Below are 115,343 nucleotides of genomic sequence, written 5' to 3' on the forward strand. Positions count from 1 at the left end.
GAGGTAATTAAAATTAAGTTTGCACGAGCTGACTGCGCCAATTGCCCCAGCCTGCATCTGTGTACTCGCACCAAAGAAAAGCGACGGTTGGTTACACTTCGGAAAGAAGCACAGTACAAAGCATTGCAAGCTGCACGAAAACAAGCAATGACTGACGAGTATAAAGCAGACTATGCTCGACGGGCTGGAATTGAAGCTACTCTCTCTGAAAGCATTCGCGCTCATGGACTCCGCCATGCTCGATATATTGGATTAGCGAAAACTCATCTGCAACATTTGATGATAGCAACGGCAATTAACTTCAAGCGCATCTTTCACTGGCTGTCCGGTGTTCCACAAGCGACCACGCGAACTTCGCAATTTGCAAAGCTTATGGCTCAGTCGGTAGGTTAAGCAATATTTCGCCAGCAGTATCAAGTTTCAAGCAGAACCAAACACTGGCACAACTGGCAAGCTAGTTGATCAAGTCAGAGATTTAGGTGGTACTTATCTCACAGATGACGTAGAAGGACTGACCATTTATTACGGCAAAAATGGCAAAGGCTACTTATTAGCATCTAGCCAAGGTGACAATACCTTTGTTGCCTACACGCGTGAAGGTAACAACGAATACGTGGGTAATTTTGCTGTTGGTAACAATGGGGCGATTGACAGTGTACAAGAGTCAGATGGTGCAGATGTAATTAATGTACCACTGGGGCCTAACTTCCCATTTGGTTTATTTGTGACTCAAGATGGCTCTAATGAACCTGCCAAAATAGTTAGCGATGAAGGTGAAGAGGAAAATGTCAGTTCTAACTTTAAGCTGGTGCGTTGGGAAAATATAGCCAATGCCTTCCCCAATTCTTTAAATATCGACACCACTAGTTACGATCCCCGCAATCCTGTTGCCCAACCCAAGCTAACTATTTATGAATTTGCAAACCTACCGAAGTTAGACACGACTTCTAAAGGTCAAGATATTTTGTTAGGTGGTTTTTCTGGGCTGTATTTCCAAGGGTTTGCAGCAAATGGCAACCTAAAATTTGTCACTAACACAGATCGGGGCCCCAATGGAGAACCTGATGGTGTCAAAAGACCATTTTTATTACCCAATTTCCAGCCAGAAATAGTTAGCTTTGAACTCAACTGCACCACAGGCGAAATCACCATTACCAACAGAACAAAGCTATTTCGCCAAGACGGAACAACGCCATTAACGGGATTGCCTAACTTGCAAGCTGTAGGAAACGGTTTAGCCTATACAGATGAAATTGCTGTTGACTTAGACAATAATGTTTTAGCTAACGATCCTTTAGGTGCTGACTTAGAAGGAATTGTAATTGCAGAAAATGGAGATTACTGGATGGTAGATGAATACCGTCCGGCAATTTACCACTTTGATGTTAATGGTAAGCTGATTGACCGTTTTATCCCTCAAGGAACTGCCACTGCACCCAACCCAGATCAACCAGCTGGAACTTTTGGCACTGAGGTTTTACCAGCAGTTTATGCCCAACGCCGCAATAACCGGGGGTTTGAAGCTGTAGCACTGGAAGGTAATAAATTATATGCCTTTATCCAGAGTCCAATTGATAGTCCAGATGTCGCCAATGATGCGACTTCCAAAGCTTCTCTCAACCTGCGAATTCTGGAGTTTGATATTGTCACCAAGCAGGTAACAGGAGAGTATTTATATCGCCTAGAAGGTCTACCGGGAACTGATAAAATTGGCGATGCAGTCTCCTTGGGCAATAGCAAATTTGCAGTAGTTGAACGAGATGACAATGGTACATCTGCTGGCAATAAACTGATTTACCAAATTGATTTAGCCGGGGCGACTAACATTAACAACCCTGCTAACTTTACCTTGCCAACTGGTAAAACTATTGAACAACTTACCTCTGCGGAGTTAACTACTGCCAATATTAACCCTGTCAGCAAGAGCTTGATTGCTAATGCTGCTCAGTTGGGTTACACCGGGGTGGAAAAATTAGAAGGTCTGGCACTGGTAGCACCCAACACCCTAGCCTTGATTAACGACAACGACTTCAACATTACGGGTAATACGGCTGCTGAAAAACTCGGCATTCTCGAACTACCTAATAATCTGACAACTGCACAGCCTACTTTCCCCGATAGCTTTGGTTCTAGCAATAACGATAATGTTACAGTTCAGCCAGAAAAAACATTCTTTGCAGGTGACGGAGCAGATTTTGTAGAGGGTACTGAAGGCAACACAATCGATGCTGGGAAAGGTGATGACACTGTGCTTATAGGCAGTAGCTCTTCAGTATCCGGGGGAGACGGTGACGATCAAGTTGTAATTGGTCAAAATGGCCCGGCTGAAAATACTAATGCTGATGGTGGCAATGGTGATGATGTTATTACCGTGCTGGAAGCCAGTGGTAGTAATAATTTGTTTGGGGCGGAAGGTGATGATAGTCTCACAGTAATTGAAGGTTCTCGTCAATCATTATTTGGTGGCTCAGGTAACGACAGCCTCAAAAGTGGCGGTAGCAATAACCGTCTTTATGGTGGTTCCGGTGATGATAAACTCTTTTCTAATGTCAATGACTCCCTGTTTGGTGGCGATCGCAATGATGTACTATTTGCTGGTCAAGGTGGTGGTAATCGCCTCAGTGGTGGTACTGGTGCTGACCAATTCTGGATTGCTAACGCCAGTTTGCCAACTAGCAAGAACATTGTGACTGATTTTGCGATCGGCATTGATAAAATCGGGCTGGGTGGTATTGATGTTACTCAGTTTAATGCCCTGACACTATTACAACAGGGTAATGATACTATCGTAAAAATCGGAAATACTGAGTTAGTTTCATTGACAGGAATTACATCAAATATTCTCACAGCAAATGACTTTATTTTCTCTGTCAGTGTTGTAGGTTAATTTGTTTGCCTGTTGTAATTGTTACAGCTTCATTACACAGCAAAAGTTAATGAAGCTGTACTCAATCATTATTGCAAAAGCAATTAAAGAGAAGGGTTATAAAGCAATACAGTTCAGATAAGACCAAAACACTTGTAGAGACGGCGATTTATCGCGTCTCAAAACCCACGATTTTGTACAAGTAGAAGTAGCCCTTAACCCAAGCGTATTGGTTATAAAGAAATTATTATTTGACGAAAGTTACAAAAGATACATCATCTCAATGTATAAAAAATAATTTTTCATGCCATCAAAAATATAGACATATTTGTTAATTGCATATTAGGTACAAGATTGCAATACAAGATTTCTTAACCAGTCCACAATTTATTCACAACTTTTGCTATGTATCTTAATTAATATGCGATTGGCATTGTTAATTAAGATACTAAAAAGCTCTAGGGGAATGGCAATTGTAGTGGTGGTTGAGATTTAATAATTCAGACTCAAAAAGCTGACAAGTCAATTACATTTTTTCAGCCTAAAACTATTAGTTTTTCCTCACCATATTACTTTTTTATTTCACTAGAGCGAAGACCATCTCAACAATTAAACACAGGGAGATTCTCTTTCATGGCTAAGAATGTCATCATAATGATTGGGGATGGTATGGGCTGGGAAATGGCTCGTGCTGCGTCCATCTACAAAGAGATTCAAAATGGTAAGACAGGTGCTAACCTAAGTGATTTTTATACACAAGGTAAAGGTCAAGGACTCAACTTTCAAACACTCCAAGGCTACGGTTTAGCAACCACCTACGGGACAACGATCGCTGGTAGTAATGGAGTTTTTAGCACTGGTAATTCGGCTCTTGACGGGACTAATCCCATCACAGGAGAAAGCCCAGTTCGCTCTGGTTTCACCTTTGATCCAACTTCTAACCCAGGCAATACCCCAACAGGTGGCGCAAAAGTCAGTGATGGTGCTGTTGGGAACCTAGTAGGTTATGACCCTAGCAGAGGTGGCGTTAACCCTTGGACTCCGGGTAATGATCCTGAATATATTAAGTACAGTTATCCTGACTCTGCAAACACCGCAACAACTCTGTACACTGGCGTTAAAAGCTACAATAACGCTGTTGGCGTTGATATTTTCGAGAATCCTTTAGAAACAATTCTCAAAACTGCGAACGAAGTTGGTAAATCTACTGGTTTAGTAACTTCAGTTCCCATTGATCATGCAACACCTGCCGCTGCTGCTGCCAACGTTAATCGTCGCAGCAAGTATGATGCTGACTATCCGGCATTAGACAACATCCTGCAACAGCAACTCCGTGTCTATCAACCGACGGTATTACTTGGTGGTGGACACCCACTCTCTGCTCCTGGAGATTTACTACCAAACGGGGTTGAGCCGAATACGAGCAATGAATTCATTCGTCAATCTACTTATACAGAACTTAGCACTAAACCCACAAACAACCTCTACGATTACACCTTTTTAGAGCGGGGTGAGAACGCCGCCCAGAAACTTGCTGAAACTGCGGCGACAATCGATCCAGAAAAAGGCGATCGCCTCTTCGGTCTGTACGGTGCGCGTGGTCAAAATGGTAACTTGCCTGTCAGTTCTGCCAACGGTGACTACAGCACCACTGGTTTAGATATGTTCAGCGTTTTCGCTAACCAAGGTGATAACGCCAAAGTGGACACTACACGTCCACTGCTGCCTGGAGAGACGGATGCATCTTTCATTGCCAAAGAGGTTAACGAAAACCCAACGCTCAATGACTTGACAAATGCTGCATTAGATGTATTGGCTAAAGACCCTGATGGTTTCTGGTTAATGGTTGAAGGTGGCGATATCGATTGGTCTGCCCATGATAACAACATAGACAACTTGATCGGCACCACGTTGGACTTCGATAAGGCAGTTGGATCTACGATTGACTGGATCAATAACAATGGTGGTTGGGATGAAAACCTACTAATTGTTACAGCTGACCACGATCACTACCTGACTCTCGACGGTGATTTTCCAACTTTAGTACAAAATCAAGGTGCTGAAGCATTAACTAATTTGGATACTCCAGCAGAAGTTGGGCACTACTGGGGATCTGATCCCACTGTCAAGTATGGTTGGGGAACTCACACCAACCGTCCGGTACCTGTTTACTACCAAGGTGCTGGTTCTGAAGTGTTAAATAGCTTAGTAGGTAAAGGTTATAACGCCTACGGTTCTGATATTCCTGGAATTGCGGGTTTAAACGATCAAACCCACATCTATCAGACGATGTTTGCTTCAATAGTGCCAAAAGTTGAGTTAGTAGGTTTTGCTTCTTTACCTGCTGATACCTTTAGTGATGGCCCAGCTTCTGGTGCAGAAATTTCAGCCAATGGTAGAACCGGGCCTTTCCCCGGACAGCCAATACAAGGCTTTAGCGGTGTCCAATTTGCTAACAGTAACTCTTTGTACTTCTTGTCAGATAACGGTTACGGTAGCAAAGATAATAGCGAAGATTTTCTGCTAAGAATCAATCGTGTAGACCCGAATTTTAAGGGAACAGAGAATGGAGACGGCAGCGTTAAAGTTTTAGACTACATTCAACTGTCTGACCCTAACAACAAAGTTCCTTTCCAAATTGTGAATGAGGGAACTACTGGAAGATTACTGACTGGTGCAGACTTTGATGTAGAATCATTCGTCTTTGATAAAGACGGGACAATTTGGGTTGGAGAAGAGTTTGGCCCCTACCTGCTGCATTTTGATGCCAGTGGTAAGTTATTAGAGGCTCCGATCGCTACACCCGACCAATTCAAAACATTAGATGGAGAAGCACCTAAAGTTATTGGTCACAGAGGTGCAAGTGGCTATCGTCCAGAACATACCTTAGAGTCTTATAAGCAAGCAATTGAGCGAGGTGCTGACTTTATTGAGCCTGACTTAGTAGTTACAAAAGATGGTGTGCTAATTGCTCGTCATGAGCCAGCTTTAGCAGTTTTGAACGCTGATGGCACTGTCAATTTCAGCAACACAACCACAGATGTCTACAAACATCCAGAGTTTGCCGATCGCAAGAAAACGGTAAGTTTAGATGGCAACACAATTACAGGTTGGTTTGCTGAAGACTTCACCTTAGCTGAAATCAAAACTTTACGCGCAGAAGAACGTCTACCTTTTAGAGATCACTCCTTTGATGGTCAATTTGAAATTCCTACCCTCACAGAAATCATCAACTTGGTTAAGCAAGTAGAAGCCGACACAGGTAAAAAGATTGGCATCTATCCTGAAACTAAGCATCCAACCTATTTGGCCGATGAAGCTACTTATGTCGGCACCACGGACAAAATCAACAGAAACATCAGCCAGTTATTAATTGATACGCTCAAGGCAAATAACTTCACTGATCCAAGTCGGATCTTCATCCAGTCCTTTGAAGTGGGCAACCTCAAGGAACTACATGATACCATCATGCCTGCGGCTGGAGTGGATATTCCCCTAGTTCAATTGCTAGATGCAAGTGACATTGATATCAACGGCAAAATCATCGAAAGTCAGCCTTATGATTTGAAAGTCAGTGGTGACACTCGCACCTATGGCGACTTGCGAACTCCAGAAGGCTTGGCTGAAGTTGCCACTTATGCTGATGGCCTTGGTCCTTGGAAGCGGATGATTGTTAGCGTCAAAGGTACTGATGCTAATGGTGATGGCAAAGCTGATGATGTGAATGGGGATGGAGCAGTTAATGATGCTGATAAGACTACATTACCTCCTTCAACCTTAATTCAAGATGCTCACAACGCAGGGTTGCAGGTTCATCCTTACACCTTCCGGGCGGAAGATCAGTATTTAGCAGCAGATTACAAAGGAAAGCTAGAGCTAGAAATTCAGCAGTTCTATCAATTAGGTGTAGACGCACTATTTAGTGATTTCCCAGATATCGCGGATGAAGTACGGGATCAACTCAGAGATGATCCTCAGTATAATGTGGTGCGATCGCCACAAAATCCTGATGTGCTTTCAGGAGATGCCTTTGCTAACTTGGGTGGCTCCAAAGGTTTTGAAGGTGGAGCAATTAACGCCAGCAAAACCAAGCTCTATATGCTGCTAGAGGGTACAGTTCAAGGCGATACTCCTGGTGCTTTGCGGATTAACGAATTTGACCTTGCTAGCCACAAGTACACTGATAAAAAACTATACTATAGATTGGATAATCCGTCAAATGCGATCGGGGATTTAGCAGTCATTAACGATAATGAGTATCTAGTCATTGAGCGGGATAATGGTCAAGGAGCCTCAGCTAAATTCAAGCGGATCTACAAAATTGACTTGTCTAAAGCAGATTCTAATGGTTATGTAGCCAAAGAAGAAGTTGCAGACTTGTTAAATATCCAAGACCCCAAGGACCTGAATGGGGATGGTAAGACCACATTCGACTTCCCATTTGTCACAATTGAAAACGTTTTAGTTGTTGACAAAAACACCATTTTGGTTGCTAATGACAACAATTATCCCTTCTCTACAGGTCGTCCTGGAAATGATCCTCAAAATCCAGTCATAGATAACAATGAAATTCTACTGCTGAAGTTGGAGAAGCCCCTTAACCTTGCTCCTGGTTTAGGTCAACCTCAAACTGAAGAAATTAACTTTGGCTCTACTACCAGCGATGATATTACCGTTGAGCCAAATCAAACCCTATTCACAGGTGACGGAGCAGACTTTGTAGAAGGTACTAAAGGGAACACAATCCAGACTGGAAACGGTGAAGACACGGTACTAGCTGGCAGCGACTCTTCAGTATCCACAGGAGATGGTAACGATCAGATATTTATTGGTCAAAATGGCCCGGCTCAAAATACCAGTGCTGATGGTGGCAATGGTAATGATGTTATTACCGTAGTGGAAGCTAGTGGTAGTAATAATTTACTTGGAGCGGCAGGTGATGATAGTCTTACCGTAATTGAAGGTTCTCGTCAATCATTATTTGGTGGCTCAGGTAATGACACCCTCATTAGTGGCGGTAGCAATAACCGTCTCTACGGTGGTTCTGGCGATGACAAACTCTTCTCCAGTGTGAATGATTCCTTGTCTGGTGGCGATGGTGACGATGTGCTATTTGCTGGTCAACAGGGCGGTAATCGCTTAACTGGTGGTACTGGTGCTGACCAATTCTGGATTGCTAACGCCAGTCTGCCAACTAGCAAGAACATTGTGACTGATTTTGCGATCGCCATTGATAAAATCGGACTGGGCGGTATTGGTGTTACTCAATTCAGTGCTTTAACACTATTGCAACAGGGTAGCGATACTTTGGTGAAAGCCGGAAATACAGAGTTGGCTTCATTAGTTGGAATTACATCAACAAACCTCACAGCAAATGATTTCGTTTTTTCTGCTAGTGTCGTTTAGCTCAAGAATGATTACAGCTTAGGTTCAATGTTCAAAATGAATTAAGCTGTAGCGATTTTGCTAACTCTAAAGAGTGATATTGCAATCATATTTTGATTTGCTCTCTATCTAAAGGATTAGATCCCCGACTTCTTGAGGAGTTGGGGATTTTTTTGTCCAAAATCTTAACTTGTTTATAACTTTCCTTAAACATTGAACAACTATCTTTTGAGACAGTAACCAAAGTTAAGTTCATTTAATTGTCTGCACTATTTTGTGTGGACACTAAGCATTTTGTCGCCAAATACTATTTAGGTTTCTGTAGCCAAGAATTTTTTGCTTGGGTTGAGCGTAATTAATCGCTCATACAGATACACAATTGCTGCGATTAATCGTAGCTCACAATACTTAAGGAATAGTAAGCATGGCTGATACAAATGGCAATGGTAGAAATGTCATTATTTTTGTTGCGGATGGATTGCGTAACGGTTCTGTAAACCCTATTGATACCCCAACTTTATATAGTGTCCGTCAGCAGGGAGTTAGTTTCGCCAATAGCCATTCATTATTTCCCACATTTACCACCCCGAATGCTTCTGCGATCGCAACTGGGCATTATCTTGGCGATACAGGTGATTTTAGCAACACCATCTACACTGGTTTTCCTAGCCCTAATGCTAATGGTAGTGTCACCCCGTTCATTGAAAGCGATCCTGTTCTGGGGGATATAGATGAAAAGTTCCCCGGTAACAACTTTTTAGATGAAGAGTCACTCTTAGCTTACGCGCGATCGCAGGGTTTCAACACAGCAGCAGTTGGTAAACTAGGCCCAGTTGCCATCCAAGATGTCACACAAGTTAACCGAGAAGGTGGTACTACAGGTACTATTCCTACTCCTGATACAATTATTATTGATGACACTACAAATGGTGCAACCCCGCCGCCTACAGCCGCAGGTTCACCTTCTGCTGTTCCACTCGATCCAGATATTGTCGCTCGTTTACAAGCGGCTGGTCTAGATGTAAAACCGACAACGCGAGTCCAGCCAGCTGGTAACAATACAACTCCAGGGACTCTAAATGCCAATGTCGCTCAACAACAATATTTTGCAGATGCCACTACCAAAGTAATTTTACCCAAGTTTCAGGAAGATGGTAAACCATTTGCATTGGTTTACTGGTCAAGAGATCCCGATGGTAGTCAACATAATCAGGGTGATAGCTTAAACACCTTGACACCAGGCATTAATGGCTCTACTTCCAAAGCTGGGGTCAAAAATGCTGATAATAATTTAAAGCAGCTTCTTGACTATCTTAAAAGCACTGGCTTAGACAAGACTACTGATGTCTTTATTACTGCTGACCACGGTTTTTCTACCATCAGCAAACAAGCTATTGATAGCCAAGGCACAAAAACTACAAGTTATGCTGCCACCCAAACTTATGCGGGTGTAAATCCGGGATTTCTACCAGCAGGTTTTGTTGCAATTGATTTGGCTCACGATCTCGGTCTACCCTTATACGATCCTAACCCTACAACCCTTCCCCCAGACCTCAACCAGATCCAGTATGCAACTGTTGATGCTACAAAAGGCCAACGTCCTATTTCTGGGAATGGTGTAATTGGTGGTACAGGTGAGGTAATTAATGGCCAACTTGACCCAGGTACAAAGATAGTTGTAGCTGCCAATGGTGGATCTGACCTGATTTATCTGCCCAATGGCAATGCTGACTTAGCCAAACAGGTAGTAAATTTGCTTTCGCAAAAAGATTACATCAGTGGGATTTTTGTAGACGATGCTTATGGAGACATCCCAGGCGCTTTACCACTAAGTGCGATCGGGCTAAAAGGTGATGCTAAAACACCAGTTCCATCTATAGTTATCAACTTCAAAACCTTTAGCACCGACCCAAGCAACCCAAACAACCCTCAAGCTCAAGTAGAAATTGCTGATACAACTTTGCAGCAAGGACAGGGGATGCATGGCAGCTTTGGTCGAGGTGATACCTTCAATAACATGGAGGCTATTGGCCCCGACTTTAAACAAGGCTATGTGGACTACGCACCTGTTAGTAATGCTGATGTAACGCCTACACTTGCTCGAATTTTAGAGTTAGATATTCCCAGTAATGGCGATTTGAAAGGTCGTGCTATTACAGAAGCATTGGTGGGAAGCCTAGATGTAGTTCCCTCCACTAAAGAAGTCTTGACTTCGGAAGAAACTGCTAATGGCCAAGCAACAATTCTGGATTTTCAGAGTGTAGGCAATACCCAGTACTTTACAGCCGCAGGGTTTGATGGTCGCACTGTTGGACTAACAACACTAGACCTTCAATTTGGTTCTACCAGTAGTGATGATGTCACCCTCAAGCCGAATCAAACTTTATTTGCAGGTGACGGCGCAGACTTTGTAGAAGGTACTAAAGATAACACAATCGTGACTGGGACTGGTGAAGATACGGTACTAGTCGGCAGTGGCTCTTCAGTATCCACAGGAGATGGTAACGATCAAGTTTTTATTGGCATAAATGGCCCTGCTAGTAACACTAGTGCCGATGGTGGCAATGGTAATGACGAAGTTGCTGTAGTGGAAGCCAATGGTAGTAATAATTTGTTTGGAGGCGCAGGTGCTGATACTCTCACAGTCGTTGAAGGTTCGCGTCAACTGTCCTTCGGTGGCTCTGGTAACGATACCCTCAAGAGTAACGGTAGCAATAACCGCCTCTACGGTGGTTCTGGCGATGACAAACTCTTCTCTAGTGTGAATGATTCCCTGTTTGGTGGCGATGGTGATGATGTGCTATTTGCTGGTCAACAGGGCGGTAATCGCTTAACTGGTGGTACTGGTGCTGACCAATTTTGGATTGCTAACGCCAGTCTGCCAACTAGCAAGAACATTGTGACTGATTTTGCGATCGCCATTGATAAAATCGGACTGGGCGGTATTGGTGTTACTCAATTTAGTGCTTTAACACTATTGCAACAGGGTAGCGATACTTTGGTGAAAGCCGGAAATACAGAGTTGGCTTCATTGGTTGGAGTTACATCGACTAGCCTCACAGCAAATGACTTCGTTTTCTCAGCTAGTGTAATTTAACCTAAAGATGATTACGATTACAGCTTTAAATTCAACAATTAAGCTGTAGTAAGTTGGCTATTGCGGGGGAGTAATACTCCCTCGCCTTTGATATCCTGTTTTATCCTGTGATTCTTAAAGCTGTTCTAGTTATGCTCGCCCTAATCATCCAAGTTAAATGTAGAACAGCTTAATATTTTACAATATACATGACACGAATACTTAGAGAGGGACGTACATCTATACGCCCCTACAACCGACTAATGCCTTACAAAGATTTATGCCAATTGTATAAGTCCTAACTGTTTTGTACTATAAAATATTGAAAGTATTAAGTATTAATAAGTAGAATTAGGGCACAAAAAATTTTGATGGTCATAGCCTGGAGTTCAACCTACCTCCAAAAGGATTCCATTGCTTGCTTATCGGCTGGTAAAATCGCTGTCTTGCTTGCCCATCAAGGCATTGATTCTTCTTATCCTCTCAAATAAGCTAACGTACAGTTAATACTCTCATTGCAAATCACCTCTAAAGTTTTAATTTTCAATGAAGATGTATTGAAAATAACTCAGATTTTGAGGAAATAGGTCAAAATAAAAAAACTAAATCTAAGAGTCAGTGCCTTTCCATATAAACATTATAGGATTGCGGCATGATTTCTTGTCAAATTAGTCTTGAAATATAATTTAAAAATTAGAAATATGGCTAAAAAAGGTAATTAAAAATACTAGTGTTTAAACAAATCTTGCGTGGTGTTGGAGCTATATTTATTTTTCAGACATCATAAGTTATCGTTACTTATTTATCTCGAAACAATATCGTAGTCAACTTACATAGGTTACTGGCTTATCCAAAAATCTATATCTATATAAAAGTATCTCTCAATATGAATTTTAGAACAAACCTTAGTATTTTTTACTCAGTAATAATTCTGATTTTGTATAGTTTAGTAGTAACATTAGCTGCAACGTTAAACTTGACATTTGTTGAGTTAAAAATGCAGCACTACTTAAAAACTACAAGTTTTGCAAAAAGATTTATTTTTTGCGGAAATAAAATATGAAAGCAATAACTGATTCATTAGCTAAAAATAAAAATCAATTTTTGGTAACTGAGTGTCAAACATCATTATCATCAGATAATAACTTAGAACGATATAATTTAACATTACCTATCTTGAAAGAATCCGAAAAAGACCTACTGATCGAGTGGAATAAGACTCAAACAGATTATCCTCAGCAAGCGTGTATTCATCAGTTGTTTGAAGCACAGGTTGAGAAAACACCTGATGCTGTAGCATTAATATTTAATAATCAGCATCTCACCTATAGAGATTTAAATAGTCGTGCTAATCAACTGGCACAATATCTACAAACACTAGGTATAGGAGCAGAAACTCTTGTAGGTATCTGCATAGAGCGCTCCTTAGAAATGGTTGTAGCACTTTTAGCTATTCTCAAAGCAGGTGGAGCTTATGTACCACTAGATCCAGGGTATCCACGAGAACGTTTAGCTTTTATGCTATTAGATACCCAGGTATCTATACTATTAACTCAAAAAGAACTAGTTGCTAAATTACCTACTCATACAGCATTTGTAATTTGCCTAGATGTAGATTGGCATATAATCGCCCAAAATAAAAAAGAGAACCTAAGCACTAACGTCACTGCTGAAAATTTGGCTTATGTCATGTATACATCAGGTTCTACAGGTACACCCAAAGGGGTTAGTGTTATCCATCGTGGTGTAGTTAGATTGGTCAAAGAAACTAATTATGCTCACCTCACGGCTGAAGAAATAATTCTGCAACTTGCTCCTATTTCCTTCGATGCTTCAACTTTTGAAATTTGGGGTTGCTTACTTAACGGTGGGCAACTAATAATTTGCCCTCCTCATACACCATCATTAGAAGAATTAGGGCAGATTATTCAACAATATCAAGTCACTACTCTTTGGCTGACAGCCGGCTTATTCCATCTCATAGTGGATGAAAAAATTGATGCGTTAAAATCTTTGCGTCAACTTTTAGCGGGTGGCGATGTCTTATCTGTTCCCCATGTGCAGAAGTTTCTCCAAACAGTAGAGAACTGTCGGCTAATTAATGGTTATGGGCCAACTGAGAATACAACTTTTACCTGCTGCCATCTTATAACAGCGCCACTGCAACCAGGTGTATCTATTCCTATTGGTCGCCCAATTGCTAATACCCAAGTTTATATATTAGACAACAACTTTCAAGCAGTAGCAATTGGAGAAATTGGCGAATTGTACATTGCTGGAGATGGATTAGCTAGAGGGTATTTGAATCGCCCCGAATTGACTGCCGAAAAATTTATTTCTCACTCATTTCATAGCAATTTAGCAACCCGCCTTTACAAAACTGGAGATTTAGCTCGTTATCTTCCAGATGGCAATATCGAGTTCTTAGGTCGGATTGACAATCAAGTAAAAATTCGCGGTTTCCGAATTGAACTAGGGGAAATTGAGCGGGAGATTGCACAACATCCTGATGTTCGGGAAATTGTTGTTTTAGCTCGTCAGGATGAAACAGGTGAAAAGCAGTTGACTGCTTATATTGTTCCTCACTATAACAGTAGATATACACACAATAATTTACGTAGTTTTTTACAGCAGCAACTACCTCATTACATGGTGCCATCGGCATTTGTGATGTTAGAGTCACTGCCTTTGACTGCAAATGGCAAAGTAGATAGACATAAATTGCCAGCACCAAGTAGAGAACGTCCGCAACTGGAACAAGCTTATATTGCTCCCCAAACCGATTTAGAGCGTCTGCTTGCAGGTATTTTATCCGAACTGCTCAAAATCGATCGCGTTGGGATTGATGATAATTTCTTTGATTTAGGAGGAACTTCAATATCAATTCTGCAAGTTGCTGGGCGAGTCAAACAGGAACTTGGTATTGAACTACCTGCTGTAAAGCTATTTCAGTATTCAACGATTGGCTCTTTAGCAAAATATTTGCATTCAAACCAGAACAGCCAACCGTCTCATGACAAGCTGCAAAATCGCGCTCAACGCCAACAAGCAGCCCAAGCTCGTCGCCGTAATCAGCAACAAGGTGTTTAAGCAATGGTAAATATGCAAACCTCAGATAACCAAGATCCTATTGATGGTGTTGCCATTATCGGCATGGTAGGAAGATTTCCTGGCGCTGGCAATGTTGATGAGTTTTGGCGCAATCTGTGTGAGGGATTAGAGTCAACGACTTTTTTTCAAGATGAAGAATTAGATCTCAGCATTGACCCGAACCTTTGCAAAGATCCCAGTTATGTAAAAGCTAGAGGAATCATTCCTGGGGGAGAAACTTTTGATGCTGCCTTCTTTGGCATTAATCCAATGGAAGCTGTGGTTATGGACCCACAAGCCAGAGTTTTTCTAGAGTTGGTTTATGAAGCTCTAGAAAATGCTGGTTATGAATCAGAATCTTTCGATGGTTTGATTGGTTTATACGCTGGTTGTGGTCAAAATACTTATTTTGCCAACCATATTTCTGGACGTATGGAAATTGTCGATCGCATCGGCGAGTTCCAGACGATGTTAGCAAATGAAAAAGACTTTTTAACCACCCGTGCTGCTTACAAGCTCAACCTTAAAGGTCCGGCTGTCAGTGTTAATACAGCTTGCTCTACTTCTTTAGTAGCAATTATTCAAGCTTGTCAAGCCTTAAGCAGCTATCAGTGCGATATGGCTTTAGCTGGTGGTGTATCCATGACTACACCCCAAAATAGCGGTTATATGGCTCAAGAAGGCAGTATGCTGTCTGGAGATGGTCATTGTCGTCCCTTTGATGCCAGCGCTCAGGGCACAATGTTCAACAATGGTGCAGGAATAGTTGTCCTCAAGCGTTTAGAAGATGCACTCAATGAAGGCGATCGCATCTATGCCGTAATTCGTGGTTCAGGTATTAATAATGATGGCGCTGATAAAGTAAGCTTTACGGCTCCCAGCGTAGACGGACAAGCAGAAGCCGTTGCAATGGCGCAAGCTTATGCCAACTTCCACCCAGAAACCATCTCTTATATTGAAGCTCACGGCACAGCTACACCTTTAGGCGACCCCATTGAAATTGAAGCGCTGACGCAAGCATTTCGTGTGCATACAGATGCCAAACAATTTTGTGCGATCGGCTCTCTGAAAAGCAATGTCGGACATTTAGTTGCGGCTGCTGGGGTAGCAGGATTAATTAAAACTGTTCTTGCCCTCCATTATAAAAAGATTCCACCTAGCTTAAATTTTGAGGCTCCCAATCCCAAGATTGACTTTGCCAACAGCCCCTTCTATGTAAATACCAAACTAGCTGAATGGCCAGAAGGTGAAACTCCGCGACGAGCCGGTGTAAGTTCTTTTGGTGTCGGTGGGACTAATGCTCATATTGTGCTGGAAGAAGCGCCACAAATTCAAAATTCTGGATCTTCTCGTCCACAGCAGCTATTGTTGCTCTCGGCAAAAACTAGTACAGCCTTAGAAGCTGCAACAGCAAATTTGCAGCAACATCTCCAGTACAATGCTGAAATTAACTTAGCCGATGTAGCTTATACCCTACAGCGAGGGCGCAAAGCCTTAAATTATCGACGTAGTGTAGTTTGTCACGACATCACAGATGCGATCGCGGCCTTACAATCTTTAGATCCCAATCAAGTAAATACCCGTCATACAGAAATCCGTAATCCAGCCGTTGCCTTCATGTTCCCCGGACAAGGGTCGCAATATGTGGATATGGGACTGAATCTCTACAACCGCGAACCTGTGTTTCAGGAGGTAGTAGATGAATGTGCAGAAATCCTTAAACCATTACTGGGCGGTGATTTACGAAAAATTATATATCCCGCGCCAAGCGATCGCGAAACTGCGGCTATTGCCCTAAAGCAAACCTGCTTTACTCAACCAGCATTATTCGTCGTTGAATACGCTTTAGCGCAACTGTGGCAAAGTTGGGGAGTCAAGCCCCAAGCGATGATTGGTCACAGCATTGGCGAATTTGTCGCCGCCTGTATTGCGGGTGTATTCACCTTAGAAGATGCACTGATGTTGGTTGCAAATCGCGGTCGCTTCATGTGGGACTTACCAGAAGGGGCTATGCTCTCAGTGCGCTTACCAGCTAAAGAGGTAGAGCCGCGATTGAGTGCAGAATTAGCGATCGCCGCAATTAACGGTCCTTCCCTGTGTGTAGTTTCTGGACCAACAGAGGCGATCGCGGCTCTGCAAAAACAACTAGAAAGCGAAGAAGTTGTCTGTCGCCGTTTACACACCTCCCACGCTTTCCATTCCCCAATGATGGATGACATCATAGCCCCCTTTGCAGAGGTAGTTAGGAAAGTTAAATTATCACCTCCTCAAATTCCCTTTGTTTCCACAGTTACCGCCGACTGGATTACAGCCCAGCAAGCAACTGATCCGATGTATTGGGCTACACATCTACGTCAGACTGTGCGATTTGCACAGGGCATACAAACCTTATGGCAGCAACCAGAACGCGTATTGTTAGAAGTTGGGCCGCGAATTACAACTACGACCTTAGCCCGCCAACAAGCAAAAGATATTAAACAACAGATAGCGATCGCTTCTCTGGGCGATAACGCTGAGAACGAAGCCGAATGGACAGCGTTACTCAAGGCAGTAGGACAACTGTGGTTAGCAGGAGTATCTATTGACTGGAGCAACTTCTATCAAAGGGAAACGCGACAACGAATTCCTCTTCCTACCTATCCCTTTGAACGCCAACGCTTCTGGATTGATCCTTTACCTCATCCCAATCGCACAGCAACTCCCAAACCTTCAAATCCCCAGTTAGAAAAGACCCAAGATATGACAAAATCTCCTCAGCAAAAGCTTATTCCTCTGCTAAAAGAAATTATTGAAGAAACATCAGGATTGGAAATCGCTAGTGTTGACGATTCGACAACATTTTTAGAAATGGGATTAGATTCTTTATCACTGACTCAAGTGGGGCTAGCGTTAAAGAAAAAATTTCAAGTAAAGGTAACACTTAGGCAGTTACTAGAAATTTACCCCAATTTAGGAACACTGGCTGACTTTATCAATCCAGCTTTGTCTCCCGAAACTTTATCCGCATTACGATTAACAGAAACCGTTACAGAACCAATTCCCGAAGTACCATTACCAGCACCTGCAACCACATCACCCACTTTGGTAGTGCATGAAGTTCATACAAATGGATCTGCACCTCAGATTTCTACCCAACCTGCTGCATCCAGTTTCTTCGAAAATGTGATTAATCAGCAGCTACAAATCATGAGTCAGCAATTGGCACTATTGGGTAACAACAGTCAACCTGTAACAATCCCAGTTGTACCTGCGGCGACACCTCAAAATAATGGTGTCAAACCACAAAACGCCGTATCTATCCCAGCGACTCAAACGAGCAAAGAATCACCTGCATCGGTAGACACGGAATTAAATGGCGCTAAAAAGGCATTTGGTGCGGCTGCTCGAATTGAAAAAACCCAGACTAAAACTCTGACAACGCAACAACGCACTCATCTAGACAAAATTATTCAAAGATACACACAACGGACTAAAAAATCCAAAGAATATACTCAATCCCATCGCCCTTATTTGGCAGATCCAAGAACTGTTTCTGGCTTTAACCCGACGATGAAAGAGATGGTTTATCCCATCGTCGCGTCTCGTTCATCGGGTTCTAAACTTTGGGATCTTGATGGCAATGAATATGTCGATTTAAGCAATGGTTTTGGTTTGAATTTGTTTGGTTGGTCGCCACCTTTTATTACCGAAGCAATTGAAGCGCAACTGAAACTGGGTATGGAAATTGGGCCGCAGACTCCCTTAGTTGGAGAAGTGGCAAAGCTGATGTGTGAGTTGACCAACTTTGACCGAGCAGCCTTTTGCAATACAGGTTCGGAAGCGGTTTTGGGAGCGATGCGGATGGCACGCACCATCACAGGGCGTAACTTAATCGCCATCTTTTCTGGAGCTTATCACGGTATTTTGGATGAAGTAATTGTTCGGGGGACAAAAAAACTCCGGTCAATTCCTGCTGCTCCCGGTATCCCACCGGAAATGGTAGAGAACATTTTGGTGGTGGACTACGATTCACCTGAGTCTCTAGAAATTCTTAGAAGTCGGGCTGATGAATTAGCAGCAGTGATGGTTGAATCTGTGCAAAGCCGTCGCCCTGAATACCAGCCCAAGGAATTCCTTCAGCAATTGCGTGATTTCACGGAAGAAGCTGGTATTGCTCTAATTTTTGATGAAATCGTTACCGGATTTAGAATTCATCCAGGTGGCGCTCAGGCACATTTTGGTATCAAAGCTGATATAGCAACCTACGGCAAGATTGTGGGCGGTGGACTACCGATTGGAGTCATTGCTGGAAAATCGCAATATATGGATGCTTTAGATGGTGGATTTTGGCAGTTTGGGGATGACTCAGTTCCAGAAGTTGGCGTGACTTACTTTGCCGGCACTTTTGTCCGCCATCCTTTAGCACTAGCAGCCGCCAAAGCAGTACTTCAACATTTAAAACAGAGTGGCCCCAGCTTGCAGCAAAATCTCAATGCAAGAACCGATAAGTTTGTAGCGGAACTTATGGGCTATTTCCAGAAAGTTCAGGCTCCGTTTACAGCTTATAACTTCGGCTCCCTGTTTATGGTGAAATCTGCACCAGAGTTTCCTTATGGAGACTTACTATTTTATTTACTGCGGGATAAGGGAGTGCATACTTGGGATCACCGTCCTTGCTTTTTGACAACAGCTCATTCCGAAGCCGATCTAGCTTTTGTAATGGCAGCCTTTAAAGAAAGTATTGCCGAAATGCAGTCTGCTGGCTTTTTGTCTGCACCGCCCATAGAAGTAACAAACACTGAAGTTACCAATAACAGCCTACGTAATCGTCCTCCGCAACCTAATGCCAAATTAGGACGAGATCCCCAAGGCAACCCCGCCTGGTATATCCCCGATACCGAGCGACCTGGGAAGTATTTACAAGTTGCAAGTGTTTCCTGAGTACTTTAAAAAATTGGCGTTGCTGATTGAAAGTATGAAGCCATATCAAAAAATGTCAATTCCTACTCCAATTCAGCAACACCAAAAATTAACTGTGTTTGCAAATATTAAATACTCATCGATTAGGGATTTTTATATTAACTGATAATCTACTTAAACCTGGTTCAAGTCAGTCCTAACCAGATCATAGTAGAAATTAAAAGCTAAACTTTTGACAGATTTAATATAGCAAAATAATTATTATAAATAGCGTGGGCAATGCCTACCAAAATCATAATCTGGTGAACAATGTTTAGCATACTTGTATTTCATAAATCCCATGAAACCATCAATATTATCCTAAAAATATCTAACTGTTTATATTCTTGAGATAATTCAATGCCAAAAATATCAATGTATAACCAAATCAATTCGCTCACTGCTTTGCGCGGTATTGCAGCTTTGGTTGTTGTTGTACATCACTTCTCATATTACACTTTACCTAAAACTGGTTCAACTTTATCAGCATATAGCAATTTTTTTCGTAATGGATATTTGTGGGTTGATTTTTTCTTCATTCTGAGTGGTTTTATCATGACCCACGTTTATATTGAAGATTTTTCATTAAAAGTTAATTCATCTAAATATCGTTCATATTTATTGTCGCGTTTTGCCAGAATTTATCCTTTACATGTATTTATTTTATCTCTATTTATCGGATTAGAAACTTTAAAAATATTTTTACTAGATAATTCTGCTTTTACTGGTAAATTTAACTTAACCGCCCTTTTTGCTAATATTTTCCTTCTTCAAGCATTCGACTTAAATTGCCCACCTTTATTTTGGTGCGATACTTATTGGAATGAGCCAGCTTGGTCAATTAGTGTAGAGTTTGTTGTTTATTGCATATTTCCATTTCTCTTATTTTTATTATTACGAAATAAGCAGAAAAATGATTTAAAAATTTATGTTTTTGCTCTCTTCAGTATATTACTACTAATCGCTTTTTCCCGTGGAAATCTAGATAGTATTATTGGCATACCTTCCATAGCTAGGTGCGGGCTAGAGTGCATACTCGGCATTATAACCTATAAAATCTATCGCAGAGGTAATTATAGAAATTATTTTAATCTTAACTTACTAGCAATCATAGCTGTAATTTGGATAATTTTGATTATGAATTACTACTGGACTTATTGGCGTAGTCTTCATGATTGGCTCATTTTGCCAGCTTTTTCTCTCCTAATTTTAGCTGTATCTATAAACAATAATAGTGTAATATCAAAAATTTTAAATTCACGGTTAATGCTGTATTTCGGGACTATATCTTACTCGATTTACATGGTTCATTGGTTTGTTCAAGAATTGTTAAAAACATTATGGATTTATAAATTTCACCATGCTTTTGGTAAAGGATTCACAGAATATGAAGCCTTGACATCTCTAGGAGTATTTCTTATGATTATCATATTGGCTGCATCATTGACATATAGATTTGTAGAGGTTCCAATGCGTAATTATTTAAAGTCTACAATCTTGGCTAAACAATGAATTTAAATGCCAATATTTTGGCAAGAAAAAATTAAATTTTACTTAGAATAAACTGAGAAAATAAGAAAATTTTATGAGCTTACTACCTGTAGATTACCAATCCAGTTTAACTGCGGTTGATTTCGATCCATTTGCAGATGGAGAATTACTTCTAACCGCCCCTGCCACAGAATCACAAAAAGAAATCTGGGCTTCTGTACAAATGGGGGATGCTGCCAATTGTGCTTACAACGAGTCCCAATCTTTGCGGCTAAAAGGCGAACTTGATGTCAAAGTTTTCCAGTCTGCGGTGGAAAAGTTAGTACAACGTCATGAAGCACTCCGAACAACTTTTAGCACCGATGGCAATACACTCTGCATTGTTGCTTCTCGGCAAATTGAAATCCCTATTATTGATCTTTCCAGCTCAGAACCACGGGAAAAACAGGAAAAATTAGCTAGTATCTTGCGACAAGAGGTAGAACAACCTTTTGATTTGGAACATGGGCCGCTATTTCGGGCAAAAATTGTCAAATTGCAGCCGCAGGAGCATCTAGCTACTTTGACAGCACATCATATTATTTGTGATGGTTGGTCTTGGGCAGTGCTGATGCCAGATTTGGGTAAACTTTATTCTGGCTTGCAACAGGGTATTGTTCCTGAATTAGAAGAACCAGACAATTTAAGTGAATATGCGATTTTGCAGGAAGAAGAGGCGGATAGCCCAGAAGCGATCGCCACAGAAAAATATTGGTTGGAACAATTCGCTGACACTGTACCTGTGCTGGATTTCCCCAGCGATCGCCCCCGTCCACCACTCAGAACCTTTAATGCTGCCCGCGAAGATTGGCATTTAAGTCCCGAACTAGTTGCCAACCTCAAACAACTAGGGACAAAACTCGGTTGTAGCTTTATGACTACTATCCTAGGAGGATTTGAGGTTTGGCTGCACCGTCTGACGGGACAAAACGACTTGGTTGTAGGTATTCCAGCCGCCGGACAAGCCGCTTTGGGGCAATATAATCTCGTAGGACACTGTGTAAACTTATTACCATTGCGTAGCCAGATTGATGGCGAAAAATCTTTCAGTGACTATTTGCGATCGCGGCGATCGGCTATCTTAGATGCTTACGATCATCAACAATTTACCTTTGGTAGTCTGGTCAAAAAATTAGTTTTGGCACGAGATTCTAGCCGTATTCCCTTAGTTCCCATCACATTTAATATCGATCAGGGTTTAGACAGTGATAAACTCCCCTTCACTGGGTTAGAAGTAGAATTTTTCTCTAACCCCCGTTCCTTCGAGAATTTTGAACTTTTCATCAATGCTACGGAATTACGTGGTCAGATGACCCTGGAATGTCAGTACAACACTAATTTATTTGACGCTGACACTATTCGCCACAGGATGGCAGAGTTTGAAACTTTGTTATTGGGTATAGTTGCTAACCCCAATCAAAGTATTGCTAAATTGCCAATTTTACCAGCAGTAGAGCAACAATTATTAGCAACATGGAACCAGACACAAACAGACTATCCCCAACATAAATGCATTCATCAGTTATTTGAGGAGCAGGTAGAACGCACCCCTGATGCTGTGGCGTTGGTATTTCAAGAACAACAACTTACTTATCGAGAGTTAGATATTCGCGCCAACCAATTAGCGCAATACCTGCAAACATTAGGAGTAGGTGCAGATGTTCTTGTGGGAATCTGCGTTGATCGCTCCTTAGAAATGGTGGTAGGTCTTTTAGGGATTCTGAAAGCAGGTGGAGCTTACATCCCCCTAGATCCGGGGTATCCGCAAGAACGTTTGGCTTTTATGCTTTCAGATACCCAGATCAAATTACTGTTGACTCAAAAACAGCTAATTGACAAACTACCTGCTCACACAGCAAGTGTAATTTGTTTAGATACTGATTGGGATACTATCAACCAAGCAACACCAGAGAATTTAATTAGTAATGTCAAGGCTGACAACTTGGCTTATGTAATGTACACATCTGGTTCTACAGGTCAGCCCAAAGGTGTTAGTGTTATCCATCAAGGTGTAGTTAGATTAGTCAAAGAAACTAACTATGTAAGCCTTACTAACAAAGAAGTATTTCTGCAAATTAGCCCTATCTCTTTTGATGCTTCAACTTTTGAAATCTGGGGTTGTTTGCTTAATGGTGGAAAACTAATAATATTCCCTCCTCATACGCCATCTTTAGACGAATTAGGACAATTTATTCAGCAATATCAGGTGACAACCTTATGGCTAACGGCGGGTTTATTCCATCTAATAGTCGATGAAAAAATTGATGCTTTAAAACCCTTACGTCAATTGTTAGCAGGTGGTGATGTTTTATCTGTTACCCATGTCCAGAAATTTCTCAACACAGTAGAAAACTGTAAACTAATTAATGGTTACGGGCCGACAGAAAGTACAACTTTTACCTGCTGTTATGACATTACAGCACCACTAAAGCCAGGGGCTTCTATTCCTATTGGTCGCCCCATTGCTAATACCCAAGTTTATATATTAGACTCCCATTTACAACCCGTCCCAATTGGAATCACAGGTGAGTTGTATATTGGTGGCGATGGTTTAGCACGAGAATATTTCAATCGCCCGGATCTTACATCTGAAAGATTTATTGCCAATCCCTTTAGCTCAGATACTCAATCACACTTATATAAAAGCGGAGACTTAGCTCGCTATTTGCCAGATGGAAAGATTGAATACCTGGGTCGGATTGACAATCAGGTAAAAGTGAGCGGTTTCCGCATAGAATTGGGTGAAATTGAAATTGCACTTTTGCAATATCCGGCAATAAAAGAAGCGGTAGTAATTGTTCGAGAAGATGCTCCTGGTGAGAAAGTGCTAGTTGGTTATTTTGTAGCAGAAATTGGCCAAGATAGCCCGCAAATAATCTCCGAGTTACGTCGATTCTTAAAACAGCAGCTTCCTGAGTATATGGTGCCCAAGATTTTTATGGCACTGGAAGCCTTGCCGCTAAATGCTAACGGTAAAGTTGATCGTCGGGCACTACCAAAGCCTGATTCTTTCCGTCCAGAATTGGAAGCAAATTATGTAGCGCCTCGCACTCCCATTGAGCAGCAGATTGCAGATATCTGGACACAGGTTTTAAATGTCAGGCAGGTTGGGATTTACGACAACTTTTTTGAATTGGGTGGATATTCTCTACTAGGAATTCAAGTGGTTTCTCGACTGCGCCAAGCCTTGCAAGTAGAAATTCTTATGTCCAATTTATTTGAGTTGCCAACGGTAGCAGATTTGGCTGAACGAGTGGAAACTCTGCGTTGGGCAACCCAAGGTGTTCAGGCTGTTGATAGTGAAACCGCTGATGATTATGAGGAAGGTGAGCTATGAAAACATTAGATGAACTACTCTCTGAACTACGTCAGCGCGATGTCAAACTTTGGTTAGAGGGCGAACGCTTACGCTATCGGGCAGCAAAAGATAGTCTCACACCAGAATTGCTCACCGAGTTAAAAACTCAAAAAGCCGAAATCATCAACTTTCTCCGACAAATTACTACAGCTGCCAGTTCACAGATTCCCCCAATTGTCGCTTGTGAACGGAATGGCAACTTGCCGCTTTCCTTTGGCCAGCAACGGATATGGTTTCTGCATCAATTTGAACCTAATAGTTCCTCAAATAATATGCCCGTTGTGGTGCGTTTTACGGGGAATCTCAATGTTGCAGTCTTAGAGGAAAGTTTGAGAGAAGTCGTCCGCCGCCATGAAGTTCTGCGGACAACTTTTCCAGCCGTGAATGGAAAACCGACTCAAGTCATCGCCACTGATGTTTCTTTGACGCTGCCAATAATTGACTTGCGGCAAATACCAGATGAACAACGGGAGGCAGAAGCTCTCCTACTGGCAACTAAAGAAGCTCATCAACCTTTTGATCTAGCCAATGGGCCGATTTTGCGGTTACTGCTACTGCGGTTGAGCGATCGCGAGCATCTGCTAATTTGGAATATGCACTGCATAGTTTGTGATGGAGCTTCTTCTGATATATTTTATCAAGACTTCACTACCATCTATAAAGCATTGTCGGCAGGGAAGGCTTCTCCCTTAACTCCTTTACCAGTGCAGTATGCCGATTTTACCAATTGGCAATATCAGTGGCTCCAAGGAGAGGTTTTAGAGTCACAGGTAAACTACTGGAAGCAAAAGCTAGAAGGCAATTTACCGATCATTGAGTTACCTTACGATCATCCGCGTCCTCATGGTGTGCAGACATATCGAGGCGATCGCGCTGCCCTGCTGCTATCAAAGACGCTGAACCATGCCCTGACAGACCTGAGTCAAAAATGGGGTGTTACCCTCTTCATGACTCTACTGACAGTGTTTGAGCTATTGCTCTACCGTTATTCTGGACAAGAAGACCTACTGATTAGCTTTGCAAGTGCAAGTCGGGGACAAGTAGAAACCGAGCGGCTGATTGGATTTTTCTCTAATACTCTTGTAATGCGGGGTAACTTAGCAGGAAATCCCACTTTTCGACAATTGTTAGACCGCGTGCGTAAGGATTGCTTAGAGGCTTATACCCATCAAGACCTACCATTTGAGAGACTAATTGAAGAACTTAGACCAGAACAACAAAGTCGGAACAGTTCGCCTTTATTTCAAGTAAAGTTCTCCCTCAATCCTCCTTGGTCAAATGGCCGTGGGATGGGAGCATTGCAACTACCTGATTTGACTATTACTTCTCTATTTGGTTACATCTATCATGGTAAAACAAAATACGATCTGACATTAGTTTTGCGGGAACAGGATAATGGTCTGGGTATGGTATTTGATTACAATGCCGAGATGTTTGATGCCAGTACCATAGAGCGAATGTTGGGACACTTCAAAACTTTACTCGAAGGTATTGTTGCTAATCCCGATCAGCCGATATCTGAATTACCTCTGTTGACAGCACCTGAGCATCAATTATTGGTTGACTGGAATAGCAAACAGGCTGATTATCCACAGAATACTTGTATTCATCAGTGGTTTGAGGCTCAAGCTAAACGAACTCCAGATAATATTGCAGTAAGTTTTGAAAATCAGCAACTAACCTATCAGGAACTCAACCAGCGTGCAAATCAATTAGCCGACTATTTGCAAACTCTAGGGGTAAAATCGGGGGTACTTGTCGGTCTTTACGTAGAGTCTTCGCTAGAGATGATTGTGGGGCTGTTGGGTATTTTGAAAGCTGGGGGAACTTACGTATCCATAGCTCCGACATCTGGGCAAGATAGTCTGTCTTTCATTTTAAAAGATGCCCAAATATCCTTATTGTTAACCCAAAGCTCATTGGTTGAGAAGTTCTCTGAGCATCAGGTAAAAGTTATCTGTTTGGATAATGATTGGGAAGGTATTGCACTACACACAACAGAAAATCAAGATTACTATACCACAGATCAGACTCTGGCCTGTGTGATGTATGTGTGCGGCGGCAATGGAAAACCCAATGGTATAGCCATTACTCACCGTAATCTCGTCACCCACAGCCTAGCAATCAGTGACACTTGGGAGTTGACCCAGAGCGATCGCCTCCTACTCTTACCTAGTATCACTTGCAATTCTTTTATAGAATCATTATTCCCCACTTGGATTGCTGGTGCTACTGCAATTCTCCAGTCTCAAGAGCTACAATCGACAGCGCAGTTTTTCCCATTCATTGCTCAACAACAGATTACCGTTGTTAATCTACCTACGTATTTTTGGCATCAGTTAGTTAAAGAGCCGTTTCTATCTCCACAAACCTTGCCAGTCAGCTTGCGCTTAGTCGTGGTTGGTGGTGAAAAAGTCTCACGTAATGCTTATTTAACTTGGGTAGAAAAAGTTGGCAAGCAAGTACGTTGGCTTAATAGCTATGGATCGCTAGAAACGACTTTAACCGCCACGGTTTACGATCCGGCAACTGCCACTGAAGCCAGTAACACTCGGTCAGAAATTCCTATAGGAAAAGCGATCGCTAATACCCAAATCTACATTCTCGATCGGCGATTGCAACCCCTACCAATTGGCGTTACTGGCGAAATCTACATTAGTGGTATCGGTGTTGCACAAGACTACTTTAACCGTCCCGAATTAACATCTGAGAAATTTATCCCCAATCCCTTTAGCAGTGAATCTGGGTCATACCTTTACAGAAGTGGCGACTTTGGACGCTACTTAAGTGACGGCAATATTGAGTTTATTGGCCGCCGAGATAATCAGGCTAAAATTCGCGGTTTTCGGATTGAGTTGACAGAAATCGAGACAATTTTAGCTCAATATCCAGGCGTGCAGAATGCTGTGGTGATTGCTAGAGAAGATGTTTCTGGAGATAAACATTTAGTTGCTTATCTTGTTCCCAAACAAGACGAGACAATTGGGAGTGAGCAACTACTGAGTTTTCTCCAGCAAAAGCTACCTGAGCATTTGTTGCCTACCTTTGTCATAGTTGATTCTCTGCCGTTGAATGCTAATGGTCAAGTGGATCGTCAAGCCTTACTTGCTCTCAATCCAACTAATATTGAAAGAGAAAAAATATTTGCTACAGCAGAAAATCCATTACAACTTCAATTAACAGAAATCTGGGAAAATGTTTTAGGAATTCATCCGATTGGAATAACAGATAACTTTTTTGATTTGGGTGGACACTCACTGCTGGCAGTACGTCTATTTTCTCAGATTGAAAAGATAGTGGGTAAAAATCTAGCTCTATCTATCCTTTTGCAAGCCCCAACTATTGAGCAGTTAGCTAATATTGTTGAGCGAGAAATATGCTCAAAACCTGGGATTGCGGCGGTGCCAAGAGCTGATGTCAAATCTGAAACATCAATTCCTTGGTCATCCTTAGTAGCTATTCAGCCCAATGGTTCTAAGCCTCCTTTCTTCTGTGTACATGGTTTGGGTGGAGAAGTTCTACGTTTCCGTGAATTGGCTGTGCATTTAGGATCAGATCAACCATTTTATGGACTACAACCACAAGGGTTAGATGGAAAACAGCTTCCTTATACCCGAATTGAAGACATGGCAGCGCACTACATTAAACAAATCCAGACTATTCAGCCACATGAGCCTTATTTAATCGGTGGATACTCTTCTGGGGGTTTAATCGCTTACGAGATGGCTCGGCAATTGACCATACAAGGTAAGGAAGTAGCTTTGTTAGTTTTATTTGATACCTATGGGTCAAAAAATTCTGGATCTCTATCATTGCAAAAGCCAGCCTCTCGTGATTGGAAGAGTCTTTTAGCAATTTCATCTAACTATCTTATTGAGCAGGTAAAAGGAAATACAGAACGGTTTAAGTATCAAATCAAAGAGATACTCTGGCGGTTTGTCTTTCACTTTCACTTGATTCTTGGTCGCCCCTTACCTTACTCCAACCGGAAATACATGGTGGAAAATGCCACTATACAAGCGCTAAGAAAATATGCTTTACAAGTTTACTCAGGTAAAGCAACCGTATTCCGAACAGAAGATGGTCTTGTAGTTGAACAACGAGAAGCTGATTCCAAAATGGGTTGGGGTAAATTGGCATTAGGGGGGGTGGATATTTATGATATTTCTGGGATTCATAATTCCATTTTTAAAGAACCCCATGTACGAGCTGTGTCTGAAAAAATGAAGTCTTCCATAGATCAAATTATTGCAGAAACCACAGGAAACAAGTAACTCAGTGAGGTAAAAAACTTAAGTCTTTAAGCCAGATATAAAGCTATTTTGACCCTATCAAACTTCTTTCTGAATTGTGTAGTGATAGCTTTCCAACCTCATCTCACTTGCGGGATGGGGTTGTTTTATTTGCGGGTAATAACTTTCACTGGTGGCTTGATATATGTGTAAATACGATCGCTAATAAACTATATGAACACAACAGTTGCAATTAAAAAACTATTAACAGGTTTACTTTACATTCTTGGGCGCTAACGCCTTTTGTTTTGAGGATCTACCAAATGGTGGTGATAAATATTACAACGATATCATTGTACAGCTAAATTTGAGTGTCAGTACTGTCTAATATTAAGCACGAGTAATTACTTAGATAAATCAAATAACCTCATCCCAGTTGCGAGATGAGGTTTTTTTATGCACCGCTATTAACGAGACTCAATATGGATTAAACTAGTGAATTTACTGAAGGCAATTATTGTCTTTCCTTCATAAATTTAATAGTTGATTCCTCTAGGGTCAGTCATAATAAATCTTCACCTTTGATTTTGCAGTTAATTTTTATTAAATTAAGCTACCAAAAAAGTAAGAGATAATTCTTTCATAAATTCGGGTATGGCGCTGTTTAACAAGGAAAGTTCACTATCCTTGGCCATTAGTGATTTTGTCAATCCCTATATTTAAGAAGATGTAAAAAATAATTCAGAAATTTAAAGTTTTTTTTATTACATAATTTTTAACTAGGGTATTTACTTAGGAAGGCATCTGTGATATTTTCATGTTGATTATCATAAATTAAAATATGCGACACTAAATTTAACAACTACCTTTATGTGCTTTGGTTTGATGATAAGTAGAGTATCAATCTTACATATTTGCGATGCTTAAATCTTAAACATTGATTTTAATTTTGTATAAATTATATGTCGTTAACCAAGTGATAACTTGCCCTCGATCTATTTATATTATGCTTTGGTTTGAGAAACGCATAACAATCGTAACCGTGTGATATAAATACAGCTCTAAAATTAGACGAAACTATCCTCTGTACTATTACATATTTAGGCACCTGAATGGTACAGAAGTCTTGCCACTACTAGCATAAAACCAAACACTACCACTGTTAGTAAAAGAGATACTCCCTAATATTTTCGACTTAATTCCTCACTTGTAGTTGTTTTATATGACTTATATTAAGAACACTTTTCCCGAATTTCTTACTACCATAGAAGGGTTTGAACAGTTACCCGATGGAGCGATCGCTAATCTATCAGAACAACTGCAAGCCTGGCGCTATCGTATAGGTCAAAAAATCATTGGTAAAGAAAGTCTCCCGGAACGCATCACCATTATTTATGAGGGACAAGTGCGCCTCTTGGGATATGATCCCCAGACGCAAATGCCAATTACCCTGAAATTGCTGCAACCTGGAGAAATTATCGGCGAAATTAGTTTGTTGCGCGATGTTGCCTGCGAGACTGCGATCGCCTCTACCGAAGTAGTATGTTTAACCTTGAGTGCATCGGCATATTTTAGTTTTCTCGCTTCATACCCAGCTTTTGCCGAAGCCCGCAAGAATCGCAGTTATTTGATAGAAGTTTTTGATATTCTCGCCTCCTATTGGCAAAAGCAAGCGATCGCAACTTTAAATCTCAGAGAACTTACAGAAAAAGCTTTACCACAGGCAAAAATCCATTACTTACCACCAGGAAAAACTGCATTTAACCAACTGGATAGCGCAAGGGTCTGGTTTGTAAGTGGCGGTGGTACAGTCACGAATTTATCACCTGGCGATCGCCTAGAAGCAGACGACGACCGAGACAAGATCCAGGTTATAGGTCAAAACCCTTCAAGGTTGGTTGGTATCCATCCGTCAGATTTGATCTTAGAAGATAGTCATCAAATAGTACTGGCGGTAAATAACACCCAAGTAGATAGCCAAGATGACGATGAATTAGATATCCCTTACGCATCAGACGAAATCGTTCCCCAGACACTCCCCGATACCTCAAAGAGTTCATCAAAACAAAAATACCCGTTTTTTAGTGGTAAGGGAGAATTAAATACAGCCTTCGCCTGCTTCCAAATGATTGCGAAGCACCTAGAAATACCATTTCGTCGAGAAGTGGTTCGCCGCATCTTAACTGAGCAAGTCAAACGTCAGGGTCTTATATCGTTTCAAGTTACTGCTTACCTGGCAGAATTAATCGGACTTAAGGCGCAGTTAATAGAAATACCAGTCTCCTCAGTAACGCGTATCCCTACACCAGCATTGATTCGCTATGGTGATAATTTTGCAGTTTTATATGCGGCAGATGCAAATACCGTAGTTGTTGGTGTGCCATCCAAAGGAATTGTGCGCTGTAAACCTGCTCAATTGGTTGAACAATTAGATGTTGATCCAACCAACTTTCCGCCCCAAGCTAAAGTATTACTGCTCAGTGCTACCAACCAAACACCCCAAGAACGTTTTAGTTTACGGTGGTTTTTGCCATATTTGTCAAAGCACCGTCGAGTGTTAATCGAGGTTTTTATCGCCTCCTTTTTCGTGCAGTTGGCAGCTTTGGCAAATCCTCTGGTAGTTCAGGTAATTATCGACAAAGTTATCACTCAAAATAGTATTGGTACATTACATATTTTGGGGATTTTACTATTAGTAGTCGGATTATTTGAAGCAGTACTGACTACCTTACGAACTTACTTATTTGTCGATACCACTAACCGGATCGATATGGGTTTAGGGTCGCAAATTATCGACCACTTATTACGTTTACCACTGCGTTATTTTGAACGCCGACCGGTGGGTGAACTTTCCACTCGCATCAACGAATTAGAAAATATTCGCCAATTTTTGACTGGTACTGCCTTAACAGTGGGATTAGATGCTCTGTTCTCGGTGGTGTATATCGGTGTAATGCTGATTTACAGTTGGCAACTCACCTTGGTCGGCTTAAGCACGATTCCCGTGTTTATCGTGATCACCTTAATTGCTTCTCCCACCATTAGCAGACAGTTACGTGCCAAAGCTGAACGCAACGCCGAAACTCAATCTTATTTAGTGGAGGTGATGTCAGGAATTCAAACTGTAAAAGCGCAAAATATCGAACTGCGATCGCGCTTTTCTTGGCAAGAGCGTTATGCTCGGTTTGTCGCTGCTGGTTTTAAAACAGTTGTAACTTCTACCCTCGCTAACTCCACCAGTAACTTTCTCAACAAACTCAGCAGCTTACTGGTTTTGTGGGTAGGAGCTTATTTAGTACTGCAACAACAATTAACTTTAGGCGAACTAATTGCCTTTAGAATTATATCGGGTTACGTCACCAGCCCAATATTGCGTTTAGCTCAACTCTGGCAAAGCTTCCAAGAAACAGCCTTATCTCTAGAACGTTTAAGCGATATTGTCGATACGCCACAAGAAGGAGAAACAGACCGCTACAACATACCCTTACCGACGATTAAGGGAGCAGTAAAATATGAAAATGTTTCCTTCCGATTTGGTACGAGTGGTCCTCTGCAACTTTCCAACGTCAACCTCGAATTTCAGCCAGGGAAATTTATTGGCATCGTCGGACAAAGTGGATCGGGTAAAAGTACGATGATGAAATTGCTGCTGAGACTTTACGAAACTGAGTCCGGCAGAATTTTGATTGATGGTTATGATATTGCCAAAGTGGAGCTTTATTCACTGCGACGACAAATTGGCGTAGTTCCCCAAGAAACATTGTTATTTGACGGTAGTGTTCAAGAAAATATTGCTCTGACGAATCCCGATGCGACAACCGAAGAAATTATCGAAGCGGCTCAGGTTGCGTGCGCTCACGAGTTTATTATGAACTTGCCCAACGGTTACAACACGAGGGTGGGAGAACGGGGTTCTGCACTTTCAGGTGGACAACGACAAAGAATTGCGATCGCTCGTTCTGTTTTACAACGACCAAAATTATTAGTTTTAGATGAAGCAACTAGCGCCCTAGACTATCCCACAGAACGGCAAATATGTCTCAATTTAGCCAAAGCATTTAAGGGTGATACAGTATTTTTTATTACCCATAGATTAAACACCGTCAGTAATGCAGACATGATTGTTGTGATGGATAATAGCAGGGTTATAGAACAAGGTAGCCATCAAGAATTAATGGCTACTAAAGGTCATTATTATTATCTGTATCAGCAACAAGATGTGAACTTGTAGTTAGTTATTCTTGGCAGCATAGCATTACATAATTTGAACAGTGTCCACCCAACAACAAATCCAAAATCTAAAATCCAAAACCCAAAATCGTTATGACTCAACTTAATGGGAATCACCACAACGGCAATCAGAAAAACGATAATCAGAAAAATGGAGTCAAGCAAGATTCACCGGTACTTACAAAACAACAAAAAGCTGCTCAAGAGTCTTTAATTAACTCAAGTAGTGAGGAATTTGAGCAAGCAATTGTCTTGCGTCAATCTCCAGTTTGGTCGCGGGCAATTATGGTTACTCTCATGGGGTTAGCCTGCTTTGGAATTGCTTGGGCTTATTTTGCGAAAATTGAGCAAGTAGTACCAGCAACAGGTCAATTAAAGCCGCAAGGAACAGTCAAAGAAGTTCAGGCTCCTGTTAGTGGAGTTGTGAAAACAGTTAATGTTAAAGATGGACAAGAGGTAAAGCCAGGGGATTTGTTGCTGACGTTTGATTCCATAGCCAGTGTTGCCGAATTAAATTCTTTGAATAAAATTCGTGTTGCATTAATTAAAGAAAATCAAATTTATCGTCGATTGATGGGGGCAACTACTGCTGGGGGATCTGAACTGTTGTATTTGCGCGGTAATTTGCCGCAAGAAACTGCTTTTCTGCTGAAAAGTCGGGTAGCGTTAGTAGAAGAAAATGACTTATTACGGACTCAATTAAGAAATTCTGGTCGAGATTCTACTTTAGGAATTGATGAGCAACAACGTCTCCGAGTTGCCAAAAAAGAATTAGATTCTCGTTCTGCTGCGGCGCAGTTGGAAGTAGAGAAAATCAAAAAACAACTAGCTCAAAATAAATTTAAGCTGGAAGATAGTAAAGCGAGTTTAGCCATTCAACAGGGTATTTTAGATAAACTGAAAATATTATCAGAAGAAGGTGGCATTTCTCAACTTCAGTATCTCAACCAACAACAAGAAGTACAAAACCGCACGGCGGAAGTAGCACAACTAGGTGAGGAAGAAAAACGCCTCCAGTTTGATATAGAAAAGGGTCAACAAGAATTAAGCAATACGGTGGCTGTTTCTGATAAAAACGTTTTGGATAAGATAGCTGATAACAAACAGCGTATTGCTGCAATTGATAGCCAATTCATGAAAGTTATCTTAGATAATGAACAGCGTTTGGCAGATGTCAATAGTAAAATATCTCAAACACAGTTAAACGTTAAGTATCAAGAACTTCGTGCGCCTGTAGCTGGAACAGTTTTCGATTTACAAGCAAAAAACCCTGGATTTGTAGCGAACCCGACGACAAAAATGCTGCAAATTGTCCCAAAGGAAAACTATATAGCTGAAGTTTTCATCACTAACAAAGATATCGGTTTTGTGCGAAAAGGTATGAAGGTAGATGTTAGGATTGATTCTTTTCCTTACAGCGAATTTGGCGATATCAAAGGGGAAGTGCTGGGGATAGGATCAGACGCATTACCGCCAGACCAAACACATCAGTTTTATAGATTTCCGGCAAAAATTTCATTGGATAAACAATCTTTAGTAATTAAGGGTAAAAACGTCACATTGCAATCAGGTATGTCAATCAGTGCCAATATAAAAGTACGCGAAGAACGGACTGTACTTAGTTTATTTACTGAGTTGTTTACCAAGCAAATTGATAGTCTTAAAGAGGTACGTTGAAATAATTCGTAATTAGTAATTCGTAATTGGTAATTGGTAATTGGTAATTGGTAATTGGTAATTCGTAATGACGCTCTCTAGGCGGACATGATGTGATGGAGCGATCGCCCTCTGAAGATTATTCTAGAGATAGCGATCGCCAAATATCTAATCTAGTCGCCCCATATTTGCTCTACGCTAATGCGGCTACCTTCTCTAACAAGCCCTGAAAGAGCCTTAAGCCATCACTATTGCCCAGCATTGCGTCAGATGCCCTTTCTGGGTGCGGCATCATCCCCAACACATTGCCCTGACGATTGCAAATCCCGGCAATGTTGTTCAGTGAACCGTTGGGATTCTCGCCTTCATAACGAAACACGACTTGCCCGTTATCTTCAATTTCTGCCAGAGTCGCTTCATCCGCGTAGAATCGTCCCTCACCGTGGGCAATGGGTAAAGTGATAACTTCACTATTGGTATAGGCTTGCGTCCATAAGAGATTGGTACGCTCAACTTTCAAGGGGACGCGATCACAAATAAAATGCAAATCCCGATTTCTGGTTAACATCCCTGGCAAAAGTCCAGCTTCAGTTAATACCTGAAAACCATTGCAAATACCAATGACAAATTTACCCTTTTGAGCGTGTTCAACAACCTGTTGCATCACGGGTGAAAAACGTGCGATCGCACCGCAGCGCAGATAATCCCCGTAACTAAAGCCACCAGGGATGATGACGACATCCAAATCAGCAATGTCTGTTTCTTGATGCCAAACCATGCGAGTTGGTTGTAAGAGCAAATCTCTAGTTACATAAGCAACATCGCGATCGCAATTAGAACCTGGAAAAACAACAACACCAAATTTCATGATTAGGGAATGGGGAATTGGGAATTGGGAATTGGGAATTGGGAATGGAAAATTGGGAATTGGGAATGGGGAGGCAAGGTAGCATAAGGGAAGTTGTAGTAAGTCTTCGCTTTTACCCCAGTCCCCAGTCCCCAGTCCCCAATCCCCAGTCCTTAAAAGACTCCCGTTTGGGTTTCGACTTCAATCAACTCAAAGCGGTAATTTTCAATTACGGGATTTGCTAGCATTTGGTCACAAATGCGATCAAGGTCTTGACGAGCTTTCTTTTCCTCAGTCGAGGTGATGGTGAGTTCAATGTACTTGCCAATCCGCACCTGGTCAACGTTATCGTATCCCAGTTGCTGAAGACCGGATTGTACAGCCACACCAGCAGGGTCTAAGACTGAAGGACGAAGCGTCACAAAAATTTTGGCTAGATACTTGGTTTGCACGGCTTTTGCTGAATGCTGCGATCGCTATACTATAACTTTCTGTTCCAACTGAGTGAAAATAAGATTACGAAGCAGTTAAAGTTAATTGATCAATTAGCCCATCTAACAGCTTCAACTACAGTGGCATATTTAAATAATTGTCTATGAGAGCTATACGCACCCGCAGTCAAGAGCGTATTTTCAACCTGCTGAAAACTATCAAAAAAGGCATTTCTGCCCAGGATATTTACGTAGAACTACGTAATACAAATCAGAGTATGGGTTTAGCAACAGTTTACCGTTCTTTAGAAGCCTTAAAACTCGAAGGCATAGTACAAGTACGGAATTTGGCTAATGGTGAAGCCCTCTATAGCCTAGCCCAGCAAGACAAACATCACCTTACCTGCTTGCAATGTGGTGTCTCAATTCCGATTCATCAATGCCCCGTGCATGATTTAGAAGAGCAGTTAGAATCTAGCCATAAGTTTAAAGTTTTTTACCACACCCTAGAGTTTTTTGGATTATGCAGCCAATGCCAAGTAAATCAAGCTACTGGGACTGGTCAATAATCATACCAATTCTATGAGAGGAATAAAGCGTATTTTACTTCCATCCTCATTATTGACCTTAGTGGTGCTATTTTGAGGAACGACTTCGATAATGCCGATTTTAGCGAAGTTAACCTCTATGGGTGAATTATCAGTAAGAATAGCTGAAAAAGGTTGTCAGTAGATAATTGTGATTGTCTCGTTCCCAGTCTGAGACTGGAAACGAAGTTTGAAAAGGGTTTTAAACTGAAGTTGACACCAATGCCACTTCTCATTCTTAACCAGGACGGTTATTTTCTAATCCTGGTATTTGCTTAGAAAACAAATCGTTAGAGTCAACCTGACCATTTGAGATAACGGAACGCATACCTTCAAAAGCAGCAGGGATAGTACGCGGATCTATAAACAATACCTTGCTGCTATCGCTTTTACCAATTGTCGCACCCATATCCAGATAGCCCAAAGCAAACAGAACTTCTACTGCTTTATTAGCATTGGGATTAGTTTGGAGTTTTTGGGAAATAACTTCTGCTGATTCTGCGATCGCCTGTGCTTTCAAAACTTGCTGCTGACGTTCCGCTTGAGCCTTCAAAATGATCGCTTTTTGTTCAGCTTCCGCTTGCAGAATTGTCGATTTTTGACGAGCTTCCGCATCCAGGAGTTGCGCGTCAGCTTTACCTCTGGCGCTATTGACAGCAGCTTCGCGTTCACCCTCAGAAGTTAAAATTGCTGCCCGTTTGCGTCGTTCTGCCGACATTTGCAATTCCATCGATTCTCGCACTGCCTGAGATGGAATAATATCTCGCAGTTCTACCCGTGTAACTTTCACTCCCCAAGGATCGGTAGCAACGTCCAAATCCCGTAGCAAAAGTTCACTAATGTGAGAACGAGCAGTAAAAGTTTGATCCAACTCCAGTTGCCCCATTTCAGCGCGAATTTGAGTTAGCACCATATTTATCATTGCAGCCTGGAGATTTTCTACCTTGTACCAGGCTTTTTCCATATCCACGATGCGCCAGTAAAACACTGCATCTACCTCAATGCCAACATTGTCGCGGGTGATACACTGTTGTGGAGGAATATCTAAGACTTTTTCGCGGATAGTTTCTTTGTAAACAATTTTATCTATGAAAGGAAAGATCACGTTTAGTCCTGGTTCCAGTTTTTTGTTATAACTACCCAATCTTTCCACCAAAGCTTCATTGCCCTGATTGACGACTTTCACAGATCCCGCGACGGCAGAACCACCAAGGGCTAAAAGTACGAGCAAAAAAAACTGTTCCATTGTGAATCTCCTGATTTTTTAAGTATTAAATGTCAAAGAGAGTAGGAAATGGACGAGATGGGGAAATAAAGAAAATAACCAATGCCCTATTCCCAATTCCCCATTCCCAATAATTAAGAATTCAACAAATTTTCTGGTATCACAATCAAAGTAGTACCCTCTCTCCTAACCACATAAACTCTTTGATGGGGTGCTACAGTAAATTTGTCATCGTCACATCGTGCTTGCCAGGAATTTCCTTCATACAATACCCGCCCTGTTTTACCAGGCAGAATTTCGGTTAAAGTTTCGGCTATGACTGCATCCTGAATTTTCGATTTGCGTCGTCGTGGTTGCAAAAACCGACGAGAAAGCACGATTAGAAATGTGGAAAGTAATAGCCAAACTACAACTTGCAACCATACATTTCCCAAACCCACTCCAGACAGCAGCGCCACCACAAAAGCGCTAATTCCCATCATGAAGGCGACAAACGCCGATGGTAAGAACAGTTCCATGAGACACAAAACTGCTCCCGCCAGAAGCCAGATTAAGGTCAAACTTGGCATAGTGCCATCCTAGACTCTACATTGACGTAAATCCATTTCTACGATTAGATACAGCCAGACGTAAGTTATTTACAGAAAGCAAAACTTGGTCTTTTTACCAATAATTTTGATTACTTTCAGTAACCAGGTGTAGCTAGCGGTACACAAATCCAGTCTATTCTAGCCTTCAAGCCATTGCCAGCTAAATGTAATCGAAATTCATGAGTTGATTGGTTTTTAAATTTATACTTTTATGATTTCTACTCAACTGACAATTTATTGTATAAATCCAGGCTGTAATAGCCCCATTAATCCTATTGGAGATCGTGTTTGTGCAAGTTGCCAAACTCCCTTGGTTCACCGTTATCTTTGGGCTACTGGCTCATTGTCTGCTCAAATTACACCAGGCACAAAAGTAGCAGACAGATATGGAGTAATTACTCGCCAGATTTGGCTGGATACTCAACCAGGACTACCACCAGATGTCCCTGAAGAATTACCGAAGCAAGTAATTCCTTATCTACGGTTATATCAAGAACGGTTACATCTGCCCCAAGCTTATGGGTTTGCTAGTGATGGTGAGGAAGATACAACTGATATCTTGTTATTGGAAAATGTGCCGATAGATGACACAGGAAATATCTATCCAACTATTGTTGAGGCTTGGGAGCAAGCAACGGCGGTACGACAAGTTTATTGGCTGTGGCAAATTCTCCAACTTTGGACACCTTTATCAGAATTAGGACTTAGCCGCAGTTTACTGGTAGTAGACAACTTGAGAGTCCAAGGTTGGTGTGTGCGACTGTTAGAACTCTACCAAACACCAGAAGATGAGAAGCTGAGTTTAAAAAATCTGGGGGAGTGTTGGCAGTTTTGGGTAGCTTCTGCAAAGACATCAGTAGCTAAAGGGTTGCAGAACATAGTCCAGGATATGTGTGAAACGGAAATTGAGTTGGATGATGTTGCTACTCAACTCAATGGTTTATTACTAGCATCTGCGGCAGAATTGCCACTAGTTTTGAAGGTAGCAGGTTCTACAGATATTGGCCCGATTATGGCGCAAAATGAAGACGCTTGCTACCCGAATACTTTGAATGACTTAGATGAGCCTTTATTCTCCCACTTGTCAATTGTTTGCGATGGCATTGGTGGACACGAAGGCGGCGAGGTTGCCAGTAGATTGGCAGTGCAGTCTGTAAAGTTGCAAATTCGAGTTTTACTAGCGGAGGTTACAGAACAAGCTGTACTTGTATCACCAGAGTTATTGCAGGAACAATTAGAAGCAAGCTTACGGGTGGTAAATAATGTGATTTGTGCCCGCAATAACGAACAAAAACGTCAAGGTAAAGAACGTATGGCTACAACCATTGTCATGGCGTTGCAAGTTCCACAACGAGTACAGACAAGTACTGGGTGGCAATCAAATAATACCCATGAACTTTACTTGGCTAATGTTGGCGATAGCCGTGCCTATTGGATTACTCGCAACTATTGTCAGCTACTTACAGTAGATGATGATGTGGCGACGCGAGAAGTCCGCTTTGCCAAAAGTTTGTATCGAAAAGCATTAATAAGAACAGATGCTACTGCCTTAACTCAAGCGTTGGGGACAAGAAATGCAGAATCTTTACGTCTCAAGATTCAGCGATTTATTGTGGAAGAAGATGGCATATTACTACTGTGTTCTGATGGTTTAAGTGATAATAACAGGGTGGAACAATATTGGCAAGATTATGCAATACCCGTGTTAAAAGGCCAGATGACAGTTGAAGATGCTGTCCGCAACTGGATTAACTTGGCAAACGAAAAAAATGGGCGTGATAATACGTCGGTTGTTCTCACTTATTGCCGTGTTTCTCCCGAATACTTAGTACCTGTGACTCCGCCGTTGCCAGAAGAGATTATAGAAGCAGAGATACAAGAAGAACAACAGGAATTAGAGGAACAACAGGAATTAGAGGAATTAGAGGAACAACAGGAATTAGAGGAACAACAGGAATTAATTTCCTTCACAGAAAGTTCGCAAACGTTGCTAGATTTGGATCTAGATTTGGATCTAGATTTACATACTTCAGAGGAATCAGTCACAAGTCCAGAAATTCCACCAACCTTAATTACAAAACCTAATCGGGGTAAACGCTTGGTAATGCTGGGGGGAATGTTTGCGTTGCTTGTAGGGGGTACAAGTTTAGGATTATTTGCTTGGTGGCAAATTAATCCTCAAGGATTCCAGCAAATGTGTCGGCAACTTCCTCAAAAAGTGCAGCAATTGTGTCCACCTGGTAATTAGCTTGCTAATTTGAGAACATTGAAGAAGAATTCAGAAGTCAGGATTCATGAGTCAGAATTAAGATGCTCGTAAGCGTTGCACTATCAGCTTTTTCGGTCACAATCCATTCTGTTAGCGGTAGCGGGGCATTTAGCCCATTCTGAATCCTGACTCCTGAATTCTGTTGCGATAAATAATCGAAAACGCGAAGTATTTTTAAGACGCTTCGCGTTTATATGCTAAAAAGAGTGCCTAATTAATTGTCGTCCTAAGCTGCAACTTTTTCCTCAAATGGCTTAAAAGTTTTTTTGCTAGCGCCGCAAATTGGACATTTCCAATCATCAGGAATTTCTTCAAAAGGTGTACCAGGTGCAATCCCAGAATCGGGATCGCCAGCAACGGGATCGTAAATCATGCTGCATTGTCTACAAATCCATTTCCGAGTTTTAGGATCCTCACCTGCAACTCTGGTTGCTGTTTGTCCTCCGTTTAATACTTCTAAGGCTTCAGTGTAGCGATCGGCATGGTAATTTTCGATGAATTTTAGCAAGCCAAAACGGTGTGCAGCTTCTCGAAATGTGTTGGCATGATCGGTAGATTCTTGAACTTGTTTGAGAAATTCTTCTGCCGCAGGATTGTCGCGATCGCGTTGAGCATCGGCGGCAAACTCTGGATACATTGTAGTATATTCATAAGTCTCGCCTTCAATTGCCAAAGATAAACAGCGAGATATAATTTCCCGCTTTTGTTCATCAGTTAAAGCAGCCGCATTTTCTACCACAAGTTCTGGATGCAGCAATTTAAAATGTGCAAAAGCGTGTTCAGTTTCTTGATCTGCTGTTTCTTTAAAAAGTTTTGCCAAGTCTGGAAACCCAAGTTGACGCGCTACCTCAGCAAAAAACAAATACTTGCGATTTGCCATCGATTCACCACCGAAGGCAGCTTCTAAGTTTTGAAGTGTAGTAAAGTTGGACAAATCCATAATTTCGGGTGACAGGGAAGTGATATTTAGTACGAAAACACAGACTCTACAACCGGATAGATGAGCCGTTATTTGTATAAGCTAGAAACGGTTTATACAAAATTTTTCAGCCCTTTAGCAATCCGTTTTGTTAGCTGCACTGGGACAATTATATTCGAGTAAAAAGCTCGAATGAATCGGAGTAGCAGTCTAATTTTCACCTACCCTAACAGGACTAGCAATGCCCAGGTTACTAGCTGAGGTTTTGAAACGGAGAATATCGCGTTTAGAGGCAATACGCTTGGGTTAAGGGCTACTGGCAAAAATTTTGGGTTTTTGAGACGCGATAAATCGCCGTCTCTACAAGTGTTTTGGTCTTATCTGAACTGGATTAGTTTATGAGGAGAGCTTTAACTATATCAGGCGATTCCACCATTTACACGGATATTTTGCCCTGTGATCCATCTGGCTTCATCGCTAGCGAGAAACGCTACGACATCGGCGATTTCTTGCACATCTCCGAGTTTGCCAAAAGCAGCCATTTGAGCTAAACGATCTATCTGTTCTTGGGTTTTGCCTTCTCGGAATAGCTCTGTATCGGTAGGGCCAGGAGAAATAACATTAACTGCGATCGCTTTTGCACCCAATTCTTTAGCTAATACACGCGTAATTTGTTCAACAGCGCCCTTGGTTCCGACATAGGCGCTATAAGTTGGCAGCATCATCACTGTAGTTGATGACGAAAAGTTGATAATCCGTCCGCCTTCTGATAGGTGTTGCGCGGCTTGTTGGCAAGCAAAAAAAGTACCTTTGACGTTAATAGCAAAAATCGCATCGAAATCTTCTTCACTCACCTGAGTAATTGGTTTATAGAAGGCGATTCCGGCATTGTTGACCAAAATATCGACTTTGCCAAAACGTTCAAGTGTTTGCTCAAACAGGCGTTGGATGTCGGGTACTTTGCTAATATCGGCTTGGATAGCGATCGCTTCTACTCCCAACTTTTCAATTTCTGCAACAACTTCCTGTGCTTTGGCTTCATTACCCGCATAGTTGACGACAATAGATGCGCCGTTACCAGCTAATTTTAGTGCGTAGGCGTAGCCCGTCGAAGACATCGCTCGTCCAATTCCCCGCGATGCACCAGTGATAATTGCAACTTTCCCCGATAAAGATGACATAGATTAATCTAGTTTTATTTTGGAGCAACAAAGTGATTATCTGCTGTTAAAGTACTGTACTAAGGTTAAATTTTGTCATTTGTCATTTGTCCTCCACTTGCCCAATCCTTAGTAGAGACGAGATTAATCGCGTCTCTACCCACTCCCCTTAATTAAGATTCTGGAACGATCGCAACACCATCTCTAAGATTGAGCAACCCTGAGATAATAACTTTATCTTCTGGTCGTAATCCTTCAAGAACTTGGTAATTATTATCTTTGATTTCGCCTAGCTTCACGCGCTTTTGTCGAGCTACTTGTTGAGATACACCTTGGGGAGATGTTTCAGTTTCAACTACATAAACAAAAGTGTCGCCACCTACACGAGTCATTGCTGTTGTGGGGATTAAAATTCCGGGGCGCTGATTCCAAAACACTCTAGCCCTTACCAATTGATCTGCACGTAGCTGACCGTTAGGATTGTCAAAAAGTGCTTTGATTAGTATCCCTTGTGTTTCATTACTAGCAGTAGGTGCAATGAAAAATACCCTACTTCTACCCAGCTTTTGACCTTGTGTATTCATAACTTCCACTGGCATTCCCTTACGCAATTGCGGCCCTTGCTGTAGTGGCACAGAGATGTTGACTTCTAAAGGCCGATTTTGCGTGAGATTAACTAATTGTGTGGAAGTATTAACTAAATCACCTACTTTCACAGCAATGTTGCCAACTGTGCCACTAAAGGGAGCGGTAATTTTGTCAGACTGGATTTGTTGTGTTTGAGTATTTACATTAGCTTGCTGCAACGTTTTTTCAGCCTGCAATATATTGGATCTTTGGGCTTGAATCCTGGAATCAATTGCATCAAGACTGGTTTTAGCATTGGCAAGTCGATCAGCAAACTGATTGCGAGTCTGTCGAGACACGGCTCCTTGTTCAGCTAAAATGGAATACTTTTCGTAGGTTTGCTGATACAGTTGCACATTCGCAACGTAGGATGCTCGTTGGGCTTCTAGAGATTTCAGTACAGTGCGGGCAGTTTCCAGTTGCAATAAAAATGCTTGAGGCGCAGCATTGTTAGGAGCGATCGCTGCTTGTGGTGTACGATCTACTTGGATAATTGCCGCTCCCTCGGCTACTGGATCTCCCGATTTCACAAATATTTGGCTAACTTGGCCCTGAATCCTTGGCTGAAGGATGACTGATCGCTGGGATTTTAGGCTAGCAATAAAATCTGAACTTTCCTCAATTATGCCGCTTTGTACTGTGGATACTTTGACTCTTACCCCTTGAGGTTGAGCGTTAGTAGTTGAAGGCGCTGAATTTTGCGGAGTGAGCAAACGCCAAACAAGGGCTGTTCCGCCCCCTAACAATAGTAGTGCTACTAAAAATAACCAAAGCCACCGCCGTTTTCCAGAAGGTGGCTCAAATGAGGTTTGTGGAGCTTTTTCTCCAAAATCAGTTTGAGGCTCAGGGGATGTCATGGCTTAATGAGGATAAGGAACAAATTAACTAGAATTCAATCAAAATTTCATCTGTTTATCTTGAAATTACTGATTTAGCATGAGGTTTTGTGGCAAATTATGTGTTACCCCATCCAAATATACAGTTTTGATGATTCTGTCTTAATCTACCGAAAGGTTAATCCGTTCCTTATGGATTTAGATCCCCGACTTCTTGAAGAAGTCGGGGATCTGAGCAGGATCTTTGTTCAACTCACTGTAATCACTGTTCCTGCACTCTCATTGGCCAATCTATCCACCGCACATACGGCATAAGTTCCCGCTTGTTGAACGGTAGCGAAGGTTGTGCCAGCAGACAAAATTCGCTGAATTGTCCAAGTATCCCCAGTTTGCCGATAAAGTGTCCAAGAACGAACTGGTTGATTATCTCCAGGCTGCCAACTCAGTTTGCGGTTATTGACTTGTAATCCAATGGGTGGAGGGGGTGGAGTTGTATCTTGCCAAGGCAAAGTTGGCGGTAGCGCAGGTTTGTTATAAAGCAGACTTTGGAATTTATCAGCAATGCCCTGACTATTTTCTGTCAAAACACCGAGATTAAAGAAGATATTGCCCAGTGATAACCGTCCTGCTTGGCTACGACTAATTTTCACCTGCTTTTCAATCTCATCACTCTCTCGACTCTTGTTGCTTGGTTCTGTCAAATTGTTACCAGCATAAACGTGTCTTTGCTTTGTGTTTACCTGTGTCCACCACTGTAGCAATGCTGAATAACTTTGTTGTGTTTGATCTGTGCGCCAGTAAAGTTGAGGTGCAATATAATCAATCCACCCTTCTTCTAACCATTTTTTCGAGTCGGCATACAACACATTGTAAGCATCTAACCCAGTAATGCCAGCAGGTTGTCCGGGGCGATAAATCCCAAAGGGGCTGATACCAAATTTCACATCGGGTTTGGCTGCTTTAATTCCCTGCCAGAGACGCTGTACCATTTTGTTAACATTGTCCCGTCGCCAGTCGCCAAGGTTGAGTGAACCACCAGCTGCTTGATATGCAGCATAAGTTTTGTTATCGGGGAAAGGTTGTCCCTCAATGGGATATGGATAAAAATAATCATCTAAGTGAATGCCATCCACATCGTAGCGCTTCACTACATCGAGAATGACGTTGTAAGCTCTATCTTGAACTATTTTCAGTCCTGGGTCCATCCAGCGTTGAGTTTTCCACAAATAAACGCTTTCTGGATTAGTAGCTGCTATGTGAGGACGGACTGTTTTAGCTGGGTCGGTGGAAGTGCTGGCACGGTAAGGGTTGAACCAAGCATGGAGTTCAATATTACGCTTGTGACATTCTGCGATCGCAAACGCTAAAGGATCGTAAAATGGTTCTGGTGCTTTCCCCTGAGTTCCTGTAATCCAAGCACTCCAAGGCTCTAATTGCGATTCATATAAAGCGTCTCCCTCCGGTCGCACCTGAAAGATAAGGGCATTGAAGTTTAGCGCTTGTAATTTAGTAATAATCTCAGTGAGTTCAGCTTTCTGTTGAGCAACAGAAAGCCCCGCCTTAGAAGGCCAATCACCATTCCACACAGATACTACCCACGCCCCTCGGAATTCCCGACTATGATTTACCCTAACGCTACTGGCTGGTGCGGGTGTGGGTATAGGTGTTGGTATAGGCGTTGGTGTTGGTATAGGCGTTGGTGTTGGTATTGGTGTTGGTGTTGGTATAGGCGTTGGTGTTAGTGTTGGCGGCTGTACTAAGTAACTAGAGGCAATTTTTTCTGCTTTGCCTAAATACACCAAAGCTTGATAAATAATTACTGCTACATCTGCACGAGTAGCTGCAAGATTGGGATTGAGTAATTTGATATTTGGGAAACTAACCACTAATCCAGCACTAGTGGCAATAGCTACCTGATTTCTCCCATACGCAGGAATCTGAATAGAATCTTGATAAATTTGTGGGAGTGTTGAGAGGAGGTCTGGTTTTATCTTGGTGGCAATTTCTAAGCCCGCTACCAAGGAAATTAAAACTTCCGCCCTAGTAATTCGCTCGGCGGGGCGGAAACTTTTATCAGGAAACCCGCTAATAAATGCTTTTTCGTAAGCTGTTTGAATGGCAGCTGCTGCCCAATAATTTATGGGTACATCCACAAAAGGTACATATTGCCGCTTCTTGGTAACTGTGCCAAATGCGTTGGCGATGATGGCGGCAAATTCAGCGCGAGTAAGTGAGTTATCGGGGCGATATGTGCCATTCGGCGACCCACTGACAATACCACGTTGGGCTAAGGCTGTAATAAATAAGCGTGCCCAATGGTTTTGAATATCCGAGAAGGGAGTAGCAATAGATACCATCGTAGATTGCAGCTAGCTGGCCTTGATTTTGATTTCCTTAGTTAATTTAGCAATTTTCTTGGCTTAGGCGTAGCCCAACCTAGGCATCGCTGCTGCAATCTCTTAGTAAACTTTGACTATTCAAATTTGGAAATGGGGCATTGCTTTTTCCTATTTCCTATTTCCCATTCCCCATTCCCCATACTCTATCTACTAAGTAGGATTTGCAGCTTGGTCAGGAGGATTTGAGGTAGAACGCGCATTCAATGACAGCATTACGCGTGAAATGCCAGTGAAAATAATGCTGATACCAACTAGTGTGCCAAGAAGCCAGGGCGCATTGAAGGGCCACTGGAACCAAATCATTGCACCTAAGACCAGTGTAATAATGCCATCACCTAGTATCCATGTCCAGTTCTCTTGCGGACGTAACTTGAATGCCAGAATTAACTCGAATGTACCTTCAGCCAGTAAAAAGCTGCCAAGCAACAGAGTCAGTGTGAGAATACCTGTAAAAGGATAAACAAACAGCATTATACCCGTTGCAATATAGAGTCCGCTCAATAGAAGTTTCCAAATAAAACCTCCTTGGTGGCGGGTTTGAGTGGCATAAACTAGTTTTGTAAATCCGGCGAAAATCAAAATTACTGCAATCCAAGTTTCGGCGAATAAGGTCGAGAGGTTAGGTGCTGCGATCGCAATAACCCCCAAAACACTTAGGAGAACACCACTTATCAGCGCTCCATTAACATCCTTGTTAATATTTCTAGAAACGTCACTTGTCATATAAACTTTTCCCTAACTCTACAATTACGTTAGGGAATTTCTCAGTCATAGAATAGAACCCTAAGATAGACTCATGGGTATTAAATTTCAGCAGGAACTAGCTATCATAAGAGTTCTGCAAGACTGCTTAGGCGTTCATAAACAGAGATGAGGCGATCGCCTTCAAGTTCAACAGAAGTATTAGGATAATTCTGAATGGCTCCAAGGAGTGTAACTTCACCATTTTGTTGAATAGATGTACTTAAAGCACTTCGCAACGCTTGCTGATCTAGTTGTCCTGCGGGAGGATGAACTACTTCACCAATTTGGTTAACTAAAATTGGCCCTGCCCAGCTTGACAGTAAGTTATTTAAAAAGGCAGGATCGGCTTTTATTGGGGCTTTCAGTGCCTTACGAGCTACTGCGGGGTCTTGTTGAGCGGCATCCAAATAAGCTTGTAGTGTCGGAGTAGTCTTACCTGTTTCTGTAAACTGACTTAATTCTTGAACAGAAACTTGCCCCTGAAAAGTACCATACTTTAAAACAACTTGCTCGGCAGCATTAGCATTAGTAGTTGAGAGGAGAACAAAAGCACCTACACCTAAAGCTACTGTTTGACTGAGTAACTTAGTAAATTTGCTATTGTTTAATCGATTAAAAATTTGAGAAATCTGCATTTTATCGAACATCCTAATGGTGTGGAGCGTACATAGTGCTAGAGATACATAATTAGGGGTGTACATCTTCTGTACGCCCCTATAGCCAGTTTATTTGTTGCAAAAATCTTTTTTGGAAATGGCGTTATCAAGCTTGTTCATTAGAAGAAGCTAATGAGGTAATATTGACTGATCTTCGTCCAAGGTTGGTGCAGGTATACCCAAATGCTTCCTTGCTGATTCTTCAGCTAGCTTTCGGTCTTGCTCGTTCTCGAACTGACTCTCATCTAACAAATGAGGGTTTTTTGCCGCTTCATCTCGGCTTGGTTTATAGCCATTTTTCCACCTGTACTTCCAGTCCATAATTTGAAAGGCAGATATACTGCGATTTGATTACCTAGTTCTTCATCGTAGGTGCTTAATGGAAGATGACACTCCTACTATAGGTTGAAGAAGCTCATTCTGAGGGTACAAATTTTACATCATCTTAAAGTAAGAATACTCTATAACCTTAATTTTAAAGCAATCAGGAGTTGCGATCGCAAATTTAATAATCCTATTTGATTTACTCTCCACCGAGAGGCTCAGATCCGCGACTTCTTTAATAAGTCGGGGATCTGGGATGGCAAATTTAATAACTATTGTCCTCATCTGCGATCACTGCTGAGTGTTATATAAAATTTCACACTTGCAAAATTTGTTTGGTTTTATTTTTTAATTCAAAAACCGATATGATAAATATTATTTTAGATATTGCCGAAACACAAAACAAGACAATTATGCTTAAAGAACAGATTACACAAGAACTAGAAAAATTACCTGAACCTCTGTTACAGGAAATTTTAGATTTTGTTCAGTTTTTGCAAGCCAAGTACCACAAAGATAAAACTTTAGAAATTACCATTATGAGTGAATCATCACTGCAAAAAGATTGGTTAATACCAGAGGAAGATTCAGCATGGCAGGATTTGTAAAAGGTGATGTTGTTATTGTTCCATTTCCATTTTCGGACTTAACTCAAACAAAACGTAGACCTGCTTTAGTTCTTGCTACTCTTCAGGGAGATGATCTGATCCTTTGCCAAATTACTAGCCAAGCTGTTGGCGATATTTATGCTATTCAACTAGATAATAGTGATTTTAGCTACGGTCGATTAAATCAGCTAAGTAATATTAGACCAAATCGAATTTTTACTGCTGACAAACAAATTGTTTTATATAAAGCAGGTCAAATAAAGGTTGAAAAATTAACAGAGGTGATTAATAAAATTATTGAAATTCTACAGTAATCAAGACTGTAGTTATATCGAGTATTTGATTAAGTTGGACTGGTGTCATCTGATGGAGTCGCTGGCGGTTGCGTGACAGTGGGACAGGGATTTGGTACATCTGATTGTAAAACAGATACACCAAAGCTTTTTAGTTGGGATAAGTCCAGCAATACTGTTTCAGCTAAAGGTTTCAAAATGGGTGGAACTGAGGAAGTTACTGCTGGTTTATTAGTATTAGCTAGAGTTTGCGCACTTTTATTTGGACAAACTCAAATAGAGTGTAGGCGCATTATGTCTTATTTTTAGGTTTTATCCTTTACAATAATATCCTGTTGAGATACGGATGCATTTGATTCCGGTCGGAGTATGTTGAGTTGAAGGCTTTGTAGATGGGATCGGAGTAGGTTGAGGTGAAGGTTGTGTAGATTGAATCGGAGTAGGTTGAGGTGAAGGTTGTGTAGATTGGATGTATAAGTGTGCAAGAATTGGCAGTCCCACCAATACAAAAGTTGCTGTAATACCTATGAGCCACTTTTTTCTAAACTGAGTTGTTATCGCTACAGGCGTTACTGCTACAATTTCTTGCTGTTCAATAGGTTGAACTTTTTGCTTATGAACTGGCTGCTGATTTGGTTGACCGGACAAATCAGGATTAGGAGAACTGGGAGAAGACTTTGCCTTCCAGCCTTCTATTCGTCTTTCATTTAGTTGAGTATTTGACCCTTTAACTAGCTGTTGATGTGTTTGACTAGGTAAATTAAGATTAGGTTGAGGTTGATTTGTCTCTCTTTGTTTTACAACTTTTTCTTCAATTCTTCCTACTTCTTCATTCTCCAGTTCCAAAACATGCTGATATCGTCTTAACTCCTCACGAATCTCATTACCCAGTGGATACTCATGCTGAATTGCTTGAATCAGCACTTGCTCATACTGTTGTAACTTTTGTAAGTAGGCTTCAATCTCAACTGTAATTCTGGTTTCAATTGGAGCAATGTTTTCATCTTTCAGACCTAAGATTTGTTGCTCTTGCCGCAGTTGGTTACGCTGCGTTGCATTTAAGGGATACTGCTGCTGTGTTGCTCTGGTAAATGCCTGTTCATACTGCTGTAACTTTTGTCTATATACCTCTATTTCAGCAGTAACGCGGTTTTCAAGTGAAGCTGTATCTTGATCAGTAAGTTTCCATACTTGTTGCATCTTCTGCAACTTCTGGCGAGCAGCTTGACTGAGAGGATATTCGCGTTGCATTGCCTCTGCTAATGCCTGCTCATAGTATTGAAGTTTTTGCTTATATGCTTCAATTCTGGCTTTAACCTGCGCCTCAATTGGCATTGTATCCTCATTCCTCAGCCCCAAAATTTGCTGAAGATTCAGGCGTAGCATATTGATATCATCTTCAGTGAGAGCTACTTGCTGCTGGAGTGCCTCAGTGAAGTCTCTTTCATATCGCTGTAACTTTTCTCGAAATTCTTGACGAGCAACTGCTAACATTTCATCTTCAATTACAGTTGCTTCTATTTCTGATAGTCCCAAGCGATTCCTGAGTGCATCTAAAATCTTGCGACCCACAAAAGTAACATCTCCACGATTACTATATCGCGCTACTTCTTTGCGATACTTCTGTTTAGGATCGCCTTGGGGAACTTTTGTAAGTCGAATCTTAAAGCCTTCTCTACTTGTGTAGATTTCTGGCTTCATAGTCGGCTGTATTTCTCTAACTTTTCTGCTGGCATACTCATGCAACTCGTCAATTGACACAACCCCATCTTCATCTAGGTCTGCCGCCCCCGTTGTAATTCCTTCTATTAAATAACGGGTATAAATTGAGAGGTCTGACCCCTGCTGCTCAAAAGAATATTGAGTTGAACTGGATGAAGTGAGAACAGCCCGCCCCTCTCCTCCTAATTGCTCACGGATATTTATACTGCCGTCGTCTTTGGCTGATAAACCCTCAGCAAAAGCACCACTAAAGCAACTATCCAAAATGACAACTTGCCGTTTAGAACGGCTGCGGCTCATGCTTTCATGGACAACACTGGCTGAAACTGCCGATGAGCGAATTAAATCACCTCTGGGAGTTTTGCGTGTGGTGCGGGTTGCTAAAAACAGTCTGCCAGTGTCATCCTTAATGCCATGACCAGAGAAAAAGAGAACTAACAGATCATCTTTTTGACGATGGGCAAATAGATTTTCGATAGCTTCCTCCATATCTTGGCGCTGGGGATTTTTTAGCACCATAATATCTGTCTCAGTAAAGCCACCCATTTCTGGGTGTAACAGCACTTGCTGCATCGCTTCGACATCTTTTACAGCACCTGGTAGCGGGTTCAAACCAGGCTCATACTCACTCACCCCAATCAGCAACGCTACCTTAACCATCTGTGATTCTCTATCCTGCTACAAATTTCTGTGCTGCCTCAATTGCTGCTTCTAGCTCTTGCCGACTGCTGGCTTTGACTTTCAGTTTCTTGCCATTAGACTCGATTTCTAGTTCGATGGTTTTGTTGCCAAGGCGATCGCCTAAAAATCCCATCAGTGCTTTAATATTCCTAGCATTCACCTGCGTTGTTAGCCAACCCACAGCTAGCCCTGTAAGTGACTTGCTTCCTTCCGGTGCTTCTGCTTCACGGTAAAGACTAGCATCTTCCACTTCATCCATTTCCAGCATCTGTTGCAATAGTCTCTGCGTTTCGTCTTGCAGTTCATCGTCATCTAAACCAGGCTCTTGCAAGGCGATGGTAATCTGGACGTTGGATGTAGTCGCCATTTTCAACCTCTAATTGTGGTTAATGCTTAAATTATCATAAGTATCTTATACAATCCAACTAGTAATAATTCCGGTCTGGATTGTCGTAAATAGGAATTTTGACAATATATATAGGGCGCTATGAGTAGTAAGAATGCTGCAAAGTAAAAATAGATGCCATTGTTAACCACAGCAAGCTAGGCTTGATTTTGATTTATTTGGTTAATTTAGCAATACGAGAGCGTAGGCATCGCTGATGGATGCCATATAAAAAAATTTGACTTTCTCTTTTTGGTGTTTTCCACAAGCAAAATAACTTTTGACTTTCTCAAAATGCTTGAATGCTTTCTCAATACATAACTCGGCGAGATTAAAGAAGAACTCAGAAGTCAGAATGGGCTACAACTGGCATCTTGTAAAGAAAATATGCAGTTGACAAAGCCTCCCGTAGAAAAGGCTTGACGCTAAGGATAAAAATTATAAACTTTAAGTCTAAAGAAATAAGCATAAAGTTCACCTTACTATGACTAAATATGTGTACACAGAATATTAACTATCAATCAATATCTCTATAGATAGAAATAAAAGAGCTAATTTTAATAGAATTACATCTGTAGACTCACGCAATTTAAACTAAAAAAGCTAATACTAAAACATAACTTTACCATCCTACAAGCTGGTTGTAATCAAAATAGAGAAAGTAGTACAAACAATGGCAACTTCTACAGACCGCGCTCAAGAGATTCACAAGCTGCATGAACTAATCAAAAATATTGATTATGGTATGTTTACCACAGTCGATGATGATGGAAGTTTGCATAGTTACCCCATGTCAAAAAGTGGTGAAATTAACTCTGAAGCCACACTCTGGTTCTTCACTTATGCTGGTTCCCATAAGGTAACTGAAATTGAACAGCATGAGCAGGTCAATGTTAGTTTTTCGTCACCCGAACAGCAGCGATACGTTTCTATTTCAGGTAGATCAAAACTCGTGAAAGACCGCAACAAGATGCGAGAGTTATGGAAGCCGGAACTTCAAACCTGGTTTCCTAAAGGATTGGACGAACCCGATATTGCTTTGCTTGAAGTGAATATTAACCAGGTTAATTATTGGGATAGTACATCGAGTTTTAAACCACAAACAATTAGTTTTTAACACCATCACGACTTTAAATAATTTGTAGTTAATAATTACGAATTATTTAAAGTCGCGTAATTGTTGGAAGAAATTGGCAAAGAGTAAGGAAGAAGCAATTCACATTACCTACGAAGCCATTGACACATGGATAACGCTTGGGAGCATAACCAGCATCGTAGTGAAGAGTGAATGGGAGAGGCGTTGCAGGGGCGACGAGATAAGGTTTTTTTGATGACGAAGGTTTGCACCCAAGAATGCGATCGCAAAGTGGCAATGCAACAACTTGAAGAATCACTACGTCGTCCCAAAACTGACCACCTCGACTTGTGGCAAATCCACGAAGTTGTTTACGATAACGATCCAGAAAGGATTTTTCGTGCCAACGGAGCAATTGAAGCTCTGGATCAAGCGAAAAAGTAAGGAAACGAAATTTATGCCTTACCAAGAGATTGCAGACTTACCTGATTCAGTCAAAGATCACTTACCCAAGCACGCCCAAGAAATTTTTCGGGCTGCATTTAACAATGCTCAAGAAGAATATGATGAAGAGGAGCGTGCCTTTCGTGTTGCTTGGAGCGCTGTGAAACGCGATTATGAAAAAGGCAGCGATGGGCAATGGCACAAAAAGCCAGAATAGCTCGATTCGTATTCAGCAGTTTTATTAATTTTGCACAAAAAATCTTTGTTAAAAAGGAAATCCTTATGAATTACCTTGTTGCAGTTTTACCAGATCGAATACAAGTAGAAGCCGCTTACTCTGCTCTGGAAAAAGCAGGCTTGCCAACTTCACAAGTGAATATTTTGGGAGATGGTTATCTAAGTGCTGATGAATTTGGAATGATTGATCCCGACAAGCAAGCCCGTAAACAATCAAATCGGCTCTTTGGGGGGCTTGTAATCTTTGGATTTGTTGCAGGTTACGCCTTTAACTATCTCACACAAATTGAAATATTTCCCCAGTTTGCTCGATTTGGCAATGAATTTCTTGCTGGTATATTAGGAGCGATAGCCGGTGCTTTGGGGGCTGCTTTAATTGGTCGAGGAACCAGCATAACAGTTGGCAGTGGCGATGCTTTACCCTATCGTAACCGTCTGAATGCTGGTAAATACCTAATTGTAGTTACCGGAAATGAAGATTTAACACGCGAAGCTATGCGTATACTGCGTCAATTTGAACCAGAGAATATTCAAGGCTATACAGACTATTCACAAAAGAGCAAACTTGTAAGGAATTAAGTATCTACATCGGGTTCAACGCCGAGCGATCGTAGTTGTGCAATCAACCGTTCAGCCCGTTGTCTTTCTTGTTCAGCTCGTTGTCTTTCTTGTTCAGCCCGTTGGCTTTCTTGTTCTGTAGAAGTCAATACCCAGTTGAGAGTCCCATCATACCAACGTAACCAGGGCTGTTCTACATTTTGATAGTATCCCCGCCACACGCCTAAGCCTAATTCTAATTCCGGTATCCAAAAACGTGAATCCGACAATGCTATCTCAGCATAACGACCTCCATCTAATTTAAATACCCTAAACTCATATTTGTACCGATCAAATACTACATAATAAGGAACACGTAGAATCCGTTCATATACTTCCCATTTTCCTGGTGGTTGCTTGATATCCCGCAATGTCTGTCCCAAGTCTTCCTTTTCAGTACCTGGAGACAGCAATTCAACCACAATAAAAGGATGAACTCCCTCTTGCCAAACAACATAACTTAAGCGTAAATCTCGTTGTTCGTAGAGGCGGGAAACACCTAAAACAGCAAACCAATCTGGTCGCTTATGCCACAGTGGATGGCGCGGATCGTAATAAAGATTCAGATCGCTAGCAACAAATATCTCATCACTAGGATAATTCTGTGGACGAAAGGTTTCGTCTAACAGACGAGGTTGCAATAAATGAAACTGATCGGGCAAACCAGGCTCCTCTGGGTCTTCACTGGGAAGATCGTACATGGTCGGCAATACATCTTTTGGCGATCGCGGCGGGTCAGTTTGATACATCATAAAGCAGTCGTAATGATGAAACTCTCAGTTCTATTATGATTCAATTGTTTTTGAGTAACTCAACACCTTGCAGAACAAGGCAGCATAAATTTCTCACCTTCTGCTGCAAATTTACCACGAACCATCAGCACAGTTTCGTCAAACGTATGGGGGAATGATTCCACATCTTTAACATCTAAAAGTTCTGGACTAAAGTAAATCACTACTTCTTCAATGGGTTGAGATATCTTAGTAAGAATATTCTTCAAAGAGCATATCTGCGGTGTTACGAGATCAAAAAGATGAAGTCGGGTATCTTCTATCTCCATACAGGCGATTAAATCTAAATCTTCTGCATAGTATAAAGTACGACTTCCTTCATTGACGCAGAATACAGGTTTTTCCTTGACTACGCCAACTATATTAGATACAGGGGCGCGTGTTTCTAAAAGTCTATGTAGCAATGTGTAATCTTTGGTATCTGTAAAATCCAGTATTCTGAAGCTATCAATGCTACCTGTAGAGTCACATTTAATTTTGAAGATATGTTCTTCGACTACACGAAAGCCAAAAGGTAAGTAAAATTCTGGCTGTGGTGTTGTTAGTACCAAAGTTTCGTAAATGCGATCGCAATATCCTAGCACTTCCTCCATTACTTCGCGGTAATACCCTCTCCTGCGAAATTCTGCACGGGTGGCTACTCCATGAACTCCTCCGACAGTGACTCTTTCTCCCATAATTTGCATAGGAATTTCTAACACTCCCACATGGGTAATAGCTATATCATTATGAAAGCGAATAAAGGGAGTTGAAGCTGTTTCCCGGGATGCACCTAGTTTTCTTGCACATTCTGCTAAACTCGTGAGTCCAGGAAATGTGACTTCCATCAAGTCAAAAAGCTTATCGCTGATGCTGGGTTCAGCAGAGAATGACTGTTTGAAACGATACTGGCTCATATTTCAAGTATTACAATTAATTCGGTAAAGACTACAAAATCACTTCCAGCAAATCCAGAAAAAGGGAAATATAAATGGATAGCAAGAACGTAAGGTGTTATGCTTCCAAGGTTTAACCCAATATTTCTCAAGTTTGAGTCTCTTCAAATAAGACTAAGCCATACTTCTCGCCAGTAGGCAAAAAGCCAATTCCTCGATAAACTGCTTGAGCTGCTTGGTTATTATCACCTGTAAATAGGATGGCACGTTTTACTAAGAGCGATCGCGCATCTAACAACGAGCCTGCTACCACACTTTTGGCATAGCCTTTCTCCCGCAGCGCTGGCGGTGTCCACACTCCACCAATTTGAACAATATCAGGTAGACTGGCATTGAAAGCAGAGTAAGAAACTAGAGTATCTCCTGCCACTAAAACCCAATGCATACCCATCTCTTGACGTGCTTCAATTATGCGATCGCAAGCAAGTCTTAAACTTGGAGTATCGGTTTTTCCTAAAGCTTCCACGTTATAAGCAACGCACCATTCGCTAAGTAATTCCAATTCTTCTGGATGTGGCAAACGACACTGCATCTTTGCAGATGCTAAAGCTTCAGGTATTTGTAAATCTCGTAGTTCTAGAGAAAACAATATCTCATGTTCATCAAGCTGAGTTGGTGTGTTGCTAAGTCCCAAAATGCTTTTTGTCCCTTCAACTTGTGCTGCTGGGCCACTAATTCCAGAAATAGCACGTCCAGATTGTGACACAACTGCTTGCACTACCTCTGGCAAATATACAGGCACTTGGACTATTATCATCCCATTCCAAAAATGGGCTGCAACTGCCACTATACTTTCATCTAAGTAGGCTGCTACGTAAGTTCCTTGAAATCTTGCACCTTCATCAAGCAGTCCCGCAGTTCGCCAATTAGAGCGCAAAAACATAGAAGTATCAGCGTGTTGCAAGAGAAATGCTTCTAGCGATACTTCATCTCCAGGTTGCAGAGTTCTCAAAATAGCCACAAAAAACTCCTGAATATCCAATTCAGTTTACAGAATAAGCGGTTTCGGCAATAGTAGTAATGCCCTTGTGAAGTTTGTTCTAACTCTGACAATTCAGGTCATCTCTAAAAGTTTACGAAAAATCTAACCCCCTTCCCAACACAGAAAGGGGAAAATTCAAAGTCTCTCTCCTAAAAGGTTACGGTGTACACCGTAGCCTTTTAGGAGAGAGATTTAGAGAGAGGTTTTCTAGATACTGTAAAAAGCCAGGTTCTAGTTATACAGCAGATTGTAGCTTGGTGAGGCACAGATAATTCTAGGGGCAATTCATGAATTGTCCCTACCCATGTACTTCATTTACCTGAAATACGTTGTATATAGTACTCAGAAAAGATCCCCCTAAGTTCTAACCGCAGCGATATCTGATGACAAAAAGTACTATTGAGTGTACTATTTGCTGCACAATCGTATATTCCATGCTAAAAAGTGAATGATAAATACAAGTGGTTGAGTATCTTGGCAAATTTCCTCAAAGTAATTCATAGATATTCACTACTCCTATTCAACAGTTATAAACATTAGAAAATAATTGGAAATAAAATAGTGTTTAATCAAAAAACAACTGAAAACGATTGGAATTTAGATGAGAGTAGGACACTGATACAGGCACTTATAAAAGATTTTTATAAAAATAATTTAAATAATTTTGCAGATTCAACTAAACAAAAAGAATTAGTCTCAGCAGGGAAAGAAATATCCCAAATAATTATTTTGTTTAATCGGCTTCAAAAACTTATCAATAGAAACACGCCACAAAAAATTTGGTGGGACGAAATACCGAGAATATTGATACCTGATAATAGGAATACAATTCAAAGAGAACTGACTGAACTCTCTAAAGCTTTAATATTTGCCATAGAAGCTCTACGTGAATCTTCATCGAATATAAATATTGCCCAGGCAATTAGATTTGATGTTGAACAAATTGTTTGCAAATATGAACATCCTATAACAGGATTTATCATCAATCCATTTCTATCAGTTCATCGTTCACCATCAACGACTACTAAAGTAATTTTTGGACTTATAAGTGCTGTGTTTATATATGGAGGAATTACTTCTTCTTCTATCGCAGGACTTTGGATGTTCTCAGAAATGATTAATTATTATAATAACAATAATTATAATATTAACAAGAATTTTTTACAAAGCGAAATCAAAGAAATTCAAAAATATACAGATAACCGAGTAGAAGAAATTCAAAATCAAGCTGAAACGAAAAATAAATCTGACAACACAAATTCTGCATCGGTAGATGATGTTAGTAAATTAAAAACAACTAAGGAAGAAATTAAGGAGTTAAATATAATATCACAAAAAAATGCAGAGTTCAAGAGTACAGAATTGACAATTCTAAATAGTAACCTTGCCGAATTAAATGCACAATATAACAAAAGACAATCTGTAAATCAGAAGTATAATGAATTTCTTCTCCAACTCAGTTTAGCTATTTCGGCAGGAACATTAGGTAGTATTATCAGTATTTTAATTAGAATTGAAGAATTTCAAAAAAAGAAATATTCCGATCCACTAACTCCATTTCTTGTTGGTGCTTTTAAACCAATGATTGGAGGAGCTTTTGCTGTTTTATTTTTAGCCTTAATTAACTCTGGGCTAATATCAATGTTTATTAATCCCAGTATCTTCAAGCTAAATCCAACTACGAATCAAGAATCATCTCAAGACCAACAAAGGTCTTTGATTTTTGTAATAGCATTTGTTGTTGGTTTTAGTGAACGACTTGCAAAAGATTTTATCGGTAAAGCAGAAGAAATAGCAAGTGGAAACCGAGAAAATCCTGAATATAAACCAGTTACTAATGAATTATCAATTGATGTAGATAGTTTAAATATGCCAGAAAAGAAATCAGCTAACAGTGCAGTTATTTTAAATACACTGCCGCAGCAAGTAGATAGTAGTGATTCGCTAAATGGTGCAGATGATTTAGACCTTAGCAAAGGCGATCGCTAATCTCAAGAAAATCAAGCATGGAGAGGTAAAGACGGTTCGTAAGTAAGATAATCCCAAATCTAAAATTTAAAATCCAAAATTGAATGGCAAATAAACGCTTCTATCACATTGGTTTTGGACAAGACGATTTAGGTTCATCGCCTCCCAGCATTGCCCTATTATCGGGTGATCCAGAGCGATCGCATCTAATCGCCCAAACTTATTTCCAAGATGTGCGCGTGTTGTCAGAAAATCGCGGACTCAATAGCTATGTAGGATACTTACCAAATGGTTGCAGCATCTTATCAGCTACTAGTGGTATGGGTGCGCCTTCATTAAGTATTGTGGTGAATGAATTAGTACAAGTAGGAATCCAGCGAATTATTCGCATTGGAACTTGCGGAGCAATTCAACCTTATATACCAATCGGTAGTGTTGTTATTAGTAGTGCAGCATTATGTCGCCAAGGTGCAGCAAATGACATTGCACCTGTGGAGTATCCAGCCGCAGCCGATCCGTTTCTGACAGTAGCTTTGGTTAAAGCTGCGCGAGAGTTAAAGGTTGAACATTACATCGGAATCACGGCATCAGTTGATACTTTTTACGAAGGACAAGAACGCACTGATTCAGCAAATCCAAATTTAATGCGATCGCTGCATGGCATCACAGAAGAATATCGGCGCTTAAATATCTTGAATTATGAGATGGAATCCGGCACACTATTCAAAATGGCAGGTGTGTATAATTTTGCTGCTGCTGCTGTTTGCGGTGTAGTTGCTGGGCGTACTGTGAGTGAAAATATCATCTTAGAACAGAGGGATATTGCTGTGAAAAATGCGATCGCAATTGCTGTAAATGCAGCAGCAACCTTTGAGTCAGACAATTAATATTTACTTGATAAGTTAACTCTCAGTAGTTTCATCATGTCTTCACCCAATCTTTAATTTTTCACTCAGTAATTATAGCTAATATAGCTTACATAACAGTAATCTCATATTCTAAAAAAAGATAAAAATCACCATAACTATCCTAAAAATAAACACTTATTTAAACTATTAAAAGTAAATATTGTAAGTAATTTAGATTTCAATAAATATTGAAAAAATGGAGTGAAAGCTAATATGAATAATATTTTTAAGTATGGGATTAAAACCATGACTTCAACTGTGATGTCTACGACGAGCTACGCCTACGTACTAATCCCAACGCTGATATTTTTAGCATTCTCTCATCGAGCAACAGCAGACGATCCAGGAGCATGTTACATGGTAATGTCCTCTGGTAAAACAGTTGGATTAGAAAGGCTTTGTGGCAATATAGCCGCACCTTCAGACGACAAAGTTTTTCGAGTTTCAATTAAACGCCGCTTTGGTAGAACTCCTGTGATTGACGTTACCTTCAATGACAAAAAAACCTTTGAAATGATTGTAGATACTGGTGCTAGCGGGACTATTATTACTCAAAGTATGGCGAATACACTTAAACTCCAGACTACAGGTACAATGCAAGCCCAAATTGCCGATGGTAGCGAAGTAGAATTTCCAACCAGTAAGGTAAAATCTATTGCAGCAGGTGGAGTTACAGCCAATAATCTTCAGGTAGCGATCGCACCCAAAGCCAGCATCGGCTTACTGGGCCACGATTTCTTCGGCAACTATGATATTAAGATTCTGGAGAGAGAGGTCGAATTTCATCACCGCTAATGGTTGGAAGTAAAAACATAGAAACATGACTAAGCTGATTGAATACGAAGAAGCCAGCGATGAAATCCGGGCAGTATATGACGACATCCGCGTCACCCGCCAGAATGACTATATCAATAACTTTTGGAAAGCCATAGCTAATCATCCCCCTACCTTGCAACGAACTTGGCAAGCGGTGAAAGAAGTGATGACTAGCCCCGGTGAAATTGATCCACTGATGCGAGAACTAATTTATATCGCCGTGAGTGCGACAAATGGCTGTGAGTATTGTATTGCCTCGCACACAGCAGGAGCGCGGGCCAAGGGAATGAATGATACCATGTTCGGGGAACTCATGGCGATCGCAGCTACTGCCAACATGACCAATCGCCTCGCCAACGGCTATCAAATTCCGGTGGACGAGAGATTTAAGACGTAGGAATGTAGCGTTGTCGATCCCTGCTTCAGATCGGGTTTAGCAGAATTATTGACTATGCCAAAGCTTCAGGTTAACGGGATTGATTTGTTCTACGACATTAAGGGAACGGGTGAGCCTTTGCTATTAATAGCTGGCTTCCTTTGCGATCATGCCTATTGGTCGTTGATTATGCCATCGCTGATTTCGCAGTATCAAGTTATTCGCTTAGATAACCGAGGTATGGGGCGAAGTTCCGCTCCCGAAACCCCCTATAGTCTGAAGCAGATGGCTAATGATGTAGCAGCATTGCTCGATCGTCTTGCGATCGATAAGGTGCATCTAGTAGGTCATTCAATGGGTGGTCAGATAGCTCAAGAATTAGTGTTAGCACATCCTGAAAAGGTGCAAAGTCTAATGCTGCTTTCGTCACTTGCAAAGGGTGATGAATTATTCAACAGCATCATTGAGACTTGGGGCGAACTCTGCGCTAATGTAGACCTGAAACTTTATGAGAAAGTCGTATTACCCTGGATATTTACAGATACCTTCTACTCGATTCCTGGTATGATCGAAAGTCTGATCGAATTTGCAATCAGATATCCTTTCCCGCCAGCGACTCATTCACTCCATCATCACAGCCAAGCCATGCTTGACTTTGACACAACAGATCGCCTTCAAAAAATTCATTGTCCTACCCTAGTTCTAGTTGGCAAACAAGACATTCTCACTCCCCTAAAGTTTTCCCAGCAACTTGCTCAAGGCATTCTCGACGCTGAACTTGTAGTTCTCGAAGGTGGTGGTCATGGCTTCTTAATTGAGTCGCCGGATACTGTGATTTCAGCTATGCTAAACTTCCTGCGGAAATTGAAGCCAGCCTACACTATTTAACGCTCCCGAAAAATTGTCACGACAACAAAAAATTTAAGGGTAGGGAATCGCGATCGCTTTGTTAGTTAATTCCTCAACATCATCATCTTTACACTCTATTATCTTGAATCCATCTTCCATATCAGTCTCACTTCTTTAAATATTTCTACTTTACAAAGAAAAGCTGTAGATTAGTGAGTTATTTAGCACTCTCTAAGCTACAGTTATCTCAATATTTGGGATTAAAATTAAACCTCTCGTACCGCGTCTGAAACCACAAATCCATTATTAGCGAACTTATCATCAGTATCAAAATACTCACCAATTACAGGCAATAAGTGGTCATATAGTTTCATTGACTGTAAACAACTATTGATACTAGAAGCTGCTAAATTGTACGCTGCAATATTTTCTTCAGCAACACTCAATAATCGGCGATTATTAGCGATTTTCTCTTCAGCTTCTTGTTGCAGTGTTTTCTCTAAATAAGCACGCGCCTGTGGATATTTTTGCAAAATCTCATCTGCTTGCTGATCTGCCATTGGTAACAACTGAGTTTTGAGAGTTTGGTTAATAGTTTGACGGAAAGATTTACGAATAGTTTGCGAAACTTTTGGCTCAAAATCTAACTTCAACAATTGCCTAATTGCTGGTTCTGCTTCTACGATACTTTCAGCATCGTAGCTTTGAGAAGTTTGTAATAAAGTTTGGCGAAATTGATATATAGAAAAAGTGCCTTCATCATAAAATCTCGGACTTTCTCGCACGAAGCGATCGCACTCTACACTAGCTGCACTCACTAATGCTTGAGTAACTGCTTTTTCTAAATTTCTAATCTCTTGTTCAATTCCGCCATCATTATCTAATAAACGATACAACTGGCGATAATATTCTGACTTGCGAATCTTTTCAATCAATCGCTGAAAATAATTCGTAACAACTTGCTGAGATGACTCAATCAAAATATCTTCTAACTGATTTGCTAAGTAATAAAATGCCTCTACTAAAATAGCAATTAAAGGTGCGGTAGCATTGCGAGGATGGCTAATTGTTGCACGTTGATAAGCAGAAGCTACAGAAAAAGTATCTAGCAATTCATCTAAACGGCGAATCATTCGTGATTGCAATTGTCTAAAATCTGCTTCAAAAGCATCGCAAGAATTATTAATTATTTGGTTAACTTCTTTTGTGATATGCTCGCTAAATTCTCTGCCGATTTGCTGGAGTTGCTGATTTAGGCGTTGCAACTCTTGCTGCTTCATACTCTCAATTTCTTGGGGTTGACTATCTAAATTACGTTGTACACTCTGATAATGTTTTGTCAGTTTAATACAAACATCTTCCAAATCATCAGCAAGATTCTTAAATAGTTGGGGACGCTTCTCTTCTGTAAGATAGCGAGTAATAGCTGTGCGAAATTCTTCAGTACCACTATCTTGAATTAGCTTTTCTATCAGTTCATTTCCCCAATCTCCCAAAATCCGCACATAATTTTGATTTGGAGTTTCATAACCGTTAACAGAGACACGGAATTTAGTGGTAGATAACTTTCCTGAATTTACGCAGTAGTTGTTAAACGCATAGACAAATTGTGGTGTTTCTTCTTTACCATCTAAACCTTTAATGCTTTCTGCAAAAACAGAATCTAAACCAAATCTATCTAGTTGATTTGTCTGTTTAATCTGACTGCCATAAAATCCTAATAATCCACTTGTTTTATAAACCTTGTTTGAATTGGTAAATTGTCCGCTAATTAAATCATCTAATCTTTGTCGTAGTTGGGTATTGTACCAAGTTTCATCGATGCGGTTGAAGACATAAAAAACGCGATCGCGTACTCCCCAATTTTGCCGCATTAATTCCAAAAGTTCTGTTTCTTCTTTTGTCATGTCACCCGCCGAAGCAGGTTTTAGCACACACACTACCGCCGAAGTATCAGGATGTTGAATTTTGGCATAAGTTAGTTGTGCATCTTTCTCTACTGGTGCATCTATACCAGGTGTGTCAATAATTACGTTGCCGTCTTGTAGCAGAGGATGATTACAGTAATATTCTATTCGCTTCAACACGGCACTATTACTACCACGACGGGCATATCCAGCCGCTTCCTTGAGGTTGGAGAAGTTAAATTGCTCCATTGAGTATGTAGCATTCATCACCGTGTTGATGCGATCGCGGTTTGCCATATATCCCTCTAGCAACAATATTAACGCCTTCGCCTGTTTTGCACGTTCTGATTTACTCTCGCCACCCTCCTGCTGAATAATTGCTTCAGAACCTTGACGTAGCAAAGTAATTACATCAGCTTGGTTAATATTAGTTACTGTTGTAAATCCTAGCTGCTGACACAAATAAACTGCTTGTTCTCGAATTTCTACTTCACTTAAAAACGTCAAAACAACACGTTCTTTATCTAATTCTGCATACTCAATTTTGCATTCTGTACCTGTAGCATGTCCTTCTGCACTGTAAAGTAGTTCTCTCTCCAATAGTGCATTGATTAGCATTGATTTACCAGCACTAAATGCACCTGCAAATACAATCTCAAACTTGGGAGAAATCGCTTTAGTTAAGGAAGTTTGTACAGGTGTAATATCTTGAGAATGTAGCGTTGATTCTTGTTGTAAAAGTTGTAATATCGACTCAACTTGCTCTTTCAAATTTTTGCACTGAAGCGGTAAATCTGACATATTCAGCATCCTGACAATATTTATGTATATGTTAGTTACATTTGTTGTCTTGATGGTTCAGTAGTATTCCTGAGATATTTGATGCGATTTAGTTACTGGGTATCACCTAACGCACAAAGATCGTGTCTGGTTAAAAACTTATTAGGCTGACATGAGAGAAGTCTGATTACGACGTTGGCGAAGCCAACTCATCCGCCTCGCTGTAGTCAATTTTAACTAAGCTAATCGTCAAGCATTTTTCCCGAATGATTAGCTTGTAGTAAAGGCTACTTTATGGTACTGCTTCGCACCCTACTTTTATGCCAATACGGTTCATTAAGGGGCTACTGGCAAAAATTTTGGGTTTTTGAGATGCGATAAATCGCCGTCTCTACAAGTGTATTGACTTTTATGCAACTTAAATTAACCTGTTTAGCCTGAATTTCAATAAAATCAAAAAAATCTGTATATTTGAATACTTTTTAGGAATTTTTTGGCAAATGTCATGTTATTGTAACTTTAGCAAAGCCTTGCTCAGTCAATTCAGAGAGTCATGATTATCGAGTGGTTCATTCATGATCGACGGTAAAAAAGTTCGGTTTAAATTAAAAAATTATTGGTTTAAAACCTTTGGCAGATGGCGATCCTGTCCGCTAACCTGTCCAATAGACAGACCTCATCATCGGCATGTTTTTTGGAGTTGGATCGGTAGTTTTTTAGCCATAACTGCAACGTCTTACCTTGCTGCAAAAACTAATTCTCCTTTGCTGATGGCTCCTTTTGGTGCTACGAGTGTCTTGATTTTTGGTGTGCCTGACAGTCCTTTGGCTCAACCCCGCAATGTTATTGGGGGTAATCTTTTAGCTGCTATGGTGAGTCTGATAATTCTGCATTTTCTCGGTGCTTCTCCCTTGGCAATGGGAATGGCTGTTTCTAGTGCGATCGGAATCATGCAGCTTACCGGAACTCTACACCCACCTTCGGGTGCTGTTGCATTAGTCGTCATGATGACGAAACCAGACTGGCAATTTTTGCTAACACCTGCTTTTGAGGGATCGATGATTTTAGTGTTATGCGCTGTGATATTCAATAATTTAGCGGAGGAAAGGACGTATCCGAAACACTGGTTATAGCATTGTCTCGGGAGCATCTCACTTTTATTGAATATTACTCCAGTCGTTGGTTTAACAATTTCAATAAATGATGCGATCGCTCTATACTTTGAGGACGGGTTCAGGAGCTTTTTGGCGGATAGGCACTTGAATTATGAAATTACTGCCTTGCCCAAGGCTAGAAAAACATAGCAATTTCCCACCATGTTTTTCCGTAATGATTTGGTAGCTGATTGCCATACCCATGCCTGTTCCTTTACCTACAGGTTTGGTAGTAAAAAATGGATCGAAGATCCGACTTTGAACCGATTCTGGCATTCCTTGTGCGTTATCAGCGATCGCAATTTCTATTGATTGTGAATCAACTAATGAAGTGCGGATAGTAATTTGACTGGGATTTTCCTCTATCTGTTGAGAGGTACGCTTGATATCTAACTCATCAAGGGCATCCATTGCATTTACCAGAACATTCATTAATACTTGGTTGAGTTGACCAGGATAACATTCCACTTGCGGCAAGTTGCCATAATCTTTAATAACTTCAATTGCTGGACGGTCTGGTTTCTCTTTAAGGCGATGTTGCAGAATTAAGAGCGTACTTTCGATACCTTCATGAATATCAACTGCTTTAAATTCTGCTTCATCCATACGCGAAAAATTCCGCAGCGATCGCACAATATTACGAATCCTCTCAGTCCCCATTTTCATTGAAGGCAGTATCTTTTGTAAATCTTCAATGAGAAATTCTAGATCGATTTCCTCTGCTAATGCTTGAATTTCTGGGTCATGATTAGAATAGCGTTCTTGGTAGAGATAAATCATCTGTAACAAGTTTTGAGTATATTCATCCAAGTGAGTAATATTGCCGTGAATAAAGTTGACTGGGTTATTGATTTCATGGGCAATACCTGCTACTAGTTGACCCAGACTAGACATTTTTTCACTTTGAACTACTTGTGCTTGGGTACGCTGCAATTCACCCATCGCTGTTTTAAGTTCAACAGTCCGTTGTTCGACTCGCGCTTCTAGTTCGGCATTACTGTTTTCTAAAGCAATAAAGGATTCCCGCAATTGCCCTGCCATGTGATTAAAAGAGTGACCAAGAGTGTTGAGTTCATCGATATTCCCCTCTTGGAGTGTCTGTTGTAAATCACCAAATGCTATTGCCTGGGTAGTCTGATTCAAACGCAAGATAGGATGTGCAATCCAGCGCGAGGTAAATATGCCAACCGTCGTTGCTACTATCAGCGCCCCAAAACACAGCAGGATGCTAATTTGGGTGTTGGCATAGATTTGCGCCATGTAAGTTTTTTCCGGAATACCAACTACCACTAACCAGTCCAAACCATATTGGTCACGCCAAGGCACAATATGCACGTATAAATTTTCTCCTTGAACATTAACTTTCAGTTTTTGGGTATTGGTAACGGACTGAAAATCTGGAATGCGCTGCTGAAGCTGCTTGGCAATGCTTTGTAGCACCGGATTGGGGCTGTCGATCGCTTTAAGGCGTTTAATTTCGTTATTGACTACGGTAAAAGGCTTTTCTTGAGCAGAATTGGCAACCAACATACCATCACGCTCCATAATAAAAACTTGTCCGAAGCTGCTGACATTTAATTTTTGTAAAAATTCACTGAGTTTCAACAGGTGAATTTCAGCCCCCACAACACCAATCAGTTTTTTGCTGGCATCATAAATCGGACGGCCTGCCGATGCCACAATATAGGGGGGATAAGCAGGATCGTAATAAGTATAAATGCGAACCCAGATAGGTTTCCCCGCTTTGACAGGTTCAGTATAGGCAAGTTCATTGACGGTATCCCAAGTACTGGTCGTCATCACTTTGGTTGGGTTGCCATCATTATCTGTTAAGTAAGTTTTCGTATTTTTCGGCAGGCTTGGCGTTTTGATCGCATTATCATCGATTGTCACCGTTTTGCCATCGTAACGGCCGGCTCCAGTTCCTTCCCCAGTTGCTAGGTTCAAGCTGATAAAGGTTAGGTCATAGGCTTGCATTTCGTGCCAGAAGTACTTACCAACCTTGAGGCGATCGCGCACATTCAGCAATCCCATGCGAATTGCATCCGCATTTAACTGGATAACTTTATGAGGAATCGATAGGTAAGCATCTAAATGTTGATTTACCTCACCACTGGTTCGCTCCATCAACTGATCAGCTAGATCGTTCACCGCTTTCTCGCCATTTTTAAACGACAGATACCCGACCAGCCCCACGATGCCAAAAAGTTGCAATACGAAAGGAACGACCAGAACAAGCTGTAATGAAAATGCACGGACTTTGCCAGATGGATGTATCTTCATGAGTGGTAAATCTTGGTTCGCGCAGGTCTTTACTTAACCTAGATTACCCATGAGCAACTTCGGACTATCAAAATAATGTTGTGTTTAATTAAGAAGTAAATAACTAATAGGCAATATCTCTGTTTACAATTCCTCAACTTATTGCTATTGAACTTAATTGTACAAAATAGTCTTTTTGCAAAAATCAAATTACTGAAATAGTTAGAATTTAGGCTAATTTCTAGTATAAATACTAATTTCAATCAACTTAATTATTTAGTTATTTTCAGTGCCTTTACTCAAGATTTATAAAGTTACAAAAGTTATTTTGGCTATATAAAATGTCGGTTTTACGTTAATTTATAGCAAATTTTAAAGCTAGATTGGCATTCAGAAAATCTATAACAAAGGACTAAAATTTTAATGGAATTTAATCACTTAACAAAGCAGCTTAATCAACTGCTCGCTCAGGATTATGTGGCATTTAGCATTACAGAAAATCCTGTTATAAAAATACTTAGTCAGGTAAGCTTTGCTCAGATTGCTTATGTCATGCAGCAATATTCGATTTTTCCAAAGGAGTTGGTGGGTTTCACAGAGTTAGCAAGACAGAAAGCCCTGGCAGCTGGATGGAACAGTGTAGCCCAAGAACTCAAAGAAAATATAGTTGAGGAAATGGGTAGCACAACTGGAGGAATCTCTCATTACACGCTTTTAGCTGAAGGGCTAGAAGAAGGACTGGGCGTTCCTGTGAAAAACACAATGCCGTCAATAGCTACATTCAAACTGCTGAGAACTATGCAATCGGTATTTGATAAACAAATATACTATGTGCTTGGGGCAATCTATGCGATCGAGGCAACCTCAATTCCAGAATTAACTCTAATCGTGCAACTTCTAGATTGGTTGCTGGAAGGAGCAATGCCCAAAGATTTGGAATATTTCTTTAGCAAGCATTTAAACGAGTGGGAAATTGAACATGAAGCGGGCTTGAGAACATGTCTGGCAGCCTACATACAACCCGAAGAATTTGGAGAGTTTGCAGCAGGGTTCCGGGCAATGATCGATGCGATGCAGGTCTGGTGGCAGGAATTAGCGCAAGAGGCAATCTCATCTGAGGTTGTTCTGAGTACAGCGATCGCTCAACACCACTGATTAAATAGAACTTAACACTATGAATATCTTTACCCATCCATCATTTGTGGATGAAACTCCTAATACTAATAAACCAAAATTTGGACTACCTGGTGATTACTACTTTAGCGAGCAAATTTTTGCTTATGAGCAGCAAACTATCTGGCGTAACACCTGGCAGTTTGTCGGACGTGAATCCGATTTACCTAATCCTGGGGATTATTTAACTTGCCAAGTTGGCGATCAGCCCATGTTCGTGATTCGAGATAATAATGGCATATTGCGAGCGATGCACAATCTTTGTCCGCATCGCGGAGCGCAGATGTTACAAGGGCAGGGTCATTGCCAACGGGTGCGTTGTCCGTATCATGGTTGGAACTTCAATTATGAAGGCAATCTTAAAGGTTTACCTCGCGCTGAGTGTTTTCCCAATTTAGATAAGTCGGCTGTCTATTTAGCTAAGGGACGAGTAGAGACATGGGGCGGCTTTATCTTTGTTCATTCAGAAGCAGAAGGGGAATCTCTAGTAAGTTATTTGGCTGGATTTTCAGCTTACTTAGAGCAGTATCAGCACCGTTGGCAGGAACTTCAGCAGGTTGACCACTGGTTTTATGAAGAGCCAGCCAATTGGAAATTTCCCATTGAAAATTATCTAGAGTGTTATCACTTGTCAGTTGTTCATGCCCAAAGTTTAAAGTGTTTCGATCCGAAGAATATTATTTACACTCCAACTGGGCGACACTATCAGATATTTGTTCCTTTTACAGATGATGAATTCGTGAAAGATCACCCGGCTTTTTCAGGAGAACCAAGGGGACAATCTTACCAGGGCTTCATCTTTCCCAATATGATGATTAATACCGCAAGAGACAAAGTTTCAGTTTTTCGGCTGACTCCTTTATCTCCCACAAAAACTAAGTTTGAGGTTTTTATTTATCAAACAAAAGCACAGATTGAAGCATTTCCTTATAAACAAGATGAATTTCGACCTGAATTTGAGCGGGTGTTAAATGAAGACTTTGGGGTGGTGCGATCGCTACAAGCAAGTGTTCACTCCAAAGCTTATGGTGTATTTCAGCTTGCAGACATTGAATATGGAATTTCTCACTTTCATCAAGTGTTGTCGAAGTACTACCAACTCTAATACACTTTCCTTAGTATCAAGTCTAGAGGATTGATGACAACGCCCTTGCGATCGCAAGGGCACTGTCGTTATGATCGCTGGATAGATCCGGTGAGGATGTCAATCAATTTTCAAGTTGAAAGGCAAACGGGCATAAACCCCCTGTGGATCGTTCATTTTTTGCAGAATCTCTACTTCCTGTTGCAGTTTCTGAAATTCAGTAATCAAGGGATTGGATGGTTTTAGTTGCGTCGCCTCAATTCCTAAAGCAGTCCGCGCCTCTTCAGTTGCACGCCCAAAAAAGCGTTCTCCGAAACTGCTAGTGCGAGGATATTCTTGCACTTCCCAGTCTTCTCCTAGTTTCGCCTCTTTGACAGCATAAGCGATCGCACTATTCAAACCACCAATTTCATCCACTAAACCAATTTCCTTCGCCGCCACACCAGACCAAACCCTTCCTTGGGCAATTTCTGCAACTTTTTGTTCCGGGAGTTTCCGACCTTGAGAAACTTTATTCAGAAACATATTATAAATGCGGTTAACACTACGTTGATAAAGTGCCAACTCTTGAGGCGATTTTGGACGCGAAACTGTTTGACTATCAGCATAGGTTCCAGTTTTCACCGAATCCCAGGTGATGCCGTTATCATTGGCCAGCTTTTCACCATTAAATAGCAACCCAAATACACCTATGGAACCTGTAATGGTATTTGGTTCAGCAAAAATGCGATTAGAGTCGCTAGCAATCCAATAACCCCCAGAGGCGGCTACATCACCCATTGAGACTACAACCGGTTTTGCTTCACGGGTTAATTTCACTTCTCGTTGCATAACTTCGGCTGCGGTAGCGCTACCACCAGGACTATTAATCCGCAATACAACAGCCTTCACATCCTTATCTTGTCGGAGTTTGCTGAAGATTTTGGCAAAGCGATCGCCTCCTACTTGTCCACCATCACCTTTACCATCGACAATCTCACCCTCAGCATAAACAACGGCAATTTGATTTTTTGAGCTACGTTCTACACCCAAAGATTTGCCAGAAACTTCTGCGTAGCTATTCAGGTTAATTTGTCGGAATGTTTTGTCGTCTTTATCGCTATTTGTCAACTTTTTGAGGTCACTCACCACTTCATCAGGGTATGCTACTCGATCGACTAAACCGCTAGTTTTGGCTTGTGTGGCTTCCAGTACCGCCTGACTATCTGCGATCGCTTGCAACTGGTTAGGTTCAATTTTCCGACTTGCACTTACAGTAGTGCGCCACTCTCCCCAAACATCATCTAACAATTTCTGAGTTTGTTCGCGGTTTTCTGGACTCAATTTTTTGAGGATAAACGGTTCTACAGCACCTTTGAATTTACCCACCCGCACAACTTGCACACCAATGCCGTACTTCTGTAATGCACCCGCTAAAAACATCGGTTGTGAACTCAAACCGTTAACTTCCATCATTCCCAAAGGATTAAGCACAATGGAATCTGCTACTGAACTAAGGTAATATTCCTTTTCACTCCAATCACTGCCATAAGCCACAATCTTTTTCCCAGAAGCGCGAAACTCCTCCAGCGCTTTTCGAATTTCTTTAAGGGAGGCATAGCCGACGTTACCAGCTTGGCTAGCGCTAGTTGAATCGAGGTAGATCCCAACAATTCGCGGATCGCGTCGCGCTTTTTCCAAAGTTTCTACAACTTTACGGAGTGCCATTCTTTCATCATCCACACCTGATATTGTGTTTTGAAACAGTTCGTCAGAACTAGGTTCGCTATCAGTAATTTTCATTGACAAGTCAAAAACCAGCACTGACTTATCTTTTACATTTGGCCCTGTATCTTTAGACGAGCTAGCAGCGAATATTAGCAACAATAGTCCAGTGGTTCCTAAACCACCAAAAATAATTAGTCCTAATAATGTGCCAACTAAACTAGCAAAAGTTTGTTTGATAAAATTACGCATTAGTTATTAGTTATTGGGAATTGGGAATTGGGCATGGGGCATTGATAAAGGACAAATGGCTAATGAATGACCTACTTAATTTATTCTATGCGCTGTAAACTGCCAGAGTGCTTTAACTGATACAAGGTAGCGTTGCCAGTGCAGAATAAGACTGTAGTGATTTCGGCGATTAATACTTCAGCAAGTTCCGCAACTGCTGTTTCTGATATTGCAGCTGCTTGCAAAAAAGGCATTGCTAAACCAGCTATATCTGCTCCCAAGGCGATCGCGGCTGCAACATCCAGTCCATGACGCAAACCTCCCGAAGCAATTAAAGGCACATCTGGAGCGATCGCTCTAATAGTTGTAATGCACTCTGCCGTCGGTAAACCCCAATCGGCAAAAGTCTTCCCTAAACGACGTTGTAAGGGATTTTCTGCCCGTTCACTTTCGACCTTTGCCCAAGAAGTACCCCCTGCACCAGCGACATCAATTGCTGCTACCCCGGCGGCAATGAGTTTGTTGGCGATCGCTGCTGAAATGCCGTTACCAACTTCCTTTGCAATCACTGGCACTGGTAGCTTGCTGCACAAATCAGCTATCTTGTCAATTAAACCCCGAAAATTAGTATCACCTTTGGTTTGAATGCACTCTTGTAAAGGGTTAATGTGTAAAATCAGGGCATCAGCTTCTAAGATATCAACTACCCGCAGACATTCATCCAAGCCGTATTTATAGTTAAGTTGCACAGCCCCCAAATTCGCAAATAGCAGAACATCGGGCGCATACTTGCGGACAGCAAAACTATCAGCCACTTGGGGTTTTTCTACCGCTACTCGCTGGGAACCAACACCCATTGCAATTTTGTAATGCTGCGCGACTTGGGCCAAACGTTGATTAAGAATTGCGGCTTGTTCTGTTCCACCAGTCATGGAAGAAATTAACAAGGGTGCGCCAAGGTGTTTCCCCAGGAAAGCTGTACTGATATCAATATCGTCATGGTTCAGTTCGGGTAAGCAAGAATGGGTGAAACGATAACGTTCCAGTCCATTGGTGATTTGATGAGACTGAACATCTTCTTCTAAACAGATCCGAATGTGATCGGCTTTGCGATTCTGAGTTTGTGCAGAGATGTTGGTAGGGGCGTTCACTGGTGGATATGGCTAAAAGTATTTGCTTGCGATCGCTATTGTTACATTGTCTGTAACTGTATTTGTATAACAAAAATATTTATTTTCGCTATCTTTCGGGTACGTTACGCTATTGATAACAGAACCATTCCCCCATTTGGTGAGTTAATTAATATGGTTTTACAAACAGAAAAGCGCTACACCCCAGAAGAATATTTGGAATTAGAAGAAAAGGCTGAATATAAAAATGAATACAGAGACGGAGAAATTATACAGATGACAGGGGGAACAACTAACCACAACAAAATTGCACTTAATTTTTGTCGCAAGTTTCCCCTGACTGTGCAAGGACAAGATTATGAGATTTACATAGGCGATGTGAAATTATCAATACCTCGTCATCGCCTTTATACTTATCCTGATATTATAGTCATCAAAGGTAAGCCTATTTATGAGGGAACAGGTACAACAATTATTACGAATCCCTTATTAATTGTTGAAGTCTTATCAAATTCAACTAAAAATTATGACAAAACAGATAAGTTTAAATATTATCGTTCAATTCCTGGTTTTCAAGAATATATTATGATTGACCAGTATAGTTTTGCTGCGGAACAATTTGCAAAGCAAGCAGAAGGGCAATGGATTTTTAAAGAATATGAAGATGAAGATGCAGTTTTAGTCTTAGATTCTATCGAATTTAAAATTGCCCTGCATGAAATTTATGAACGGGTTGATTTTGAGTTGATCGAGGAATAAAACTCCCTCTTGCATTGGAAAGGGAGAAAATTCAAATGATTTGTTATGCCGCGTTCATTCATGCACTGAAACTACTTCGCGTGACGCTAGGAAACCAAGGACAATTGCCACCAAGATCAATGCTGGAATGTCGCCAAAGAAGTGCCCATGTTCCACAGGATCAATCGCTGCCTGTACCGCCATGATCAGTGCGTGGACAAAACTCGACCAGACGGTGAACCAGATTAAACTGAGATGCGCTTCTGGTTTTCGAGAAGCCCGTAGTAAAAATACACCGAGCGTCCCATAAATGCCGACGATCATCTGTTCGTATTCGTGTTGACCTGGTTGCCATGACCAGCCCGATGGCCAGATATTCATCAACGGATAGATCAGGAGAAAAGCAATTCCAACAACAACAAGGGCGATTGGCAAGTACCGATGCTGCTCATCCATTACTTCAACCTCACACTATTTTTCCAGGGTAGTTTCTACTAATGGAATACCTATTTTTAATAGTATTCTCACTAGTGACACTTTAACTTGGGAGTGTTAGGAATCTTGATGTTCCCTGTGGTTTAAAGCTAATTCAACACTGAATCGTCTGCAAAGCAATAGGCATCATTCACCGTGAATAATGCCTATTTGTTGCTCATTACAGTCTCAGTTCTGACAAGCTTACCGATTTAAAACGTCGTTCCGATGAGCAGTAGAGCCTACAATTTGCACTACCTCGTCAATTAAGGTTTGGGGAACTTCCATCTCAACCAGTGTCGCAACTAAATCTTCTGCGATCGCATTAAAATGGATATCGGTTAAGCCCATCTCAGCCACTAATTCTTTATGCGCTTCTCTCATAGTAGAACCATTCCAGTGCTGGGCACCACCGAAAGCATAAGTCATAAAGTCTTTTTGATGCTGCTTTTGTTGCTGCATATTTGTATGAGCAAAAAAGTGCTGAACCCGCTTATCCGCTAAAACCTTTTCATAAAACTTTTCTACAGCTATATCAACTGCTGCTGCGCCACCAAGCTTGTCATACAGTGTACTCATTGAAAATTAATTACTCCAAAATTGCATTGACTTTAAATTTGATACGAGGCAGATGGGAGAATCTGAAATTTCAAATTATTTAAAAGATTGGAGCATAAACAAATCAGCAATTTATCTGCTTTGATAACTCACTTCATTAGAACGAGGGCGATGCCTAACTATTAATTATAGGGAAAGGTTCCATATAATCTTTTTCTTAATGACAACAAATAGAGGATTACAGCCTCTTTCTGTCATATTCTGTCATATATATATATATACATAAAGTTTTAGCATAACACCTTATGCAACAGCGTCCAAAAAAGCTGCTCGAACAAGTACAAGATGTTATCCGTCTTAACCACCATTCTTAGGAAACAGAAAAAACTTATATTTACTGGATTAGACGCTATATTCTTTTTTATGATAATCACCATCTTCAAGGATGCAATGCCTGCGGCAGGCTACGCCTACGCAAAATATGGGCATCATTACAGGGTGAATGATGCCTACTTGTTGCTCATTAAGCCGTTTGTGTAGCAGCCGCTTTTGAGTCTGTGGTGGATTTTAACCGGGTGATAGTGGCTTTGCGAATGCGATCGCTTTTGCGTACTCCGCCTATCATCTCGTATTCCCGGCTGTCTTTGCCATACTTCAACACCACACCACTGACTAAGCGCTCAGAGGTTTCGCGGATAGTCTTTTCAAGGGTTTCTATTTGTTCCTTTGCTGAGTCAATGGCAGTTAGCATCATATTATACTGGTCAATCTGGTTGCGGAGTTGCCCGGTTAACTGGGTTAAATGGTTTAAGCTGATCGAATCACCAAAGTCGAGGCTGGAATTAATCGATTTAAATCCGATTACTCTCTGTTCAGTTTTTTCTAGCACGGTAGAGCTTCTTTTTTGGCGTGGCATCAATGCAGACTTTTTACTAAACTTTATCTCTCTAGAGTGTCTTAATGGGACAGTTTAGTGGTTCAGTAAAACTTGCAAAATAAGGTGTTTTTTGTAATAAGATTGGATTGCTGGTTCAGTAATTACACGACAATAGGCTTGTGTTCTGAACGAATGGGCTTGTGTTCTGAACGAATAAGCTCGTGTTCTGAACAAATAAGCTCGTGTTCTGAACGAATAAGCTTGTGTTTTGAACGAATAGGCTCGTGTTTTGAACGAATAGGCTCGTGTTCTGAACGAATAAGCTCGTGTTCTGAACGAATGGGCTTGTGTTCTGAACGAATAAGCTCGTGTTGTGGACGAACAAGAGAGACGCGATAAATCGCCGTCTCTACAAAGCGTTAATTTTGATCAAAAAACCCGATGCGAACCGAATTGCACGCAATCGAGAAACTTGTCACAAATAGACCATATTGTAGAGACGCGATTCATCGCGTCTTAAACCAAGGATGTATTGCAATCATTATTTCATGCAATTAAACCGGATTCCTGTAACAACCAATATAGCCACAGCCCCTCTTTGCAAGCAAAAAGAGGCTGATGATACTATTGATCCTCAGAACGGCGATGTTTGGGTAACAAGCTCTTCTTGGGTTTTTTATTTTGCAAACTGCTAGCTTGTTTCACAAGTGAGATCGACTCTTTAACGATCCATATTAAAACCTCGATTTGTGAGTCTCCTTGCTGAATGCGGTTCTCAGCATTTACGCCAATTAAAATTGTTTGTATTAATAACAACATCATAATGATTTGGCGATAAAGCTTTTGACGTGTGCTTTGGCTTTGCTTGCGCTGAGTTTTCATTTATTTACCTCACCTCAATTTCAAATCGAGGTTAAGGTTGGGATTAATTGACAAGTAAATTTCCCAAGCGTTGATTAAAAGGCGTTTAGAATCTACATAGGGTGCTTGGGAAAGATGTCTGGCTTGGGAAAGCACAGAAATTTTTGGAAAAATTTTTTTCTTTTCGATGACGGTACTCACATGGAGCGGAAGGGGCGGAATCTTAGCTACGATGCTGGTAGAAAACAAGCAGAAATATTGCTGCGTGCTTTACTGTCATTTGTGGAAAATTCGGAAGAATCAAAAGACTGCAAAGCCGATTGGCAAGCGGGTACTGAGTTGTGGGTAACGCATTCTACATTAGAAGGACTAGCAGAACTGACGAAGAAGTATAACGACAGCTTAGAGCCTGAAGCAATTAGGAATGCGCTCAACTGTCTGATAAGTTTGAAAATTATTGAGGATAAACGCGGACAAACCAACGCCAAAACTAGAACAAATTCAAAAGTTTGGCTTTTTACGCTCAAGTTTCCCAGCATTGATAAAGAAGAAAACCTGAATTGGTTGTTTAAGCAAAGTGGGAAATGGGATAAATGCCGAGAAGCTCAAAAAAACAAGTCTGGTAAAGTATCCAAAATTGCGGAAGAAAAATCTCAGGGTGTTGATTGGCAAGAAATCTGCGGCGCTATGCTGGAAAAGCACAAGCGTCTCACCACAAATGAATTACTGTTTGCTGATGATGAGATGAAATTTGAGCTAGAGGCAATTCATGTCCCTTTAGCATTGGTAGAACGTAACAAACCGAAGAAGTGCAGCGAGGATATTTCCGCAGAACAAGGTTCGCAACTTTACGAACCGAGTTATGAAGAGAAGCAGCGATTTGAACATCAGGCTTTTTTAGAGAAAATTATCCGTGATGGTGTTGGTAAAACTCAAGGACACCGCATCGCTTTAATTGGGGAACCGGGTGCGGGAAAAACTACTCAGTTGCAAACTATAGCTTTTTGGATATTAAAGAAGAATCTGGGTTTACCAATTTGGATTTCTTTGGCAGACTTGCAAGGAAAGAGTGTAGAAAATTATCTGTTGCAAGCTTGGCTGAAGAATGCTTTAGAAGTGGTGCGTGTAAAAGAAGAACAGGAAAACGCTTTAGCAGATTTATTCAATAATAATCATGTGTGGTTGTTGTTGGATGCAGCAGATGAAATGTCTTCACCCCAACCATTAACTGAGATTTCTCAGCAGTTGACGGGATGGGTGAAAAATGCGCGGGTTGTGCTGACTTGTCGGGTGAATGTTTGGGAAGCAAACGCCAACGCTTTAGAAAATTTTGAGACGTATCGGTTACTCAATTTTGAATATCCGAAACAAGTGCAAGAGTTTATTGGGCGTTGGTTTCACAACAAGGATGCAGACAAAGGGGAAAGATTACGGCAAGAATTAGATAAAGCTGAACGTCAGCGCATCCAAGATTTAGTTAAAAATCCTTTGCGGTTAGCGCTGTTGTGTAGCACTTGGCAAGGTTCCGATAAAGGTTTACCGGAAACTAAAGCCGGACTTTATCAGCAGTTTGTGGAAGAGTTTTACAAGTGGAAAGAAAAGCCCTCCCTTGACACCGAACAGCAGCAAGATGAATTAAACGCTGCCTTGGGACGTTTGGCAAAACGGGCAATCGACCAAGAAACGTCACGGTTTCGGCTACAACATAAGTTTGTGCGTGAGGAATTAGGTGATGCAAAACAGCAAAATTCTTTATTTTGGTTGGCGTTAAAGTTGGGATGGCTAAATGAAGTTGGACTGGCTGCGGAATCACCAAAAGAGAAAGTTTACGCTTTCTACCATCCCACATTTGAGGAATATTTTGCAGCCTTGGCGATTAAGGATTGGGACGAGTTTCTGAATCATATTCCCGACAACCCTGCGCTAGGCGTTTATCGCATTTTTGCCCCGCAGTGGAAAGAGGTTATTTTGCTGTGGTTAGGACGTGAGGATGTGAAGAGGAAGGAGAAGGAAGAGTTTATTCAGGCGTTGGTGGAATTTGATGATGGGTGCGGAGAATGCAGAGCTATTGATAGAGTCAGAAAGGGATTTTACGAGTTTCGCGCTTATTTTCTCGCTGCTGCGGGGGTTGATGAGTGGAAAAATTCTTGCTACGCAGATGCTATTGTGGCGGAAATCGTTAAATGGCGCTTTGGCGAGTTTAAGGTTGAGCAAAACGAGTGGGTATATTTTCTCTACTCAATCCTAAAGGGAGCAGAGACAGCACTGCCTCAGACAAATCGCATAAAAGCGATCGCTGCTTTGGTAGAGTTAATCGGCCAACAACAACTGGATGATCGTACCCAATGGCAAGCGGCAGAAAGCTTAGGGCAAATTGGCTCTGGCAACCAAAAAGCGATCGCTGCCTTGGTGGAGTTAATCGACAAACCACAACTAGATGATGATACCCAAAGGCAAGCGGCAGAAAACTTAGGGAAAATTGATCCTGGCAACCAAAAAGCGATTGATGCCTTGGTGAAGTTAATCGACAATCTACAACTGGATGATCATACCCGAAGGCAAGCGGCAGAAAGCTTAGGGAAAATTGACCCAGGCAACCAAAAAGCGATTAATGCTTTGGTGGAGTTAATCACCAATCCACAACTGAATGATGATACCCGATGGGAAGCAGCAGAAAGCTTAGGGCAAATTGGCTCTGGCAACCAAAAAGCGATTGATGCTTTGGTGAAGTTAATCGGCAATCCACAACTGGATGATCCTACCCAATGGCTAGCGGCAAAAAGCTTAGGGGAAATTGGTTTTGGCAACCAAAAAGCGATTGATGCTTTGGTGAAGTTAATTGCCAATCCACAACTGGATGATTCTACCCGATGGCTAGCGGCAAAAACCTTAGAGAAAATTGACCTAGGCAACCAAAAAGCGATTGATGCTTTGGTGGAGTTAATCGCCAATCCACAACTGGATGATTTTACCCGAAGGCAAGCGGCAGAAAGCTTAGGGGAAATTGGCTCTGGCAACCAAAAAGCGATTGATGCTTTGGTGGAGTTAATTGACAATCCACAACTAGATAATGATACCCGATGGCAAGCGGCATATACTTTAAGACAAATTGGTTCTGGCAAACAAAAAGCAATTGATGCCTTGGTAAAGTTAATCGGCAATCCACAATTGGATAATGAAACCCGAAGACAAGCGGCATATACCTTAAGGCAAATTGTCTCTGGCAAACAAAAAGTGATTGATGCCTTGGTGGAGTTAATCGGCAATCCACAATTAGATGATGATACCCGATGGCAAGCGGTATTTAACTTAGGAGAAATTGGCTCTGGCAACCAAAAAGCGATTGATGCTTTGGTGGAGTTAATCGCCAATCCACAACTGAATGATAATACCCTCAGGCAAGTAGCAGAAAGCTTAGGGGAAATTGGCTCTGGCAACCAAAAAGCGATTGATGCTTTGGTGGAGTTAATCGCCAATCCACAACTGAATGATGATACCCGATGGCAAGCGGCAGAAAGCTTAGGAAAAATTGATCCAGGCAACCAAAAAGCGATTGATGCTTTGGTGGAGTTAATTGGCAAACCACAACTGGATGATTTTACTCGATTGCTAGCGCCAGAAAGCTTAGAGAAAATTCTGTCAGAGGAACAGATGCCGAGTGTTGTCAGGATGTTGAAAGATTACTTATTACCTGAAACTTACGAAAATGACTTTGAGCGATTTGATAATTGCTACGAAGTTATCTGGAAGTGCGCCCAAAGTATGCCCTACCCAGCTTTTTATCAAGCTTGGCATCAACAAGAGAAACTGAAAGATGGAGAGTAGGAAAGAAAAATACTTCCTCTAGCCAAAACATAAGCGAAATGTAGAAGCAGCAATCCCTTGTAAAGACGCGATTCATCGCATCTCGTAAGCGTCTGGTAAATCTATCGCGTTTGATCTTTCCGCAATCCAGGGAATGCGTCGCCCCTAGTAAAACAGATATTGCGATCAGAATGGGAATGCGTAGGCGTAGCCCGCCGCAGGCATCGTTTTTGCGATTGCCCCTTGTAGAGACGCGATTCATCGCGTCTTCTTCCTTCCCGTCATTATACATAGCGCAAATAATTCCGAGTTTTTTGGATTGGCAATTACATCAATGCAAAGCAATAATTGCATAAATTTTTGTATCAATCAAAGATGTAATCATGAATCATTCCGATCCTCAACCAAAAAACAACAAACCTAAATACAAAGGTAAATATCGAATTGATTCAACACGTTTGCCAGCATGGAATTATGCCAGTAATGCCGGATATTTCGTTACTATTTGCACCGAAGGTAAAAAATGCTTTTTTGGTGAGGTTGTGCAAGGTGAAATGCAGCGATCGCTAATTGGAGAAATTGCTTATAAATTGTGGTACGAGATTCCTAATCATTTTTCTAATTGCCAGATGGATTCATTTTGCGTCATGCCTAATCATATTCATGGGATTTTGGTTATTAATCAAATACGAGAAGAAGACGTGATGAATCCACGAACACAGGAAGAAGACGCGATGAATCGCGTCTCTACAAGCCAACGGGGGGATGGGCAACGGGGTGGGGTTACTGGGTTATTTAATCCGATGTTGTCTAAAAATTCCCTTTCTAAAATTGTTAGGTGGTACAAAGGACGATGTTCATTTGAAATTAATCAAATATATAAAGGTTTTGGATGGCAAGAAAGGTTTCATGACAACATAATTCGTGATGAATTTGCCCTCGACCAAATTAGACAATATATTATCAATAACCCAATCAATTGGGAATGCGATGCCTACGGCGGGGCATAGCCCAACGCGAACAACCACCCCACCCCCCTTGTAGAGACGCGATTCATCGCGTTTTCTTGCTAATTCATCGCGTCTTCTTGTGTTTGATTCATCGCGCCTAATACTATTGACGTGTATAACGATGCTTCACCCCAACAGGAAAATATTCTGCATCCCCCATTGGCGCTAACGTAATCCGTGGTGTTTGATATTCTACCGGAACATAATTAGCAAACTCGCCATTTAGACGTAGCAGTTGTGAAAGAATAGAAGATGCGATCGCAAGTCTTCGCTCTTCACTACCCTCTATCCCTGGTGCTAACTCCACAACCACAGATAAAAATCGATTTTTATCTGCATCTTCCTTCACCTGCAACACAAATTTACCCGTTACCCATTCTTGAATTCCTGGTTGCTCTAATCCCACCGTCACATTTTCGGGATAGATATTTGCACCAAAGTAAGAAACTGTAAAATTAGAACGGCCGAAAACATAAACAAAAGGTAGCTGATGAATACCTCTAGGTGATTGTTGAGTGTCAGAACGCAGATTTTCGAGCGGATTAAATCCCCATTCTGCTAAAAATTGCAGCATGGCATCATAACTAATTATTCCGCCAGTATCTAAAATGTCATAACGCACTAAGGGAATACCGTTATCTCCCGAAAATAACAATCCGCCATCGTGAACTTCAAAAAAGCGAGTGAAAGGATCGTATTGTACTAGCGTGGGTAAACGCGATTCTCCAAATAAAGCTCTAGCTGCATCGGGATTCTCTGCCAAAAAACGGCGAATGCAGATACTTAACGGGGTTTCATTACCCAAAACTCCCGCATCCGCAGTGCCGTAAAGTGATGCAAAATCATAGCAAGGATTTTGTGAACCAACTCTTTCGCCAACTAAACTCCGCCATTCTTCACTAAATACTTCTCCCGCCATGACTAATTTAATCTGATATTGCTGCCACTCCACACCACGAGCAATACCAGTATCAATCACATCTTTTAAGAATGGTGGGTATCCCAACAGCACCACTTGTTCAAATTCTGAACCTAGTTCTTGGACAACTCGCAAGATTTCATCTTTGTTGTTACCAGGAGTAATTACGGTGATGAGATAACCTTTGCTAGCAAGATAACGACAGCAATTGGTAGTAAACATCCCACCTACCCAAGTGCCCAAAGTGAAACAAATCACTGCTAGGGTACGTCTAGTATCTGAATGAAAACTATCGTGAAAAATCTGTTCAAAACGTGTGGCGATTTGGAGTTCATCTGTGAAAAAACGAGGCCAAAATGTCGGTTTACCACTAGAACCTGATGAAGCTGCGATCATATCGCACGCTTCTAGTTGTCCGTTGCGGCACAAATCAGCTAAAGGATAACTCAGTATATAATTTTGTTTAGCGATCGCTGGGAGTTTTTGAAACTCCTCCAAGGTTTGAATAGTCGCGGGATTAATTTCCCTTTCTGCTAAAAAAGCTTTGTAGGCAGGTACATTAGCCGCCACATCATGAAATAAAGTTAAAGCTGTCGAAGTTTGAGTGGTGAGATGCCGTTGCAGTATCGTTTCTAGGGGAGTAGACAAAAAATCTTCAAATGCTTTAATTACTCGCTGCTGTCGTGGTTTGCAGTTCATAACGCTTGTTGTTTATCCTGAAAATAGAACCAACACTATTATTTGCTGTGAGTATTCTAGCCGTTATCTGATACCGCAAAACTCCAGTGATTCTCACCAACATAGATTTACTATAGGAACACCCATCTCCTAATGTTTGGTAGGATATCCGAAAATGAGGGTATGCCCGTTGTAGTCATCCAATAAAACATTAATTTATCCTTCAGCACCATGCAACTCTATTGCAGTAGACAACACACAAATAATGGTAGTAACCGCTTTTGTACCCATTGTGGTGAACCATTACCTCTTGCTGTGGGACAGGTTGTGGATAATCGCTATCAAATTATCCGTCATTTAGGGCAGGGCGGCTTTGGACGCACCTATTTGGCCGAGGATATAAGTCAATCCCATCGAACCTGTGTGCTGAAGGAATTTGCACCCCAAGTACAAGAACATCAAGATTTACAAAAAGCTAAAGAGTTATTTGAACGAGAAGCCAATGTTCTGAAAAAACTCCAGCATCCACAGATTCCGCGTTTTCACGCCTCGCTACAAGTGAAAATAGGCACTAAAGATTTTTTCTTTCTAGTACAAGATTATATAGATGGTGACAATTACTACCAATTATTAGAACAACGCGAGAGCCAAGGCAAGACTTTTAGTGAAGAGGAAGTAATCACCCTACTGCAACAGATTTTACCTGTATTAGCCTACATCCACTCACAAGATGTTGTTCACCGTGATATTTCTCCTGATAATTTAATTTGGCGGCGTTCTGATAATCTACCCGTGCTGATTGATTTTGGTGGTGTCAAGCAATTGCCAGCTTCTCAAGGTTTTTGGCAGACAAAGTTGGTGGGAAATAATACTTTGCTGGGTAAAAAAGGCTACGCTCCAGAAGAACAGCTACGGCAAGGGAAAGCATTTTTTAGTAGTGACTTATACTCTTTGGCGGTTACGTCACTGGTGTTGCTTACAGGGCAAGAACCGCAAAAATTATACGACAGCTACCAGGGAATTTGGGGTTGGGGAAAACAAATCCGAGTTAGTCCCAAACTGGAAGCGGTGTTAAAAAAGATGGTGGCTTATAAACCGAGCGATCGCTATCAACGAGCCGAGCAAATCCTCAAAGATTTACCATCATCAAGTGCAACGAAATCAACTGGCAATTCGATTACCACCAAGATTAAGACGATGGTAGTTGCTCCGGGAAGACAACGCGCCAGTGCGATTGTGAGTAGATTCCAGAATAGAACGCAAGCAATCGCCAAACCGATATCCTTCCCTCTTTGGATTCGTCCTTTTGTGATGAGTTTAGGGGGAACAGCTTTAGTTGTCTTAACCGGTGCAGGTGCTTGGGGAGTAGTAAATGCGGTCATTCGCAGCGTATCTTCAATTACCATCCCATCAATTTCATTACCGCAAATTCCCCAGTTCCCAAGTGGTAAACCAGGTAGTGACAAAGGAAAAAACCCTAATCTCCAAGAAATTATCAGTCGTCGCCAACAGCTAGAAATTACTGAAGGATTTTTTATTCCCTTCGTAGACGATTTATTTTATACAAAAAAACCAGAATTAAAGGGACGTAGCCTGACATCTAAACCTGAAGACGCTGGTTTACGAGATGAATGGTCTGGTATCGCTGACGATTTATTGAATAAAATAGAACAGGCGAAGCTCAGTACAGAATCTCGTCGGAAATTAGGTAAATATAGTCAAAAAGATTACGATACATGGAGACGACAAGCGCGATCCGGCCAATGGGGGAACTATACACTTGAGCAACTGAACAAAGACACAAATGAAAAATTTGATCGGTTGTTTCCTGGTCAGGAGCGTGGGAAACTGAATCAAAAGACCTTCGGTCAAATTTGGTATGCGATCGCAGCCGATCAAGTCAGTAAAGTACAATCTGGCAAGTAAGGAGACTGGCGACTAGGGAAGAATAACAAATAACAAATGACAAATGACCAATGACAAATGACCAAAATATATTGTTATAAAGGACATGAAAATTCCCCAAGTAGTCGCTTTTGTCTCCAGTGTGGTGAAAAATTGTCGGGTGTGCCCATGAGTTATAGTATCCAACCAGGACTAACTTTAGGCGATCGCTATGTAATTGTGCGTCAAATTGGCCAAGGTGGCTTTGGACGGACTTATTTAGCCGAAGATGTCAACCGTTTCCGCGAACTTTGTGTTTTAAAAGAATTTTCCCCCCAAGTTCAAACCGCTTACGTTGTTCAAAAAGCAGAAGAACTGTTTGAGAGAGAAGCGAGTGTTCTCTATAAACTGCAACATCCCCAAATTCCCCGCTTCCGAGAACTGCTGCGGCTAAACTTAGGCGGCAAAGAATATCTGTTTTTGGTGCAAGATTATGTAGAAGGGGAAACTTACAATTCTTTGTTAAATGCGCGGTTACAACAAGGTTTGCGCTTTACAGAAGCAGAAATACGCCAATTATTGCAGCAAATTTTGCCAGTGTTGGAATACATCCACTCACTGGGAGTCATTCATCGAGATATTTCTCCAGATAACTTAATGCTTCGTACTGTTGACAAACTGCCAGTTTTAATTGATTTTGGCGGTGTCAAACAAGTAGTAGCAACCGTAGCTTCCGAATATTACCAACCCGGTATGGTTGCATCTTCCCCATCACCAACCCTATTAGGTAAGGTTGGATTTGCACCCCCAGAACAGATGCAAACTGGGTTAGTATCTCCCCACAGCGACTTATATGCTTTGGCTGCAACAATGTTGGTTTTACTGACAGGGAAACAGCCACAAGAATTAATCGATACCTATAATCTTACCTGGCAGTGGCGACGGGAAGTAAACGTGAGTCCGATTTTGGCACAGGTATTAGATAAAATGCTATCTGCCAGACCAAGCGATCGCTATCAATCAGTTCGTCAAGTAATCGAAGCCCTCAACCCGCCCCCAGCAAACTATCCCCCAACTCAATATCCCACCCCACCACAACCCACATCCGCCACCGTCGCCGTCTCCCCCCCTCCCCCATCCTTCTCATCTCCCCCCTCTCCCTCTTGGTGGACACCAACAAAAACTTTCCTAGTGGCGGCGGTGGTAGGTGGTAGTGTTGGATTAATTTGGTGGGGAGTGAATAGCAGCCGCAACGATATCGGGGAAGTTCAACCTACTCCCACAGCTAGCCCGACTCCAACCAGTAACCAACCAACCGATCCTTTAGCGCAATATTCACCAGCAGAACGGGAGCGTAAAGAAAAATTAAACGATCGCCGTCAACAGTTGGGGATTAACTCTAACTTCTACGTGAACTTGGTGAATCAAGTTTTTTGGGACAGAAACCCCAGTTTACGCGGACGTACTCTCAGCGATGGGACCGAAGATGAGGGTTTGCGGGCAGAATGGGATAAAACAGCGTCAGAATTGCTGGAAAAACTAGCACCCCTGAGTTCCAACACCCGCCGACAACTGGGAACTTATACAACTGCTGAACGCGATCGCTGGAAAGTGGAAGTCAACAAAATCAACGTTGGTAGTCGTTCTTTGTATGATTTGGGAGACGCTGCATTTTTAAGCGTATTTCCTGAACAACGTGGTAAAAATTTCAAAGATCAGCCCATTGGACAAGTTTGGTACGGTTTTGTTAGCGATAAACTCAGTGCGATCCTATCCGGTAGCGCTTTCCAGAAACTTGTCTTTGATCCAGGTGCTACTGGCAAAACTGTCAGTGGTAATCTTCAATCTGGTGGTGGCAAAGTATTCATTGCTGGACTTGCTAAAAATCAATCTCTGGAATTGAAACTAGAAGCAAATTCCCAAGTTTTATTATCAGTCTATTCACCCTCTGGCAAAATCCAATTCTTAGAAGATTCTACCAAGCGTAGTTTATCAACTAAATTACCAGAAAACGGATTTTACGAGTTTGTCGTGGTTTCCACAGCATCGAAACCAGTAGACTATGAACTCACCATTACAGCAGAAAATCCCACTCCTCCCCCATCGCCAACACCTACGCCAACGTCTACACCCACGGAAACATCCACACCTGAATCTATACCTACACCTACTCCCACAGAAACCCCAACACCTGAATCTACACCTACGCCTAGTGCTGAGGTGACTCCCCAGAAGAATTAAAAATATCGGAGAAACCCAATTAGATAAGTTGATTCGCTAAAACCTTGCAATCCCACTCCCAATAGGGTTCGGTTAAGGTTTTTTGATGAAAATTTTAGATCGCAAAGACGCGATAAATCGCCGTCTCTACAAAGGACTGATTATTGTAGAGACGGCGATTCATCGCGTCTCTTGTCTTAACCGAACCGTATTGATCCCACTCTTTAAAGGGGTGGGAGTATCAAAATCCCACAGAAAACAATTTACCAACTTGCGCCAAATCGACATTTCCACCACTGATGATCACACCAATCCTCGACTCTGGTGCTGTCACCACACCTTCGAGTAAGGCTGCGGCTGCAAGTACTCCGGTGGGTTCAACGACAATTTTCAGACGTTCCCATAAGAAAAACATGGTGCGAAGAATCGCTTCTTCAGATACCGTCACCATATCATCGACGTAATGCAGTAATAAGGGGAAAGTAATTTTACCAAGGCTAGGAGTCCGCGCACCATCGGCGATGGTATCAGGATTCTTGACAGTTTGCAGGGTTTTGGTGTGAAAGGAGCGGGTAGCATCATCGGCGAGTGCTGGTTCTACTCCAATTACTTTACAATTGGGTAAAAGTGATTTAGCTGCGATCGCACATCCTGAAAGTAATCCGCCACCGCCACAACAAACTAATAGCAAATCCAATTCACCAACCTCTTGGATCAGTTCTAAAGCAGTTGTTCCTTGTCCAGCGACTACATGGAGATGATCGTAAGGGGGAATGAGTGTCAAAGAGCGCTCACCTGCTAGATTTTGGGCTAATTCTTCTCGGTTTGTTTCTTGCCGATTGTATAAAATTATCTCTGCACCATAGCCACGAGTCGCAGTGTGTTTGACAGTGGGTGCATCATCAGGCATGACAATAGTGGTAGGAATATTGAGGAGTTTACCAGCTAAAGCGATCGCTTGGGCATGGTTTCCTGATGAATAGGTGAGAACGCCTGTTTGTTTTTGTGCTACCGATAGTTGCGCTAAGGCATTGTACGCCCCTCTAAATTTAAATGCCCCGGTGCGTTGAAAGTTCTCGCATTTAAAGAATACTTGGCTATTGGTGCGATCGTTAACCATTCTAGAAGTTAGCACTGGCGTGCGATGGGCAATTCCCAAAATTCGCTCTTGTGCTGCTTGCACATCAGTTATAGTAACGGAATTAGGTTGTGACATTAATGACAGAATTAAATATTTTTGCTCTTGTTTATATAGATACAGATTTTTATATTTGCGTCTATTATGCTTGATTGAAGCATACTCGTTTCAGGTAGATAGCATCATTTATTGTCTGCATAAAAATAGCTACAGCAAACATTATATATTGCTGTAGCTAAATTTATAAAACTTAAATTAATTAACTCACATTCGCCATTTTTATAGCATGAATAAAACATCTGAAAGTCGGCAAAAAAAAACTGCTCTAATTACAGGAGCTGCTAGTGGGATAGGCTATCAATTAACCCAGATTTTTGCTCGTCATGGTTATAATCTGGTGTTAGTGGATAAGAATGAAGAAAAACTTACAGAAATCATAAATGAATTTCCGCAAAAATTTGGGATTTTTGTGAAAATTTTGGCTAAGGATTTATCTATCCCAACATCTCCAGAAGAAATTTTTAGAGAACTCCAGCAAGAATCGATCAAAATCGATGTGCTGGTTAACAATGCTGGCTTTGGTACTTATGGAGCATTTAGCGAAACAGACCTCAGTATTGAACTGCAAATGCTCCAGGTAAATATGGTGACTTTGACTCATTTAACAAAGTTATTTCTCAAGGATATGGTCGAGCAAGACTATGGAAAAATATTAAATGTCGCCTCAGCAGCAGCTTTTCAACCGGGACCTCTAATGGCAGTTTATTTTGCTACTAAAGCTTATGTCTTATCATTTTCAGAAGCGATCGCTAATGAATTAGAGGGTACTGGTGTAAGCGTGACTGTTCTTTGTCCCGGGCCAACAGCATCAGAATTTCAACAAACTGCGGCAATGGAAGATTCCAAAATTGCTAACGTTAACAGAATGATGGATACAGAAACCGTTGCTAAGATTGGTTATCGGGGTTTAATGAAAAATAAAACTGTTGTTGTTCCTGGGATGAGAAATAAAATATTGACCGAAAGCGTCAGATTTACACCCAGAAATCTAGTTACAAAGGTTGTGAGAAGTATGCACGAACTCCAAAAAAATAGGTAGCTCGATATTTTATCCTTTTTCAACTAAATTGCCAGAGTTACTTTCTTCACACAACAATTGGACAAGGGCATCTACCAAAAACCAGATGTATTAGCCATCCAACAACTAATAATTTAAGTCTAGCTATTATTTATTACTATCCTAGGGATGCTCAATTCCCTGACTCTAGTAAGATGTTTATTCATTGTCTCAACCGTTATTATATTGATGAAATATAAATAAAAGTTGATGAACTGAGGTAAGTAATGACAATTGAATTGAAAGTTCCAGATATTAAATGTGATGAGTGCGCCAAGAAAATAACTAAATCTATTTTGACGATGGAATCTGATGCCAAAGTAGATGTGAACGTTGATACTAAAACCGTAACTGTAGATGCTGCGGCTTCTGAAGAGTCTATTAAACAGATAGTTCAATCTGCTGGTTATACGATAGAAGGCTATTAATGACTTAATCTAAATCTCCTCAGAAATTTTGATGAAGTAATTTAGTCGGCACAATTGCTTTTTTATATATTCGCCCGGAAACCGGGCGGAATATTAATAAACAGTATTTTTATCTTCTGCACGCTTGAAATACTTAGTTTTTAACTTAATTGATAAGCTGCAACAGTCCAGACCAAAGGATTTTGAAAGTATTGCTGTATATTTTGTTTGTTCTGACAAAATTGTTGAAATTTCCAGTAGTTCTTTTCAAGAACGGATTAACATTGGGTCATAAATTTGACATTCATGAACTCCATAATTGCCCAAAATCAAGCTAGCCTGCTCAAGCTCTTTGTCTGTACCACTAATGATAAGTATGTAATTGCCTTGAGAAATTTGCTCGTTGTAAAAACGTGCCCATTCATCTGCTATTCCTAGCCTCATAGCGTCAAAGCGCTCACTTAAATTAATACCAGTTAAACCAATAAATTGAGAAAAGTCTTTACAAATTAAAGACATCTGGTTTGCTGAAAAACCTGCTATATACATATCGTTAATTACAGCTTTAGCATTATCTATGTTATCAAAGCAACTAACAGCATACTTACTTAAAATCCCACTTTTATTAGGAATGGTAGTAGCAGAATTTGCAGGTAATTGCTCACTACTTAGAGGCTTGTAAATACCAAACTCTTCAATACCCCAACGGTGTAGAATTGCTTCTACTTTAGCAATTTCAAAAGATGTACAATCCACGATTATGAAATAGTGCCCATGCTCTACTCGCTCGTTATATGCTTTAGCTTGTTCTTCTGATATTCCCCAACCAACTAGCGCACCAGCAAAAGTGCCAGTAGCAGCACCAATACTTGCACCAACAAGGGTTGTAACCAAAGCAGTTGCAGCTGCACCAGCCAGCATTATTGGCCCAACTCCAGGGATTGCTAAAGTCCCAAGACCTACTAATAAACCGGTCAACCCACCAACAGCGCCCCCTGAAAGCCCTCCTACTGTTGCACCTTCGTCGGCTTTATCACCAGTGCGCTCTTTAATTTGATCATCGGTAATCTGATGATTGCGGTCTGCATTCTGGACAATTACCGATACTTTTTCCATCGCCAAGCCAGAATCTCTCAACTCATGTAGTGCCTGTTCTGCATCTCGACGATGAGTAAATACGCCTACAACACGTTGATATTGACTTAAAATCATTATTACTCCTTGGTAGCAGGGGAAATTAATTTCCCATAAATTTAGTTTTTCATTACCTGTAATTTTAAATACAATTTGATTTAACTCGGAACTATCCTAAGTAATAAAAATCATTATGGTTAAGGCAAGAGACGCGATGAATCGCCGTCTCTACAATCATCAGTCTTTCGTGCTGATGAAAACCCGACCAACGGATTCTTTTGTTTAAAAAAATCTATTGATCGGGTTTAGCCATTTACAAAAAATCAGATGAAATTGCACTTTGTCTACTTTGATAGTTCTGGCATGAAGCGAATGCGTTTGTCATTAATGCTATCAAATGCAGGTGTAGACCAGCGATCGACTACTTTGCCAATAATTGACATTTCTTGAACTAAGCGGTCAAATTTATCAGGGGTGAGAGATTGCGGCCCATCAGATAAAGCTTTTGCGGGATTGGGGTGAACTTCAATCATCAAGGCATCTGTACCAGCTGCGATCGCAGCCATTGCCATCGATGGCACATATTCTGATCTACCAGTACCATGACTAGGATCAATCATAATTGGTAGATGGGTCAGCGATCGCAACACCGGAAGCACCGATAAATCTAAAGTATTGCGGGCATATTTACCATCAAAGGTTCTGATTCCCCGCTCACAAAGAATTACATTTGGGTTTCCAGATGCCAAAATATATTCTGCTGCCATTAGCCACTCGTCAATTGTGGCAGACATCCCCCGCTTCAGCAGCACAGGTTTATCTTGAGCGCCTACCTTTTTCAGCAGCGAGAAGTTGTGCATATTTCGCGCCCCGATTTGGATTATGTCAGCTGTTTTCGCCACTGCTGATAAATCCGCAGCATCCATCAATTCTGTGACGATACCCAAACCAGTAGCTTCCCGCGCTGCTGCTAATAAATCTAAAGCGCTTTCACCATAACCTTGAAAGGCATAAGGTGAAGTGCGAGGTTTGTAGGCTCCGCCACGGAGAAATTGCGCTCCTGCTGCCTTGACGCGCTTTGCGGTTTCGACAATCATCGCTTCATTTTCAACGGAACAAGGCCCAGCTACTACTACGATCGGATGATGTTCGCCAAAATAGACATCACCGTTGGGTGTAGGTACGACAACCTCGCTGGCTTCTCCATGTCGGAATTCTCGGCTTACCCGTTTGAAAGGTTGTTGCACTCGTAATACTTGTTCAATCCAAGGGCTGAATTCCTGAACCTGTAATTTATCGATGCTAGTGGTATCACCAATTAGCCCTAGTACAACTTTATGAGTTCCAACGCTTTTTTCTACGGTGACTTTCCAAGTTTCACTCAGTTCTCCACTGATGCGGGTAATTTCCTCAGCAGGTGTACCGTTTTTAAGTATGATAATCATCTGTTTTCCTTGTGTAAGTTATTGGGTGTAATATATTGACCCCTCTCCGTTTCGGCTACGGTGTACATACAAGTCTGAAATAGCTGATTAACCAGGGTTTTACCCCACCCTAACCCTCCCCTTATAAAGGGGAGGGAACTAGATTTCTTTTTTCCCCTATCTTTAAGAGGGTGAATACTCACCGTATAACTCCTTGGAAAGGGGAGGGAACTAGATTTCTTTTTTCCCCCCTTTATAAGGGGGGATTAAGGGGGGTAATTCGATTTGTGTGTATACCGGAAACAAAGAGAGGTTCGTCTAGTGTAAAAATTCAGCAAGTTGTTCTAGTTTTGTCCAAGCTGCGCCGCTTTGCAGAATTTCCTTCGCAAGGACAATACCTTTGACGCAACCAACTAAAATATCCGTTTCTCCATGAATGGCTTCACCAACTTGGAGTGCTAGGGCTGTATTTAAAGCGACAACATCTTGCTGCGCTTGCGTGCCTTTTCCTTGGAGAACTGCCTTCAAAATTTCAGCATTTTGTTGGACATCTCCACCGTGCAATGCCGCAGTGGGTGCAAAATTCAAACCAAGTTCTTGAGGGTTCAGCGTTAGAGAACGCACTTTTTTATCTTGAAGTACAGCTAAATCAGTGACATCTGCTAAACCAGCTTCATCTAAACGTTCGCGTCCATGAAGTGCGATCGCTTGTTGACATCCCAATTGCGATAAAGCTTGAACAATTTCCTCTAGTAAAAGGGGATCGTTCACACCAATAATTTGCCCTGTCGGCCGCATGGGATTTACTAGCGGGCCGAGTAAGTTAAAAACAGTCCGCACTTTCAAAGTTTTTCGCAAAGTTGCGATCGCTTTGAGTGCAGGATGCCAACCTGGAGCAAACAAAAAGGTGATTCCAACTTCACCTACTGCGGCTTGCACTTTCTCAGGAGTGGCGTTGAGATTTATCCCCAAAGCTTCCAGTACATCAGCCGAACCGGTCTTGCTAGATGCCGAACGATTTCCATGTTTAGCAACTTTTACGCCGGCGGCGGCGGCGACAAAGGCAACAGCAGTGGAAATATTAAAGGTAGAAGCGCCATCTCCACCAGTTCCGCAGGTGTCAATTAGAGGTACTGGGAACTGGGAACACTTCTCTACGAGAGGCTGCGCCAACGACAAGCTCAGTGCATCGCTGGGAATTGGGGATTGGGATTGTAAGACACTGGCCATGCCTACTAATTCTTGTGCGGATACACCTTTGGCTTGTATCGCAGTTAAAATCGCTCCTGATAAAACATGAGGGATAGAATCTGTGAGCCAACCTTGCATTAAATCTGTAGCTTGGGAAACCGTCAAGGATTGCCGATTCAGCAACTGTTGTAATAAAGCTGGCCAGTTGTAGAACTCAGAAGGGATGTAGGTGTTATCAGGTAGTGTTTGAGTTAGAGCTATCATATTTGTCGTTAGTCATTGGTCATTAGTCATTGGTCATTAGTCATTCACAAAGGACAAATGACAAATGACAAGAAAATTAAGGAATCAGGACTTTGGCGACGGTTTGCACATCTTTGTCACCTCTACCAGAACAATTGATGACGATGCGGGGATTGCCTTTTAATTGAGGACAAAGGGTTTCGAGATATGCGATCGCATGAGCAGTTTCCAAAGCTGGGATAATTCCCTCTAGTTGCGAAAGTCTTTGGAATGCATCTAACGCCTGTTTATCAGTCACACTGTAATATTCAGCACGACCAAGATCCTTTAAATAACTATGTTCTGGCCCTACACCGGGATAGTCTAACCCGGCACTTATGGAATGGGCTTCGATGACTTGACCATCATCATCTTGCAGTAAATAGCTCATTGCACCATGCAATACACCTATTCTGCCCTTTGTCAAGGTAGCAGCGTGTTTTTCTGTATCTACACCTTCACCCGCCGCTTCCACTCCAATTAGACGCACTGAAGATTCATGGACAAATTCATTGAATAAGCCAATTGCATTGGAACCTCCACCCACGCAAGCCAGTAAAATATCTGGTAATCCTCCCCATTTCTCCTGGGATTGAGCGCGAGTTTCTACACCAATCACCGCGTGGAAGTCACGGACAATCATCGGGTAAGGATGAGGCCCGGCAACGGAACCCAGGATGTAATGAGTTGTTTCCACGTTTGTCACCCAATCTCGAATTGCTTCCGAAGTTGCATCCTTGAGAGTTCCCGTACCTGCCTCTACTGGACGAACTTCTGCCCCCATTAATTTCATGCGGAAGACATTTAGCGATTGGCGCTCCATATCGTGGATGCCCATGTAAATCACGCATTTCAAACCAAACCTAGCACAGACAGTTGCAGTTGCTACGCCGTGTTGTCCTGCGCCCGTCTCGGCAATAATCCGTTGCTTACCCATGCGTTTAGCGAGCAACACCTGAGCTAAAGCATTATTAATTTTGTGAGCGCCTGTATGATTTAAATCCTCACGCTTTAAATAGATTTGCGGCCCCGTGCCGTCTGGTCTAGCGTAGTTTGCTGTCAAGCGTTCAGCAAAATATAATGGGCTGGGTCGTCCGACATAATCGCGCAGTAAGTTTTGCAGTTCTGCTTGGAAACTCGGCTCATCGCGATATTTTTGAAATGCTGCTTCTAACTCACTTAATGCAGGCATTAAGGTTTCAGGAACGTATTTACCGCCAAATCTTCCAAACCTGCCCAAAGAATCTGGTTGGACAGTTGCAGTCTTGATGTCTTGTATGCTTACCACTGGTTAAAATCCTTTTATGTTCAAGTATTTTTTACTTTCGTTCTAATGTTTTAGAACTCATCTTTGCGTTTTTCTTTCCCAAGTTTCGTAGGTATAGCCCAGTTGCCTGTGATTCAAAACGTCTATAGGGCGCACCAAATCGCTAGGGTTAAATTTTGGTAATAGGGCTAGTAAATTTCCTAACTCTGTAGCTTTCGGGGTAGATATACCGCCGTCCCAAGGCCACATTAGGTCTTTAAGATTGTGTCCATAAGGCTGACCTTCGGAAGGATAAAAATCGCTACCTTTATGACCGTTTTCTTGCCATTCAGCCCAGAGGCGGTCTGTGTTTGAATGATGCAACCAAAACACTGGATCGTAAGGGGAACTTGGTATATTGCTCATAGTCCCCAAACCCTTAAATTTTATGGGTATTGTACTTGCGTCTATCTGCACCCCACCCACTAAACCATGAATGTAGTTGTGGGTGAATCCGCCGGGGGTGACTTTACCCTGCTCATCTACAGAGATAAATCCTTCCAATGCAGGGCGAAATAGAGAATAGTTATTAAGACTCAAGGCACGCTCAACATCTTTTTTGGGCACTGGGTAATCACTGGCAGGAGGCATTCTTAGAAAGCGTACAAGTGATGTCCCTAATGATGTTCCGGTATCTGGGTCAATGTTTAATTCTGGATTCATAACCCAGCCATTTGCAGCCGCAAAAGCCCCGGTTTGTACAGCCCCACCTGTAAAATTTCCCTGATTTGGAATTTTAATGGTTACTCCTTGACCGTTAGAACCAAGAAAGTCATCGTTAAAAATAACATCAAATGCTTTGGGGTCTGTCCAATCCCAGTATGGCAGAGTCACAGTTCGGTCTACTGCTTGCAAAGCTTGTTCAAATCTGCGGATATATTCTCGATGCCAAGGGAAAAATGCAGCATTTTCATGAGCTAATTCCTGAACGGAACCATCGGAATGCCCTTTATGATTATGAATCAAGCGTGTTGCCCCTAAATGTATGGCAACGAATTGGTCGTAAATACTGACCTTGCTACCTGGGGGAATTGTAGTTTTTAAGGTTTTGATAGCTTTGACAAAGGCTGCTTTCTCTGCTGGTGTCAGGTCAGTTACGCTCTTTCTTACAGCTAATTGAGCGTATTGCCCCCGAAGATTTTCATAGCTAAAATCTTTATCTTGTCGGTAGTCAATGCGATCGTGGGCGAAAACTGCAAGGGCACAGGTGCTAACTATAAGTAAGCTATAAATGAATATTTTGACAGATTTCAGCAGAAGTTTCATAGCCAAGATTTCCTTTGTATTTCTTCCTTTGCGACCTTTGCGCTCTTTGCGGTTCGTTTTTCTTTATCGAACCACAGAGGCAAGGCAGCGCGGTCTTGGGGGTTTCCCCCATGAGCGACTGCCGCGCAGAGAACGCAGAGACAGAAAAAAGAGCTTTTTTATTTTCTGGAGCCAACTTGTTGCAGGGATACTGGGGTAATTGCTGCTTTCAGTTCCCGACAAAGCTTTTCTACTGCTTGTAGTCTTTCGGTTGGGCTACCTTCAGCTAAACGTTTGACGAAGGCACTACCAACAATCACCGCATCTGCTCCCCATTCCATTACTTGATGCGCTTGTTCTGGCCCGGAAATACCAAAACCAACGCCGATGGGTTTATCGGTGACGCTTCGCAAGTCGGTAATTAAATCTTTTACGCGGTCTTGGATTTGAGCGCGGATACCTGTAACGCCTGTGACGCTTACCAGGTAGATAAAACCTTGAGATTGACGAGCGATCGCTAAAATCCTATCTTTAGAACTGGTAGGAGCTACAAGTAAAATTACCTCAATCCCAAAAGATGCAGCAGTCTGGATTAATTCTTCTGCTTCTTCTAAGGGTAAGTCTGGCACTACTAAGCCTTGCACCCCAACAGCAGCAATTTGGGCCAAAAATGTCTTAATACCCCGGTGCAAAATGGGATTGTAATAAGTAAATAGAATTATCGGCGCTTTCAGGGTAGGAGTTACAGCTTGCAACATCTCTAATACTTGTTCTAATTTCGTGCCTTTTTGCAAAGCGCGAGTTGCGGCTGCTTGAATTACAGGCCCATCTGCGAGAGGATCGGAGTAGGGAATGCCCAACTCAATGAAGTCAGCACCATTGCGATCTAAGATACGTAAAGCTTGGGCAGTGGTTTCTAAGTTAGGATCGCCTGCTGTGATAAAGGGGATTAAAGCACACTGTTGGCGATCGCGTAAAGTTTGAAAGGAATTGGAGATAGAGGTCATTTTGAAAAATAGTTAATGATTAGTTAATAGTTTTGGAAGAATCAACTTTTAGCAATTACCGATGCCCACGCTATATTTGTTGTTGTCGAGTCTTTTATCTCCGTTAATGAGTCTTTTAGCTCCGTTAATGAGTCTTTTATCTCCATTAATGAGGCTTTTATCTCCGTTAATGAGGCTTTTATCTCCGTTAATGAGGCTTTTATCTCCGTTAACGAGGCTTTTAGCTCCGTTAACGAGTCTTTTATCTCCGTTAATGAGTCTTTTATCTCCGTTAACGAGGCTTTTATCTCCGTTAATGAGTCTTTTAGCTCCGTTAATGAGGCTTTTATCTCCGTTAATGAGTATCAGAGCTTCATTTTTTAGGTTTACCTCAGCTCTCAGCACTCAAAAGACTACGTACAGCTTGCTCTACATCGCTTTGTTTAACTAAAGACTCTCCTACTAAAACCGCACGCACACCAGCTTCAGCAACAAGAGATAAATCAGCAGGTGTATACAGTCCAGATTCACTGACGACAGTGATATCCAAACTTTGCAAATACTGCTGGCGCTGTGCTAAAAGTTGCTGTGTTATTCCTAAATCAACCGTAAAATCTTCTAGATTGCGATTGTTGATTCCTACTAAATGTAAGTCGTCAAGCTTAAGAACTCTATCCAGTTCAGCCAAAGTATGGACTTCCACCAGCGCATTCATGCCCAAATCGTGAATCACTCGCAGAAAGTTTTGCAGTTCTTGGTCTGATAAAATAGCGGCAATCAACAAAACTGCATCTGCGCCTGCTGTCCGTGCTAGATAGATTTGATAAGAGTCAATGATGAATTCTTTGCACAGTAGGGGTAATGCAACGTGCGATCGCACATTACGCAGATTGTCAAAACTGCCCTGAAAAAACTTATGATCAGTGAGGACTGATAGACAAGCTGCACCACCTCGTTCATAAGCTTGAGCGATCGCTACTGGGTCAAAATCTGCTCGAATAATCCCACGGCTGGGTGATGCCTTTTTTACCTCGGCAATTAAGCTAGGTTGGTTGGGATTTTGTTGTAAAGCAGCTAAGAAATTTCGGATAGTTGGAGCCGTAATTAACTGCTGTTGCAAAGAAGCTAAAGGAAATTCCTGCTGCATCTGTGCAACTTCTTGCCTTTTATGCAACACAATCTCTTCAAGAATATGGCGGGAAGTAGCAACTTGGTTAGTCATAAAATGCTTGAGTGAATGGGGAAATAATTAATTATTCTCGTTTCCAGATGGAATCTGGGAATGCATACAATACGGTTTAGAGAGGCAATAAATCTAGAAGACGCGATAAATCGGCGTCTCTACAAGTATTGGGAATGCATGGGAACGAGGCACTTTTGACAAATGACTAATGACCAATGACTAATGACTCTTCGATGTGTGTATATGCACGCACCACATTTTTAATGATTTCCAGACCGACTTCTCCCGCTAAAGTCATGATTGATTCTGGATGAAACTGAACGGCGGCGATGGGAAGTGTCTGATGTTCAATACCCATAATTACGTTGTCATCAGAAATCGCTGTCACCTTCAGTTCTTTCGGTAAATGCTCCGGTAGAGCAAACAATGAGTGATATCTACCCACAGTAAAGGATTCTGGTAAATTCTTAAAGGTAACGGAATCGGAATCAGTAACGAAAATCCGTGAAGATTTCCCATGTTGAGGATAGTTGAGAACTCCCAATTGTCCATCAAAAGCTTCAACGATGCCTTGCAGCCCTAGACAAACTCCAAAAATGGGAATTTTGCGATGAAGAAGCGCCCCGACAGTCTGGGGAACCCGAAAATCACTTGGTCTACCAGGGCCAGGAGATAAAACAACTAAGTCAGGGCGTTCTGTATCGAAGAGCGATTCTGAGAAACCATGACGTAATGTGGTGACGCTTGCACCAGTTTGGCGAATGTAATTAGCTAATGTATGAACAAAGGAGTCTTCATAATCTATTAGTAAGATGCGTTTGCCAGTTGCCGCACAAGGTAAGATTTTAGTTGATTTTATGGAACTGGATTCATGAATTTTGTGACTGCTTTGCTTAACACGGCGAATCGTTTCAAATAAAGCAGCAGCTTTGGTGATTGTTTCTTGTTCTTCTGCTTGGGGTATGGAGTCATAAAGCACAGTAGCCCCAACTCGCACTTCAGCGATGCAGTCTTTTAATCGAATTGTCCGCAGAATTAAGCCAGTATTTAAATTCCCATTGAAATTTAAATAACCGACTGCGCCACCATACCAACGTCGGGCGCTACGTTCATTCTGTTCAATAAAATCTATTGCGGCTTTTTTGGGTGCGCCGGTGACTGTAACCGCCCAAGTGTGGCTCAAGAAGGCATCTAAAGCATCAAATTGCGATCGCAGTGTCCCTTCAACATGATCTACTGTATGAATTAAATGGCTGTATAATTCAATTTGGCGACGACCAATCACTTGAACTGAACCAGGTTCGCAGATTCGGGATTTGTCATTGCGATCGACATCAGTACACATGGTCAACTCAGCTTCATCTTTGTGCGAGTTGAGTAAATGACGAATTTGCACCGCATCGTCAAGAGCATCTAGTCCCCGGCTAATAGTGCCACTAATAGGACAAGTTTCTACCCGCTTCCCTTCAACTCGCACAAACATTTCTGGAGATGCGCCAATCAGATATTCTCCACCTAAATTAAAAATAAACCCATAAGGACTAGGATTTATATCCTTTAAAGTTTCAAATAGTTTGCTGGGTTCATCTTCATAGCCTTCAAAAAAGTTTTGGCTAGGAACAACTTCAAATAAATCACCTCGGCGGAAATAATCGAGTGCAGACTCAACTTTTTTGGCATACTCGCCTACTTTATGGTCAGCAGTTTGATTAGGGGTAAGATGTTTTCCGCGATAATCAACAGACTCACCTGTTCGAGGAAGGTTCATCGTGTTGCCGTGCGCTGTTTCAAAATCATATTGCAGACGAAATGCGCGTTGCTGATAGTAATCAACAACTATCAAATCATCTGGTAAATAAAGCACTAAATCACGCTGATCTTTAGGACGTTCTAGACGTTGGGTAATTGGTTCAAACTGAAAAACTAAGTCATAACCAAAAGCCCCATACAATCCTAAATGCTCATCTTCTGGGCTAGAGAAAGTATGTAGAATTTCGCGGACAACTGTAAATGCTGAAGGTTGTTTACTGCGTTCTTCTTCAGTGAATAATCTCTTACTAGATTTAACAAAGCCGACAATATTGTTATTGTCTAGGGTAACTTTCTCAAGTTGGATTGAGTTGGATAAACACTCTAATAGTAATGGTAGAAGTACTTGACCGCGTTCATTCAACGCTATCAAATTGAAAGCATTTTCCTGTGTAGTTAATTCCAATGGTGGATTGACAAATCCGATCGCCCATCTTTTATATCTGCCTGGATATTCGTAGCTGCTTCTTAGCAAACCGCCACGCTGAGAATTTAAATGAAACAGAATATCTTCGAGAGCGGTGTCCATCTTAACTTCGGTGATGGAGCGAGAAACAATTACGCCGCCAAGGGTTTTGTAGGAACGGGAATTAAAAATCATCGGTAATTTCTCTGTAAGAGTGATTAGTCAAAACCTATTAATGATTATTAGTAGTTATTTATAGGCAGATAAAAAATTAGATGATTCAATATCAATCAAAATCAAGCTATTTTAATCTGCGGATTATTTGAGGAAAATGTAATTAAAAACTTTTTGCTTCTTATTTAAGAGTACTAGATATCAAGCAGATAATACATTGAACAATTTTTAGATTGGGTGTCAATTTATTCGCTTTTTATACTAATTATTTATCGTTATTTTTAATAATATTGCTTGAGTTTATCCGCCTCCCTCAAAAGTAAGATATTATCTTAAATATGAGGGTTATATCTATGCTTCTAAAATCCAATCTAGCCCTTCAATGTAAGTTGTAAAATATCTTGGTATTTCTCAGCGTTCTCTGTGCCTCTGCGGTTTAAAATTCATTTATCGAACCACAGAGGCACGGAGGACACAGAGTAAAGAGAACGATAATTTTTACCCACTTTGAAAGGGTTAGTTCTACAATCTTAAAATTCCCGCAATAATGATATTGCTTGCCTATACAACAACAAATTCACTTCATGAACTTCAATTGCTTTTCCAATCCCTTGTAACAACGTTAAAGTTAATTCTCCACCCAAGTGTTCGCGGAACTCAGTTAAACCATGAAACAAACAATCAGGATGTTCTAGTTGTGATAACTTATGAGCTAGTTCTGGCACATACAGCGTAAAACCCAACGCCGATAAAGTATTTAGTATTCGTTGCCATTCTGAACAATCAAGCAATCCTGCTAAATAAGAATAAGTGCTATCCAAAGCAATACCGATCGCAACGGCTTCGCCATGACGCAAGCGATAATTTGTCAAATGCTCCAGTTTATGAGCCGCCCAATGTCCAAAATCTAGGGGGCGAGACGAACCCATTTCAAAAGGATCGCCGCTATTGGCAATATGTTCTAGGTGCAACTGGGCGCAACGATAGATAACCTGTTGCATAGCATCCATGTCTCGCCGCGCCAGGGCTTTGCTGTGAGAGTGGATAAAATCAAAAAAGTTAGCATCCTTAATCAGCGACACTTTCACGGCTTCTGCAATCCCAGAACGCCAATCGCGATCGTCTAGGGTTGTCAAGAACGCAGAGTCATTTATAACTGCATAAGGTGGCGCAAATGTGCCGAGAAAGTTCTTTTTACCAAAGGCATTGATGCCGTTTTTTACCCCAACCCCGGAATCATTTTGCGCTAATACCGTTGTTGGAATGCGAATCAGGCGAATTCCTCGGTGAGCAGTTGCAGCAGCGTATCCTACCAAATCCAATATCGCCCCGCCCCCGATCGCTAACACATAAGAATGGCGACATAATCCGGCTGTTTCAATGAGTTGCTGGATTTGCTCTACTAGAGTGCGATCGTTCTTGGCAGCCTCTCCTCCCGAAATTATCATGGGTTCAGCTGCGATCGCTAGTACCTCTCCATAAAACTTGGTATACGCAACTAATTGCTTCACCAATTCCGGTTGATACTTTAATATTCCTGCGTCTACCACTGCAACTATTTTCTTCGGCTTTGTCTCCTCATCTGCCGTAACCACTTGCGCTAAGGTGGGGTTTTTCAGCTCAAATAAATTTTGGGTGAAGTAAACCTCATAGTTAAAAGTAACCGAAACACGTTGATGAATTAATCTACTTTTTTGCTTGATGTCAACTATCATATTTTTGCAGGTATATCTAAAAGTGCAGTACTATTCAAAGCTTCAAGGAATGCCTCTACCGAATGAGAACCATTTACCTTGACTTGATTATTCATGATGAAAAACGGCACGCTGTTAATGCCATTTAACCGAGCAAATGTAGATTCAGTAACAACTGCATCAACCACATCATGATCGTTTAATTGCAACTTTAATTCGGTAGCATTCATCTGGTATGCTGTACCGATGGCAACAATAACGTTAATATCTCCAATATTCAAACCCTCTTCAAAGTAAGCTCTATAAATAGCTTCGACAACATCATTTTTTACCTTTGCGGGTGCTAGCGCAATTAGTTTATGAGAAAGTTTAGTATTGACAGCCAAACGGATTTTTTCAAAATCTAGTTTAACTCCAGCCGCCTCACCTGCGCGTTGCGTATAATCAAACATCTGTTGCATTTCTTCCGCTTTAATGCCTTTTCTATTTTGCATAAAGCTACGAAATTCGTACCCCTCAGCAGGAACAGTATTATCCAGAAGAAAGGGATGCCATCGGATATTTACTTCTTGTTCTTGCCATTGCGCCAGTGCATCAAACAGATGCTTTTTCCCAATTCTGCACCAAGGGCAAACGGTATCATGAAAGATATCTACTAGCATATTTTTTCTTATTTATCTCATTTATTTGTGAGGATGTGCAAAATTTTATAATTTTCTTTCTTTGCGCCCTTTGCGTCCTTTGCGGTTCGTACCTCAAACAGAATTGTCACTCAAATGCTAATATTTGTGTGCATCTTTGGTTTAAAATCTCGTTGCAGAGCAGTTGTATTTAAAGGCTGTAGAAAACTATTAATTTTCCCTTCCAAAAAACTTTGAGTATTTTCAAACTCTTTAATTAATGCGTCTCTATCCTTTCTAGCCACCAGTCTAGCCAATCGGCTGTAAGTTTTAGCTAAAAAGCTAATAGCATTACACCTTTCTTCAGTAGCTAGCATAATATCAACGCATAGATTAGGATTTTGAGAAAACAAACGTTTCACAATATCAATTTCTTGACGATAGTTAGGAGTTGACATTGTTAAACTCTGCTCTATCTCTACTTTTGATTGTGCTAAGAAAACACCAAGACTAAATCTACAGAAATGCTGCGTGGCTTGAATAATCACCATCATTTGATCGTGTTCTTCAGGCGTGCAAACAATTAACTCACCACCTTTAGTTTTAAGAAAATCTAAGAACCATTGAAATGAATCATCGTTTCGACCTGGGCACACTACCACTTTTTGTCCCAAAAACGATTTTATATTTGGCCCAAACATTGGATGTAAACCCATAACGGGGCCGCAATGGTATTCGAGCATTGCTTGAGTAGGCTGTGTTTTAATACTTGTGATGTCACACAAAGCTGTAGTTGGAGCAAGATATTTTGCTGCTCGCTTGATCACATCAACCGTATATTCAATAGGAACGCTTACTAATACTAATTCTGCCTGAGTTAACAGTTTATCTGCGTATTCCCAATCATCATGTTCGAGAACGCTAACATTGTGACCTACGACTGAAAGTTGCTCTTTAAATAATCTTCCCATCCTGCCGTGTCCACCGATAATGGTAACTTGTCGGGGAATGATATGATTTGTGGCAGATTTAGGGGTAAGACTGGCATGACAACTCTTTACTACATCCGCCCAAACAGACTCAGGAATACCAGCTTGAGCGAGTAGGGGAGCGACATCAGCCAGTTGTTCATCTAAAGAAGGCTGTTCTGATGCTAATAATGATATGCGATCGCTAAGTAGGGCGATCAAGCTCTGGTCAGTTTTCTTAAGCTGATCTGAATAAGAGGATTTCAGAGGCATTTTTCGCGTCCCCAATTTTCAAATATCAACAAGTGATTCTTTAGAACTTATTTCTGGTAAGATATCCAAGTCTGTTGCTCTTTTGGCGATCGCATCAGCAAATAACTCTTCATATCGGTCTAGCGCTTGCTCAAAGGAATAGTTTTCTACCGCAAACTTTCTTCCCTTACGCCCTAATTGGGCTGCTAATTCTGGCTGATGATATAAATCTAGCACCGCCGCAGCCAAAGCATCTGCTGACTCAGGCTCAACGATAACACCACCACCACTTTGTCTGATAGCTTTGGCAGCAGTGCCAGCGGCGGAAACCGAACCCACAATTGGGCGACCACTGGCTAACAACAGTGGTATTTTAGAAGGCATATTAAAGGAAATCACATTCCGCTTTTGGACAATCAACCCCACATCGGTGGCTGCTAACATTTGTGGTAGTTTTTCTCGCACTTCCAATGGTAAAAGTAAAACGTTATCTGCACTACAAGCAAGACAATGTTTTTGCAATCTTTCGAGGGCTTGAGATTCGCCTGCTACGACAAAGATAATTTCTTTTAGATGACGTAAACGCGCTGCTGCTTCTATTACTGTTTCCAAACCTTGGGTGAGAGCAATATTACCTGAATAAAGCACTACAAATTTACCATCGAGTTGATGGGTAGCTCTCCAAGAGTTATTTTCCTTTGGTAAAGGGCGGATAAAATTTAGATTTACCCAATTGGGAATGCAGGCAATTTTATTAGCAGGTACACCTTTATTTTTTAAATTATCTACAAAGCCATCGGCTATGACGCTAATGGTATGTGCAGTTCGGTAAGCGAATTTTTCTAAAGCTTCCAGAGCTTTAATCATTAACTTATTCTTAATTAGCCCAACACGCACACCAGCTTCTGGAAGGATATCTTGCACATTTAGTACTACCGGGCAGTTGTATAGCCAACCTATCAAAGTTGCAGGTAAACAAACTAGTAGCGGTGGTACTGTTAAGAGAATTACATCAGGTCGCTCACCCTTGAGGGCTTGTGGCAAACTTGTAAAAACAAAGCTCAACTCTAGCAGTAGTCGGTCTACAAGGTTAGGTTTAGACTTAATCCGCAGGTAACTACGCTGAATTTTGACACCGTTTTTCTGTTCAGTAACATATAACTTACCTCGATACCCGTCGTAAATCTGGCGCTGAGGATAGTTAGGCATACCTGTAATTACCCGCACTTGATGCCCTCGCTTCACCAGCCCTTCTGCTAGTTCAGTCATCAAAGGTGCAATACCAATTGGTTCTGGATGATAGTTATATGAATAAATCAGAATTTGCATAAACTATTAATTTCTTGGAAGCACCTTGATAATGTTGGCTTTGTTGTGTTCGTTTTTCCCTTGTTCGTAAAGTGAGCGCTGCCCACCTAGTGCTGTCAAAGTTAGTTTGGATTAGACTGTAAATTTCTCTTCATTAACTAGTACTTTATCAAGCGATCTTTGTAGTAAGCACTTTAGTCCTTAGATAATAAAGACTAAAGTGAACTAGCTTACGTATCAATGCTATTTAAGCAAGCATTGGAACTCAGTATTGTTTTTGCAGTTCTTTATCTAAACTGAAGACTGGCTTTTGTTGTCCACGTTTTCGCAACGTGAGGGTAGCAGCCCCAAGTCCAAGCAATGCTAAACCCAATGCTGAACCAGGTTCAGGTACTTGCTTTCTGTCTTCTACGTTTATCACTTGGACGCGACCTTGGAAGAAATCGCCAACATAAAGCTTGCCATCTTTGTAGCTTGTGCCACCCGTCCAGTTAAATCTGCCGGGAGTGAGGTCAAGGGGGTTGCCAAAAGGAGGGCCAGTTAATGCTGGAGGCGGTACCGGATTACCTGATGCATCGCGGGCATTTTCACCGAAGGAAGTCAAGAAGTTACCTTTTTTATCAAACACCTGTACGCGGCTGTTGATAGAATCAGCTACATAAACATTCTCTTGGTCGTCCACTTCGATGCCAATTGGCTGAAGAAGCTGTCCAGGTCCGCTACCTGCTGAACCAAATGCCAACAGAGGATTACCGTTGGGATCAAGTACTTGAACGCGGTTGTTATACTGGTCAGCTACAAAGATATTTCCACTAACTGAGGAAATTCTTATACCTGCTACACCTTGGAATTGTCCAGGTGCAGTGCCCAGAGTGCCACCAATGACACCAATTTGCTGTCCGTCTGATGTGAATTTAAGGATTCTTTCGCCATTAAAATCACCTACGTACACGTTACCAGTTTTGTCAAATGTCACACCAGATGGCCCAAAGAAAAGCCTACCCTGTACGAGAGGGGTAAATTCTCCATTTGCAAAGGATCTAATAAAGTTACCCTGAGAATCGAATTGATTGATGCGGTTGTTGTAAACATCACCTGCATACAAATCCCCTGTTACGGGATTAAAGTCTACAGTTGTTGGCTCGTCAAACTGTCCTGGCCCTGTGCCGCCGGAGCCAATTGCTCCAATATACTGACCGCTTGGACTAAATTTTTCAATTTTGTTACCCAGGTTGTAGTTAGGAGTACCATCCGGGTTAACACCGCGTCCGTTAGCTATGAGGGTATTCCCTTCGCTATCCACCGCTATACCTTGAGGGACAAAGAGTTCTCCAGGGCCAAAGCCAGGACTACCAATACTTCTGTCGTAAGTTAATGTTACAGCCTTGGCTTGGGCTGTTGTTGCCAACACCATGAATCCAGTACCGAGAATGCCGATTGACAAATTTTTGACTAATCCCATAAGTTTTAAGCCTTGGTTCTATGAGGTATACTCGTTCCTAGACTAATTTCGTTCCCAGTCTCAGTTTGGGAAATCTAAAATTTGGGCTGCTGCCTCTTGTTTGAAATGCAACTTTCTCTGTGAGGCAGCAGCCTATTCTGTAAGCTTTACCAGGAATTAGACAGTCTCTACTTTCACTAATTCTTTGCTGCGTTTGCGCTTCAGCATTGAAGTTGCACCTAAAGCACTAGCTACTATTAGACCCATTGCAGAGGTAGGTTCGGGGACTTTGGTTACTCTAGGATCAATCTTGATAACTTGTCCTGTGCCTGCAAGTCTGGCTCGGTTTGCGATATACAAATTACCATCAGGGCCATAGGTGATGCCAGAAGCGGCTTCTAGTCCATCACCACTCCAGATTGTTTCACGAGTTCCATCGGTGGCTATTTTGATCAAAGAACCACTAATATCACCAGTGATAATACCGCCCTGTTGAATTTCTTTCCATTCGGAACTATTGATGTGTTGCAAGGCGTACAAATTGCCGTCAGGGTCATAAGCTACGCCAGTTAGCTGTGTAAAGCCATCGGCGATAACATTTGATTGCAAGGTGTTGGGGTCAACGCTAAAGATCCGTGCTTCTCCTTCTGGATAAGGAAAATAAGTGTATTCACTAACTGTTAAACTGCCATCTGGAGCGATCGCAATTCCTGTCGGTACTGATTGCTGTGTGATTGGAAGCGTAGATGGATCTACACCAGGCCCAAGATCGGGGAATTCCAGTTTATTTCGATCTATCACTTTCTCTGGAACTGCGGCTACGTTCTTAATTCCACTGCCATCGAGTCCTACAGTATATATACTGTTTCCGCCCCCATCAACTACGTAAGCAGTCTCACCTTTAATTGCAAGAGCATAAGGGTTAGAGATTATATCTGTACCATCAGGATTAAATGCAGTTTCGTATTTTCCAAAATCCGCAAGAGTTGTCAATCCACCAGTACTTAAGTCTACTTTGTATAATTTACCAAGGTCAGGCGATTTTAAAACGGTATCACGATTGGTTGGATCGCCTGCAAGACCGGTCAACAAATAAGCGTTACCGAGAGAATCAAATTTAATATCCGCAGGCCCGGCTGCTTGTTCTCCAGAAGGCGATAATGCTAAGGAAGTTAGATTTGAAATAATACTTGTTTTTGTACCGTCCTGAGCAATTTTGAGCAGGGAGCCATTTTGACCAGCACATAAAGGAATATATCCTGCGCTAGGAGATGGAATACATCTTCCATCTTTTCCATCACCACCAGAACCACTTTCTGTAACATAAAGGTTGCCAGTAGAATCAAAGCCGATTCCGCGTGGATTACTAAGACCATCGGCAACTACTGTTAGGCTTGCAGCTTCGGCTGATTTTGGTGCAGAAACGGCAGCAATGCAAACAGTCAAAAGTGTAAGAGTAAGTGATTTGAGTTTCATACCTTTAGAGATTGAGAGTTAAGTAAGTGGAAACTTTATGGGTTTAAAGACAACGAATCCCAGTCTTTGAGGAACGCGCAATTGGTTTGAAACTCTTTAGTTTTGTAGTCTGGGTAAAGGGTAAGGGGTAAAGGGGAAAGGATGTATTCAAAACCTTTTCCCTTTCCCCTTTACCCTTTAACCGAACCGTATTGGGAGGTGTGGGGATTCTCTTCTTGTGCAACCAACCAACGCCCAAGGCTGCGATCGCTAATACGCCTAAAGTAGAATCAGGTTCAGGGATAGATTTGGTATTCTCAATTTTGAGAACTTGTCCAAATCCAGGGCGATCGCCTCGGTTTGTCACGTATACAGCACCATCAGCACCAATAGTCAAGGCGCTAGGTGACTCTAATCCATTGCCACTCAGCAGAGTTGTGCGAGTGCCATCGGCAGCTATTTTGATGACAGAACCATCAAAATCACCCTTCCAAGCTGACTGATTGGCGTACTGCAAAGCATATAAATTGCCTTCAGTATCAAATTCCAAGTCGGTGAGTTGGGTAAAACCATCGGCGAAGACTGTTGGTAAACCATCAGCACCAACTCGATAGATTTTTGCCCCATCTTCAGGGAAGGGAAAACCAGTAAATTGGCTGACGTAATAAGCACCATCGGGGCCTTTTGCCACGTTTGAAGGTACTGCTTGGGTTGCAAACTGCGCTCGCACCTCTTCACCTTGAGATGGCACTTGCGACGGTTCATTAGACGGGGAACCGGAGGGTGGGAAGACGGGATTAGCTAATATGTCTTCAGGAAATGTGGTAATAGCTTGCAAATTTCTCCCGTCAGTATTAACGCTGAGTAAGTTGTTTGCACCTGCATCAACTGCAACTAACTTATTGCCATCTATTACAAAACCCAAGGGATTGCTACCGACTTCACCACCATCGGGATTGTTGGCGAGTTCATAGTTAGCTAAATCGGCAACACTCGTCCAGGAATTGGTTTTAAAATCGGGAGTGATGATTTTGCCGAGGTCAGTGTAACCTAAATTGCGATCGCGAAAAGCCGGATTAGCCGCATACCCAATCAGAACATAAGGTTTACCTGTAGCATCAAATTTAATATCACGAGGGCCTGCGCCTCCAGTGCCATCTGGTAATGCTAAGGAAGGAAGTCCTGTAAGTATGCGTTCGGTCTTACCATTCTCAATTTTGGTAACTGCTCCACTTGTGCCATAGCATAGAGAATCGCCTTGACCACTTGCTGGTGGAACGCAAGCGCCACTTCCCCCTATTCCCGCCTCTGTAACATAAAGATTACCATCAGGACTAAAGCTCAGACCGCCGGCATTATATAGACCGTCGGCGATTACTGAAAAGGATGCGGCTGACGCAGCTTTCATTCCAGAAAAAGCGGCAACACAAAAAGTGAGGATAGTAATAGTGAATGGCTTCAGTTTCATGTGTTGCAATAAGGCTTATCGTGGGGAATTGAGGAGTGAATTTTAAACGCAGAGGGAAGCGCAGAGGGTCGCTGAGGTTTTAATTAGTTAGTAGTGATTCTTGAATTTTTGGCAGATAGCTCATTCCTCGATCAAATGATTTGAGGTTGCCAGCCTTGGCTTCGAGTAAGCGTTTGATGTTCATGCTCTCAGCACCAAAGTCTTCAATTTGAAGTTTGCCGTGGCTAACAGTTCCATCTGTTTTCCAAAATGTGATTCGATGCAGGATGAAACCAGAAGCTTCGGGGTCAGCGAAAGCATAAGCGGTTGGAATAAGTAACGCTACCGAACGCTGATAATATTCGTATTCTGGATAAAAGTATTCTTGTTCAAGTAAGTAGTATTTACTCAAAGAATGAACTCGCACAGAAACTTTTACCTTTTGGTCATATTCATCTTTGAATTCACCTGATTCCGAAGTAATATCGCCATCTGGGCGTAGCAGATGCGCCCACTCATCTATGTTTTGTAAGTCTTTTAAGTATTCAATCCCGATTTCAATTGGGGCATCAACATAAATGGTATCAGTATCGATAAAGTGGCTTCCTTTGGCTGCTGAGGTCAGACCAGCTTTGCGTTCCAAATTACCTTTTAGAGAACGACATTCAGAAGTATGGACTGTGTGAATTCCCTGCATAATCATCTGAGTCTGCCGTTTGGGATCAACAAAGCTCAACCAGTGAAAGTACACGCCTTTTTCATCTGTCCCTGGCTCAATGTAGTCAGTGGGAAACAGCAAAACAGGATAAACTTGAAAATATTTTTGGTACTCTAATCCGCAGTGCCATTCAATGCCATAAAAAAGCGGATTTTGGAGTTTTTTAACGTGATAATAGAGGTTTTTGTGATAACCTGATGCAGTTCCGAGCCAGGTATCTTCATCAATTTGCTCTTTCATTCGGCTATAAAGCGTCCATTCATCCAGATTTTTTAAACTACAAAGATATTCAAAAGCACTCTCTGGTGAAGTAGCAATATAAGCTGATGTTGCAAAAGTATTTTTTTCCACTTCTCACTCCTTAAGATAATAATAATTAAGCTGCGATCGCTTTAGACTTGCTGTGCTTACTATCCTTGATGCGGTCTTCTGCTAATCGTTTAGCCGCATCGTTGGTAGTAACTCCTTGAACTTTGGCAATATCAAAAATTGCTAATAGCGTGTCATAAATGTTATGCACTTGTTTGAAAGCTTTTTCTTCGTCATAACCAATCATCTCGTTGTAAACGTTGATTAGTCCTCCAGCATTAATTACATAATCTGGACTGTAAAGAATCCCTTTTCTGGTGAGCATTTGACTATGTAATTGCTCATTCTCCAATTGATTATTAGCTGCACCAGCAATAATCTGAGCTTGGAGAAAAGGAATTGTATGACTGTTAAGAATTCCTCCCAGAGCGCAAGGGGAAAAAATATCTACATCAACAGAGTAAATTTCGGTTGGTTCTACAACAGTTGCGCCAAAAAGCCGTTGTGCTTCTTCCGTTTTGGCTGGGTCTACATCGCTAACAAAAAGCTTGACATCATGCTCATGCAAGTGGCGACAGAGATTTTTGCCGACATTACCTAAGCCTTGAACTGCAACTTTCATGCCATCAAGTCTTTCACTCTGCCAACGAAACTCTACAGCAGCTTTAATTCCTAGAAAAACTCCTAATGATGTAATAGGAGCAGGCCCACCAGATTTTTCTGAAACTCCAACAACATGGTTAGTTTCTTGGCTGATTGTTCGGACATCATCAGGGGTAATATTGACATCTTGTCCAGTAATAAAACGCCCATTAAGACTGTTAACAAAACGTCCGTAAGCTCTCAACAAATCATCTGTTTTATTTTCAGGATTAGCAATAATAACTGCTTTGCCACCACCAGCCGGAATGTTTGCACAAGCAGCTTTATAAGTCATCCCCCGACTGAGACGAAGTGCATCTTTTAAAGCAGCTTCTTCGTTGACATAAGGCATGAGTCTTGTAGCTCCCATTGCTGGGCCCAATGTCGTGTCATGGATGGCAATAATTGCCTTAATTTCGGGATTTTTACCATGACAAAAGAGAACTTGTTCGTGACCCATTTCTCTAACAGTTTCAAATAGCAGCATCTTGACCTCTCAATATTGTTTGGGATTGGTTAGAGAAAGTAATTAGCATTACAAAATGTAAAGATATAGACACAAGAGCAGGTTGGAATATTAAGATTGAGTGAAGTTAGAAAGCAAATATTTGAAGTTCCAGTTTGGTGAATATAGTTGCTGGAATAAGAGAACGAACCGCGAAGGCGCTAAGGGCGCGAAGGTAAGAGAGTTGTAAAGGGTTTTTGCATCAGTGTCGTGAATTTTTGAAAGATTGTGATGCTCTAGTGTTTTAGTCTCTTGCCGTCATAAGATTACTTATCTATTTCTTTGCGGTTCGTTAGAAAAAAAATCGAGCGTTGCCAGCAAAATCAAACCATTGGAAATGAAACTTGCTTGGCTCCATTTTTAGCTGTTGATTTAATTCCTTGTGCTGCTAAACTCTTATTGCGTCCGCCAGAAGGTGCTGGGCGATCAGCATCAATAACGACATCAATGAGAAAGGGAACAGATGATGCGATCGCTTGTTCTAATGCCGCTTCAATATCCGACTCTCTAACAACTACGATCGCTTCTGCTCCCATCCCACGAGCAATCATGGCGAAGTTTGTCGGTGGAAGTGTGGCATCTGCGCCCTTTAATCCCAAGATTTTCATCCCTTGATGGCACATGTTATAACGCGCATCGTTGAGAACAATCCAAATCGCTGGAATTTTGTATTTCACGGCTGTGCTGATTTCGTTATTCATCAGCATTGCTCCATCGCCGACAATCCCTACAGCTTTGCTATTGCTTGCTAATGCTGCACCCAATACTCCAGTAACAGCGTGACCCATTGCGCCGACTCCGGTGCTGACTCGATAACGATTGGTTTCGGTAAATTGGAGTAGATGGGTTGACCAAGTAAACGAATTACCACACTCCGCCATTACTACTGCATCGCTACCTTCAACAATTATCTTTTGAATTGCTGCCATCAATACTTCTGGCCGCACTGGATAATCTACGTCTGGTACAGGTTCAATTGCTTTGCGTTCTGGATTGGGTAGCAACAAAGTTGTGGAACGAGGAGCATCTGGTAATTGCTCCAATAATTCTTCCACAAAAGCTTTGATATCAGAGCGAACTGCGAAAGTTTCAACGTGTGGATAGGCTACACCTGGCACTTCTGGGTCAATATCTACATGGATGAAACCTTCTTTTGGAACTAGTGCCGAACTCCAGAAGGAAGTCGGTTCACCAAGGCGGGTTCCTAATACGAGTGTACGTAGTGGAGGTTGCTGTTCCATATAAGTTAAGACGGAAGCATGACCACCTAAACCTGTGACACCGACAAACTGGGGATGATCTTCAGGGAAGATACCTTTACCACGGGGGGAACACATAACGGCTGCTCCCGTTTTTTCAGCGAGTTCAAGGATTTCCTCTGCTGCATCACGCGCACCAAAACCAACCCAGATAGCAAAGGGGCCAGATGATAATAACTCTAGAGATTTAGCGATCGCTTCTTTGGAAGCAGTCATCGGAAATGGAGTAACATCTAGTTGGGGTAAAGCTACATCCTCAACTAAACTTGTCTGCACTGCGGTGGGAATACTCAAATGAGCGACAAATCCGCCTGGTTGCGCCATAGCTAAAGCAAGTTTGCGGAAAATCTGCGGTAGTTGAGCCGCAGATTCAATAGTGATTGCATAGTTGAATAGCGCTCCTGGGGTAAAAATTCCCCCACTAGGCAATGTATAAGTGCTGGTTTCTTGAATTGCCCAACGTCCACGCTGTGGTGCAGAGGTACAAGCCGATAGCAAAATTACCTTTGCACCTTCACCACGAGCCGCAAATAATCCGGTCAGCGCATTAGTGATCCCCGGCCCGGCTGTGGTAAAAACTACAGTGGGGCGATTATTGGCAAAGTATGCTTCGGTGGCTGCAAATGCTGCTCCTGCTTCATGGCGGAAGTTTAACACCTCGATAGTGCTATTTGATAGCGCACCCCAAAGGCTTGCCATTGCTCCACCTGCGACACCAAAAGCGTAGCTTACTCCCAAATTTACCAACATTTGAGCGATCGCATCGGCAACTGAGAGCGTTGCTGGTGTTTCATCATTTAAAAAAGGCTGAGTTCCCCCGTTATTCTCCGATTCATCAAGCTGACGAGAAGATTCTACATATCTATTTGCTGGAAATTCTTTGTATGGCTCAGTAGTGATGAGAGGAGAGTTGGAACCAGTATAGTTTTGACTCATGGTTTCACTTAATTACATAAAGTTACACAAAGGCTTTTTAGTTTACAATCACAGCGCTAGCAATATTTAATACGAACAACTCTGTCGTTTATCACAGCTATGACCGAGTTTGATCGATAGTAGAAACGGTTGATTGCTGCTGATTGATGGTTGTGATAGCACTACCAAAAAATTTTTGCAAAGCATACAGCAAATAAGGCTGTGCTTCTAAGAACCACAATAGAGGGGATGATAACTGATATGCAATCAAAAATCTTTTGATGGAGGTGTCAAATTTTTCGCTTCTACAGTACTTAAGTCGGTTGGCAGGGAAAAACTAAATAATGTAAAGGTATGTGAACAAGCTATTAAGCTTAACTCAAGCATATTTCAGAATTTTTACAAAGCTTTACATAGTTGTCTTTAATCACACCAACTTATTCATTAAACTGTCTGGAGATGTTATTAATTTCCAATGATTACTACAATAAAAACATATCTGCAATGACAAATTTTTTGATAAAAGTGGCAATTCTTTCGCTTGTATAACTATTGCAACATTTTTAACTTAGTGATTCTGAAAAATTGATATTTTGCGTAGGCGTAGCCCAACCTAGGCATCGCTACTGAGCTACATGACCAAATTTACAATAGAAAATCTTTTGATAAAAATGACAATTCTTTTACTTTTTTGCCCAGGTGCTTGCAAATCAGCAACTGCCTGTCTTCCGTATAAACTCTTGAATTTGCTTTGTAGCATAAGCTGAGCTACAACAGTTTAGCGGTCTTTATATTGCCACCAAAAACTCATCGAGTCAATTATTTGTAACGATAAAGACATAGTTGCTTCACTTTTTATATATCCTTTGGGAGATGACTAAGCGTTGAGTAGGTATTCCTTGAGAAAAGAGATTAAGT

The 115,343-nt window shown here is 41.5% G+C and carries 81 protein-coding genes and 1 pseudogene; 35 read left to right on the top strand and 47 right to left on the bottom strand.

The window, feature by feature from the left end; genetic code table 11:
• The 12 genes and pseudogenes from H6G86_RS04705 to H6G86_RS04760 form a co-directional block, all read left to right on the top strand.
• A partial coding sequence (locus H6G86_RS04705) for a transposase (RefSeq protein ID WP_190933353.1) occupies positions 1 to 393 on the top strand: 393 nt, incomplete at its 5' end.
• A 22-nt stretch (positions 394 to 415) separates the two neighbouring features.
• Positions 416 to 2,887 (top strand): annotated as a pseudogene (locus H6G86_RS04710) (phytase); the annotation flags it as partial.
• A 612-nt stretch (positions 2,888 to 3,499) separates the two neighbouring features.
• Complete coding sequence (locus H6G86_RS04720) at positions 3,500 to 8,272, top strand: esterase-like activity of phytase family protein (RefSeq protein ID WP_242064695.1); 4,773 nt, start codon at positions 3,500 to 3,502, stop codon at positions 8,270 to 8,272.
• A 403-nt stretch (positions 8,273 to 8,675) separates the two neighbouring features.
• Positions 8,676 to 11,348, top strand: coding sequence for an alkaline phosphatase family protein (locus H6G86_RS04725; RefSeq protein ID WP_190933354.1), 2,673 nt, complete (start codon positions 8,676 to 8,678; stop codon positions 11,346 to 11,348).
• A 1,038-nt stretch (positions 11,349 to 12,386) separates the two neighbouring features.
• Entirely contained in the window at positions 12,387 to 14,417 is a 2,031-nt protein-coding gene (locus H6G86_RS04730) for a non-ribosomal peptide synthetase (protein WP_190933355.1), read from the top strand.
• A 3-nt stretch (positions 14,418 to 14,420) separates the two neighbouring features.
• Positions 14,421 to 19,337, top strand: a complete 4,917-nt coding sequence (locus H6G86_RS04735; protein WP_190933356.1) for a type I polyketide synthase — start codon at positions 14,421 to 14,423, stop codon at positions 19,335 to 19,337.
• Positions 19,338 to 19,715: 378 nt separating this feature from the next.
• Positions 19,716 to 20,867, top strand: a complete 1,152-nt coding sequence (locus tag H6G86_RS04740; RefSeq protein WP_190933357.1) for an acyltransferase family protein — start codon at positions 19,716 to 19,718, stop codon at positions 20,865 to 20,867.
• Between the two features lie 73 nt (positions 20,868 to 20,940).
• Positions 20,941 to 24,222: a non-ribosomal peptide synthetase gene (locus tag H6G86_RS04745; RefSeq protein WP_190933358.1), complete on the top strand. Its 3,282-nt coding sequence runs from the start codon at positions 20,941 to 20,943 to the stop codon at positions 24,220 to 24,222.
• Positions 24,219 to 28,517, top strand: a complete 4,299-nt coding sequence (locus H6G86_RS04750) for a non-ribosomal peptide synthetase (RefSeq protein ID WP_190933359.1) — start codon at positions 24,219 to 24,221, stop codon at positions 28,515 to 28,517. The genes H6G86_RS04745 and H6G86_RS04750 overlap by 4 nt, the downstream gene beginning before the upstream one ends.
• A gap of 244 nt (positions 28,518 to 28,761) precedes the next feature.
• Complete coding sequence (locus tag H6G86_RS39960) at positions 28,762 to 28,863, top strand: DUF4114 domain-containing protein (protein WP_369009462.1); 102 nt, start codon at positions 28,762 to 28,764, stop codon at positions 28,861 to 28,863.
• A gap of 834 nt (positions 28,864 to 29,697) precedes the next feature.
• The gene (locus H6G86_RS04755; protein WP_190933360.1) at positions 29,698 to 32,706 is read left to right on the top strand and encodes a peptidase domain-containing ABC transporter; all 3,009 of its coding nucleotides are present in this window, start codon (positions 29,698 to 29,700) and stop codon (positions 32,704 to 32,706) included.
• A 92-nt stretch (positions 32,707 to 32,798) separates the two neighbouring features.
• Positions 32,799 to 34,382 carry a beta-barrel domain-containing protein gene (locus H6G86_RS04760; protein ID WP_190933361.1) on the top strand — a complete coding sequence of 528 codons (1,584 nt, stop codon included), beginning with the start codon at positions 32,799 to 32,801 and terminating at the stop codon, positions 34,380 to 34,382.
• A gap of 172 nt (positions 34,383 to 34,554) precedes the next feature.
• Here the strand turns inward: H6G86_RS04760 and purQ are convergent, their stop codons facing one another.
• Complete coding sequence (purQ, locus tag H6G86_RS04765) at positions 34,555 to 35,229, bottom strand: phosphoribosylformylglycinamidine synthase subunit PurQ (RefSeq protein ID WP_190933362.1); 675 nt, start codon at positions 35,227 to 35,229, stop codon at positions 34,555 to 34,557.
• A gap of 152 nt (positions 35,230 to 35,381) precedes the next feature.
• A complete protein-coding gene (purS, locus tag H6G86_RS04770; RefSeq protein WP_012412776.1) occupies positions 35,382 to 35,660 on the bottom strand; it encodes a phosphoribosylformylglycinamidine synthase subunit PurS in 279 nt (92 codons plus the stop codon).
• A gap of 143 nt (positions 35,661 to 35,803) precedes the next feature.
• Here purS and H6G86_RS04775 point away from each other — a divergent pair, with 143 nt between their 5' ends.
• Positions 35,804 to 36,208 (top strand): Fur family transcriptional regulator, encoded by a 405-nt coding sequence (locus H6G86_RS04775; protein ID WP_114080348.1) that lies wholly within the window; start codon positions 35,804 to 35,806, stop codon positions 36,206 to 36,208.
• 256 nt (positions 36,209 to 36,464) lie between these two features.
• Here the strand turns inward: H6G86_RS04775 and H6G86_RS04780 are convergent, their stop codons facing one another.
• On the bottom strand, positions 36,465 to 37,472 hold the full coding sequence (locus H6G86_RS04780; RefSeq protein WP_190933363.1) for an SPFH domain-containing protein: 1,008 nt from the start codon (positions 37,470 to 37,472) through the stop codon (positions 36,465 to 36,467).
• A gap of 113 nt (positions 37,473 to 37,585) precedes the next feature.
• Positions 37,586 to 38,020: an NfeD family protein gene (locus H6G86_RS04785; RefSeq protein ID WP_174709945.1), complete on the bottom strand. Its 435-nt coding sequence runs from the start codon at positions 38,018 to 38,020 to the stop codon at positions 37,586 to 37,588.
• A gap of 232 nt (positions 38,021 to 38,252) precedes the next feature.
• Between H6G86_RS04785 and H6G86_RS04790 the strand changes: the two genes are divergently transcribed.
• Entirely contained in the window at positions 38,253 to 40,289 is a 2,037-nt protein-coding gene (locus H6G86_RS04790) for a 4-Cys prefix domain-containing protein (RefSeq protein WP_190933364.1), read from the top strand.
• Positions 40,290 to 40,536: 247 nt separating this feature from the next.
• Here H6G86_RS04790 and H6G86_RS04795 read toward each other — a convergent pair whose 3' ends face one another.
• From H6G86_RS04795 to H6G86_RS04825, 7 genes are all read right to left on the bottom strand, one after another.
• Positions 40,537 to 41,250, bottom strand: coding sequence for a rubrerythrin family protein (locus H6G86_RS04795; protein ID WP_190933365.1), 714 nt, complete (start codon positions 41,248 to 41,250; stop codon positions 40,537 to 40,539).
• A gap of 398 nt (positions 41,251 to 41,648) precedes the next feature.
• Positions 41,649 to 42,410 carry an SDR family oxidoreductase gene (locus tag H6G86_RS04800; protein ID WP_190933366.1) on the bottom strand — a complete coding sequence of 254 codons (762 nt, stop codon included), beginning with the start codon at positions 42,408 to 42,410 and terminating at the stop codon, positions 41,649 to 41,651.
• 152 nt (positions 42,411 to 42,562) lie between these two features.
• Positions 42,563 to 43,873 (bottom strand): efflux RND transporter periplasmic adaptor subunit, encoded by a 1,311-nt coding sequence (locus H6G86_RS04805; protein WP_190933367.1) that lies wholly within the window; start codon positions 43,871 to 43,873, stop codon positions 42,563 to 42,565.
• 227 nt (positions 43,874 to 44,100) lie between these two features.
• Positions 44,101 to 46,209 carry a glycoside hydrolase family 10-like protein gene (locus tag H6G86_RS04810; protein ID WP_190933368.1) on the bottom strand — a complete coding sequence of 703 codons (2,109 nt, stop codon included), beginning with the start codon at positions 46,207 to 46,209 and terminating at the stop codon, positions 44,101 to 44,103.
• Positions 46,210 to 46,401: 192 nt separating this feature from the next.
• On the bottom strand, positions 46,402 to 46,974 hold the full coding sequence (locus H6G86_RS04815) for an HdeD family acid-resistance protein (protein WP_190933369.1): 573 nt from the start codon (positions 46,972 to 46,974) through the stop codon (positions 46,402 to 46,404).
• Positions 46,975 to 47,078: 104 nt separating this feature from the next.
• The gene (locus tag H6G86_RS04820; protein WP_190933370.1) at positions 47,079 to 47,630 is read right to left on the bottom strand and encodes an alpha/beta hydrolase; all 552 of its coding nucleotides are present in this window, start codon (positions 47,628 to 47,630) and stop codon (positions 47,079 to 47,081) included.
• 150 nt (positions 47,631 to 47,780) lie between these two features.
• Positions 47,781 to 47,972 carry a bromodomain-containing protein gene (locus H6G86_RS04825; RefSeq protein WP_114080614.1) on the bottom strand — a complete coding sequence of 64 codons (192 nt, stop codon included), beginning with the start codon at positions 47,970 to 47,972 and terminating at the stop codon, positions 47,781 to 47,783.
• Between the two features lie 368 nt (positions 47,973 to 48,340).
• Here H6G86_RS04825 and H6G86_RS04830 point away from each other — a divergent pair, with 368 nt between their 5' ends.
• Together H6G86_RS04830 and H6G86_RS04835 are read left to right on the top strand one after the other, a co-directional pair.
• Positions 48,341 to 48,583 (top strand): DUF2281 domain-containing protein, encoded by a 243-nt coding sequence (locus H6G86_RS04830; RefSeq protein WP_199338162.1) that lies wholly within the window; start codon positions 48,341 to 48,343, stop codon positions 48,581 to 48,583.
• Positions 48,568 to 48,897: a type II toxin-antitoxin system PemK/MazF family toxin gene (locus H6G86_RS04835; RefSeq protein WP_190933371.1), complete on the top strand. Its 330-nt coding sequence runs from the start codon at positions 48,568 to 48,570 to the stop codon at positions 48,895 to 48,897. The genes H6G86_RS04830 and H6G86_RS04835 overlap by 16 nt, the downstream gene beginning before the upstream one ends.
• A 29-nt stretch (positions 48,898 to 48,926) precedes the next feature.
• Here H6G86_RS04835 and H6G86_RS38365 read toward each other — a convergent pair whose 3' ends face one another.
• The 3 genes from H6G86_RS38365 to H6G86_RS04850 form a co-directional block, all read right to left on the bottom strand.
• Positions 48,927 to 49,073 (bottom strand): hypothetical protein, encoded by a 147-nt coding sequence (locus tag H6G86_RS38365; RefSeq protein WP_206758424.1) that lies wholly within the window; start codon positions 49,071 to 49,073, stop codon positions 48,927 to 48,929.
• Between the two features lie 115 nt (positions 49,074 to 49,188).
• Positions 49,189 to 51,258 (bottom strand): caspase, EACC1-associated type, encoded by a 2,070-nt coding sequence (locus tag H6G86_RS04845; RefSeq protein WP_190933373.1) that lies wholly within the window; start codon positions 51,256 to 51,258, stop codon positions 49,189 to 49,191.
• Positions 51,259 to 51,268: 10 nt separating this feature from the next.
• Positions 51,269 to 51,646, bottom strand: coding sequence for a hypothetical protein (locus H6G86_RS04850; RefSeq protein WP_190933374.1), 378 nt, complete (start codon positions 51,644 to 51,646; stop codon positions 51,269 to 51,271).
• A 691-nt stretch (positions 51,647 to 52,337) separates the two neighbouring features.
• Between H6G86_RS04850 and H6G86_RS04855 the strand changes: the two genes are divergently transcribed.
• The 4 genes from H6G86_RS04855 (at position 52,338) to H6G86_RS04870 (ending at position 53,999) form a co-directional block, all read left to right on the top strand.
• Positions 52,338 to 52,781: a pyridoxamine 5'-phosphate oxidase family protein gene (locus H6G86_RS04855; RefSeq protein ID WP_190933375.1), complete on the top strand. Its 444-nt coding sequence runs from the start codon at positions 52,338 to 52,340 to the stop codon at positions 52,779 to 52,781.
• 171 nt (positions 52,782 to 52,952) lie between these two features.
• Positions 52,953 to 53,183: an aldo/keto reductase gene (locus H6G86_RS38125; RefSeq protein ID WP_277883542.1), complete on the top strand. Its 231-nt coding sequence runs from the start codon at positions 52,953 to 52,955 to the stop codon at positions 53,181 to 53,183.
• Between the two features lie 13 nt (positions 53,184 to 53,196).
• A complete protein-coding gene (locus tag H6G86_RS04865) occupies positions 53,197 to 53,400 on the top strand; it encodes a ChaB family protein (RefSeq protein ID WP_114080618.1) in 204 nt (67 codons plus the stop codon).
• Positions 53,401 to 53,465: 65 nt separating this feature from the next.
• Entirely contained in the window at positions 53,466 to 53,999 is a 534-nt protein-coding gene (locus H6G86_RS04870) for a hypothetical protein (protein ID WP_190933376.1), read from the top strand.
• Here the strand turns inward: H6G86_RS04870 and H6G86_RS04875 are convergent.
• From H6G86_RS04875 to H6G86_RS04885, 3 genes are all read right to left on the bottom strand, one after another.
• Entirely contained in the window at positions 53,996 to 54,766 is a 771-nt protein-coding gene (locus H6G86_RS04875; RefSeq protein ID WP_190933519.1) for a Uma2 family endonuclease, read from the bottom strand. The two genes, H6G86_RS04870 and H6G86_RS04875, sit on opposite strands and share 4 nt — an antisense overlap.
• A gap of 62 nt (positions 54,767 to 54,828) precedes the next feature.
• The gene (locus H6G86_RS04880; protein WP_190933377.1) at positions 54,829 to 55,704 is read right to left on the bottom strand and encodes a GNAT family N-acetyltransferase; all 876 of its coding nucleotides are present in this window, start codon (positions 55,702 to 55,704) and stop codon (positions 54,829 to 54,831) included.
• A gap of 127 nt (positions 55,705 to 55,831) precedes the next feature.
• Positions 55,832 to 56,704: a GNAT family N-acetyltransferase gene (locus H6G86_RS04885; protein WP_190933378.1), complete on the bottom strand. Its 873-nt coding sequence runs from the start codon at positions 56,702 to 56,704 to the stop codon at positions 55,832 to 55,834.
• A 582-nt stretch (positions 56,705 to 57,286) separates the two neighbouring features.
• On the opposite strand from H6G86_RS04885, the gene H6G86_RS04890 reads away from it, so the two are divergent.
• From H6G86_RS04890 to H6G86_RS04910, 5 genes are all read left to right on the top strand, one after another.
• On the top strand, positions 57,287 to 58,714 hold the full coding sequence (locus H6G86_RS04890) for a hypothetical protein (protein WP_190933379.1): 1,428 nt from the start codon (positions 57,287 to 57,289) through the stop codon (positions 58,712 to 58,714).
• An 83-nt stretch (positions 58,715 to 58,797) separates the two neighbouring features.
• On the top strand, positions 58,798 to 59,580 hold the full coding sequence (locus H6G86_RS04895) for a nucleoside phosphorylase (protein WP_190933380.1): 783 nt from the start codon (positions 58,798 to 58,800) through the stop codon (positions 59,578 to 59,580).
• Positions 59,581 to 59,847: 267 nt separating this feature from the next.
• On the top strand, positions 59,848 to 60,396 hold the full coding sequence (locus H6G86_RS04900) for a retroviral-like aspartic protease family protein (RefSeq protein WP_520449526.1): 549 nt from the start codon (positions 59,848 to 59,850) through the stop codon (positions 60,394 to 60,396).
• A gap of 25 nt (positions 60,397 to 60,421) precedes the next feature.
• A complete protein-coding gene (locus H6G86_RS04905) occupies positions 60,422 to 60,814 on the top strand; it encodes a carboxymuconolactone decarboxylase family protein (RefSeq protein ID WP_012412753.1) in 393 nt (130 codons plus the stop codon).
• Between the two features lie 54 nt (positions 60,815 to 60,868).
• Positions 60,869 to 61,681, top strand: a complete 813-nt coding sequence (locus H6G86_RS04910; RefSeq protein ID WP_190933382.1) for an alpha/beta fold hydrolase — start codon at positions 60,869 to 60,871, stop codon at positions 61,679 to 61,681.
• A 227-nt stretch (positions 61,682 to 61,908) separates the two neighbouring features.
• On the opposite strand, the gene H6G86_RS04915 is transcribed toward H6G86_RS04910, so the two are convergent.
• The gene (locus H6G86_RS04915) at positions 61,909 to 64,350 is read right to left on the bottom strand and encodes a dynamin family protein (RefSeq protein WP_190933383.1); all 2,442 of its coding nucleotides are present in this window, start codon (positions 64,348 to 64,350) and stop codon (positions 61,909 to 61,911) included.
• A 554-nt stretch (positions 64,351 to 64,904) separates the two neighbouring features.
• On the opposite strand from H6G86_RS04915, the gene H6G86_RS04920 reads away from it, so the two are divergent.
• Positions 64,905 to 65,462, top strand: coding sequence for an HPP family protein (locus H6G86_RS04920; protein WP_190933384.1), 558 nt, complete (start codon positions 64,905 to 64,907; stop codon positions 65,460 to 65,462).
• An 81-nt stretch (positions 65,463 to 65,543) separates the two neighbouring features.
• Here the strand turns inward: H6G86_RS04920 and H6G86_RS04925 are convergent, their stop codons facing one another.
• A complete protein-coding gene (locus H6G86_RS04925; RefSeq protein ID WP_190933385.1) occupies positions 65,544 to 67,766 on the bottom strand; it encodes a sensor histidine kinase in 2,223 nt (740 codons plus the stop codon).
• A gap of 402 nt (positions 67,767 to 68,168) precedes the next feature.
• Here H6G86_RS04925 and H6G86_RS04930 point away from each other — a divergent pair, with 402 nt between their 5' ends.
• The gene (locus H6G86_RS04930; protein WP_190933386.1) at positions 68,169 to 68,900 is read left to right on the top strand and encodes a DUF3865 domain-containing protein; all 732 of its coding nucleotides are present in this window, start codon (positions 68,169 to 68,171) and stop codon (positions 68,898 to 68,900) included.
• 19 nt (positions 68,901 to 68,919) lie between these two features.
• Positions 68,920 to 70,023, top strand: a complete 1,104-nt coding sequence (locus H6G86_RS04935; protein ID WP_190933387.1) for an aromatic ring-hydroxylating oxygenase subunit alpha — start codon at positions 68,920 to 68,922, stop codon at positions 70,021 to 70,023.
• Positions 70,024 to 70,122: 99 nt separating this feature from the next.
• Here H6G86_RS04935 and sppA read toward each other — a convergent pair whose 3' ends face one another.
• On the bottom strand, positions 70,123 to 71,958 hold the full coding sequence (gene sppA / locus H6G86_RS04940) for a signal peptide peptidase SppA (RefSeq protein ID WP_190933388.1): 1,836 nt from the start codon (positions 71,956 to 71,958) through the stop codon (positions 70,123 to 70,125).
• Positions 71,959 to 72,038: 80 nt separating this feature from the next.
• A complete protein-coding gene (fni, locus tag H6G86_RS04945; RefSeq protein WP_190933389.1) occupies positions 72,039 to 73,088 on the bottom strand; it encodes a type 2 isopentenyl-diphosphate Delta-isomerase in 1,050 nt (349 codons plus the stop codon).
• Positions 73,089 to 73,241: 153 nt separating this feature from the next.
• On the opposite strand from fni, the gene H6G86_RS04950 reads away from it, so the two are divergent.
• A complete protein-coding gene (locus H6G86_RS04950; protein ID WP_190933390.1) occupies positions 73,242 to 73,826 on the top strand; it encodes a Uma2 family endonuclease in 585 nt (194 codons plus the stop codon).
• A gap of 54 nt (positions 73,827 to 73,880) precedes the next feature.
• Here H6G86_RS04950 and H6G86_RS04955 read toward each other — a convergent pair whose 3' ends face one another.
• The 4 genes from H6G86_RS04955 to H6G86_RS04970 all read right to left on the bottom strand — a co-directional run bounded on the left by H6G86_RS04955 (position 73,881) and on the right by H6G86_RS04970 (position 76,596).
• Positions 73,881 to 74,261 carry a DUF6632 domain-containing protein gene (locus tag H6G86_RS04955; protein ID WP_179075293.1) on the bottom strand — a complete coding sequence of 127 codons (381 nt, stop codon included), beginning with the start codon at positions 74,259 to 74,261 and terminating at the stop codon, positions 73,881 to 73,883.
• Between the two features lie 222 nt (positions 74,262 to 74,483).
• Positions 74,484 to 74,858: a group I truncated hemoglobin gene (locus tag H6G86_RS04960; protein WP_190933391.1), complete on the bottom strand. Its 375-nt coding sequence runs from the start codon at positions 74,856 to 74,858 to the stop codon at positions 74,484 to 74,486.
• 502 nt (positions 74,859 to 75,360) lie between these two features.
• On the bottom strand, positions 75,361 to 75,753 hold the full coding sequence (locus H6G86_RS04965) for a hypothetical protein (protein WP_190933392.1): 393 nt from the start codon (positions 75,751 to 75,753) through the stop codon (positions 75,361 to 75,363).
• Positions 75,754 to 76,338: 585 nt separating this feature from the next.
• Positions 76,339 to 76,596, bottom strand: coding sequence for a hypothetical protein (locus H6G86_RS04970; RefSeq protein ID WP_190933393.1), 258 nt, complete (start codon positions 76,594 to 76,596; stop codon positions 76,339 to 76,341).
• A gap of 180 nt (positions 76,597 to 76,776) precedes the next feature.
• Between H6G86_RS04970 and H6G86_RS04975 the strand changes: the two genes are divergently transcribed.
• A complete protein-coding gene (locus tag H6G86_RS04975) occupies positions 76,777 to 80,400 on the top strand; it encodes a HEAT repeat domain-containing protein (protein WP_242064696.1) in 3,624 nt (1,207 codons plus the stop codon).
• Between the two features lie 362 nt (positions 80,401 to 80,762).
• Positions 80,763 to 81,389, top strand: a complete 627-nt coding sequence (locus H6G86_RS04980) for a transposase (RefSeq protein WP_190933395.1) — start codon at positions 80,763 to 80,765, stop codon at positions 81,387 to 81,389.
• Positions 81,390 to 81,492: 103 nt separating this feature from the next.
• Here H6G86_RS04980 and H6G86_RS04985 read toward each other — a convergent pair whose 3' ends face one another.
• Complete coding sequence (locus H6G86_RS04985; RefSeq protein ID WP_190933396.1) at positions 81,493 to 83,007, bottom strand: phenylacetate--CoA ligase family protein; 1,515 nt, start codon at positions 83,005 to 83,007, stop codon at positions 81,493 to 81,495.
• 210 nt (positions 83,008 to 83,217) lie between these two features.
• Between H6G86_RS04985 and H6G86_RS04990 the strand changes: the two genes are divergently transcribed.
• Positions 83,218 to 84,912: a serine/threonine-protein kinase gene (locus H6G86_RS04990; protein WP_190933397.1), complete on the top strand. Its 1,695-nt coding sequence runs from the start codon at positions 83,218 to 83,220 to the stop codon at positions 84,910 to 84,912.
• A 57-nt stretch (positions 84,913 to 84,969) separates the two neighbouring features.
• Positions 84,970 to 87,111, top strand: coding sequence for a serine/threonine-protein kinase (locus H6G86_RS04995; RefSeq protein WP_190933398.1), 2,142 nt, complete (start codon positions 84,970 to 84,972; stop codon positions 87,109 to 87,111).
• Between the two features lie 220 nt (positions 87,112 to 87,331).
• On the opposite strand, the gene H6G86_RS05000 is transcribed toward H6G86_RS04995, so the two are convergent.
• Entirely contained in the window at positions 87,332 to 88,306 is a 975-nt protein-coding gene (locus H6G86_RS05000) for a threo-3-hydroxy-L-aspartate ammonia-lyase (RefSeq protein WP_190933399.1), read from the bottom strand.
• Between the two features lie 208 nt (positions 88,307 to 88,514).
• On the opposite strand from H6G86_RS05000, the gene H6G86_RS05005 reads away from it, so the two are divergent.
• Both H6G86_RS05005 and H6G86_RS05010 read left to right on the top strand, forming a co-directional pair.
• Positions 88,515 to 89,327, top strand: a complete 813-nt coding sequence (locus tag H6G86_RS05005) for an SDR family NAD(P)-dependent oxidoreductase (RefSeq protein ID WP_190933400.1) — start codon at positions 88,515 to 88,517, stop codon at positions 89,325 to 89,327.
• Positions 89,328 to 89,572: 245 nt separating this feature from the next.
• Positions 89,573 to 89,773: a heavy-metal-associated domain-containing protein gene (locus H6G86_RS05010; RefSeq protein WP_174709981.1), complete on the top strand. Its 201-nt coding sequence runs from the start codon at positions 89,573 to 89,575 to the stop codon at positions 89,771 to 89,773.
• Positions 89,774 to 90,019: 246 nt separating this feature from the next.
• Here the strand turns inward: H6G86_RS05010 and H6G86_RS05015 are convergent, their stop codons facing one another.
• The 20 genes from H6G86_RS05015 to H6G86_RS05110 form a co-directional block, all read right to left on the bottom strand.
• Positions 90,020 to 90,964: a general stress protein gene (locus tag H6G86_RS05015; RefSeq protein WP_190933401.1), complete on the bottom strand. Its 945-nt coding sequence runs from the start codon at positions 90,962 to 90,964 to the stop codon at positions 90,020 to 90,022.
• A gap of 266 nt (positions 90,965 to 91,230) precedes the next feature.
• The gene (gene aroF / locus H6G86_RS05020) at positions 91,231 to 92,331 is read right to left on the bottom strand and encodes a 3-deoxy-7-phosphoheptulonate synthase (RefSeq protein WP_190933402.1); all 1,101 of its coding nucleotides are present in this window, start codon (positions 92,329 to 92,331) and stop codon (positions 91,231 to 91,233) included.
• A gap of 297 nt (positions 92,332 to 92,628) precedes the next feature.
• Positions 92,629 to 93,765 (bottom strand): anthranilate phosphoribosyltransferase, encoded by a 1,137-nt coding sequence (gene trpD / locus H6G86_RS05025; RefSeq protein WP_190933403.1) that lies wholly within the window; start codon positions 93,763 to 93,765, stop codon positions 92,629 to 92,631.
• 76 nt (positions 93,766 to 93,841) lie between these two features.
• Positions 93,842 to 95,071, bottom strand: coding sequence for a tryptophan synthase subunit beta (gene trpB, locus H6G86_RS05030; RefSeq protein WP_190933404.1), 1,230 nt, complete (start codon positions 95,069 to 95,071; stop codon positions 93,842 to 93,844).
• Between the two features lie 57 nt (positions 95,072 to 95,128).
• Entirely contained in the window at positions 95,129 to 96,355 is a 1,227-nt protein-coding gene (locus H6G86_RS05035; RefSeq protein WP_190933405.1) for a tyrosinase family protein, read from the bottom strand.
• Between the two features lie 158 nt (positions 96,356 to 96,513).
• Positions 96,514 to 97,341 carry a tryptophan synthase subunit alpha gene (trpA, locus tag H6G86_RS05040; RefSeq protein WP_190933406.1) on the bottom strand — a complete coding sequence of 276 codons (828 nt, stop codon included), beginning with the start codon at positions 97,339 to 97,341 and terminating at the stop codon, positions 96,514 to 96,516.
• A gap of 48 nt (positions 97,342 to 97,389) precedes the next feature.
• Entirely contained in the window at positions 97,390 to 97,725 is a 336-nt protein-coding gene (locus H6G86_RS05045) for a hypothetical protein (protein ID WP_190933407.1), read from the bottom strand.
• Entirely contained in the window at positions 97,712 to 98,542 is an 831-nt protein-coding gene (gene trpC / locus H6G86_RS05050; protein WP_190933408.1) for an indole-3-glycerol phosphate synthase TrpC, read from the bottom strand. Before trpC ends, H6G86_RS05045 begins: the two co-directional genes overlap by 14 nt.
• A gap of 166 nt (positions 98,543 to 98,708) precedes the next feature.
• Positions 98,709 to 100,913, bottom strand: coding sequence for an anthranilate synthase (locus tag H6G86_RS05055; protein ID WP_190933409.1), 2,205 nt, complete (start codon positions 100,911 to 100,913; stop codon positions 98,709 to 98,711).
• 509 nt (positions 100,914 to 101,422) lie between these two features.
• Complete coding sequence (locus H6G86_RS05060) at positions 101,423 to 102,607, bottom strand: 3-dehydroquinate synthase (protein WP_190933410.1); 1,185 nt, start codon at positions 102,605 to 102,607, stop codon at positions 101,423 to 101,425.
• On the bottom strand, positions 102,604 to 103,248 hold the full coding sequence (locus H6G86_RS05065; RefSeq protein ID WP_190933411.1) for a DsbA family oxidoreductase: 645 nt from the start codon (positions 103,246 to 103,248) through the stop codon (positions 102,604 to 102,606). The genes H6G86_RS05060 and H6G86_RS05065 overlap by 4 nt, the downstream gene beginning before the upstream one ends.
• Positions 103,249 to 103,358: 110 nt before the next feature.
• A complete protein-coding gene (gene tyrA / locus H6G86_RS05070) occupies positions 103,359 to 104,447 on the bottom strand; it encodes a bifunctional chorismate mutase/prephenate dehydrogenase (RefSeq protein ID WP_190933412.1) in 1,089 nt (362 codons plus the stop codon).
• A gap of 18 nt (positions 104,448 to 104,465) precedes the next feature.
• Positions 104,466 to 105,755: a glycosyltransferase family 4 protein gene (locus tag H6G86_RS05075; protein ID WP_190933413.1), complete on the bottom strand. Its 1,290-nt coding sequence runs from the start codon at positions 105,753 to 105,755 to the stop codon at positions 104,466 to 104,468.
• A 244-nt stretch (positions 105,756 to 105,999) separates the two neighbouring features.
• The gene (gene scyF / locus H6G86_RS05080) at positions 106,000 to 107,196 is read right to left on the bottom strand and encodes a scytonemin biosynthesis PEP-CTERM protein ScyF (RefSeq protein ID WP_190933414.1); all 1,197 of its coding nucleotides are present in this window, start codon (positions 107,194 to 107,196) and stop codon (positions 106,000 to 106,002) included.
• A 156-nt stretch (positions 107,197 to 107,352) separates the two neighbouring features.
• A complete protein-coding gene (locus tag H6G86_RS05085; protein ID WP_190933415.1) occupies positions 107,353 to 108,651 on the bottom strand; it encodes a ScyD/ScyE family protein in 1,299 nt (432 codons plus the stop codon).
• Positions 108,652 to 108,694: 43 nt separating this feature from the next.
• A complete protein-coding gene (locus tag H6G86_RS05090) occupies positions 108,695 to 110,098 on the bottom strand; it encodes a ScyD/ScyE family protein (RefSeq protein WP_313930513.1) in 1,404 nt (467 codons plus the stop codon).
• Between the two features lie 79 nt (positions 110,099 to 110,177).
• Positions 110,178 to 111,146: a scytonemin biosynthesis cyclase/decarboxylase ScyC gene (gene scyC, locus H6G86_RS05095; protein ID WP_190933416.1), complete on the bottom strand. Its 969-nt coding sequence runs from the start codon at positions 111,144 to 111,146 to the stop codon at positions 110,178 to 110,180.
• Positions 111,147 to 111,171: 25 nt separating this feature from the next.
• Positions 111,172 to 112,233, bottom strand: a complete 1,062-nt coding sequence (gene scyB, locus H6G86_RS05100) for a tryptophan dehydrogenase ScyB (RefSeq protein WP_190933417.1) — start codon at positions 112,231 to 112,233, stop codon at positions 111,172 to 111,174.
• 341 nt (positions 112,234 to 112,574) lie between these two features.
• Positions 112,575 to 114,446, bottom strand: a complete 1,872-nt coding sequence (gene scyA, locus H6G86_RS05105) for a scytonemin biosynthesis protein ScyA (protein WP_190933418.1) — start codon at positions 114,444 to 114,446, stop codon at positions 112,575 to 112,577.
• Between the two features lie 97 nt (positions 114,447 to 114,543).
• Complete coding sequence (locus H6G86_RS05110) at positions 114,544 to 114,696, bottom strand: hypothetical protein (RefSeq protein WP_159402607.1); 153 nt, start codon at positions 114,694 to 114,696, stop codon at positions 114,544 to 114,546.
• Between the last annotated feature and the right edge of the window lie 647 nt (positions 114,697 to 115,343).

The organism is Nostoc sp. FACHB-133 (assembly GCF_014698055.1).
In the GTDB taxonomy this organism is placed as follows: Bacteria; Cyanobacteriota; Cyanobacteriia; order Cyanobacteriales; family Nostocaceae; genus Nostoc.

Excerpts from the sequence above, each read along its gene's own strand:
- H6G86_RS04720 (WP_242064695.1), top strand. The coding sequence starts at position 3,500 with ATGGCTAAGAATGTCATCATAATGATTGGGGATGGTATGGGCTGGGAA.
- H6G86_RS04725 (WP_190933354.1), top strand. The coding sequence starts at position 8,676 with ATGGCTGATACAAATGGCAATGGTAGAAATGTCATTATTTTTGTTGCG.
- H6G86_RS04730 (WP_190933355.1), top strand. The coding sequence starts at position 12,387 with ATGAAAGCAATAACTGATTCATTAGCTAAAAATAAAAATCAATTTTTG.
- H6G86_RS04735 (WP_190933356.1), top strand. The coding sequence starts at position 14,421 with ATGGTAAATATGCAAACCTCAGATAACCAAGATCCTATTGATGGTGTT.
- H6G86_RS04740 (WP_190933357.1), top strand. The coding sequence starts at position 19,716 with ATGCCAAAAATATCAATGTATAACCAAATCAATTCGCTCACTGCTTTG.
- H6G86_RS04745 (WP_190933358.1), top strand. The coding sequence starts at position 20,941 with ATGAGCTTACTACCTGTAGATTACCAATCCAGTTTAACTGCGGTTGAT.
- H6G86_RS04750 (WP_190933359.1), top strand. The coding sequence starts at position 24,219 with ATGAAAACATTAGATGAACTACTCTCTGAACTACGTCAGCGCGATGTC.
- H6G86_RS04755 (WP_190933360.1), top strand. The coding sequence starts at position 29,698 with ATGACTTATATTAAGAACACTTTTCCCGAATTTCTTACTACCATAGAA.
- H6G86_RS04760 (WP_190933361.1), top strand. The coding sequence starts at position 32,799 with ATGACTCAACTTAATGGGAATCACCACAACGGCAATCAGAAAAACGAT.
- purQ (WP_190933362.1), bottom strand. The coding sequence starts at position 35,229 with ATGAAATTTGGTGTTGTTGTTTTTCCAGGTTCTAATTGCGATCGCGAT.
- H6G86_RS04775 (WP_114080348.1), top strand. The coding sequence starts at position 35,804 with ATGAGAGCTATACGCACCCGCAGTCAAGAGCGTATTTTCAACCTGCTG.
- H6G86_RS04780 (WP_190933363.1), bottom strand. The coding sequence starts at position 37,472 with ATGGAACAGTTTTTTTTGCTCGTACTTTTAGCCCTTGGTGGTTCTGCC.
- H6G86_RS04785 (WP_174709945.1), bottom strand. The coding sequence starts at position 38,020 with ATGCCAAGTTTGACCTTAATCTGGCTTCTGGCGGGAGCAGTTTTGTGT.
- H6G86_RS04790 (WP_190933364.1), top strand. The coding sequence starts at position 38,253 with ATGATTTCTACTCAACTGACAATTTATTGTATAAATCCAGGCTGTAAT.
- H6G86_RS04795 (WP_190933365.1), bottom strand. The coding sequence starts at position 41,250 with ATGGATTTGTCCAACTTTACTACACTTCAAAACTTAGAAGCTGCCTTC.
- H6G86_RS04800 (WP_190933366.1), bottom strand. The coding sequence starts at position 42,410 with ATGTCATCTTTATCGGGGAAAGTTGCAATTATCACTGGTGCATCGCGG.
- H6G86_RS04805 (WP_190933367.1), bottom strand. The coding sequence starts at position 43,873 with ATGACATCCCCTGAGCCTCAAACTGATTTTGGAGAAAAAGCTCCACAA.
- H6G86_RS04810 (WP_190933368.1), bottom strand. The coding sequence starts at position 46,209 with ATGGTATCTATTGCTACTCCCTTCTCGGATATTCAAAACCATTGGGCA.
- H6G86_RS04815 (WP_190933369.1), bottom strand. The coding sequence starts at position 46,974 with ATGACAAGTGACGTTTCTAGAAATATTAACAAGGATGTTAATGGAGCG.
- H6G86_RS04820 (WP_190933370.1), bottom strand. The coding sequence starts at position 47,630 with ATGCAGATTTCTCAAATTTTTAATCGATTAAACAATAGCAAATTTACT.
- H6G86_RS04825 (WP_114080614.1), bottom strand. The coding sequence starts at position 47,972 with ATGGACTGGAAGTACAGGTGGAAAAATGGCTATAAACCAAGCCGAGAT.
- H6G86_RS04830 (WP_199338162.1), top strand. The coding sequence starts at position 48,341 with ATGATAAATATTATTTTAGATATTGCCGAAACACAAAACAAGACAATT.
- H6G86_RS04835 (WP_190933371.1), top strand. The coding sequence starts at position 48,568 with ATGGCAGGATTTGTAAAAGGTGATGTTGTTATTGTTCCATTTCCATTT.
- H6G86_RS04845 (WP_190933373.1), bottom strand. The coding sequence starts at position 51,258 with ATGGTTAAGGTAGCGTTGCTGATTGGGGTGAGTGAGTATGAGCCTGGT.
- H6G86_RS04850 (WP_190933374.1), bottom strand. The coding sequence starts at position 51,646 with ATGGCGACTACATCCAACGTCCAGATTACCATCGCCTTGCAAGAGCCT.
- H6G86_RS04855 (WP_190933375.1), top strand. The coding sequence starts at position 52,338 with ATGGCAACTTCTACAGACCGCGCTCAAGAGATTCACAAGCTGCATGAA.
- H6G86_RS38125 (WP_277883542.1), top strand. The coding sequence starts at position 52,953 with ATGGGAGAGGCGTTGCAGGGGCGACGAGATAAGGTTTTTTTGATGACG.
- H6G86_RS04865 (WP_114080618.1), top strand. The coding sequence starts at position 53,197 with ATGCCTTACCAAGAGATTGCAGACTTACCTGATTCAGTCAAAGATCAC.
- H6G86_RS04870 (WP_190933376.1), top strand. The coding sequence starts at position 53,466 with ATGAATTACCTTGTTGCAGTTTTACCAGATCGAATACAAGTAGAAGCC.
- H6G86_RS04875 (WP_190933519.1), bottom strand. The coding sequence starts at position 54,766 with ATGTATCAAACTGACCCGCCGCGATCGCCAAAAGATGTATTGCCGACC.
- H6G86_RS04880 (WP_190933377.1), bottom strand. The coding sequence starts at position 55,704 with ATGAGCCAGTATCGTTTCAAACAGTCATTCTCTGCTGAACCCAGCATC.
- H6G86_RS04895 (WP_190933380.1), top strand. The coding sequence starts at position 58,798 with ATGGCAAATAAACGCTTCTATCACATTGGTTTTGGACAAGACGATTTA.
- H6G86_RS04900 (WP_520449526.1), top strand. The coding sequence starts at position 59,848 with ATGACTTCAACTGTGATGTCTACGACGAGCTACGCCTACGTACTAATC.
- H6G86_RS04905 (WP_012412753.1), top strand. The coding sequence starts at position 60,422 with ATGACTAAGCTGATTGAATACGAAGAAGCCAGCGATGAAATCCGGGCA.
- H6G86_RS04910 (WP_190933382.1), top strand. The coding sequence starts at position 60,869 with ATGCCAAAGCTTCAGGTTAACGGGATTGATTTGTTCTACGACATTAAG.
- H6G86_RS04915 (WP_190933383.1), bottom strand. The coding sequence starts at position 64,350 with ATGTCAGATTTACCGCTTCAGTGCAAAAATTTGAAAGAGCAAGTTGAG.
- H6G86_RS04920 (WP_190933384.1), top strand. The coding sequence starts at position 64,905 with ATGATCGACGGTAAAAAAGTTCGGTTTAAATTAAAAAATTATTGGTTT.
- H6G86_RS04925 (WP_190933385.1), bottom strand. The coding sequence starts at position 67,766 with ATGAAGATACATCCATCTGGCAAAGTCCGTGCATTTTCATTACAGCTT.
- H6G86_RS04930 (WP_190933386.1), top strand. The coding sequence starts at position 68,169 with ATGGAATTTAATCACTTAACAAAGCAGCTTAATCAACTGCTCGCTCAG.
- H6G86_RS04935 (WP_190933387.1), top strand. The coding sequence starts at position 68,920 with ATGAATATCTTTACCCATCCATCATTTGTGGATGAAACTCCTAATACT.
- sppA (WP_190933388.1), bottom strand. The coding sequence starts at position 71,958 with ATGCGTAATTTTATCAAACAAACTTTTGCTAGTTTAGTTGGCACATTA.
- H6G86_RS04950 (WP_190933390.1), top strand. The coding sequence starts at position 73,242 with ATGGTTTTACAAACAGAAAAGCGCTACACCCCAGAAGAATATTTGGAA.
- H6G86_RS04955 (WP_179075293.1), bottom strand. The coding sequence starts at position 74,261 with ATGGATGAGCAGCATCGGTACTTGCCAATCGCCCTTGTTGTTGTTGGA.
- H6G86_RS04960 (WP_190933391.1), bottom strand. The coding sequence starts at position 74,858 with ATGAGTACACTGTATGACAAGCTTGGTGGCGCAGCAGCAGTTGATATA.
- H6G86_RS04965 (WP_190933392.1), bottom strand. The coding sequence starts at position 75,753 with ATGCCACGCCAAAAAAGAAGCTCTACCGTGCTAGAAAAAACTGAACAG.
- H6G86_RS04970 (WP_190933393.1), bottom strand. The coding sequence starts at position 76,596 with ATGAAAACTCAGCGCAAGCAAAGCCAAAGCACACGTCAAAAGCTTTAT.
- H6G86_RS04975 (WP_242064696.1), top strand. The coding sequence starts at position 76,777 with ATGGAGCGGAAGGGGCGGAATCTTAGCTACGATGCTGGTAGAAAACAA.
- H6G86_RS04980 (WP_190933395.1), top strand. The coding sequence starts at position 80,763 with ATGAATCATTCCGATCCTCAACCAAAAAACAACAAACCTAAATACAAA.
- H6G86_RS04985 (WP_190933396.1), bottom strand. The coding sequence starts at position 83,007 with ATGAACTGCAAACCACGACAGCAGCGAGTAATTAAAGCATTTGAAGAT.
- H6G86_RS04990 (WP_190933397.1), top strand. The coding sequence starts at position 83,218 with ATGCAACTCTATTGCAGTAGACAACACACAAATAATGGTAGTAACCGC.
- H6G86_RS04995 (WP_190933398.1), top strand. The coding sequence starts at position 84,970 with ATGACCAAAATATATTGTTATAAAGGACATGAAAATTCCCCAAGTAGT.
- H6G86_RS05000 (WP_190933399.1), bottom strand. The coding sequence starts at position 88,306 with ATGTCACAACCTAATTCCGTTACTATAACTGATGTGCAAGCAGCACAA.
- H6G86_RS05005 (WP_190933400.1), top strand. The coding sequence starts at position 88,515 with ATGAATAAAACATCTGAAAGTCGGCAAAAAAAAACTGCTCTAATTACA.
- H6G86_RS05010 (WP_174709981.1), top strand. The coding sequence starts at position 89,573 with ATGACAATTGAATTGAAAGTTCCAGATATTAAATGTGATGAGTGCGCC.
- H6G86_RS05015 (WP_190933401.1), bottom strand. The coding sequence starts at position 90,964 with ATGATTTTAAGTCAATATCAACGTGTTGTAGGCGTATTTACTCATCGT.
- aroF (WP_190933402.1), bottom strand. The coding sequence starts at position 92,331 with ATGATTATCATACTTAAAAACGGTACACCTGCTGAGGAAATTACCCGC.
- trpD (WP_190933403.1), bottom strand. The coding sequence starts at position 93,765 with ATGATAGCTCTAACTCAAACACTACCTGATAACACCTACATCCCTTCT.
- H6G86_RS05035 (WP_190933405.1), bottom strand. The coding sequence starts at position 96,355 with ATGAAACTTCTGCTGAAATCTGTCAAAATATTCATTTATAGCTTACTT.
- trpA (WP_190933406.1), bottom strand. The coding sequence starts at position 97,341 with ATGACCTCTATCTCCAATTCCTTTCAAACTTTACGCGATCGCCAACAG.
- trpC (WP_190933408.1), bottom strand. The coding sequence starts at position 98,542 with ATGACTAACCAAGTTGCTACTTCCCGCCATATTCTTGAAGAGATTGTG.
- H6G86_RS05055 (WP_190933409.1), bottom strand. The coding sequence starts at position 100,913 with ATGATTTTTAATTCCCGTTCCTACAAAACCCTTGGCGGCGTAATTGTT.
- H6G86_RS05060 (WP_190933410.1), bottom strand. The coding sequence starts at position 102,607 with ATGATAGTTGACATCAAGCAAAAAAGTAGATTAATTCATCAACGTGTT.
- H6G86_RS05065 (WP_190933411.1), bottom strand. The coding sequence starts at position 103,248 with ATGCTAGTAGATATCTTTCATGATACCGTTTGCCCTTGGTGCAGAATT.
- tyrA (WP_190933412.1), bottom strand. The coding sequence starts at position 104,447 with ATGCCTCTGAAATCCTCTTATTCAGATCAGCTTAAGAAAACTGACCAG.
- H6G86_RS05075 (WP_190933413.1), bottom strand. The coding sequence starts at position 105,755 with ATGCAAATTCTGATTTATTCATATAACTATCATCCAGAACCAATTGGT.
- scyF (WP_190933414.1), bottom strand. The coding sequence starts at position 107,196 with ATGGGATTAGTCAAAAATTTGTCAATCGGCATTCTCGGTACTGGATTC.
- H6G86_RS05085 (WP_190933415.1), bottom strand. The coding sequence starts at position 108,651 with ATGAAACTCAAATCACTTACTCTTACACTTTTGACTGTTTGCATTGCT.
- H6G86_RS05090 (WP_313930513.1), bottom strand. The coding sequence starts at position 110,098 with ATGAAACTGAAGCCATTCACTATTACTATCCTCACTTTTTGTGTTGCC.
- scyB (WP_190933417.1), bottom strand. The coding sequence starts at position 112,233 with ATGCTGCTATTTGAAACTGTTAGAGAAATGGGTCACGAACAAGTTCTC.
- scyA (WP_190933418.1), bottom strand. The coding sequence starts at position 114,446 with ATGAGTCAAAACTATACTGGTTCCAACTCTCCTCTCATCACTACTGAG.